General features: G+C 53.2%; 113 protein-coding genes and 1 other RNA gene (2 of these 114 only partly in view). 72 read left to right on the plus strand and 42 right to left on the minus strand.

The window, feature by feature from the left end; all coding sequences use genetic code 11:
- The 3 genes from rnr to WFL93_RS19085 form a co-directional block, all read left to right on the plus strand.
- Nucleotides 1-2208 carry the 3' portion of a ribonuclease R gene (rnr, locus tag WFL93_RS19075; protein WP_007892017.1) on the plus strand. Its footprint begins 243 nt before the window's first position, so 2208 of the gene's 2451 nt are visible here — the last part of the coding sequence; the start codon falls outside the window, past its left edge; the stop codon is at nucleotides 2206-2208.
- A 123-nt stretch (nucleotides 2209-2331) separates the two neighbouring features.
- On the plus strand, nucleotides 2332-3066 hold the full coding sequence (rlmB, locus tag WFL93_RS19080; RefSeq protein WP_007892019.1) for a 23S rRNA (guanosine(2251)-2'-O)-methyltransferase RlmB: 735 nt from the start codon (nucleotides 2332-2334) through the stop codon (nucleotides 3064-3066).
- Between the two features lie 83 nt (nucleotides 3067-3149).
- Nucleotides 3150-4778 carry an isovaleryl-CoA dehydrogenase gene (locus WFL93_RS19085; RefSeq protein ID WP_336778798.1) on the plus strand — a complete coding sequence of 543 codons (1629 nt, stop codon included), beginning with the start codon at nucleotides 3150-3152 and terminating at the stop codon, nucleotides 4776-4778.
- Here the strand turns inward: WFL93_RS19085 and bsmA are convergent.
- Both bsmA and WFL93_RS19095 read right to left on the minus strand, forming a co-directional pair.
- On the minus strand, nucleotides 4752-5078 hold the full coding sequence (gene bsmA, locus WFL93_RS19090; RefSeq protein WP_336778799.1) for a biofilm peroxide resistance protein BsmA: 327 nt from the start codon (nucleotides 5076-5078) through the stop codon (nucleotides 4752-4754). The two genes, WFL93_RS19085 and bsmA, sit on opposite strands and share 27 nt — an antisense overlap.
- A gap of 54 nt (nucleotides 5079-5132) precedes the next feature.
- Complete coding sequence (locus tag WFL93_RS19095; RefSeq protein WP_180822570.1) at nucleotides 5133-7064, minus strand: methyl-accepting chemotaxis protein; 1932 nt, start codon at nucleotides 7062-7064, stop codon at nucleotides 5133-5135.
- Nucleotides 7065-7222: 158 nt separating this feature from the next.
- On the opposite strand from WFL93_RS19095, the gene yjfP reads away from it, so the two are divergent.
- The gene (gene yjfP / locus WFL93_RS19100) at nucleotides 7223-7972 is read left to right on the plus strand and encodes an esterase (RefSeq protein WP_049851246.1); all 750 of its coding nucleotides are present in this window, start codon (nucleotides 7223-7225) and stop codon (nucleotides 7970-7972) included.
- Nucleotides 7973-8014: 42 nt separating this feature from the next.
- Here the strand turns inward: yjfP and WFL93_RS19105 are convergent, their stop codons facing one another.
- Nucleotides 8015-8224 carry a hypothetical protein gene (locus tag WFL93_RS19105; RefSeq protein ID WP_049851247.1) on the minus strand — a complete coding sequence of 70 codons (210 nt, stop codon included), beginning with the start codon at nucleotides 8222-8224 and terminating at the stop codon, nucleotides 8015-8017.
- A gap of 386 nt (nucleotides 8225-8610) precedes the next feature.
- On the opposite strand from WFL93_RS19105, the gene rpsF reads away from it, so the two are divergent.
- Genes rpsF through rplI form a run of 4 tightly spaced genes read left to right on the plus strand, consistent with a single transcriptional unit; the run spans nucleotide 8611 to nucleotide 10051 of the window.
- Entirely contained in the window at nucleotides 8611-9006 is a 396-nt protein-coding gene (rpsF, locus tag WFL93_RS19110; protein WP_007892026.1) for a 30S ribosomal protein S6, read from the plus strand.
- A gap of 6 nt (nucleotides 9007-9012) precedes the next feature.
- A complete protein-coding gene (priB, locus tag WFL93_RS19115; protein ID WP_007892027.1) occupies nucleotides 9013-9330 on the plus strand; it encodes a primosomal replication protein N in 318 nt (105 codons plus the stop codon).
- A 4-nt stretch (nucleotides 9331-9334) separates the two neighbouring features.
- Nucleotides 9335-9562, plus strand: coding sequence for a 30S ribosomal protein S18 (rpsR, locus tag WFL93_RS19120; protein WP_002210155.1), 228 nt, complete (start codon nucleotides 9335-9337; stop codon nucleotides 9560-9562).
- A 39-nt stretch (nucleotides 9563-9601) separates the two neighbouring features.
- Nucleotides 9602-10051: a 50S ribosomal protein L9 gene (gene rplI, locus WFL93_RS19125; RefSeq protein WP_008103594.1), complete on the plus strand. Its 450-nt coding sequence runs from the start codon at nucleotides 9602-9604 to the stop codon at nucleotides 10049-10051.
- A 178-nt stretch (nucleotides 10052-10229) separates the two neighbouring features.
- Here rplI and WFL93_RS19130 read toward each other — a convergent pair whose 3' ends face one another.
- Entirely contained in the window at nucleotides 10230-10883 is a 654-nt protein-coding gene (locus WFL93_RS19130) for a LysM-like peptidoglycan-binding domain-containing protein (RefSeq protein WP_157178895.1), read from the minus strand.
- Between the two features lie 216 nt (nucleotides 10884-11099).
- On the opposite strand from WFL93_RS19130, the gene fklB reads away from it, so the two are divergent.
- Complete coding sequence (fklB, locus tag WFL93_RS19135; protein ID WP_007892143.1) at nucleotides 11100-11720, plus strand: FKBP-type peptidyl-prolyl cis-trans isomerase; 621 nt, start codon at nucleotides 11100-11102, stop codon at nucleotides 11718-11720.
- A gap of 33 nt (nucleotides 11721-11753) precedes the next feature.
- On the opposite strand, the gene WFL93_RS19140 is transcribed toward fklB, so the two are convergent.
- On the minus strand, nucleotides 11754-13700 hold the full coding sequence (locus WFL93_RS19140; RefSeq protein WP_336778800.1) for a bifunctional 2',3'-cyclic-nucleotide 2'-phosphodiesterase/3'-nucleotidase: 1947 nt from the start codon (nucleotides 13698-13700) through the stop codon (nucleotides 11754-11756).
- A gap of 293 nt (nucleotides 13701-13993) precedes the next feature.
- Here WFL93_RS19140 and cysQ point away from each other — a divergent pair, with 293 nt between their 5' ends.
- On the plus strand, nucleotides 13994-14740 hold the full coding sequence (cysQ, locus tag WFL93_RS19145) for a 3'(2'),5'-bisphosphate nucleotidase CysQ (RefSeq protein WP_336778801.1): 747 nt from the start codon (nucleotides 13994-13996) through the stop codon (nucleotides 14738-14740).
- Nucleotides 14741-14823: 83 nt separating this feature from the next.
- On the opposite strand, the gene WFL93_RS19150 is transcribed toward cysQ, so the two are convergent.
- Nucleotides 14824-15384: a YtfJ family protein gene (locus WFL93_RS19150; protein WP_007892148.1), complete on the minus strand. Its 561-nt coding sequence runs from the start codon at nucleotides 15382-15384 to the stop codon at nucleotides 14824-14826.
- Nucleotides 15385-15696: 312 nt separating this feature from the next.
- Between WFL93_RS19150 and WFL93_RS19155 the strand changes: the two genes are divergently transcribed.
- Nucleotides 15697-15903 carry a DUF1107 domain-containing protein gene (locus tag WFL93_RS19155; protein WP_007892150.1) on the plus strand — a complete coding sequence of 69 codons (207 nt, stop codon included), beginning with the start codon at nucleotides 15697-15699 and terminating at the stop codon, nucleotides 15901-15903.
- A 76-nt stretch (nucleotides 15904-15979) separates the two neighbouring features.
- Here WFL93_RS19155 and WFL93_RS19160 read toward each other — a convergent pair whose 3' ends face one another.
- Nucleotides 15980-17317 carry a hemolysin family protein gene (locus WFL93_RS19160; RefSeq protein WP_336778802.1) on the minus strand — a complete coding sequence of 446 codons (1338 nt, stop codon included), beginning with the start codon at nucleotides 17315-17317 and terminating at the stop codon, nucleotides 15980-15982.
- A gap of 452 nt (nucleotides 17318-17769) precedes the next feature.
- Between WFL93_RS19160 and tamA the strand changes: the two genes are divergently transcribed.
- From tamA to WFL93_RS19175, 3 genes are read left to right on the plus strand one after another with little or no spacing between them, the layout of a single operon-like run.
- Nucleotides 17770-19509: an autotransporter assembly complex protein TamA gene (tamA, locus tag WFL93_RS19165; protein ID WP_336778803.1), complete on the plus strand. Its 1740-nt coding sequence runs from the start codon at nucleotides 17770-17772 to the stop codon at nucleotides 19507-19509.
- On the plus strand, nucleotides 19506-23276 hold the full coding sequence (tamB, locus tag WFL93_RS19170) for an autotransporter assembly complex protein TamB (protein ID WP_336778804.1): 3771 nt from the start codon (nucleotides 19506-19508) through the stop codon (nucleotides 23274-23276). The genes tamA and tamB overlap by 4 nt, the downstream gene beginning before the upstream one ends.
- 2 nt (nucleotides 23277-23278) lie before the next feature.
- Nucleotides 23279-23635, plus strand: a complete 357-nt coding sequence (locus tag WFL93_RS19175; protein WP_180822565.1) for a gamma-glutamylcyclotransferase family protein — start codon at nucleotides 23279-23281, stop codon at nucleotides 23633-23635.
- A 171-nt stretch (nucleotides 23636-23806) separates the two neighbouring features.
- On the opposite strand, the gene ppa is transcribed toward WFL93_RS19175, so the two are convergent.
- The 3 genes from ppa to WFL93_RS19190 all read right to left on the minus strand — a co-directional run bounded on the left by ppa (nucleotide 23807) and on the right by WFL93_RS19190 (nucleotide 25376).
- Nucleotides 23807-24337, minus strand: coding sequence for an inorganic diphosphatase (gene ppa, locus WFL93_RS19180; protein ID WP_007892166.1), 531 nt, complete (start codon nucleotides 24335-24337; stop codon nucleotides 23807-23809).
- Between the two features lie 100 nt (nucleotides 24338-24437).
- Entirely contained in the window at nucleotides 24438-24887 is a 450-nt protein-coding gene (locus WFL93_RS19185; protein WP_007892168.1) for a DUF441 domain-containing protein, read from the minus strand.
- Nucleotides 24888-24959: 72 nt separating this feature from the next.
- Nucleotides 24960-25376: a lysozyme inhibitor LprI family protein gene (locus WFL93_RS19190; protein WP_007892170.1), complete on the minus strand. Its 417-nt coding sequence runs from the start codon at nucleotides 25374-25376 to the stop codon at nucleotides 24960-24962.
- 172 nt (nucleotides 25377-25548) lie between these two features.
- On the opposite strand from WFL93_RS19190, the gene WFL93_RS19195 reads away from it, so the two are divergent.
- Nucleotides 25549-27108, plus strand: coding sequence for a methyl-accepting chemotaxis protein (locus WFL93_RS19195; protein WP_180823704.1), 1560 nt, complete (start codon nucleotides 25549-25551; stop codon nucleotides 27106-27108).
- An 83-nt stretch (nucleotides 27109-27191) separates the two neighbouring features.
- On the opposite strand, the gene WFL93_RS19200 is transcribed toward WFL93_RS19195, so the two are convergent.
- A complete protein-coding gene (locus tag WFL93_RS19200; RefSeq protein WP_007892175.1) occupies nucleotides 27192-27467 on the minus strand; it encodes a helix-turn-helix domain-containing protein in 276 nt (91 codons plus the stop codon).
- Nucleotides 27468-27558: 91 nt separating this feature from the next.
- Between WFL93_RS19200 and WFL93_RS19205 the strand changes: the two genes are divergently transcribed.
- On the plus strand, nucleotides 27559-27837 hold the full coding sequence (locus WFL93_RS19205) for a helix-turn-helix domain-containing protein (protein ID WP_007892176.1): 279 nt from the start codon (nucleotides 27559-27561) through the stop codon (nucleotides 27835-27837).
- A 28-nt stretch (nucleotides 27838-27865) separates the two neighbouring features.
- Here WFL93_RS19205 and fbp read toward each other — a convergent pair whose 3' ends face one another.
- Nucleotides 27866-28873 carry a class 1 fructose-bisphosphatase gene (gene fbp, locus WFL93_RS19210; protein ID WP_007892178.1) on the minus strand — a complete coding sequence of 336 codons (1008 nt, stop codon included), beginning with the start codon at nucleotides 28871-28873 and terminating at the stop codon, nucleotides 27866-27868.
- 166 nt (nucleotides 28874-29039) lie between these two features.
- Here fbp and mpl point away from each other — a divergent pair, with 166 nt between their 5' ends.
- Nucleotides 29040-30395, plus strand: a complete 1356-nt coding sequence (mpl, locus tag WFL93_RS19215) for a UDP-N-acetylmuramate:L-alanyl-gamma-D-glutamyl-meso-diaminopimelate ligase (RefSeq protein ID WP_007892179.1) — start codon at nucleotides 29040-29042, stop codon at nucleotides 30393-30395.
- Between the two features lie 146 nt (nucleotides 30396-30541).
- Here mpl and yjgA read toward each other — a convergent pair whose 3' ends face one another.
- Nucleotides 30542-31084: a ribosome biogenesis factor YjgA gene (gene yjgA, locus WFL93_RS19220; RefSeq protein WP_049851252.1), complete on the minus strand. Its 543-nt coding sequence runs from the start codon at nucleotides 31082-31084 to the stop codon at nucleotides 30542-30544.
- A 116-nt stretch (nucleotides 31085-31200) separates the two neighbouring features.
- On the opposite strand from yjgA, the gene pmbA reads away from it, so the two are divergent.
- From pmbA to WFL93_RS19275, 11 genes are all read left to right on the plus strand, one after another.
- Nucleotides 31201-32541: a metalloprotease PmbA gene (gene pmbA / locus WFL93_RS19225; RefSeq protein WP_007892182.1), complete on the plus strand. Its 1341-nt coding sequence runs from the start codon at nucleotides 31201-31203 to the stop codon at nucleotides 32539-32541.
- Nucleotides 32542-32613: 72 nt separating this feature from the next.
- Nucleotides 32614-33003, plus strand: a complete 390-nt coding sequence (cybC, locus tag WFL93_RS19230; protein ID WP_007892184.1) for a cytochrome b562 — start codon at nucleotides 32614-32616, stop codon at nucleotides 33001-33003.
- A gap of 263 nt (nucleotides 33004-33266) precedes the next feature.
- On the plus strand, nucleotides 33267-33605 hold the full coding sequence (locus tag WFL93_RS19235) for a glycine dehydrogenase (RefSeq protein ID WP_007892186.1): 339 nt from the start codon (nucleotides 33267-33269) through the stop codon (nucleotides 33603-33605).
- 51 nt (nucleotides 33606-33656) lie between these two features.
- Complete coding sequence (locus tag WFL93_RS19240) at nucleotides 33657-34019, plus strand: SFCGS family glycine-rich protein (RefSeq protein WP_085982498.1); 363 nt, start codon at nucleotides 33657-33659, stop codon at nucleotides 34017-34019.
- A gap of 2 nt (nucleotides 34020-34021) precedes the next feature.
- Nucleotides 34022-34318, plus strand: a complete 297-nt coding sequence (locus WFL93_RS19245) for a DUF4312 family protein (protein WP_007892189.1) — start codon at nucleotides 34022-34024, stop codon at nucleotides 34316-34318.
- Nucleotides 34319-34374: 56 nt separating this feature from the next.
- Entirely contained in the window at nucleotides 34375-35151 is a 777-nt protein-coding gene (locus tag WFL93_RS19250; protein WP_007892190.1) for a DUF4311 domain-containing protein, read from the plus strand.
- A gap of 12 nt (nucleotides 35152-35163) precedes the next feature.
- Nucleotides 35164-35811 carry a DUF4310 family protein gene (locus WFL93_RS19255; protein WP_007892191.1) on the plus strand — a complete coding sequence of 216 codons (648 nt, stop codon included), beginning with the start codon at nucleotides 35164-35166 and terminating at the stop codon, nucleotides 35809-35811.
- Between the two features lie 98 nt (nucleotides 35812-35909).
- On the plus strand, nucleotides 35910-37043 hold the full coding sequence (locus tag WFL93_RS19260; protein ID WP_336778805.1) for an amidohydrolase/deacetylase family metallohydrolase: 1134 nt from the start codon (nucleotides 35910-35912) through the stop codon (nucleotides 37041-37043).
- Nucleotides 37027-38148: a DgaE family pyridoxal phosphate-dependent ammonia lyase gene (locus WFL93_RS19265; protein WP_336778806.1), complete on the plus strand. Its 1122-nt coding sequence runs from the start codon at nucleotides 37027-37029 to the stop codon at nucleotides 38146-38148. Before WFL93_RS19260 ends, WFL93_RS19265 begins: the two co-directional genes overlap by 17 nt.
- Nucleotides 38145-38882 (plus strand): 2-dehydro-3-deoxy-phosphogluconate aldolase, encoded by a 738-nt coding sequence (gene dagF / locus WFL93_RS19270; protein WP_007892194.1) that lies wholly within the window; start codon nucleotides 38145-38147, stop codon nucleotides 38880-38882. Before WFL93_RS19265 ends, dagF begins: the two co-directional genes overlap by 4 nt.
- A 23-nt stretch (nucleotides 38883-38905) precedes the next feature.
- The gene (locus WFL93_RS19275) at nucleotides 38906-40816 is read left to right on the plus strand and encodes a BglG family transcription antiterminator (RefSeq protein ID WP_336778807.1); all 1911 of its coding nucleotides are present in this window, start codon (nucleotides 38906-38908) and stop codon (nucleotides 40814-40816) included.
- A gap of 149 nt (nucleotides 40817-40965) precedes the next feature.
- Here the strand turns inward: WFL93_RS19275 and WFL93_RS19280 are convergent, their stop codons facing one another.
- Complete coding sequence (locus WFL93_RS19280; RefSeq protein WP_007890349.1) at nucleotides 40966-41865, minus strand: LysR family transcriptional regulator; 900 nt, start codon at nucleotides 41863-41865, stop codon at nucleotides 40966-40968.
- 129 nt (nucleotides 41866-41994) lie between these two features.
- On the opposite strand from WFL93_RS19280, the gene WFL93_RS19285 reads away from it, so the two are divergent.
- The gene (locus tag WFL93_RS19285; protein ID WP_049850543.1) at nucleotides 41995-42696 is read left to right on the plus strand and encodes a pirin family protein; all 702 of its coding nucleotides are present in this window, start codon (nucleotides 41995-41997) and stop codon (nucleotides 42694-42696) included.
- 41 nt (nucleotides 42697-42737) lie between these two features.
- Here the strand turns inward: WFL93_RS19285 and dolP are convergent, their stop codons facing one another.
- From dolP to WFL93_RS19305, 4 genes are read right to left on the minus strand one after another with little or no spacing between them, the layout of a single operon-like run.
- The gene (gene dolP / locus WFL93_RS19290; RefSeq protein WP_007890351.1) at nucleotides 42738-43310 is read right to left on the minus strand and encodes a division/outer membrane stress-associated lipid-binding lipoprotein; all 573 of its coding nucleotides are present in this window, start codon (nucleotides 43308-43310) and stop codon (nucleotides 42738-42740) included.
- A 14-nt stretch (nucleotides 43311-43324) separates the two neighbouring features.
- Complete coding sequence (gene diaA / locus WFL93_RS19295; protein WP_007890352.1) at nucleotides 43325-43912, minus strand: DnaA initiator-associating protein DiaA; 588 nt, start codon at nucleotides 43910-43912, stop codon at nucleotides 43325-43327.
- Between the two features lie 14 nt (nucleotides 43913-43926).
- On the minus strand, nucleotides 43927-44322 hold the full coding sequence (locus WFL93_RS19300) for a YraN family protein (RefSeq protein WP_007890353.1): 396 nt from the start codon (nucleotides 44320-44322) through the stop codon (nucleotides 43927-43929).
- Nucleotides 44280-46310: a penicillin-binding protein activator gene (locus WFL93_RS19305; protein WP_336778808.1), complete on the minus strand. Its 2031-nt coding sequence runs from the start codon at nucleotides 46308-46310 to the stop codon at nucleotides 44280-44282. The genes WFL93_RS19300 and WFL93_RS19305 overlap by 43 nt, the downstream gene beginning before the upstream one ends.
- 62 nt (nucleotides 46311-46372) lie before the next feature.
- Here WFL93_RS19305 and rsmI point away from each other — a divergent pair, with 62 nt between their 5' ends.
- The 5 genes from rsmI (at nucleotide 46373) to WFL93_RS19330 (ending at nucleotide 50129) form a co-directional block, all read left to right on the plus strand.
- Complete coding sequence (gene rsmI / locus WFL93_RS19310) at nucleotides 46373-47236, plus strand: 16S rRNA (cytidine(1402)-2'-O)-methyltransferase (protein ID WP_007890355.1); 864 nt, start codon at nucleotides 46373-46375, stop codon at nucleotides 47234-47236.
- A gap of 33 nt (nucleotides 47237-47269) precedes the next feature.
- Nucleotides 47270-47648, plus strand: an RNA gene (gene rnpB / locus WFL93_RS19315) — RNase P RNA component class A.
- Nucleotides 47649-48167: 519 nt separating this feature from the next.
- Nucleotides 48168-48518, plus strand: coding sequence for a multidrug/spermidine efflux SMR transporter subunit MdtJ (gene mdtJ / locus WFL93_RS19320; protein WP_180822557.1), 351 nt, complete (start codon nucleotides 48168-48170; stop codon nucleotides 48516-48518).
- On the plus strand, nucleotides 48505-48834 hold the full coding sequence (mdtI, locus tag WFL93_RS19325; protein ID WP_007890357.1) for a multidrug/spermidine efflux SMR transporter subunit MdtI: 330 nt from the start codon (nucleotides 48505-48507) through the stop codon (nucleotides 48832-48834). Before mdtJ ends, mdtI begins: the two co-directional genes overlap by 14 nt.
- Before the next feature lie 110 nt (nucleotides 48835-48944).
- The gene (locus tag WFL93_RS19330) at nucleotides 48945-50129 is read left to right on the plus strand and encodes a glycosyltransferase (RefSeq protein WP_336778809.1); all 1185 of its coding nucleotides are present in this window, start codon (nucleotides 48945-48947) and stop codon (nucleotides 50127-50129) included.
- Nucleotides 50130-50134: 5 nt separating this feature from the next.
- Here the strand turns inward: WFL93_RS19330 and WFL93_RS19335 are convergent, their stop codons facing one another.
- The 9 genes from WFL93_RS19335 to exuR form a co-directional block, all read right to left on the minus strand.
- Nucleotides 50135-51109, minus strand: a complete 975-nt coding sequence (locus WFL93_RS19335) for a glutathione S-transferase family protein (protein WP_049850547.1) — start codon at nucleotides 51107-51109, stop codon at nucleotides 50135-50137.
- 80 nt (nucleotides 51110-51189) lie between these two features.
- Nucleotides 51190-51600, minus strand: a complete 411-nt coding sequence (locus WFL93_RS19340) for a DoxX family protein (RefSeq protein WP_007890360.1) — start codon at nucleotides 51598-51600, stop codon at nucleotides 51190-51192.
- Between the two features lie 207 nt (nucleotides 51601-51807).
- Nucleotides 51808-52092, minus strand: a complete 285-nt coding sequence (locus tag WFL93_RS19345; RefSeq protein WP_007890361.1) for a YqjK-like family protein — start codon at nucleotides 52090-52092, stop codon at nucleotides 51808-51810.
- Complete coding sequence (locus tag WFL93_RS19350; protein WP_180822553.1) at nucleotides 52089-52487, minus strand: phage holin family protein; 399 nt, start codon at nucleotides 52485-52487, stop codon at nucleotides 52089-52091. The genes WFL93_RS19345 and WFL93_RS19350 overlap by 4 nt, the downstream gene beginning before the upstream one ends.
- 2 nt (nucleotides 52488-52489) lie before the next feature.
- Nucleotides 52490-52795, minus strand: a complete 306-nt coding sequence (locus tag WFL93_RS19355) for a DUF883 family protein (RefSeq protein ID WP_007890363.1) — start codon at nucleotides 52793-52795, stop codon at nucleotides 52490-52492.
- A 35-nt stretch (nucleotides 52796-52830) separates the two neighbouring features.
- Nucleotides 52831-53202, minus strand: coding sequence for a DUF1090 domain-containing protein (locus WFL93_RS19360; RefSeq protein WP_152929102.1), 372 nt, complete (start codon nucleotides 53200-53202; stop codon nucleotides 52831-52833).
- Nucleotides 53203-53376: 174 nt separating this feature from the next.
- On the minus strand, nucleotides 53377-53745 hold the full coding sequence (gene mzrA, locus WFL93_RS19365; protein ID WP_007890365.1) for an EnvZ/OmpR regulon moderator MzrA: 369 nt from the start codon (nucleotides 53743-53745) through the stop codon (nucleotides 53377-53379).
- The gene (locus WFL93_RS19370) at nucleotides 53742-54419 is read right to left on the minus strand and encodes a DedA family protein (protein ID WP_007890366.1); all 678 of its coding nucleotides are present in this window, start codon (nucleotides 54417-54419) and stop codon (nucleotides 53742-53744) included. The genes mzrA and WFL93_RS19370 overlap by 4 nt, the downstream gene beginning before the upstream one ends.
- A 334-nt stretch (nucleotides 54420-54753) precedes the next feature.
- On the minus strand, nucleotides 54754-55527 hold the full coding sequence (gene exuR / locus WFL93_RS19375; protein WP_007890367.1) for a transcriptional regulator ExuR: 774 nt from the start codon (nucleotides 55525-55527) through the stop codon (nucleotides 54754-54756).
- A gap of 444 nt (nucleotides 55528-55971) precedes the next feature.
- Here exuR and uxaC point away from each other — a divergent pair, with 444 nt between their 5' ends.
- The 3 genes from uxaC to WFL93_RS19390 are packed head-to-tail and all read left to right on the plus strand — an operon-like array spanning nucleotide 55972 to nucleotide 60333.
- Nucleotides 55972-57387 carry a glucuronate isomerase gene (uxaC, locus tag WFL93_RS19380; protein WP_336778810.1) on the plus strand — a complete coding sequence of 472 codons (1416 nt, stop codon included), beginning with the start codon at nucleotides 55972-55974 and terminating at the stop codon, nucleotides 57385-57387.
- Nucleotides 57388-57389: 2 nt separating this feature from the next.
- The gene (locus tag WFL93_RS19385; protein ID WP_336778811.1) at nucleotides 57390-58838 is read left to right on the plus strand and encodes a tagaturonate reductase; all 1449 of its coding nucleotides are present in this window, start codon (nucleotides 57390-57392) and stop codon (nucleotides 58836-58838) included.
- A 4-nt stretch (nucleotides 58839-58842) separates the two neighbouring features.
- Complete coding sequence (locus tag WFL93_RS19390; protein WP_336778812.1) at nucleotides 58843-60333, plus strand: UxaA family hydrolase; 1491 nt, start codon at nucleotides 58843-58845, stop codon at nucleotides 60331-60333.
- A gap of 29 nt (nucleotides 60334-60362) precedes the next feature.
- On the opposite strand, the gene sstT is transcribed toward WFL93_RS19390, so the two are convergent.
- The 3 genes from sstT to WFL93_RS19405 form a co-directional block, all read right to left on the minus strand.
- Nucleotides 60363-61610 (minus strand): serine/threonine transporter SstT, encoded by a 1248-nt coding sequence (sstT, locus tag WFL93_RS19395; RefSeq protein ID WP_336778813.1) that lies wholly within the window; start codon nucleotides 61608-61610, stop codon nucleotides 60363-60365.
- 230 nt (nucleotides 61611-61840) lie between these two features.
- Entirely contained in the window at nucleotides 61841-62812 is a 972-nt protein-coding gene (locus WFL93_RS19400; protein ID WP_336778814.1) for a TerC family protein, read from the minus strand.
- A 260-nt stretch (nucleotides 62813-63072) separates the two neighbouring features.
- Nucleotides 63073-64059: a Gfo/Idh/MocA family protein gene (locus WFL93_RS19405; RefSeq protein ID WP_336778815.1), complete on the minus strand. Its 987-nt coding sequence runs from the start codon at nucleotides 64057-64059 to the stop codon at nucleotides 63073-63075.
- Nucleotides 64060-64198: 139 nt separating this feature from the next.
- Here WFL93_RS19405 and WFL93_RS19410 point away from each other — a divergent pair, with 139 nt between their 5' ends.
- Nucleotides 64199-65887 carry a chloride channel protein gene (locus WFL93_RS19410; RefSeq protein ID WP_336778816.1) on the plus strand — a complete coding sequence of 563 codons (1689 nt, stop codon included), beginning with the start codon at nucleotides 64199-64201 and terminating at the stop codon, nucleotides 65885-65887.
- On the opposite strand, the gene WFL93_RS19415 is transcribed toward WFL93_RS19410, so the two are convergent.
- The gene (locus WFL93_RS19415; protein WP_008103482.1) at nucleotides 65884-66384 is read right to left on the minus strand and encodes a M48 metallopeptidase family protein; all 501 of its coding nucleotides are present in this window, start codon (nucleotides 66382-66384) and stop codon (nucleotides 65884-65886) included. The genes WFL93_RS19410 and WFL93_RS19415 overlap by 4 nt on opposite strands.
- Nucleotides 66385-66465: 81 nt before the next feature.
- On the opposite strand from WFL93_RS19415, the gene rlmG reads away from it, so the two are divergent.
- On the plus strand, nucleotides 66466-67584 hold the full coding sequence (gene rlmG, locus WFL93_RS19420) for a 23S rRNA (guanine(1835)-N(2))-methyltransferase RlmG (RefSeq protein ID WP_009127519.1): 1119 nt from the start codon (nucleotides 66466-66468) through the stop codon (nucleotides 67582-67584).
- On the opposite strand, the gene WFL93_RS19425 is transcribed toward rlmG, so the two are convergent.
- The 3 genes from WFL93_RS19425 to WFL93_RS19435 all read right to left on the minus strand — a co-directional run bounded on the left by WFL93_RS19425 (nucleotide 67585) and on the right by WFL93_RS19435 (nucleotide 74312).
- On the minus strand, nucleotides 67585-69588 hold the full coding sequence (locus WFL93_RS19425) for an NADPH-dependent 2,4-dienoyl-CoA reductase (RefSeq protein ID WP_336778817.1): 2004 nt from the start codon (nucleotides 69586-69588) through the stop codon (nucleotides 67585-67587).
- Between the two features lie 318 nt (nucleotides 69589-69906).
- Nucleotides 69907-70530 (minus strand): response regulator transcription factor, encoded by a 624-nt coding sequence (locus WFL93_RS19430; protein ID WP_009127522.1) that lies wholly within the window; start codon nucleotides 70528-70530, stop codon nucleotides 69907-69909.
- A 107-nt stretch (nucleotides 70531-70637) separates the two neighbouring features.
- Nucleotides 70638-74312: an ATP-binding protein gene (locus tag WFL93_RS19435; RefSeq protein WP_336778818.1), complete on the minus strand. Its 3675-nt coding sequence runs from the start codon at nucleotides 74310-74312 to the stop codon at nucleotides 70638-70640.
- A 487-nt stretch (nucleotides 74313-74799) separates the two neighbouring features.
- Here WFL93_RS19435 and WFL93_RS19440 point away from each other — a divergent pair, with 487 nt between their 5' ends.
- The 4 genes from WFL93_RS19440 (at nucleotide 74800) to WFL93_RS19455 (ending at nucleotide 78876) form a co-directional block, all read left to right on the plus strand.
- Nucleotides 74800-75501, plus strand: a complete 702-nt coding sequence (locus WFL93_RS19440) for a response regulator transcription factor (protein WP_009127526.1) — start codon at nucleotides 74800-74802, stop codon at nucleotides 75499-75501.
- A gap of 170 nt (nucleotides 75502-75671) precedes the next feature.
- Nucleotides 75672-76703, plus strand: a complete 1032-nt coding sequence (gene idnD / locus WFL93_RS19445; protein WP_336778819.1) for an L-idonate 5-dehydrogenase — start codon at nucleotides 75672-75674, stop codon at nucleotides 76701-76703.
- A 9-nt stretch (nucleotides 76704-76712) separates the two neighbouring features.
- Complete coding sequence (idnO, locus tag WFL93_RS19450) at nucleotides 76713-77477, plus strand: gluconate 5-dehydrogenase (RefSeq protein ID WP_180822540.1); 765 nt, start codon at nucleotides 76713-76715, stop codon at nucleotides 77475-77477.
- A gap of 79 nt (nucleotides 77478-77556) precedes the next feature.
- Entirely contained in the window at nucleotides 77557-78876 is a 1320-nt protein-coding gene (locus WFL93_RS19455) for a gluconate:H+ symporter (RefSeq protein WP_009127531.1), read from the plus strand.
- Between the two features lie 29 nt (nucleotides 78877-78905).
- On the opposite strand, the gene WFL93_RS19460 is transcribed toward WFL93_RS19455, so the two are convergent.
- Nucleotides 78906-79625, minus strand: a complete 720-nt coding sequence (locus tag WFL93_RS19460) for a polyphenol oxidase family protein (RefSeq protein ID WP_336778820.1) — start codon at nucleotides 79623-79625, stop codon at nucleotides 78906-78908.
- Nucleotides 79626-79734: 109 nt separating this feature from the next.
- Between WFL93_RS19460 and WFL93_RS19465 the strand changes: the two genes are divergently transcribed.
- The 3 genes from WFL93_RS19465 (at nucleotide 79735) to WFL93_RS19475 (ending at nucleotide 84420) form a co-directional block, all read left to right on the plus strand.
- Nucleotides 79735-80544 carry a 5'-nucleotidase, lipoprotein e(P4) family gene (locus tag WFL93_RS19465; RefSeq protein WP_336778856.1) on the plus strand — a complete coding sequence of 270 codons (810 nt, stop codon included), beginning with the start codon at nucleotides 79735-79737 and terminating at the stop codon, nucleotides 80542-80544.
- A gap of 681 nt (nucleotides 80545-81225) precedes the next feature.
- Entirely contained in the window at nucleotides 81226-82701 is a 1476-nt protein-coding gene (locus WFL93_RS19470) for a SulP family inorganic anion transporter (protein ID WP_336778821.1), read from the plus strand.
- 294 nt (nucleotides 82702-82995) lie between these two features.
- The gene (locus WFL93_RS19475) at nucleotides 82996-84420 is read left to right on the plus strand and encodes a GGDEF domain-containing protein (protein ID WP_009127538.1); all 1425 of its coding nucleotides are present in this window, start codon (nucleotides 82996-82998) and stop codon (nucleotides 84418-84420) included.
- 16 nt (nucleotides 84421-84436) lie between these two features.
- Here WFL93_RS19475 and ddlA read toward each other — a convergent pair whose 3' ends face one another.
- A complete protein-coding gene (gene ddlA, locus WFL93_RS19480; RefSeq protein ID WP_336778822.1) occupies nucleotides 84437-85531 on the minus strand; it encodes a D-alanine--D-alanine ligase in 1095 nt (364 codons plus the stop codon).
- Between the two features lie 267 nt (nucleotides 85532-85798).
- On the opposite strand from ddlA, the gene WFL93_RS19485 reads away from it, so the two are divergent.
- On the plus strand, nucleotides 85799-88108 hold the full coding sequence (locus tag WFL93_RS19485) for a type I secretion system permease/ATPase (RefSeq protein WP_049850565.1): 2310 nt from the start codon (nucleotides 85799-85801) through the stop codon (nucleotides 88106-88108).
- Nucleotides 88105-89346: an HlyD family type I secretion periplasmic adaptor subunit gene (locus WFL93_RS19490; protein ID WP_049850566.1), complete on the plus strand. Its 1242-nt coding sequence runs from the start codon at nucleotides 88105-88107 to the stop codon at nucleotides 89344-89346. Before WFL93_RS19485 ends, WFL93_RS19490 begins: the two co-directional genes overlap by 4 nt.
- Nucleotides 89347-89439: 93 nt before the next feature.
- Here WFL93_RS19490 and WFL93_RS19495 read toward each other — a convergent pair whose 3' ends face one another.
- Complete coding sequence (locus WFL93_RS19495; RefSeq protein WP_336778823.1) at nucleotides 89440-89766, minus strand: hypothetical protein; 327 nt, start codon at nucleotides 89764-89766, stop codon at nucleotides 89440-89442.
- 17 nt (nucleotides 89767-89783) lie between these two features.
- Here WFL93_RS19495 and WFL93_RS19500 point away from each other — a divergent pair, with 17 nt between their 5' ends.
- The gene (locus WFL93_RS19500) at nucleotides 89784-91259 is read left to right on the plus strand and encodes a TolC family protein (RefSeq protein ID WP_336778824.1); all 1476 of its coding nucleotides are present in this window, start codon (nucleotides 89784-89786) and stop codon (nucleotides 91257-91259) included.
- 348 nt (nucleotides 91260-91607) lie between these two features.
- Nucleotides 91608-92312 (plus strand): MgtC/SapB family protein, encoded by a 705-nt coding sequence (locus WFL93_RS19505; protein ID WP_009127550.1) that lies wholly within the window; start codon nucleotides 91608-91610, stop codon nucleotides 92310-92312.
- A gap of 243 nt (nucleotides 92313-92555) precedes the next feature.
- Here WFL93_RS19505 and WFL93_RS19510 read toward each other — a convergent pair whose 3' ends face one another.
- Genes WFL93_RS19510 through WFL93_RS19520 form a run of 3 tightly spaced genes read right to left on the minus strand, consistent with a single transcriptional unit; the run spans nucleotide 92556 to nucleotide 94758 of the window.
- Complete coding sequence (locus WFL93_RS19510) at nucleotides 92556-93593, minus strand: phage integrase (RefSeq protein ID WP_336778825.1); 1038 nt, start codon at nucleotides 93591-93593, stop codon at nucleotides 92556-92558.
- Nucleotides 93594-93595: 2 nt separating this feature from the next.
- Nucleotides 93596-94162, minus strand: coding sequence for a PH domain-containing protein (locus WFL93_RS19515; RefSeq protein ID WP_336778826.1), 567 nt, complete (start codon nucleotides 94160-94162; stop codon nucleotides 93596-93598).
- Between the two features lie 14 nt (nucleotides 94163-94176).
- The gene (locus WFL93_RS19520) at nucleotides 94177-94758 is read right to left on the minus strand and encodes a phage repressor protein CI (RefSeq protein ID WP_336778827.1); all 582 of its coding nucleotides are present in this window, start codon (nucleotides 94756-94758) and stop codon (nucleotides 94177-94179) included.
- Nucleotides 94759-94902: 144 nt separating this feature from the next.
- Between WFL93_RS19520 and WFL93_RS19525 the strand changes: the two genes are divergently transcribed.
- From WFL93_RS19525 to WFL93_RS19595, 15 genes are all read left to right on the plus strand, one after another.
- Nucleotides 94903-95127, plus strand: coding sequence for a helix-turn-helix transcriptional regulator (locus WFL93_RS19525; RefSeq protein ID WP_256697525.1), 225 nt, complete (start codon nucleotides 94903-94905; stop codon nucleotides 95125-95127).
- 27 nt (nucleotides 95128-95154) lie between these two features.
- The gene (locus WFL93_RS19530) at nucleotides 95155-95664 is read left to right on the plus strand and encodes a phage regulatory CII family protein (protein WP_336778828.1); all 510 of its coding nucleotides are present in this window, start codon (nucleotides 95155-95157) and stop codon (nucleotides 95662-95664) included.
- A 10-nt stretch (nucleotides 95665-95674) separates the two neighbouring features.
- Nucleotides 95675-95857 (plus strand): phage filamentation protein Fil family protein, encoded by a 183-nt coding sequence (locus WFL93_RS19535; protein ID WP_336778829.1) that lies wholly within the window; start codon nucleotides 95675-95677, stop codon nucleotides 95855-95857.
- 67 nt (nucleotides 95858-95924) lie between these two features.
- Nucleotides 95925-96242 carry a hypothetical protein gene (locus tag WFL93_RS19540; protein WP_246871303.1) on the plus strand — a complete coding sequence of 106 codons (318 nt, stop codon included), beginning with the start codon at nucleotides 95925-95927 and terminating at the stop codon, nucleotides 96240-96242.
- 70 nt (nucleotides 96243-96312) lie between these two features.
- Complete coding sequence (locus tag WFL93_RS19545) at nucleotides 96313-96540, plus strand: DUF2732 family protein (RefSeq protein WP_336778830.1); 228 nt, start codon at nucleotides 96313-96315, stop codon at nucleotides 96538-96540.
- Complete coding sequence (locus WFL93_RS19550; RefSeq protein ID WP_336778831.1) at nucleotides 96540-96767, plus strand: TraR/DksA family transcriptional regulator; 228 nt, start codon at nucleotides 96540-96542, stop codon at nucleotides 96765-96767. The genes WFL93_RS19545 and WFL93_RS19550 overlap by 1 nt, the downstream gene beginning before the upstream one ends.
- A complete protein-coding gene (locus tag WFL93_RS19555; RefSeq protein ID WP_336778832.1) occupies nucleotides 96764-97579 on the plus strand; it encodes a Dam family site-specific DNA-(adenine-N6)-methyltransferase in 816 nt (271 codons plus the stop codon). The genes WFL93_RS19550 and WFL93_RS19555 overlap by 4 nt, the downstream gene beginning before the upstream one ends.
- Entirely contained in the window at nucleotides 97576-97836 is a 261-nt protein-coding gene (locus WFL93_RS19560) for a DUF3850 domain-containing protein (protein ID WP_288657466.1), read from the plus strand. Before WFL93_RS19555 ends, WFL93_RS19560 begins: the two co-directional genes overlap by 4 nt.
- Entirely contained in the window at nucleotides 97833-100145 is a 2313-nt protein-coding gene (locus WFL93_RS19565) for a replication endonuclease (protein WP_336778833.1), read from the plus strand. The genes WFL93_RS19560 and WFL93_RS19565 overlap by 4 nt, the downstream gene beginning before the upstream one ends.
- 200 nt (nucleotides 100146-100345) lie before the next feature.
- The gene (locus WFL93_RS19570) at nucleotides 100346-100552 is read left to right on the plus strand and encodes a hypothetical protein (RefSeq protein WP_336778834.1); all 207 of its coding nucleotides are present in this window, start codon (nucleotides 100346-100348) and stop codon (nucleotides 100550-100552) included.
- Between the two features lie 201 nt (nucleotides 100553-100753).
- Complete coding sequence (locus WFL93_RS19575) at nucleotides 100754-100954, plus strand: hypothetical protein (RefSeq protein ID WP_336778835.1); 201 nt, start codon at nucleotides 100754-100756, stop codon at nucleotides 100952-100954.
- A 12-nt stretch (nucleotides 100955-100966) separates the two neighbouring features.
- On the plus strand, nucleotides 100967-101563 hold the full coding sequence (locus tag WFL93_RS19580; RefSeq protein ID WP_336778836.1) for an ABC-three component system protein: 597 nt from the start codon (nucleotides 100967-100969) through the stop codon (nucleotides 101561-101563).
- Nucleotides 101557-102057, plus strand: a complete 501-nt coding sequence (locus WFL93_RS19585; RefSeq protein WP_336778837.1) for an ABC-three component system middle component 5 — start codon at nucleotides 101557-101559, stop codon at nucleotides 102055-102057. The genes WFL93_RS19580 and WFL93_RS19585 overlap by 7 nt, the downstream gene beginning before the upstream one ends.
- Nucleotides 102044-103942: an AAA family ATPase gene (locus WFL93_RS19590; RefSeq protein ID WP_336778838.1), complete on the plus strand. Its 1899-nt coding sequence runs from the start codon at nucleotides 102044-102046 to the stop codon at nucleotides 103940-103942. Before WFL93_RS19585 ends, WFL93_RS19590 begins: the two co-directional genes overlap by 14 nt.
- Nucleotides 103943-104305: 363 nt before the next feature.
- Nucleotides 104306-105466, plus strand: coding sequence for an FRG domain-containing protein (locus tag WFL93_RS19595; protein WP_336778839.1), 1161 nt, complete (start codon nucleotides 104306-104308; stop codon nucleotides 105464-105466).
- Nucleotides 105467-105494: 28 nt separating this feature from the next.
- Here WFL93_RS19595 and WFL93_RS19600 read toward each other — a convergent pair whose 3' ends face one another.
- Both WFL93_RS19600 and WFL93_RS19605 read right to left on the minus strand, forming a co-directional pair.
- Nucleotides 105495-106526 carry a phage portal protein gene (locus WFL93_RS19600; RefSeq protein WP_336778840.1) on the minus strand — a complete coding sequence of 344 codons (1032 nt, stop codon included), beginning with the start codon at nucleotides 106524-106526 and terminating at the stop codon, nucleotides 105495-105497.
- Nucleotides 106527-108293: a terminase ATPase subunit family protein gene (locus WFL93_RS19605; protein ID WP_049850579.1), complete on the minus strand. Its 1767-nt coding sequence runs from the start codon at nucleotides 108291-108293 to the stop codon at nucleotides 106527-106529.
- 142 nt (nucleotides 108294-108435) lie between these two features.
- On the opposite strand from WFL93_RS19605, the gene WFL93_RS19610 reads away from it, so the two are divergent.
- The 7 genes from WFL93_RS19610 to WFL93_RS19640 all read left to right on the plus strand — a co-directional run.
- Nucleotides 108436-109266, plus strand: coding sequence for a GPO family capsid scaffolding protein (locus WFL93_RS19610; protein ID WP_336778841.1), 831 nt, complete (start codon nucleotides 108436-108438; stop codon nucleotides 109264-109266).
- Between the two features lie 46 nt (nucleotides 109267-109312).
- On the plus strand, nucleotides 109313-110374 hold the full coding sequence (locus WFL93_RS19615) for a phage major capsid protein, P2 family (protein WP_336778842.1): 1062 nt from the start codon (nucleotides 109313-109315) through the stop codon (nucleotides 110372-110374).
- Between the two features lie 2 nt (nucleotides 110375-110376).
- Nucleotides 110377-111027: a phage terminase small subunit gene (locus tag WFL93_RS19620; RefSeq protein WP_336778843.1), complete on the plus strand. Its 651-nt coding sequence runs from the start codon at nucleotides 110377-110379 to the stop codon at nucleotides 111025-111027.
- Nucleotides 111028-111125: 98 nt separating this feature from the next.
- The gene (locus WFL93_RS19625; RefSeq protein WP_336778844.1) at nucleotides 111126-111590 is read left to right on the plus strand and encodes a head completion/stabilization protein; all 465 of its coding nucleotides are present in this window, start codon (nucleotides 111126-111128) and stop codon (nucleotides 111588-111590) included.
- The gene (locus WFL93_RS19630; RefSeq protein ID WP_336778845.1) at nucleotides 111590-111793 is read left to right on the plus strand and encodes a tail protein X; all 204 of its coding nucleotides are present in this window, start codon (nucleotides 111590-111592) and stop codon (nucleotides 111791-111793) included. The genes WFL93_RS19625 and WFL93_RS19630 overlap by 1 nt, the downstream gene beginning before the upstream one ends.
- 3 nt (nucleotides 111794-111796) lie before the next feature.
- Nucleotides 111797-112009, plus strand: a complete 213-nt coding sequence (locus tag WFL93_RS19635) for an HP1 family phage holin (RefSeq protein WP_009127601.1) — start codon at nucleotides 111797-111799, stop codon at nucleotides 112007-112009.
- Nucleotides 111990-112273: the 5' portion of a lysozyme gene (locus WFL93_RS19640; protein WP_336778846.1), read on the plus strand. The gene runs 232 nt beyond the window's last position; the window shows 284 of its 516 coding nt (coding positions 1-284); it begins with the start codon at nucleotides 111990-111992; its stop codon lies off the right edge, out of view. Before WFL93_RS19635 ends, WFL93_RS19640 begins: the two co-directional genes overlap by 20 nt.

Here is a 112273-nt window from a genome sequence, read left to right on the forward strand (position 1 = left end):
CTGGATCTGATTCGTGGCAAAGTGATTGGCCATCGTGATGGCTATGGCTTCCTGCGCGTTGAAGGTCAGAAAGATGATTTCTATCTCTCTGCTGAGCAGATGAAGTTCTGCCTGCATGGCGATGTGATTCTGGCACAGCCGGGCAGCGCCGATCGTAAAGGTCGTCGCGAGGCGCGTGTGGTACGCGTGCTGGAGCCACGTAACAGCCAGATCGTTGGGCGCTACTTTACCGATGCGGGGACCGGCTTTGTCGTGCCTGATGACAGCCGTCTGAGCTTCGACATCCTGATCCCGCAAGAAGAGACCCTCAACGCGCGCATGGGCTCGGTAGTGGTGGTGGAGATCACTCAACGTGCCACGCGTCGCAACAAAGCGCTTGGCAAAATTACCGAACTGCTCGGCGATGATATGGGCACCAGCCTTGCCGTGGATATGGCCGTGCGTACCCATGAGATTCCGCATACCTGGCCGGAAGAAGTTGAAAAACAGGTCGCTAAGCTGAAAGAAGACGTGCCGGAAGAGGCGAAGAAAGGACGGGTTGATTTACGTAAGCTGCCGCTGGTTACCATTGATGGCGAAGATGCGCGCGACTTTGATGACGCCGTTTTCTGCGAGAAGAAGCGCGGTGGCGGCTGGCGTTTGTGGGTGGCGATTGCCGATGTAAGTTATTACGTGCGTCCGGGCACGCCGCTGGATGATGAAGCGCATCAGCGCGGCACCTCGGTGTATTTCCCATCGCAGGTTATCCCGATGCTGCCGGAGATTCTCTCCAACGGCTTGTGCTCGCTGAATCCGCAGGTTGATCGTTTGTGCATGGTGTGTGAGATGACCGTCTCCTCCAGCGGCAAGCTCACCGGTTTCAAACACTATGAAGCGGTGATGAATTCGCATGCGCGACTGACGTACAACAAAGTGTGGAACATTCTGCAAGGTGATGCCGATCTGTGTGAACAATACGCAGCGCAGGTTCCCCATCTGCATGAGCTACACAACATGTACCAGGTGCTGGAAACTGCACGTGAGCAGCGTGGCGGCATTTCGTTTGAGACCGACGAAGCCAAGTTTATCTTCAACGCGGAGCGTCGTATTGAGCGCGTCGAGCGCACCTCACGCAATGATGCGCACAAGCTGATTGAAGAGTGCATGATTCTCGCTAACATCGCCTCAGCGCGTTTTGTTGAGAAAAATGAAGAGCCTGCGTTGTTCCGCGATCACGATCGTCCAAGCGAAGACAGCATCAAGAGCTTCCGTACCGTGCTGAACGAGCTGGGCTTAAGCCTGCCGGGCGGTGCCAAGCCACATCCTACGGATTATGCCGATCTGCTGAAGCAAGTTGCCGATCGTCCAGACGCAGAAATGCTGCAGACCATGCTGCTGCGCTCGATGAAACAGGCGGTCTACGATCCGGAAAACCGCGGTCACTTCGGCCTGGCGCTGGCTTCCTATGCGCACTTTACCTCGCCGATCCGTCGCTATCCGGATCTGCTGCTGCATCGCGCCATCAAATATCTGCTGGCGAAAGAGCGGGGCGAAGTGGATGGCATCACTACACCAACTGGCGGTTATCACTATGATATGCAGCAGATGCTGCAGCTGGGCCAACACTGTTCGCTGACGGAACGTCGTGCTGATGAAGCCACGCGTGATGTTGCCGATTGGCTGAAGTGTGATTTCATGCAGGATCAGGTGGGCAACGTGTTCAGCGGCGTGATCTCCAGCGTGACTGGCTTTGGTTTCTTTGTGCGCCTCAACGATCTGTTTATCGATGGTTTGGTGCACGTTTCGTCGCTGGATAACGACTATTATCGCTTCGATGCGGTGGGCCAGCGCCTGATTGGTGAGTCTGGCGGCCGTACCTATCGCCTTGGCGATGCGGTTGAAGTGCGCGTTGATGCGGTACATATGGACGAGCGTAAAATCGACTTCGCGCTGATCTCCAGCAAGCGTGTTCCACGTGGCGAAGGCAAAACCGAGCGCGAGCGTGAGAAGCGTGGCGGTAAACCGCCAGCCAAACGTCGTCGCGATGCCGGCAAAAAGGGGACTTTCGAGCCTGATTCAGCCTTCCGCGGCGAGAAGAAAAAGCCTGCTGTGGCTGAAAAACCGGCCAAAACCGAGAAAAAAGGCAAAAATGTCTCGGAGAAAACCCGTAAAATCGCCGCCGCCACCAAGGCTAAGCGTGGGTCGAAGAAGAAACCTGGCGAAGCCTGATTGTTTGGTCGTCATTAAAGACGACTGTACAGACCATCGACGTGTTTGTGAAAGGTGCGCATTTATGCGCACCTGAATAACGGCCTCTGTATTTATGATTCAAATCCAACCTTGAGCAAAGTAATGAGCGAAATAATTTTTGGTATTCATAGCGTGCAGGCGCTGCTGGAACGCGATCCTCAGCGTTTTCAGGAAGTCTTTATCCTTAAAGGCCGCGAAGATCGTCGCCTGCAGCCGCTGATCCTCGCATTGGAAGCTCAGGGAATTCCGGTGCAGGTTGCCAATCGTCAATGGCTGGATAGCCAGGTTGAAGGCGGCGTGCATCAGGGGATTGTGGCGCGCGTGAAACCGGGCAAGCAGTACCAGGAAGGTGATCTGCCGGATCTGCTGCAGAGCCTGGAGAAGCCGTTCCTGCTGGTGCTGGATGGTGTTACCGATCCGCACAATCTTGGCGCATGCCTGCGTAGCGCAGATGCTGCTGGCGTGCATGCCGTCATCGTGCCGAAAGATCGCGCAGCACCGCTGAACGCCACGGCGAAGAAAGTCGCCAGCGGCGCGGCAGAAAACGTACCGTTGATTCGTGTGACGAACCTGGCGCGTACCCTGCGTTTGCTGCAGGAATACAACGTCTGGGTGGTCGGCACTGCGGGTGAAGCCGATCACACCGTTTATCAAAGTAAAATGACCGGCCCGATGGCGCTGGTGATGGGCGCGGAAGGTGAAGGTATGCGTCGTCTGACGCGTGAACACTGTGATGAGCTAATTAGCATCCCAATGGCAGGTAGCGTCTCGTCACTGAACGTATCTGTGGCCACCGGCGTTTGTCTGTTCGAGGCCGTTCGTCAGCGTCAGGCGTGATCCCCACCGCAAAATAGTTTTTGTACCCGACGTAACTGCACATCCTCTTCATACTTAAAAAATGAGTATGAGGAGGACGATGTATGAATTGGCACACCCACACCGTATTCAATCAGCCCCAGCCGCTCAGCAACAGCAACCTGTTTACCCGCGATAGCGCCTTGTGCGAGGCAGTGGTACGCGAAGGCGCCAGCTGGGACCGCGAATGGCTGGCTTCCGTTGGGCTGCAGCTGGGCAGCGCCGAATCTCTTGAATTGGGGCGATTGGCTAACGTCGAAGCACCGGAGCTGCTGCGCTACAACGCGCGCGGGGAGCGTCTCGACGAAGTGCGTTTTCATCCAGCATGGCATCTGCTGATGCAGGGACTGTGTGCCAGCCGGCTGCACAATCTCAGCTGGCAGCCCGATGTACAGCCGCAGGCGATGGTGGCGCGTGCCGCCAGATTTATCCTGCATGCCCAGGTCGAAGCGGGCTCTCTGTGCCCGGTGACCATGACGCACGCCGCCATTCCACTGCTGCAGAATCATCTGCCAGAACCTTATGCTGACTGGCGCGAAGCCTTGCTCAGCGATCGCTACGATGCGCATCATCTGCCGGGCAAGAAGAAACGCGGCCTATTAATTGGCATGGGCATGACGGAAAAGCAGGGCGGCACCGATGTGTTGAGCAACACCACGCGCGCTGAACCGCTTGGCGTGCGCGGGCCGGGCGCAGCGTATCGCATCACCGGTCACAAATGGTTTTTCTCCGTGCCGCAAAGCGATGCGCATCTGATTTTGGCGCAAACCCCGCAAGGACTGAGCTGCTTCTTCCTGCCACGCCTGCTGCCGGACGGCACGCGCAACGCGATTCGCATTGAACGTCTCAAAGACAAACTCGGTAATCGCTCCAACGCCAGTGCTGAAGTGGAGTTTCAGGATGCGGTGGGTTGGCTGATGGGCGAAGAGGGCGACGGCGTGCGGCTGATCCTGAAAATGGGCGGCATGACGCGCTTCGACTGCGCGTTAGGTAGCCATGGGCAGATGCGCCGGGCGCTATCGATTGCCATCCATCATGCGCAGCAGCGCCAGGTTATGGGCAAAAACCTTATTGATCAGCCGCTGATGCGCGCAGTGCTGGCGCAGCAGGCGCTGCAACTGGAAGGGCAAACCGCGCTGCTAATGCGTCTGGCTCGCGCCTGGTCAACGCCCGCCAGCGAACATGAACGCTTATATGCCCGCTTGTTCACACCCGCCGCTAAGTTCGCCGTCTGCCAGGCGGGGATGCCCTTTGTGGCGGAAGCGATGGAAGCGCTGGGCGGCATCGGCTACTGCGAAGAGAGCGAACTGCCGCGGCTGTATCGTGAAATGCCGGTTAACAGCATCTGGGAAGGCTCTGGCAACGTCATGTGCCTTGATGTACTGCGCGTGATGGGGCGCCATTCTGAAGTGATAGCCATGCTGCATGATGAATTTGATGCGGTTAAAGGCAGCAATCGCCATTTCGATCGCCGCTGGCGCCAGCTGCGTTTACAGCTCGCCCATGTGCGAGAAGAGCAGGCGCGAGACGTCACGCGTGAACTGTTTTTACTGGCCAGTGCTGCGATCCTGCTAAAAGTGGCCGAACCGCCGTTGGCTGATGGCTGGTGTCAGCAGCATCTCGATATGCGCGGCAAACGCGCCTTAACTGACGATCTCTGCGCGCGCTTACTGTTGCGCTCCAGTGCTGGCTGATGGCGCACCATACAGAATGGCGGTGGCGTACCAGAAGCTGGGAATAGTCGTCTCATCCAGCATTACAATTTGATAATAGACCGCGCCCGCCTGATTGGCTTTGGCGGCAATGGCACGCTGAGCATCATCCGGCGAACCACGCGTGGTGGCGGTGATGTTGCCCAGTTTTGGCAGACCGAAACTCTGCGCGCGCGAAATTTCCTGCGCCTGACTGCCCGGTGACGGCGGCGCTTGTGGTGTGGTGGTGAAAGCAGCGCAGCCGCTGAGCAGCAGAGTCAACGTCAGAAAGAGAGTACGCATAGCAACTCCTGAAGGAGGAAGATGGCTCAAGTGTATGCCATCTTCCCCGTGCTTTTAGTCCTTCAGATGAAAAATGCTTACCAGCTGTGTCAGATGATGGCCTTTTTTGCTCAGATGATTAGCCGTGGTTTCCGATTGGTTAATCATATCGCTGCTTTGATGCGTTGCCTGGCTGATGTGATTCATCGCCAGATTAACCTGACCAATCCCCGCCGCCTGTTCCTGCGCAGCGATATTGATCTCACCCATCAACGTCTTGACCTGCTCGATATGATTGACGATATGACTCATCGCATCGCGCGTTTGCTCCGACAGCGTATGCCCGGCCGCCACTTTATCGATTGAGCTGGCAATCAAGCCATCGATCTCTTTAGCCGCCGTTGCACTGCGCTGCGCCAGCGCACGTACTTCTGCCGCCACTACCGCGAAGCCTTTGCCGTGTTCACCGGCGCGTGCGGCCTCAACGGCGGCATTCAGCGCCAGAATGTTGGTCTGGAACGCAATCGACTCAATCACATGGGTGATATCGGCGATACTCTGCGACGCCACGCGAATCTCCGACATGGTTTCCACCGAACGTGCCACGGTGCTTCCGCCATGATTCACGGTATTGGCTGCTTCACCCACCAGCGCCATTGCCTGACGTACGTTGGCTGCGGTTTGCGCCACCGTAGCACCAAACTGCTCCATGCTGGCCGAGGTTTCCTCCACGCTGCTGGCCTGGCGACCAATTTGTTCGCTGATGCTAGAGCTGCTGGCGGCGATGGTGTCGGTGCCGCTGCTAATCTCGCGCGCGGCCGAGCGCACCTGGCTGACGACTTTCTCCAATCCATCGCCAATACCATTAATCGCGCTAACCAGCTGACCGATTTCATCACGACGTGAGGAGTCGAGATGCGCCTGCAGATTACCGGCAGCATACTGTTCCGCCAGATGAATCACCTGCTGTAGCGGACGGGTAATGGCGCGGCGGCTGTACCACATAAAGCCAATGGCAAAGGCAATTACCAGCGCCAGACCCATCGCCATAAACAGGTTGCGGCTGTGGGTGATTGGCGCCAGCAGGCTGGCACGGCTCACTTCACCGGCGATAATCCAGTTCCAGCCCGGCAACTGCTGCCATGCCAGCAGTTTGGTTTCGCCATCGAGTTCAACCGCCACCACACCTTTCGGCTGGCTGAGCAGTTGCTGCTGCGTAGCGCGATCCCAGCGCGGCAGTTTACCTTCAGCATGACGATCAAACAGATATTGGCCCTGGCTGCTGCCCGGCGCACCATTGAGTACCGAGAAGGTGCCGCTGTCGCCTAAGTGACGCGCCAGCACTTTATCCCGCATCAACGCGTACTGCGCGTCAATCTGTACGCCAACGAACAGGATAGCGATCACCGCGCCGCTGCTATCCTGCACCGGCTGATACTGCGTGATGTAACGGTGGCCGAACAGCGTCGCCAGGCCACGATACACCGTGCCCTGATTGACGCTGCGCCAGGCCGCGCTGCTGCGATCCAGTTTGGTACCAATCGCCCGGCTGCCATCCTCTTTTTTCAGCGAGGTGGAGATACGCACATAATCCTCACCGTCGCGCACGAAGATAGTGGAGACCGCGCCGGTGCGATCGAGGAAGTCATCAACCGCGATTTGATCGAGGTTGAGGGTTTTCAACCCGGCACGCAGCGTTGGCGTACTGAATTCGCCCACCTGAATGCGCTCGCTTTCGTCGCGACTAAAGCGTTTAGGCAAAAAGCTCTGGAACAGTTTGGTGTAATTCGCCACCTCTTCTGACAACGTGGCGTTGAACATGGTGGCCATTTCATTAATGCCTTGCACCTGATTCTGCATATCGTCGATTGCCAACTGTTCCAGCTGACGTGCGGCGTTATGGCTCAGGGTTAAGGTCAGAGTAAATAGCACAATTGCCACGCTCAAAGACGTCAATACAGACAGCTTAAATCCGAGACCCATGGCGCTGAGAGAAAGACGCTTCATAAAGTACCTTTTGAGATTATTGAAGGGGTACAAGATCAACGGCAAAAAGGGCTAAATGTTTAGGGCAGAAATTATTCAAACTTAATGTGAAGTGGCTCGCATTTTGTTCGGCAGCGCTTACACTGATTCCAGTGATAATCATTCTCAATGGAGGCGATATGATTGAGTTGGCGACGGAGAATCTGGCGGGCATCGAATGTATTCACGCAGCACCGGCCGGGCAGCGCCAGGCGCGCTTGCCGACGGTGTTGTTTTATCACGGGTTTACCTCATCGAAAGAGGTTTATAGCTACTTTGCCGTGGCGCTGGCGCAGGCGGGTTTTCGCGTGATCATGCCCGATGCTGATATGCACGGCGCGCGCTATAACGGCGATACCGAACTGCGTATGACGCACTTCTGGGACATTCTTAAAAAGAACATTGATGAAGTGGCGTTGCTGGAAGCGGCGCTGCGTGAGAATGACTGGGTTGCCGATGAGCGTTTTGCCGTGGCGGGTGCATCGATGGGCGGCATGACTGCGCTGGGGGCGATGGCGCGCTATCCGCAGATTCACAGCGTGGCGTGTTTGATGGGCTCCGGCTATTTCATGCAACTGAGTCATACGCTGTTCCCGCCGCTGGTGGCGCGTACGCCTGAGCAGAAAGAGACCTTTGCCGCGCGTTTAGCGCCGCTAGCCCCGTACGATCCCAGTGAACAGTTAGACAAACTGTCGAACCGGCCATTATTGCTGTGGCACGGGGAAGCAGATGAAGTGGTGCCGTTTGCCGAAACGGTACGGTTGGAGAAAGCGTTACGCGAGGCGGGGCTCGATCAGCAAATGACCTCACTTTCTGAAAAAAATATTGGCCACAAGATCACGCCTTCGGCCCTGACCGCGCTGGTCAGTTTCTTTAAACATCATTTATAAAAATGCGGGTTGGCGTGATTGGCGCCAGCCCGTTTAGCCGGACTAAAGTTGTGATGACAACCGTTCGGCGGCGCTGGTATTGGCACTGACTGGGTTACTGCTGGCAGGCGCATCCAACCGATTAACGTAGACATAGCCTGACGCCGCGTTGCTGCTGTGACTTCTCATCTGCTGTGCAAAGTCAGCGGAGCTGGCAAGCGCGGGGGTAGACAGGAAGAGACCCAGTAAAGTGGCGATAATGATGGTTTTCATAATCGACTCCTCACTTCAGGGATTACACTCTCAGACGTTACGAAAAAGTTAAATCGTGGCGCCTGTAACTAGTGTAGTTCTTAACCAACTTGCCGCCAGATCGTCCTGTTGAACGCCTTCTTCAGAGAATTTGATGAAACACTCTCTAACTTACTGAAGCACATCACTAAGCACAAAAAGCCGTATTAACTGGCACGATAGTCGCCCTTTGATGAATTGTGCGCTTGAGTTTCCGCAAGGACGCCAGTATGATTACGCGTCAATTTTTCAGCTGCATTCAGAGGTGTGTTTCATTGGTTCAATGATCCACAACCTATAACGTTCCTTGCTTCCGTGGGCCGCAGCTGACCCTGACAGGAGGCTGAATAATCCGTAAGGAGCTATCGATGCGTCATTACGAAATCGTATTTATGGTCCACCCTGACCAGAGCGAACAGGTTCCAGGTATGATCGAGCGTTACACTGGTGCTATCACCGGTGCACAGGGCACGATTCACCGTCTGGAAGACTGGGGCCGCCGTCAGCTGGCTTACCCAATCAACAAACTGCACAAAGCTCACTATGTTCTGCTGAACGTAGAAGCGCCGCAGGAAGTGATTGACGAGCTGGAAACTAACTTCCGCTTCAACGACGCCGTTATCCGCAGCATGGTTATGCGCGTTAAGCACGCGGTAACTGAAGCATCTCCGATGGTTAAAGCTAAAGACGAGCGTCGTGATCGCCGCGAAGACTTTGCTAACGAATCGGCTGATGACTCAGATGCTGGGGATTCTGAAGAGTAATCCGACATGACGGCAAATCGACTGCGCCTGTCTGGCACTGTGTGCAAGACGCCGGTTCGAAAAGTCAGTCCGTCAGGGATTCCTCATTGCCAGTTCGTGCTTGAGCATCGTTCTGTGCAAGAGGAAGCCGGTTTCCACCGGCAAGCCTGGTGTCAAATGCCGGTGATTATCAGCGGCAGCACCCATCAGGTGATTACTCAACATATAACGGTCGGCACGCAACTCACTCTCGAAGGCTTTATTAGCTGCCATCAGGCACGCAATGGTCAGAGTAGAATGGTGTTACATGCCGAGCAGATTGATTTGATAGATTCTGGAGACTAGCCAAATGGCACGTTATTTCCGTCGTCGCAAGTTCTGCCGTTTCACCGCGGAAGGCGTTGTAGAGATTGATTACAAAGATATCGCTACACTGAAAAACTACATTACCGAAAGCGGTAAAATTGTCCCGAGCCGTATTACCGGTACTCGTGCAAAATACCAGCGCCAGCTCGCTCGTTGCATCAAGCGCGCTCGCTACCTGTCCCTGCTTCCGTACACTGATCGTCATCAGTAATCGGTAGTTGTCCATTAACGACTTTAAGAGGATAAGGTAATGCAAGTTATTCTGCTTGATAAAGTAGCAAACCTGGGCAGCCTGGGTGATCAGGTTAACGTTAAAGCGGGCTACGCTCGTAACTTCCTGGTTCCACAGGGTAAAGCTGTTCCTGCTACCAAGAAAAACGTTGAGTTCTTCGAAACACGTCGCGCTGAACTGGAAGCCAAACTGGCTGACGTTCTGGCTGCTGCTAACGCACGTGCAGAGAAAATCAACGCACTGGGCAACGTAACCATCGCGTCTAAATCAGGCGACGCTGGTAAACTGTTCGGTTCCATCGGTACCCGTGACATCGCTGATGCAGTAACTGCAGCTGGCGTTGAAGTGGCTAAAAGCGAAGTTCGTCTTCCAGAAGGCGTACTGCGCACCACCGGTGAGCACGAAGTTGACTTCCAGATCCATAGCGAAGTCTTCGCTAAACTGGTTGTGAATGTAGTTGCTGAGTAATTGGTACTCTAAATAATTCAAGGTGCAGGAAGGCGGCAAGGGAATGAATCCCCTGAGCTTACTTCGGTAAGTGACTGGGTGAATGAGCGTAGCCAACGCATCTGTAACCTGGATTATGACGAGTATACTCGGTAATGCGAAAGCGCCGGCCTTGTGCCGGCGTTTTTGTTTCTGCGTTTTACTGGGCGCGGATAAAACTGCCATCCGGCTGACGGGTAAACAGCACCGGACCGTTACTGCCATCCACCGTTAAGCCTGTCACCTCGCCTTGCGCATTCTGACGAATCTTCACCTGCTGACCATTCTGCAACGCGCTCAACGGCTGCCCATCACCTTCGACACGCGCCATGGCAAACACATCGTTCACCGGCAGATTATTATCGCGGAACAGCTGCGCTAGCGTCTGGCCTGACGCCACGTTATAGGTGCGCCATTCGCCCTGCGAATCGGTTTTCGGCGGCGTGTTCTGCGATTGATTATTATCGTAAATCTCCGCCTGCATCGGCACTTCTTTAGCGGTATTGTCTGCCGGACGCTCAACCGGGTATTGCGGCGTACTGCTCGGCCAGAGAAACGCCAGCAGTAGCACCAGCAGCGCAATCACAATGCCGCGACGATGCAGAGCGGGCAGCGGGTCCATCCAGCGCACATTGTCCAACAGATGCCAGACACGTTGCAGTGCGGCGGGAATGCGGGAAGGGTGTTCGGAAGCCATTCGTGAATCCTCCTCGCTGGCATTTTGGCGCGTAATGCGCGGCAGCCAACGTTGCAACCAAGGTAATAAAGTACGCGGTGCGCGCGTCCTGCGACGTCGTGGGGCAATCTGGCCCATGTATTCTCTCTTGTTTCGACGGTGGCAGGTGAAAACCTCGCCACAGCTATAGTATGAGCAATGCAGACGGGAAGTGCCTGGCAGCATTGAAAAATTTGACCGGTGTATTGTTTCTCTTTCCCTGAGAAATGTCATCTGCGGCGCGCGAGATTTTACGCCAGCCGCCCGCGCTGGTATGCTGCCGGTTCTATTTTTCTCCGGGATTAAGGAATCAAGATGACGACCCCTTCATTCGACAGCGTCGAATCACAAGCAAGTTACGGTATCGGTTTACAGGTAGGCCAGCAGCTGCAAGAGTCTGGACTGCAGGGTCTGCAGCCGGAAGCACTGCTCGCCGGCCTGCGCGACGCGCTGGAAGGGAACTCACCGGCCGTCCCGGTTGATGTGGTACATCGCGCCCTGCGTGAAGTGCACGAGCGCGCTGAAGGTGTGCGTCGTGAACGCGTAGAAGCAATGGCGGCAGAAGGTCAGACTTTCCTTGAGCAGAATGCGCAGCGCGAAGGCGTGAGCAGCACCGAAACCGGTCTGCAGTTCAGCGTCATCACCCAAGGCGATGGCCCGATCCCATCACGTCAGGATCGCGTCCGTGTGCATTACACCGGTAAACTGATCGATGGCACCGTATTTGACAGCTCGGTTGCACGTGGCGAGCCGGCGGAATTCCCAGTGAGCGGTGTTATCGCGGGCTGGATTGAAGCGCTGACCCTGATGCCGGTTGGCTCCAAATGGGAACTGGCGATTCCACACAACCTCGCTTACGGTGAGCGCGGTGCTGGCGCATCCATCCCGCCATTCAGCACCCTGGTGTTTGAAGTTGAGCTGCTGGAAATTCTGTAAGCACTTAAGGGCGGCACTCGCCGCCCTTGATCGTCACTTCTTCTGTAAATCTACCTGCCACAACGCAAAACCTATCTCATCGCTGCCCACCGCTTTCATCGGGTAATCGGCATGCTGCTCGATAAATTTCGTCGCTTTCGCGCCGGGCGCGGTCTCAAAACGGATATCCAGCGGCGTGGTGCTGCTAATCGGTGCCAGGCGCCAGTTGTGATCCGCCTGCGGTTTCACCTCGCCGTGCGCTTTGGTCTCACTGCTGATATAGGCGGCAACCACCGAGCGGTTCTCATCCGGTGATGCGAACGCGACATACTTATCGCCGGTGCCGGCAAACTTACCGCCATACGCGCGATAGTTGTTGGTGGCAACCAGGAAGGTGGCGTTGGGATCAATCGGCTTGCCTTGCCAACTGAGGTCCTTGATACGTGAGGCCTCTTTATTGATTAGCGTACATTCCGCATCGTAGCGTGCCGGTTGCGTCACATCGATTTGGTACTGCACACCATCGATCACATCGAAGTTATAGGTGCGGAAGTCCCAGTTGATCAGTGATTGCGGCTTGCTGCTGTGCGCATCGATCTGATTAAACTGCGCGGCGGAACACTCCAGCCACTCCTTCACCTGCGCACCGCTGACTTTCATCACCACCAACGTATTGGGATAGAGATAGAGATCGGCAGCGTTACGGAAGGTGAGATTACCTTTCTCCACTTCGACATAGCTGGCGGGATCGTTCTTACGGCCACCGGCTTTGAACGGTGCGGCGGCAGAGAGCACCGGCAGGCGGCCAAGATCGGGATCGCCCTGAATAAAGTGCTCTACGTAAGCGCGCTGCGCGTTATTAACGATCTGTACCGTGGGATCGTCCTGCACCAGCGACAAATAGCTGTACATCACGTCGGCGGATTTGCCGATCGGCTTAGCAACAAACTCGCGCGTAGCGCGATGATCCTGCGCCAGTACTTTCACCAGATTGGCATCTTCAGCCGCCAGGGATTTTTTCGCCGCGCTGTCATAAATCGGACGCGCTTCAGCTTTGCCCTGCGCTACCTGCCATTTGCCGCCGTCATTATTCAGCACTAAATCCACCACCCCGAGATGATCGCCCCACATGCCGGGCATGACGGCGGGAACCCCATTCAATGTGCCTTGTGCAATATCAGCCCCTTTTATGGCGGCGAACTCTTTGCTCGGAAACACGGCATGGGCATGGCCGAACATAATGGCGTTGATGCCTGGAACCTGGCTGAGGTAATAAACCGAGTTCTCCGCCATAGCGTGATAGGGTTCGCTGCTTAATCCGGAGTGTGGAATAGCGACGATTATTTCAGCACCTTTAGCGCGCATTTCCGGCACATAGCGCTTCGCTGTTTCAGTGATGTCATCAACCCGCACTTTTCCCTGCAGATTGTTGCGATCCCACACCATAATCTGGGGGGGAACGAAGCCGATGTAACCAATTTTTAAGCGGTGCGACGTACCGTCGCGGTCGGTAACCGTGGTTTCCTTAATTAAGTAGGGAGTAAACAGCGGTTTGCCGCTCTTTTCATCGATAATATTAGCATTGACGTAAGGGAAGCGCGCACCGGCCAGCGCGCTTTGCAGATACGGTAAACCATAATTGAATTCGTGATTGCCAAGGTTACCAACCGCGTAATCCAGCATATTCATCGCTTTATAAACCGGATGTACCTCACCCGGTTTTAGCCCTTTCGCCGCCATGTAATCACCCAGTGGACTGCCCTGAATGATATCGCCGTTATCGACCAGCACGCTGTTCTTCGCTTCGGCGCGTGCTTGCTGGATCAAGGTCGCGGTGCGCACCAGGCCAAACTTCTCGGTTGGCGTATCTTTGTAATAATCGAAATCCATCATATTGCTGTGCAGATCGGTCGTTTCCAGAATACGCAGATCTACCGTGGCAGCCTGCACCGTGGCGGCTGTAATACCGAGTGCCAATAACGACATGCTCGCTTTGAACATCGCTTGCTCCTTGTTCAGTCCAATGGGCCTCTCAAAATAATGTAAAACCATGACGAATTATCATTTCAATTTGTGATGGGACTCGGACTTTCATCTAATTTTTGCCAACTGTCTTCCGCATAAACCTATTCAGCATCCCGCCATAGCCGATGCCTTTGAACTATGATATTGATAATCATATACATTGCCGTAGCAGATCGCGCAGTCGCAGGCTGTCGAAACACAACTGCTAAAATGAATACAGATTGGCTGTTGGTGTCTGACAGGCAGAATCAGCGGAAAAGAGGTAAATAATGTTAGATAAAATTTGTCAGCTGGCGCGCGAAGCGGGTGATGCCATTATGCAGGTGTATAACGGCGCCGAGCCGGTGGACGTGACCCGCAAGTCAGATGATTCGCCGGTCACGGCGGCCGATCTCGCCGCACATCGTGTGATTTTACAGGGGCTGGCGACGCTTTCTCCGGATGTGCCGGTGCTGTCTGAAGAGGATCCGCCGAGCTGGGACGTGCGCCAGCATTGGCAGAAATACTGGCTGGTCGATCCGCTGGATGGCACCAAGGAGTTCATCAAACGCAACGGTGAATTTACGGTGAATATTGCGCTGATCGACAAGGGTAAGCCGGTGTTGGGCGTAGTTTATGCGCCGGTGTTGGGCGTCATGTATTCCGCTGCAGATAACAAAGCGTGGAAAGAGGAGAAGGGTGAGCGAACGCAGATTCATGCACGTGAAGCGCGTCCGCCGTTAGTGGTGGTGAGTCGCTCGCATTTTGATAGTGATAAAGAGCTACAAGAGTATCTGCATCAGCTGGGTGAGCATCAAACTACCGCGATCGGCTCTTCGCTGAAGTTCTGCCTGGTAGCCGAAGGTGCCGCACAGCTCTATCCGCGCTTTGGGCCGACCAACATTTGGGATACCGGCGCAGGACACGCAGTGGCGATTGCGGCCGGTGCGCATGTGCACGATTGGCAGGGCAAAACCCTTGATTACACGCCGCGCGAATCGTTTCTCAATCCCGGCTTCCGCGTTTCGCTGTTTTAATATTTGTAGCGGCGCGATAAATCGCGCCGCTACGGAATGTGCAATGATTTGATGCGGTGCTTATCTGATCGACTTTACGTCACTCACTTCTGCAATAACTCATGAATCAGCTTCATCGCCTGCTGCACTTCATCCTGCGTGAGCGGACCATCTTTGACGTAGCGCACGTGTGCGGTGTTATCCAACACCACAATGGCTGAACCGCCTTTCTCCAGCTGCCAGGCCTGACGCGCGCTGCCGTTGCTATCGACGATAAACTGCGACCACGGATACTGCTGCTTGTTGCTCTCAATACTGCTGCGCACAAACATGCTGGTGCCGGGAATGGCATCGTCGGTATTAACGATGGTGGTGGTTTGATAACGGTCGTGCGGCAGATGGGCGGCTTTAATGGCTTCAATCAGCGCGGCATTCTGCTCCTTAGCGGAAGATCGGCCAGCAATATGCAAGATGACGCGAACTTTTCCACTCAGCTGCGCGCTATTCCAGGATTTGTAGCTAAACTTATCTTTATCTTGTTGATAAACCAGCTCTCCTCTGTCGTTAACGCCAACGGCGGGTACGCGTTCACCCAGTTTGAATGCCTGTGCCGATGCCAGGACAGGGAGGAGTGCCAGTGCTATCACAGAGTGTACCAAACGCATTTTCAAACTCCTTGGTGATCCGACCAGTTGTTCATGTTCCTGCAATATTAGGCGTGGATGATGCGTCTGTCGCAATGAGTTAACAGGTTTGCAACCTATGCCACAATTCCATAATGAGTGAAGGTTTATACTGGGTTTCGTGAGGCTGATAACAGAGTATTCTGTAATGATGTGTCAATTCAGTAAAAAATTCACCTTTTCGGAACATTGGTAAGAAAGGATGCTCTATAGTTATGCCTCATTTGCGCTTCATGGGTTCGTACCAAATTTGGTTACGACGGAGCGTATTAAACATTTTAGGAGTTAAACAGCATGAAGATCTTCCAGCGCTATAATCCGCTGCAAATTGCGAAATATGTAAAAACGCTATTTAGAGGAAGGTTGTACATCAAGGATGTGGGCGCGTTCGAGTTCGATAAAGGCAAAGTGATGTTGCCACGCGTCAAAGACAAACAGCATCTCAGCGTGATGTCAGAAATCAATCGCCAGGTGCTGCGACTGCAAGCCGAGTACAACTAATTAAGCATAAGAAAGGGCGCCGATGGCGCCCTCAGTTTTTGTGCGATTGGTGTGTTAGATGCCATGAATGGCGACCCTACGACGACTCCGATTCATCCAGCGTATTCTTCGTCACATTCAGCACCGGCGGACGTTCATCAATGCGCGTCACCAGCAGCTGGTCGATGCGATAGCTATCAATATCCACCACTTCGAATTTATAGCCGGAAAACTTCACAAAATCGGTACGCTTCGGAATCTTGCGCAGCATATACATCATGAAGCCGCCGATGGTTTCGTAGTTGCCTGACTGCGGGAAGTCATCGATATCCAGCACGCGCATCACGTCATCGATAGGCGTACCGCCTTCCACCAGCCATGAATTCTCATCACGCGCCACAATCTGCTCTTCCTGACCTTGTCCTACCAGGTCGCCCATCAGCGTGGTCATCACGTCATTCAGCGTAATAATACCAACCACCAGCGCATATTCGTTCATGATCACCGCGAAGTCTTCACCGGCGGTTTTGAAGCTCTCCAGCGCTTCGGAGAGCGTCAAGGTGTCCGGAACAATCAGTGCGGAGCGAATCTGCACGCCGCTGTTGAGCGTCAGGCTCTGATTGCCGAGCACGCGCAGCAGCAGCTCTTTGGAATCGACATAACCGACGATATGGTCGATATCGCCATCACACACGATAAATTTGGAGTGCGGATGCTGCGCGATTTTGGTTTTGAGGGTGGTTTCATCTTCGTGTAAATCGAACCACACCACGTTCTCGCGCGACGTCATGGATGACGGCACGGTACGTGATTCCAGCTCGAACACGTTTTCAATCAGCTCATGTTCCTGCTTACGCAGCACACCCGCCAACGCGCCGGCTTCCACCACCGCATAGATATCGTCGGAAGTGATGTCGTCTTTACGCACCATTGGCAGTTTGAACATGCGGAAGAACACGTTAGCCAGACCGTTAAACAGCCACACCAGCGGGCGTAACACCACTAAACAGAAGCGCATCGGATTGATAATGCGCAGCGCGACGGCTTCAGGCGCAATCATGCCGACACGTTTTGGCGTCAGGTCAGCGAACAGGATGAACAGGCTGGTAACAATGGTGAAGGAGCAGATAAAGCTGAGCTGCTCCGCTAATTCGGGTGCCACGATGCGGCTGAACAGGCTATTAAAGGCGGGAGAGAAGGCAGCATCGCCCACAATACCGCCGAGAATGGCGACGGCATTCAGGCCAATCTGCACCACGGTGAAGAACATGCCGGGTTGTTCCTGCATTTTCAACACGCGCTGTGCATTGATGTTGCCTTCGTCAGCCAGCAGCTTCAACTTGATCTTGCGGGCAGCCGCCAGCGAGATCTCCGAAAGAGAAAAAAATGAACTGATTACGATCAGTAAAAGGATGACAAGCAAGCTATCGAGCATAAAAGGTCCGTTGGGTTAATCACTTGTCATTTTTGGCCTGGGCAGCGCGGGAGTGGGCGTACATCCGGTATTTGCCAGTCAAACAGGCTATCCGTGCCAAAAATGTCTGCGCCATATCGACAAGATAAGCTTAACGTCGGGGCAGAAAAAGATGCAGGCGAGGCCTGCTGGTCGCTGATTATAGCAGCAGCGCTTATCATGCCGCCAGCGGCGCGCGCGGTGTGCTCGGATTAATCCGAGTGAGCTGCTCTCTGGCGCGGAACAAGCGCATGCCTGTTGTATCGTTTCCCCCATTTACCGACAATAGCTCACTATTTGGCTTAGTCGCCGTATTTCCGCCGTTGCGGCAAAAAAGAGCGGCTATGCTGATGGGTACACGAGCGGTGGTGATACCCTTCTACAGAATAAACGCCCCTGCGGAATAGGGGCCGGCATTATTAACAGGAGTACGTGTGCCACGATTTCATATTTATTGTCTGGCCAGCCTGTTGCTTGCTGCACCTGCCGTTGAGGCGGCCAAAGTGCGCTTGCAGCTGGACGGATTGACCGGGGATTTGCAGAAAAATGTCAGGGCACGCCTGTCGACGATTGGCAGTGACGAAGTGTCCAATGACGGGCGTTTCCAGGCGCGCGTTGCGGAGGCCATTAAAGAGGGCCTCCGCGCGCTCGGCTATTACGAACCTGAGATCAATTTTGAATCGCGCCCGGCACCGCCACAAGGTGGTCGTCCGGTGCTTATCGCCCACGTAAAACCCGGTGAGCCGGTAAAAATTGGTGGCAGCACCATTGTCATCCAGGGCGAAGCGAGAACCGACAAAGATTATCAAACCTGGGTTAAACAGGGCACGCCAAAAGTCGGCACCCAGCTGAATCACGGTGCCTACGACAAATTCAAAAATGGTTTTTCCAGCCTGGCACTGCGTAATGGTTACTTCGACGGTGACTTTAAGCAAAGCCAGCTTGGTGTGTCGGTGGAACGACGTGAAGCGTTTTGGGATATCGATTACGACAGCGGCCCACGCTACCGTTTTGGCGACGTCAGTTTCCAGGGTTCGCAAATCGACGAAGCCTATCTGCAAAATCTGGTGCCCTTCAAAAAAGGCGATCACTACAGCTCGCGCGATCTGGCTGAACTCAACCGCCGCTTGTCAGCGACCGGCTGGTTTAACTCGGTGGTGGTGGCGCCGGAGTTTGATAAAGGTCGTCAAACCAAAGTATTGCCGCTCAATGCTGTTGTCTCACCACGGGTGGAAAACACCATTGAAACCGGTGTCGGTTACTCTACTGATGTGGGTCCGCGCCTGAAAGGCACATGGAAAAAACCGTGGATTAACAGCAGCGGTCACAGCCTGGCCGCCAGCGCCTACGTCTCGGCGCCGGAGCAGCAGCTCGATCTCAGCTACAAAGTCCCGCTGCTGAAAAGCCCGCTGGAGCAGTACTACACCTTCTCCGGCGGCGTGAAGCGTACCGATCTCAATGACACCAAAGCCGATACCACCACGCTGGCGATGTCGCGTAACTGGGACAGCAGCAGCGGCTGGCAGAAGGCGATTAATCTGCGCTGGAGCCTCGATCACTTTACCCAAGCGAGCGTCACCAACACCACCATGCTGCTCTATCCGGGCGTCAGCCTGAACCGCACTCGCTCGCGCGGCGGTTTAATGCCGACGTGGGGCGATTCGCAGCGCTACTCGGTGGATGTGTCGGATACCACCTGGGGATCGGACGTTGATTTCATGATCCTGCAGGCGCAAAACGTCTGGATCCGTACCCTCGCCGATAAGCATCGCTTTGTGGCGCGCGGTAATGTGGGTTGGATCGAAACCAATGATTTCGACAAAGTGCCACCGGATCTGCGCTTCTTCGCCGGTGGTGACCGCAGTATTCGCGGCTACAAATACAAAGATGTGTCGCCGCGTGATGACAACGGCAAGCTGACCGGCGCCTCAAAAATGGCCACCGGCTCGCTCGAGTATCAATACAACGTGACCGGCAAATGGTGGGGCGCGGTGTTTGTCGATTCCGGTGAAGCGGTCAACGACATCAAACAGAGTAACTTGAAAACCGGCGCCGGCTTTGGCGTGCGCTGGTCTTCTCCGGTAGGGCCGATCAAGTTCGATATCGCGCGGCCAATTGGCGATGACAAGGAGCATGGATTGCAATTTTACGTAGGATTGGGGCCTGAACTATGAAGCTGTGGAAAAAGGTCCTGATTGGCATGGGTATTTTTTTGCTGCTGCTGGTCGGCAGCATCGCCTTTTTGGTTGGCACCACGCCGGGTTTGCATCTGCTGCTGAAAGGCGCCGATCGCTGGGTGCCTGGCTTATCGATCAAACAGGTTGATGGCGGCTGGCGCGATCTCACGCTTAGCGGCGTGAAGTATGAGATTCCAGGCGTAAGCGTGGATGCAGGACGCTTTCATCTGGCGCTGAATCTGAATTGCCTGCTGCACTCGTCGGTATGCGTTAACGACATTGCGCTGCAGGACGTTAGCGTGGTGGTGGATAGCAAAAAAATGGCGCCCGCCAGCGCACCGCCGCCAGAAGAGGAGAGCGGCAGCACCAATCTCAGCACGCCGTATCCGATCACGCTGAGTAAAGTGGGTCTGCATAACATCAACGTAAAAGTGGATGATACGGCAATTTCCCTGCTGGATTTCACCACCGGTCTACAGTGGCAAGATCGCGCGCTAACGCTGACACCGACTCACATCCAAAGCTTGCTGATCGCGCTGCCTAAAGCGGCGAAAGTGGTTGATGAGCAAGTGGTACAGCCCAAAGTGCAGCAGCCGCAGCCGGCAGAAAAGCCGCTGGGCGAAACGCTGCAGGCGATGTTTGCCCAGCCGCTGCTTCCGGCACTGCCAGACTTCCAGCTACCGCTGGATATCACCGTGCAGGAGTTGCTGGGAGAGCAGCTGCGCATTACCGGCGATACCGATGTGTCGATTACGCGTCTGCTGCTGAAAGCCAAAACCGCCGATCGCCATCTGCAGCTGGAAACCTTCGATGTTGATTCGCCGCAAGGGCAGCTCAACGCCAGCGGAGAAGCGACCTTAGCCGATAACTGGCCGGTGAATTTTGCGCTGAACGGCACGCTCAATGTTGATCCCATCAAGGGCGAGAAGATCAAAATGAACCTCGGCGGCGCGATGCGTGACGAGCTGAAGCTGGGGCTGAATCTCTCCGGCCCGGTGCGCGCGCAGCTGGATGCCACCGCGCAGCCCGCCGTTGCCGGCTTACCGCTGGCGCTGCAGCTGACCAGCCCACAGCTGCGCTGGCCGCTTAGCGGAGCGGTGCAGTATCAGGCGGATAATCTCGATTACCAGTTCAAAGGCAAAGCCACCGATTACGTGATGTCGCTGCGCACCGCTGTAAAAGGCGAAGGTGTGCCGCCGGCGACGATTGCGCTGGACGGCAAAGGCAACGAACAGCAATTCAATCTCGACAAGCTGCGCGTCGCGGCGCTGCAGGGCAATATCGATCTCACGGCGCTGGTGGACTGGAGCAAGGCCATTAGCTGGCGCAGCGAGCTGACGCTGTCGGGCATCAACACCGCCAAACAGTATCCGGATTGGCCAGCGAAGCTGGACGGTAAAATCGCCACGCGCGGCAGTCTGTACGGCGGCAGCTGGCAGCTCAGCGTGCCGCAGCTGGAGCTGAAAGGTAACGTCAAACAGAATGCGGTGAGCGCGAAGGGCACGTTGACCGGCAACAGCTACAACCAGTGGAAAGTTCCCGGCCTCAACATTGCGCTGGGCCGTAACCATCTGGATGTAAAAGGCGAGCTGGGCGATACGCTCAATCTTGATGCGACGATTGATGCACCCAATCTGGATAACGCGCTGCCGGGCCTGGGCGGCGTCGCCAAAGGAACCATCAAAGCGCGCGGAACCTTGCAGGCACCGCAGCTGCTGGCCGATCTTACGGCAACCGGTTTACGCTGGCAGCAGCTGCAAATTCGCCGTGTGGCGCTGCAGGGCGATGTGAAATCCAGCGATCAAATCGCCGGTAAGCTGCAACTGCGGGTGGAACAACTGCAGCAGGATGCGCTGAAAGTGAACCTGCTGACGCTGAACGCTGACGGCAACGAAAAGCAGCATCAGCTGAAGCTCGACGTGCAGGGTGAACCGGTTTCTGGCCAGCTGGCGCTGAATGGCAGCTTCGATCGCAAAACCGAGCGCTGGCAGGGTAATCTCAACAATACCCGTTTTGATACGCCGGTGGGTGAATGGCGCCTGACGCGCGCGATGGCGATTGATTACCTCAACAGCAAGCAAACCGCGACCATTGGACCGCACTGCTGGCAGAATCCGAACGCGCAGCTATGCGTGCCGGAACCGATTGAAGCGGGCGCCAGCGGACATGCGCATGTGGTGCTCAATCGTTTCGATCTGGCGATGCTCAAACCGTTCCTCACCGATGCCACCAAACTGAACGGCGTGTTCAGCGGTGATGCACGCGTTAACTGGACCGCTGACGGCGCGCTGCCGACCGGCACCGTGGCGCTGAAAGGCAACGGCGTAAAAGTGGAGCAGGATGTGCAGGGCAACACCTTGCCAATCGCCTTCGACACGCTGAATCTGAATGCGGCGCTGCAAAATGGGCGTGCCCAACTGAATTGGCTGATCCACATCGTTAACAACGGCCAGCTCAGCGGCAACGTGCAAATTGCCGATCCTGAGAACCGTCGTCAGCTGTCGGGTAACATCGGAATCAGCAATATCTCGCTGGCGATGCTCAATCCGGCGCTGATGCAGGGTGAGAAGATCAAAGGCAACCTCAACAGCAATCTGCGTCTGGCCGGTTCGCTGCAGCAGCCGCAGGTATTTGGCCAGCTGGGGCTGAGCGATGTGGATGTCGACGGCAGCTTTATGCCGGTCGATCTCACCGCCGCCAATCTCAACATGGTGTTCAATGGCATGAGCTCAACGCTCAACGGCATGATTCAAACGGCGCAAGGCAATCTTAACCTGAGCGGTAACGCCGACTGGAGCCAGCTGGACAACTGGCGTGCGCGCGTCGCCGCCCAGGGCAGCCGTATACGCGTCACTGTGCCGCCGATGGTGCGCATGGATGTCTCGCCGGATCTGGTGTTCGAAGCCACGCCAGCCGCGTTCAATCTCGACGGCAAAGTGGATATTCCGTGGGCGCGCATCACCGTACAGGAAGTGCCGGAAAGCGCGACCGGCGTCTCGTCTGATGAAGTGATGCTGGATCAAAATCTCAAGCCGATTGCGCCGAAAACTGCGGCGATCCCGATCAATAGCAATCTGGTGATTCACGTCGGCAACGACGTGCGCCTCTCGGCATTTGGCCTGAAAGCCAAGCTGAATGGCGATCTCAAACTGGCGCAGGATAAAAATGGTCTCGGCCTAAATGGCCAAATCAACATTCCATCTGGCCGTTTCCACGCTTATGGTCAGGATCTGGTGGTGCGCAAAGGTGAGCTGCAATTTGCCGGTCCGCCGGATCAGCCTTACGTCAACCTTGAAGCCATCCGTAATCCGGAGGCAACCGAAGACGATGTTACCGCCGGATTGCGTGTCACCGGATTGGCGGATGAGCCGAAAGTGGAAGTGTTCTCCGACCCGGCCATGTCGCAACAGGAAGCGCTTTCTTACCTGTTACGCGGTCAGGGACTCAACAGCGATGGTGACAGCAACGCATTAACTTCCGCGCTGGTGGGATTGGGGGTTGCGCAAAGTGGTCAGGTTGTGGGTAAAATCGGCGAGACATTCGGTGTCAGTAACCTCGCGGTTGATACCGCTGGCGTAGGTGATAGTCAGCAGGTACAGGTGAGTGGTTACGTGTTGCCGGGTCTACAAGTAAAATACGGTGTTGGCATATTTGATTCACTGGCGACGTTAACCTTGCGTTATCGCCTGATGCCCAAACTCTATTTAGAAGCCGTGTCGGGTCTCGACCAGGCACTGGATCTGCTCTATCAGTTTGAGTTTTAGCAATGCGAATAATTGTCTATGGCAGTTTACGGCGCAAACAGGGAAACAGTCATTGGATGACGAATGCGCAGTGGCTCGGCGACCATCAGATTGTAGGGTTTGATCTCTACAATCTTGGTCACTATCCGGGTGTGGTGGAAGGAGAAGGCAGCGTCTATTGCGAGGTGTACCGCATTGACGCCAGCACGCTCGGCGAGCTTGATGCCCTGCGTACCAAGAATGGCGAATACAAACGCCAGCTTATTCAGACGCCTTACGGCAGTGCCTGGCTGTATGTCTATCAGCGTTCGATAACCGGGCGCACGCGTATCGCGAGCGGCGACTGGCTAAGGCGCGATGGCGAAAGTCACCCAAAATAATTCAGGGTGCAGGAAGGCGGCAAACGAGAGAATCCCGATGAGCTTACTCAAGTAAGCGATTCGGGTGAGCGAAAGCAGCCAACGCACCTGCAGCTTGAAGTATGAAGGGGGATAGCACAAATAAAAACACCGTCCATAGGACGGTGTTTTTTTATGCGTGACAGAAAAAGCTTATTTCTTCTGGGCGCGCTCGTAGGAAGCAATGATTTCAGCTTTCGCCGCTTCTGCATTGTCCCAGCCGTCAACTTTCACCCATTTGCCTTTTTCCAGATCTTTGTAGTGCTCGAAGAAGTGGGTGATCTGCGCTTTCAGCAGTTCTGGCAGGTCGTTCACATCTTTGATGTGATCGTACTCTTTGCTCAGCTTGGTGTGCGGAACCGCAACCAGTTTGGCATCTTCGCCAGACTCGTCGGTCATTTTCAGCACGCCAACGGGACGGCAGCGGATCACTGAGCCCGGCACCAGCGGATACGGGGTTGGCACCAGCACGTCAACCGGATCACCGTCCAGAGACAGGGTGTGGTTGATGTAGCCGTAGTTGCACGGGTAGAACATGGCGGTAGACATGAAACGGTCTACAAACAGGGCGCCAGACTCTTTGTCGACTTCATATTTGATCGGATCGGCGTTAGCCGGGATCTCAATGACAACGTAGATATCTTCTGGCAACTCTTTACCTGCAGGCACCTGGTTCAAACTCATCTGGCTTTCCTTCATTAGTCATATGTTGAGTGACGGCTATTATAGCCAACTGACTCTGAAAGTATGCCCCCTTTTTGGCGTTTCGGAATGCTCCAACCCGCTACTTCGCGGTGACAAACAGCGAGACGATGCCGGCAGCAATCAGCGGTCCAACCGGCACGCCACGGAAGAAGGCGACGCCAATCACCGTACCAATCAACAGTCCACCAATCACCGACGGCTGCACGCTCATAAAGTTCACACCGCGACCGCCCAGCCAGGCAACAAAAATGCCCACCACAATCGCCACGATGGATTGCCAGTTGGCGAAGGATTTCAGCAGCGAAGAGGCCGGCAGCGTGCCGCTGGCCAGCGGTGCCATTACGGCGACGGTAAGGATAATAATGCCGATCTGAATGCCCTGCTTCTCCACATAGGGGAAGAACTGCGACAACGGCGTGAGCTTGATCGCCAGCAGGATCAGTATCGAAATGGTAACGGCGCTGTTATGCACGAAATAGCTGAGGACGGCGAGGCAAACAAGAATGATGGTGGAGGCATAGGCAGCCATGGTTTCTCCCTGAAGATCGATGGGCGCGCTGACAAGTGCCAGCGCTCAGCGTTTTTTTAACGCCCCCATTAATCAACAATCGTCGGGGTTGGCGCAACTGCCTTTGTTAATTGATTGCAACATCAGCGCTTGATTGCGTACCAGGCTCACGCCCTGCGCGCCGACGGAAAGTGCCGCCATGGTGCCCTGGCTGCTGAGGAAATAGCTGCGGCTGGCATCCAGCCAGCTATCGCGATAAGCCAGCCATGCACGCTGGGCGCTACGCAATTTGTCTTTTGGTTCACCGGTTAATTTTTTCATCACTTGGGTGTACTGCGCGTTCATCTCCTTATCCCACGCTTTATTGGCCGTGTCATAGCATTGCGACATGGCGAGCGTGGTGGATTCCCGGTTCATACACTGGTCTAGCTGCTGGTCGATGGGGGAGGTTTGTTGTGCCGTGGCAAAACCACTGACCAGTAAACACGCGATCGGAAGCCATGTTTTCATCGTTTCAATCCTTAAATTTTGTGGCAGCGGACTTCAGTAAAAATGAAGCGTAAGTGATCGTCAGCAGATTGACCATCAACAATGGATAAAGTTTCTGCGATCAACTGCCGATAATCTCTCCGTTTTAGGGCCAGCGGATTTCTGCCTTTTCTTGCAAACGGGGATAATCATGATTAAACAGCTATCAATTCGTACTGCATTACTCACGCTCCTGGCATTTATGACGCTGCTGCTGCTGGCGGTGAGCGCTATGGGCATCTCTGCGATTAACTCAGGCAATCAATCACTGGATGCACTCAACCGCATTCAAGGGGTTGAGCTCAACAGTTTGTATCAAAGCCGTTCGGAGCTGATGCGCGCTCGCGCCAACGCCGCGCTGGCGGTGCGTAAAATTGAAATTGGTTTACTGGATGAGGGTGATGTCGTCACCAAACAAACTCAGGCGGCGGTAGAGAGTTCACACCAGTATTTAAAAGCGTTTGTCGATGCCGGAACGGTGACGGCACATGGAAAAACGCTGGCCGATGCGGTGGTCACAACCTATGGCGCGTACGAGAAAGAGGGCATCACGCCAATGATTGATGCCCTGAAGAAGCAGTACACCGACGAATACTATCAAGTGCTGGAAGGCAAACAATCGGCGCTGGCAGCCACCTACTCTAAAGCCGTCAATGATTTCAGCGTTTATGCCAATGAAGTCTCTGCGGCGCGTCTGGCGCAGGCGGCACACAATGAACTGCAGCTGAAGATACTGATTGGTGTTTCAGTGGCGTTGACATTGCTGCTGATTGCGCTGGCCTGGCAGCTGCTGCGTCGTCTGCTGCTGCGTCCTCTCGATAGCGCGATTCTGCATCTGGAGCAAATTGCCGCGGGTGATTTGTCGCAGCCGCTGCCTGCTGCCGGAAAGAACGAGTTGGGCCGTCTCAATCAGGCACTGGCCAACATGCAGCTGGCACTGAGCAGTTCAGTGAGCCAGGTGCGCGAAGCCAGCTTGCAAATTGATGTCGGCAGCCGCGAACTGGCGGCGGGCACCGTGCATCTTTCACAGCGTACCGAAGAGTCGGCCGCCTCGCTGGAGCAAACCGCCGCCAGCATGGAGCAACTGACCGCCACCGTGCGCCTCAACGCCAGCAATGCCAAAGAGGCCAATCAACTCGCCAGCAATGTTTCCGACAGCGCCGATCGCGGTGCCGAAGTCGTCGGCTACGTGATGGAGAAGATGCAGGAGATTACCCAAAGCTCTAACCGCATCGGTGACATCCTCAGCGTGATTGACGGTATTGCCTTCCAGACCAATATTCTTGCGCTGAACGCCTCGGTTGAAGCGGCGCGAGCGGGCGAGCAAGGGCGCGGTTTTGCCGTGGTCGCCAATGAAGTGCGCACGCTGGCGGGCCGAAGCGCGACCGCGGCTAAAGAGATCCGTGAGCTGATTGCGGAATCACAAACGCGGGTGAAAGAGGGCAGCGACATGGCCACCCGCGCCGGTGAAACCATGGATGAGATCTCCAGTGAAGTGATGCGCGTCACCACGCTGATGAAAGAGATCTCCATCGCGTCGGAAGAGCAGAGTCGTGGCATCGAACAGGTGAATCAGGCGGTAACGCAGATGGATGAGGCTGCGCAGCAGAACGCCGCGTTAGTTGAAGAAGCCAGCGCTGCTACACAATCACTGGAAGCGCAGTCGCAGCAGTTGCAGGAATCAATGGCACAATTCCGCGTGGTTGCGGCGTAATAAAACAATAAGGTCGCTAGAAATAGCGACCTAATAATCAACTTATTGCCGCGCATATTTATACGCGGCACATTAATAAGCCTTTATTTATTCTTTTGATGCGTGCGAATCTTTTCCGCTAGCTCATCATCTTCTTCATAAAAATAGGAGGGTGAGACGTCAAGCACCTCTGCCAATCGCTGCGCTGTATCCAAATCAGCCTGATGAATTCCTTTCTCGTAACGATTAATTCGCGTACTGGCAACAAACTCATCAATTCCTGCGGCAATTCCCAATCTTTTCTGCGACAAGCCTTTAGCCAGACGCGCTTGTTTCAGGCGTTTCTGGAAGGTTTGATTGAGAGGGCAGGTCGATTTCATGACTACGAGAATCGTAGATTTACTGCTTGTCAGATACTACGAGTAACGTAGTATCGTTAATTGAACAGATAAGCGGACTAAGGAGAGTGACGTGAATAATTCAAAACAAGACTGGCACCCCGCCGATATTATTGCTGCCCTGCGAAAGAAAGGAACTTCAATGGCGGCAGTATCACGACAATCCGGTTTATGCTCCACCACACTCGCCAATGCATTAGTGCGGCCGTGGCCCAAAGGGGAATTATTAATTGCCGAAGCGATTGGTATTCCGCCCGCCGAAATCTGGCCAAGTCGATATTATGCGGAGGACGGCGCGCTTATTAATCGGCAGGCAAAGATCAGAAATATGAAAACAAAAAGCCCGCACTAAGGCGGGCTTTGCACAGCGTGACCATGGCTTACGCTGAATGATCGTCCGGGTATTCACGGATGAAACGTTCAACGTCACCGACCATTGAGTCGTTGCCGCAGAAGAACGGGCAGCGCTGGTGCAGGGTTTCTGGCTGAATATCCAGAATGCGATTGGCGCCATCGCTGGCTTTACCACCCGCTTGCTCTGCCAGGAATGCCATTGGGTTGCATTCATACAATAGGCGTAGCTTACCTTGCGGATGGCTGGCAGTGCTTGGGTAAAGATAGATGCCGCCTTTCAGCAGGTTACGGTGGAAATCGGCCACCAGTGAACCAATGTAGCGTGAGGTATATGGGCGCTTAGTGGCGATATCTTCTTCCTGACAGAACTTCAGGTATTTCTTCACGCCCTGCGGGAAGCGAATGTAGTTACCTTCGTTGATGGAGTAGGTGTAACCCTTCTCCGGGAAGGTCATACGCTCGTGGCTCAGGCAGAACACACCGAGCGACGGATCGTAGGTAAACGCATGCACGCCCACGCCGGTGGTATACACCATCATGGTTGAAGAACCGTAAACCACGTAACCCGCAGCAACTTGTTTGTTGCCTGGCTGCATGAAATCGGCTTCGGTGATTGGCGTGCCTGGCTCACTGATACGGTGATAGATGGAGAAAATGGTCCCGACGGAAACGTTAACGTCGATGTTCGAAGAGCCATCCAGCGGATCCATCAACACCACGTATTTGCCATTCTCTGAGCCTTCAAAGATGACGAACTCGTCTTCTTCTTCAGACGCGATACCGGCCACCACTCCGCGCGCTTTCAAAGCGGCTTTCAGCTTTTCGTTAGCGAACAGGTCGAGCTTCATCTGCTGCTCGCCCTGCACGTTTTCCACGCCGCTGGCACCCAGAATATCCACCAGACCCGCTTTATTGATGTCGCGGTGGATAATTTTAGCGCCAAGCTTAATGGAAGAAATCAGCGCCGTCAGTTCACCTGTGGCGTGTGGAAAGTCGTGTTGCTTCTCGACGATAAATTCGCCTAACGTTTTCATAACACATTCCCTGCATCTACGATGGAGTGGCAGCAGCTGTAACAAGCTACCAACGTATGAGCGCAGTTTAGCCGATTGAACTTTAAAAACCATAGTCCTAATCCGTTTCTTCCCTTTCAACTCGGCGTTACACTGTGCGCCGAACTTTTGAGTAATGGATCTCTTTATGCGTATTCACATCCTCGGGATTTGTGGCACTTTCATGGGCGGACTGGCGATGCTGGCACGCTCGCTGGGACACGAAGTGACCGGCTCAGACGCCAATGTCTATCCGCCGATGAGCACGTTGCTGGAGCAGCAAGGCATTGAATTGACAGAAGGTTACGATGCCAGCCAGCTTGACCATCAACCGGATCTGGTGATCATTGGTAACGCGATGACGCGCGGCAATCCCTGTGTCGAAGCGGTGCTGGAGCGCAACATTCCTTACCTGTCTGGCCCGCAGTGGCTGCACGATTTCGTCTTGCGCGATCGTTGGGTGCTGGCGGTAGCCGGAACGCACGGTAAAACCACCACAGCCGGCATGGCAGCGTGGATTCTCGAGGCCTGCGGCCTTGAACCCGGCTTCATCATCGGTGGGGTGCCAGGAAACTTCGACGTTTCGGCAAAATTAGGAAAAAGTCCATTCTTCGTCATCGAAGCGGATGAGTACGACAGCGCGTTCTTTGATAAGCGTTCCAAGTTTGTGCATTACTGCCCGCGCACGCTGATCCTCAACAACCTCGAATTCGATCACGCGGATATTTTTGACGATCTGCGTGCGATCCAGAAGCAGTTCCATCACCTGATCCGCATCGTGCCGGGCCAGGGAAAAATCCTGCTGCCGGAACACGATAACAACCTTAAGCAAGTGATGGCGATGGGCTGCTGGAGCGAGCAGGAAACCGTTGGCGATAACGGTCACTGGCAGGCGAAAAAGCTGACGCCCGACTCCTCACATTGGGAAATCTGGCTCGACGGCGAGAAAGTCGGCGAAGTGAACTGGGCGTTGGTGGGCGAACACAACATGCATAACGGGCTGATGGCGATTGCGGCCGCACGTCATGTCGGTGTGAAACCGGTGGATGCCGGTGAAGCGCTGAGCAGCTTTATTAATGCCCGGCGTCGCCTTGAGCTGCGTGGTGAAGTGAATGCCATCAAGGTGTATGACGATTTTGCTCACCATCCAACCGCGATTCTCGCCACGCTGGCGGCGCTGCGCAGTAAAGTGGGCGGCACGGCGCGCATTCTGGCGGTACTCGAACCGCGCTCCAATACCATGAAGATGGGTGTGAGCAAGAATGAGCTAGCGCCTTCGCTGGGCCGTGCAGATGAAGTGTTCCTGTTCCAGCCGCACCATATTCCGTGGCAGGTTTCCGATGTGGCAGAAGCATGCATCCAACCGGCGCAGTGGAGTGCGGATATCGATACGCTGGTCGAGATGGTGGCGAAAAAAGCCCAGCCAGGCGATTCAATTCTGGTGATGAGTAACGGCGGGTTTGGTGGTATTCACCAGAAACTGCTGGAGCGGTTAGGGCGGTAATTGTGCGGGTTTCCCCTCATCCCAACCTTCTCCCGCCTGCGGGAGAAGGGGCCGATCGAGCTCCGATGTGACAATGAAGCTCCACCTAAACATTCCCTCGCCCGCTTGCGGGAGAGGGTTAGGGTGAGGGGAAAAGCGCAGAGAACTTAAGCTTCTGCCAGCTCGCGCAGATACTGGAAAATCAGGCGGGCGGATTTTGGTGGTTTGTTCGCGGCTTTCTCTTTCTGCGCGTTGCGGATCATGCTGCGCAGCTGCTGACGATCGGCATGCGGATAGAGGTTAAACACCTCAGCTACGGCATCATCACCCTTCTCGATTAAACGATCGCGCAATATCTCAAGTTTGTGGAACAGCGCAACCTGTTGGTTGTGACGGTTCTTCAGCTTATCCAGCGCCTGACGAATTGGATCTTCATCACGGGAGCGCAGCATCTTACCGATCAGCTGCAGCTGACGGCGACGGCCTTCTTTCTTAATACGCTGCGCCAGTTCAATCGCGTCGCGCAGTTGTTCGTCGAGCGGGATTTTGTCGAGCGAGTTTTTCCCCAGGTCAACGAGCTCGGCGCCAAGGCGTTTTAGCTCTTCGGCATCGCGTTTAATTTCGCTTTTGCTGACCCAGATAATCTCTTCATCTTCTTCGTCATTATTATCCGGCACATCGTCGAGCCAGTCTTCGGGCTGCTTGGTCATCTCATGGCTCCCTAAAAAAAAGAGGCTAATCCTACCAGTTTATCGGGCGACTGCGAAATTGTTCTCTGAGTCTGATAGACTCAATTCATTCATACTTAAGATTAGACGGCAGGTCGATGAACGTATCTACTCAGGTTGCAGAACAACGTAAAGTGTTGGAACAGGCTGTCGCGCAGGCGTTGGAATTGGCAAAAGCCAGCACCGATGGCGCTGAAGTGGCGGTCACGAAAACCACCGGCATCGGCGTCAGTACCCGCTATGGCGAAGTGGAAAACGTCGAATTCAACAGCGATGGTGCGCTTGGCATCACCGTCTACCATCAAAATCGTAAAGGCAGCGCCTCCTCAACCGACCTCAGCCCGGATGCCATCAAACGCACCGTGCAGGCGGCGATCGATATTGCGCGCTACACCTCGGTGGATCCGTTCGGCGCACCGGCCGATCCGGATCTGCTGGCATTTGACGCGCCGGATCTCGATCTTTACCACCCGTGGGAGATCGATGCCGATCGCGCGATCGAACTGGCGGCGCAGGCGGAGCAAGCTTCACTGCAGGCCGACAAGCGCATCACCAATACCGAAGGCGGCAGCTTCAACAGCCACGTCGGTATCAAAGTCTTTGGTAACAGCCACGGCATGCTGCAGAGCTACTGCTCGAGCCGCCATTCGCTCTCCAGCTGCGTCATTGCTGAGCAGGACGGCAATATGGAGCGCGATTACGCGTACACCATTGGCCGCTCGTTTGACGATCTGAAAAGCGCAGATTGGGTCGGTGCAGAGTGCGCCCGTCGTGTGCTGGCACGTCTGGCACCGCGCAAGCTCTCCACCATGAAGGCGCCGGTGATTTTCGCGCCGGAAGTAGCGACCGGCCTGTTTGGCCATCTGGTTGGCATGATCAGCGGCAGCAGCGTCTATCGTAAATCCACCTTCCTGCTCGATTCACTCGGTAAGCAGATTCTGCCAGAGTGGCTGACGATTGAAGAGCACCCACATCTGCTGAAAGGATTGGCTTCCACGCCGTTCGACAGCGAAGGTGTGCGCACCCAATCGCGTGACATCATTAAAGATGGCGTGCTGCAAAACTGGCTACTGACCAGCTACTCGGCGCGTAAGCTGGGCTTGCAAAGCACCGGTCATGCCGGCGGCATCCACAACTGGCGCATTGCCGGTCAGGGCCACAGCTTTGACGACATGCTGAAGCAGATGGGCACCGGTTTAGTGGTCACCGAGATGATGGGTTCCAGCATCAACGGCATGACCGGTGACTATTCACGCGGCGCGTCAGGCTTCTGGGTCGAAAACGGTGAGATTCAATACCCTGTGAGCGAGATCACAATCGCCGGTAACCTCAGGGATATGTGGCTCAATATGGTAACTGTCGGTAACGACATTGAAACCCGCAGCAATATACAATGTGGTTCGGTGCTGCTGCCGGAGATGAAAATCGCCGGACAATAAGAGTCATCGCTTCCTGAAAGCAGCCCATGAGGCTGCTTTTTTTTGGCCCGACAATAATAAAAGGAAATACCAATGCGTAATAAGCATGTGATTGCAATGTTGTCTTTGTCGCTGTTGTTCTCCTCGGCTAGCGTGTTTGCGGCCGATTTAGAAAAAGATATGGACGCGCTTAAGGATGGTCTGAGCGTGGTAAAGAAAACCTCTGACGCGCAGGAGATGCATACCGCGCTGGGCAAAATGCGCCAGGCGGCAACGGATGCAAAACAGTCTACGCCAGAGAAACTGGAAGGAAAGGCTGCCGATAGCGCGGAGATCAAGGATTATCATGCCGGCCTGGATTCGCTGATTGCACAGATCGATGTGGTTGATCAGCTGGCGCAAGCTAACAAGCTGGATGAAGCCAAAACCGAAGCGAAGAAACTGGAAGATATTCGCAACGCCAACCATAAGAAATTCCGCTGATAACCCGGCCAGCCCAGTGGCTGGCCTTATTTCTTCCCACCGTCCCTGTCCGTTTCACCGCTTTAGTCGCTATAAATCCCTCACATCCTGCATTTTGTGACCGATCTCGCACACTCTGTGCGTCCTGAGATCTGACGCACACTCGCCCGTGGGATTTCCACTTTGAGGTGGAAAAGATGCGTCTCAACAGCCTGTAGTGGAAAGCGTAATTTCTTTTCAACGCGAATTATCTGTAATTGTCCGCTGTAAACAGGAGTAACAAGGTGAGGAGTGAAGCTGTCCCGCTGAAACAGAGCACGCCGGAAGCGATTCAGGCGCTGGCGGATAAGGTGTTAAGCCAAATTGCAGCAATCTACGCCGCGCACCATATCGAAGCCAACGCCGTACAACAGCAGATGCTGGCTTCACATGTCCGTGCGATGGCATCGCGCTCCCTGACGGGAGAAGCGCTGCCAGAGGTGGAAGCTGAACTGTTTGAAGATATCTCGCCGGAAACCATGGCGCTGGCGCAGCAGGTCGTTGATCTGTTTGGCAATCTGCCAAAAGAGGAAGCCTGGCTGTTATCGGTCCATATCGAAGTGGCGAAATCCAACGAAGCATAATTTAAGCGAATGACGCGCTTACAGCGCGAATGAAGCGTGAATCGAGAGGAATTGAACATGGTAACTGTAGTGATTGGCGATCGTCTGGGTAAAGGTCAGAAAGTAGCGGCGGGTATCGAAAAAGCCGGTGGTCGTGCGGTAGTCGTCCCAGGCGTGGCAGCCGACATGAAGTTGGGTGACGTGATGAAAGCCGAAAACGCCGATTTCGGCATCTCCTTTTGCGGCAGCGGCGGCGCCGGTGCGATTACCGCGCAGAACAAATATGGCTACAAAGCTAAACACGGTATGCGTTCGATTGACGAAGGCGTCACCGCCATCAACGAAGGTGCCACCGTGCTGGGCTTCGGCTTTATGGATAAAGAAGAGCTGGGTGAGCGTCTGGTGCTGGCCTGGAACAAAAAATACGGCAGCTAAGTATGAAACAGCAATACGAGACCCAGGTAACGGTGCAGGGCAAAGGCGACAGTAAAGCAAAAGCCTTTGCCGATGCGCTGAGTAAGGTGCAGCAGCAAGTGCTGCGCACCAGCCAAAAGATTCTGTTGCGCATTGAACCCATGGATGTGCGGGTGCTGCGCGCGCAGGAGAGTGTGCGAAAGGAGAAGTTTCTGTTCTTCTTCCTCGCGCGCGAGCGACGGAATTACAGCGTTGAGCTGGAGATTACCGTTAGCGTCACCGTGATCGACACCGAGAAGGTTGAATTTACGGCGACCTAAAAGAACCGCCCGACATCGCATGTGTAGGGTAAAAACGACAACAAAGGGTCAACAATATGTTTTTAATCATTTTGTTTAAGTCGTTAATCATTGGTGGATTGGTTGGCGTCGGAGTAGGAGCGGGCGCAGCGCGCATGTTCCACGCACCGACCACCCAAGGTATGGGCGCATTTCGTACCCTGGGTGAACTCAATTCCTGTGAAGGCGATCCGGCATCGCACTTCTCCTTTGGTCTCGGCTTCTTCTTTAACGCCTGGGCATCATCTGTAGCAGCAGGCTCCTTCACGCAGGACGTCGATCACCGCATTCTGCCGAACTGGGGCGCGGCGGCATTGATGGTGAAAAATCGCAACGTGGCAGAAACCCTGCATAACCCGAAACGCATGGCAATCGCCTGCGGCATCATCGGCATGATTGTGGTGGCCTTCCTGAATAGCACCGCATCAGCGGTTCCGGCGGCGCTGCAGGTTACGGCAGTCAAAGTGCTGGTGCCCGCGGCTAACCTGCTGGTGAACACCGTGATGCCGGTCATCTTCTGGCTGGCGGCCATTGATGCCGGTAAGAAATCAGGCTTCTGGGCGACCATTTTTGGTGGTCTGGCGCAGCTGATCATGGGTAACGCAGTGCCAGGTTTGGTGCTCGGCATCCTGATTGGTAAAGGCGTGGAAGAGAGCGGCTGGAACAAAGTCACCAAAGTAATGATGTTCGCCATCGTGCTGCTGTTTGCTTTGAGCGGCTTCTTCCGCGGTTTCGACATGAAACTGCTGCAATCCTTCCAGCTGGGTATTCCGGGCTGGCTGGATATGATCCACAACAGCGTCAGCGGCAAATAAGGAGCCATCAGCATGAACGAGAACGAAAACAAAGGGTTCTGGTACGCCGACTGGTCTTTCCCGATTTTTGTTGGCCTGCTCTCATCCGGCGTGTTTGCCGGTACGCATATGTATTACCTGTACGGTATCGGTGCGTTTAACGAAGTGGCGTTTGTGTCGATGCTGCGTTCCGGTATGGAAACCGGCGTGTACGGCGCGGTCGCGGCGTTTGGCGCCAGCTTCCTGTTCGCGCGCATTATCGAAGGTTCGCTGGTGGGGATTCTCGATATTGGCGGCGCGATCCAGACCGGCGTCGGCCTTGGCGTGCCGGCGCTGCTGCTCGGTGCCGGTATCGTGTTTCCGGTGGCGAACTTTGCCGCCTCACTGGCAACCGGTTTGGTGGTGGGTTTAGCGATTGGTTATCTGATCATCCTGGCGCGTAAGTTCACCATCAACCAGAGCGACTCAACCTACGGCGCAGACGTAATGATGGGCGCGGGTAACGCGTCAGGTCGCTTCCTTGGGCCATTGATTATCCTCTCCGCAATGGCCGCGTCGATCCCCATCGGTCTCGGTTCGCTGGTGGGTGCGCTGTTGTTCTACCTGTGGAATAAGCCAATTACCGGCGGCGCGATTCTTGGCGCGATGGCGCTGGGTGCGATGTTCCCGATTTCGCTGTAATGCCGTAATTCTAACGACCCACACATCTGTAGCGGCGCAATTTATTGCGCGATAAATCGCGCCGCTACGATATGAGCGTTTGTATGAGAGGAGTGAGCATGTTTGATCTGATTCTGCGCCGCGCACGACTGTGCGACGAACAGCTGGTGGATATCGCCATTCAGCACGGCAAAATTGCCGCCGTCGGCGAAGTGAGCGGCGCGGCACAGCAGGAGCGCGATCTCGCGGGACGCTACTACGTCAGCGCTGGCTGGATTGACAGCCACGTGCACTGTTATCCCAAATCCCCGATTTATCACGACGATGCCGATACCATTGGCGTAGCGCAAGGCGTTACCACCGTAGTCGACGCCGGCAGCACCGGCGCCGATGACATCGACGACTTTTACCAGCTCACGCGTTCGGCGACCACCCAAGTACGCGCGCTGATCAACATTTCCCGCACCGGCATTGTGACGCAAAACGAGCTGGCCGATATGGCGCAGATCGATGGCGATGCGGTGGTACAGGCGGTGAAACGTCGCCCCGACTTTATCGTCGGCCTGAAAGCGCGTATGAGCAGTAGCGTGGTAGGCGAAAACGGTATTCAGCCGCTGGTGCGCGCCAAAGCCATTCAGCAGGCGGCGGGTAATCTGCCGTTGATGGTGCACATCGGCAACAATCCGCCGGTGCTGGAGGAGATCGCCGATCTGCTGACGTCTGGCGACATCATTACCCACTGCTTCAACGGCAAACCAAACCGCATCTTATCGCCGCAGGGTGAGCTGAAAGCAGCGGTGAAAAACGCGATGGCGCGCGGCGTGAAGCTGGATATCGGCCACGGCGGAGCCAGCTTCAGTTTCGACGTCGCGCGTCAGGCGATCGCGCAGGGCATTCTGCCCGACACCATCAGCTCCGACATATACTGCCGCAACCGCATTAACGGCCCGGTGCATAGCCTGGCGCACGTGATGTCGAAATTCTTCAGCATTGGCATGACGCTGCCGCAAATTATCGCGTGCGTTACCGCGAATGCTGCCGCGGGCCTGCGCCTGACGGGCAAAGGGCGCTTAACCGCAGGTTATGACGCCGACCTGACCATTTTTACCGTCAAAGAGGAAACCCGCCCGTTCGTCGATGCTGAAGGCGAACAGGTTTTGGGTGAGCAACATGTGCTGCCACTGGCCGTGGTTATCGCGGGTCACTGGCATTTGACTGATGAAGGGAAAGCCAATCATGTCTTCGATTTATGAAAAATATGACCTGAAACAGGTCATCAATGCGTCTGGCCGTATGACGATTCTCGGCGTTTCCACGCCATCTGCTGATGTGGTTGATACCGTTAGCTATGGCTTGAATCACTACTTTGAGATGAAAGATCTGGTCAACAAGACCGGCGCTTACATCGCCAAACTGCTGGAGGTGGAAAACGCGGTGGTGGTGTCGTGCGCCTCAGCGGGCATCGCGCAGAGCGTGGCGGCGGTGATCGTTAAGGACAATGACTGGCTGCTGGAAAATCTGCACGCCGCGCCGCTCAACGTACCGCACGATATCGTGGTGCCAAAAGGGCACAACGTGAACTTTGGCGCACCGGTTGGCACCATGGTGGCCCTGGGCGGCGGTCGCCTGATCGAAGCCGGTTACAGCAACGAATGTTCGCCAGAGCAACTGGCGGCCGCGATTACGCCGACCACGGCGGCGCTGATGTATATCAAATCGCACCACTGTGTGCAGAAAAGCCATCTGAGTGTGGAGCAGGCGGCGGTCGTGGCGCGCCAACATGGTATCCCATTGATCGTCGATGCGGCAGCTGAGGAAGATTTGCAGTGCTACTACCAAATGGGCGCTGACTTGGTGATTTACAGCGGTGCCAAGGCGATTGAAGGGCCAACCAGCGGTTTGGTGATTGGCCGCACGCAGTACGTTGAGTGGGTGAAGCGTCAAAGCAACGGCATTGGCCGCGCGATGAAAGTCGGCAAAGAGGGCATCCTCGGTCTGACACAAGCGATTGAAAACTATCTGGTGCAGCCGAAAACCACCGGTGCCGAGATGGTGGCTAACATGACGCCCTTTATCGATAACCTCAACACCCTGAACGGCGTAAGCGCACGCGTGGTGTGGGATGCGGCGGGACGCGATATCGCGCGTGCCGAAATTAAGTTCGATGAAGCGGTCACCGGTTGGCCCACCGGCGAACTGGTGCAGGCGCTGAAAACCGGCGACATCGCCATCTATTTCCGTGGCTACAAAGCCAATGAAGGCATTATCGAAGCCGATGTGCGCAGCGTCAGCGCCGATCAGCTACACATCATCTTTAGCGCTATCCAGGCGTTGATCAACGGAGGAGCGCGCGCATGAGTCTCAACCCAAATTTCTATCAGGGCCGCCTGTGCCTGAACGTGCTGGCCGGTTCGAAACAAAATGCGCATGAAATCTGGCAGGCTGCCGAAGGTCATGTGTTGGTTGGCGTGCTGTCAAAAAACTACGCCAGCAATGAAGAAGCGATTGCCGACATGCGCGAGTACGCGGCGCTGATCGACAATGCGCTGTCAGTGGGCTTAGGCGCAGGCGATCCGAATCAGTCGGCGATGGTGAGTGAAATCTCGGCAGTTTTGCAGCCGCAGCACGTTAATCAGGTGTTCACCGGCGTGGCGACCAGCCGTGCGCTGCTCGGCCAGAGCCAAACCGTGGTGAATGGCTTGATTTCACCTACCGGCACGCCGGGCTTGGTAAAAATCTCCACCGGTCCGCGCAGCTCGCAGGGCACCGACGCGATTGTGCCGATTGATAGCGCCATCGCCATGCTGCAGGACATGGGCGGCAGCTCGGTGAAGTACTTCCCGATGGGCGGCCTGAAAGCGGTGAATGAGTATCGCGCGGTGGCGGAAGCCTGTGCGCGTCACGACTTCTGGCTGGAGCCAACCGGCGGCATCGACCTCGCTAATTTCGAAGAGATTGTGCGTATCGCGCTCGACGCGGGCGTCAGCAAAGTGATCCCGCACGTCTACAGTTCGATTATCGATAGCGCAACGGGCGACACGCGCATTGACGATGTGCGTCAGCTTCTGGCAACGTGCAAGAAACTGCTGTAACAAATGAGTAACAGGTGAGCTCCGTGAGATTTCCCAATCAGCGTCTGACCCAGCTTTTCGCTGCGCTGCAAAATGAAACGCTGCCGCAGGATGAGCTGGCACGCCGCTTTTCCGTTTCAACGCGCACGGTGCGCACCGATATCACCGCGCTAAACGCGCTGCTGGAGCAGCACGGCGCCCAGTTTGTGCTGGCGCGCGGCGCGGGATATCAGCTCAAAATTGACGATGCGGCGCGTTTTGGCCGGCTGCAGGAAGAGAGCGCCACGCCGTTGCGGGTGCCGCGCACTTCACAGGAGCGGGTGCGCTATCTGCTGACACGCTTCCTCACCGCCGCTTATTCCATCAAGCTGGAAGATCTGTCGGAAGAGTGGTTTGTCAGCCGCGCCACGCTGCAAAGCGACATGGCGGAAGTACGCGAATGGCTGGGCCGCTATCACCTCAATATTGAAACCAAACCGCATTACGGCATGAAGCTGTTTGGTAGCGAGGCTGCAATCCGCACCTGCTTAACTGATTTGCTGTGGCAAATCGACCAGGAGACGCCAGACAGTCCGCTGCTGACCGTGGAAGCGCTGCACAGCGGCATTCTGGCCCAGCTTGAACCATTGCTGCAGCAGTGCTTTGCCCAACATGCCATTCGCCTCAGTGATGAGGGCGATCGCTATCTGCAAATCTACTGCGCGGTGGCAGTGCGACGCATCAGCGAAGGCTTCCCGCTCAACGATCCGGGCGCGGAAGATGTGGGCGACGAAGTGCGCGACGCGGCGCAGGATCTGATCAATCTGATGCGTCCGTTGGTCGGCAAGCCGATTTCACAGGCGGAAGAGAACTGGCTGCGAGTCAACATCGCCGCGCGTCAGATTCAGGCGCTGGCACCCAGCACCATCAACGCCGATGATGCTGATGCGCTGGTCGATTACCTGCTGAATTACATCAATACCCATTACAACTATCGGCTGCAGCACGATGAGCAGCTACGCGCCGATCTGCTCACTCATATCAAAACCATGATCACCCGGGTGCGTTATCAGATTCATATTCCCAATCCGCTGCTGAGCAACATTAAACAGCACTATCCGATGGCCTACGATGTGACGCTGGCAGCAGTGACCAGCTGGGGAAAATACACGCCTTACACCATTAGTGAGAACGAAATCGGTTTCCTGGTGCTGCATATCGGCGTCGGGCTGGAGCGGCATTATGACGTCGGCTATCAGCGCCATCCGCAGGTGCTGCTGGTGTGCGACAGCGGCAACTCGACGCTGCGTATGATTGAAGCGCTACTGTTGCGTAAGTATCCGCAGCTGGTGGTGACAGCGCGGCTATCACAGCGCGACTATGAGCTGCGCCAGCATATCGATGAAGACTTTGTGATCTCTACCGCGCGGCTGACGGAGAAGAACAAGCCGATTGCCGTGATGTCGCCATTCCCCACTGAATTCCAGCTTGAGCAGCTTGGCAAGCTGGTATTGGTGGATCGTACGCGTCCTTACATGCTGGAGAAGTACTTCGACGCGCAGCACTTTATGGTGCTGGATAAGCCGATGGCGCAGTCGGATCTGTTCCGTCTGCTGTGCGATCAGCTGCAAGCTGAAGGCTATGTCGATGCGGATTTCTTTCCGTCGGTTGAGGAACGTGAAGCGATCGTCAGTACCATGCTGGGCGAAGGCATTGCGCTGCCGCACTCATTGGGTTTACTGGCGCAGAAAACCGTGGTGTACACGGTACTGGCCCCGCACGGCGTAAGCTGGGGCGAGGAGACGGCATCGGTGATTTTCCTGCTGGCGATCAGCAAGAGCGAATATGAAGAGGCAATGGCGATTTACGATCTGTTCGTCACCTTCCTGCGCGAAAGGGCGATGGCGCGTCTGCGTGATTGCGCCGATTTTGTCAGTTTTAAAGCGGTGGCGATCGATTGTTTGAGCCGGTTGTGAGGGATTGTGCCCGCCGTCCCCCATCCCGGCCTTCCCCCGCAAGCGGGGGAAGGAGACGCTGCCACATGCAGCTTCAGCACTGACATATGGCAGCATCTTCCTCCCCCATTTATGGGGGAGGACCGAGGAGGGGGACAGCCAGAACCTACTTAACCGCGTTTCGCCAGCAACCGGGGGATCTCGCGCAAACACCAGGCTTTGGCTTCGCCCATGCTGTCACGGCGCCACGCCATAATTATGTCTACTTCACGCGTATACTCCGCGCTCACCACACGTAAACGGCCTTCCGCAATATCCTGCTCCACCATCGGATACGGCATGGTCGCGACGCCCAAACCGGCTAACAGCGCACGACGTTTATCGTCCATGCTGCTTACCGTCAGGCGCTGCTGCTTATCCAGCAGCTGCACCGTGAGCACCGGACGTTCACGTGCGGTATCTGCCACCGCGATGCCGCGGTATTTCACGCGCGTCACTTCGGAGAGCGGTTCCGCTTCCTGATGAATCGGGTGATCCGGGCTGGCAACATACACGCTCATAATGCTGTAGAGCTTGCGGGTATTGATCTCGGTCGAGGCGCGAAAATGCATATCCGGCGCAATCACGATATCCGCGCGCCCTTGCTCCAGCCGCTCCCAGGCACCCGCTAACACCTCGGTGACCAGCGAAATCTGCGTGTTGGCTTTTTCTGACAGCTTCTCGACTAAGGGAAACAGACGATCGGTGGGAACCAGCGCCTCGGCAACGATGGTGAGATGTGTCTCCCAACCGCGTGCCAACGCTTCGGCATCGGTGGTGAGTTTATCGGCGGCTTCCAGCAGGACGCGACCACGTTCCAGCAGCATGCGCCCGACGTTAGTGAACTTGGTGCGGTGACCTGAGCGGTCAAACAGCACCACATCCAGCTCTTCCTCCAGCTTCTGCATGGTGTAGCTCAAAGCGGAAGGGACGCGGCCCAGTTCATCGGCCGCAGCGGCAAAACTGCCACGACGGTCAATCGCATCCATCACACGTAAAGCTTCGAGTGTTAACGCGCGGTCTTTTGCCATGCCGATTCTCTGTCAGTAAATTTGAACATGCCAGGCAGATTAACTGGCTTACAATCCGGCGTCCAGACTTTTACCATGATCTCATCAAGCCTGCGGTCGACTCTCACCGCAGCGCGTCGGAGGATTATCATGATGACAACCCGCTGCGCGTCCGCATGTGGCCAGGCCGATTTCGGTTGGTTGCAGGCGCGCTACAGCTTCTCATTTGGCCACTATTTTGATCCAAAATTAATGGGCTACGCGTCTTTGCGCGTGCTTAACCAGGAAATTCTGGCACCGGGCGCCGCGTTTCAACCGCGCAGCTATCCGCAGGTCGATGTGCTGAATCTGGTATTGCAGGGTGAAGCCGAGTATCGCGATAGCGAAGGCAATCATCTCATCGCGCGTGAAGGCGAGGCGATGCTGCTTTCTGCCCGTCAGAACGTGAACTACAGCGAAATCAATATCAGTAAAGATCGCCCGTTAACCCGCATGCAGCTGTGGTTAGCGGCTTGCCCGGAGCGTGAAAATCCGCTGTTGCAAAAACTCGACTTATCGCAGCAAACCAGCGTGCTGATCGCCTCACCCGATGGCGCGCATGGCAGCCTGCAACTGCGACAGCAAGTGTGGGTGCATCAGGTGACGTTAGCGCCTGGCGAGCAGTTCACCGTGAAACTACATGGGCCGCGTGCTTATCTGCAATCGATTCACGGTTCGCTGGACGTACAGGCAAGCAGCGCCAATCAGCAGCCGCTGAGCTGCGGTGACGGGGCGTTTCTCAGTGATGAGCATCAGATCAGTTTGCAGGCCAAAACGCCGCTGCGCGCGCTGGTGATTGATCTTCCGGCATAAAAAAGGGCGACCGAAGTCGCCCTGATGTTCTGCTTTAACGCTTACTTGAGAATAGTGAATGCGGTGGTGACATGCTTCACGCCGCTCACTCGGCTGGCGACATCCGCCGCTGCCTGCGCTTCCTGTGCTGTTACCAGACCCAGCAGGAACACTTCACCGTTTTCGGTGGTCACTTTCACGTTGGATGATTTCACCTGATCGCTACCCAGCAGCTGTGAGCGGATTTTGGTGGTGATCCAGGTATCTGACGACGAAGTGCCGAAGCTGACTTTCTGGCCGCTACGGATTTCGTTGTACACCTCGGTGGCGCCATCTACGCCCATGGCGATCTGCTTAGCGCGGCTCGCCAGGTCTGGGGTCGGTGATTGACCGGTCAGCAGCACTTTGCCCTGATAGGCCGTCACCACCACGCGTGCCTGATTTTTGATTTGTTCATCTTTTGCCAGCGCGTTGGTGACGCGTAGCTCCAGCGTACCGTCATCCACCTGCGTGCCCACGGTGCGCGGGTCGGTGGCGGTTTTCGTGGCCACGGCAGCACTGCCTGCGACCACGGCGACACAGCCTTGCAGCAGCAGGGCGGTTAAGAGAATGGCGACAGCGTTCAATGCTTTCATTTGAGCTCCTTCAGTCATTCCTGGTGTGGGAATAAAGTGTTATCAATCAAATCGCACAGGCAGTTCAGCGTCAGCATATGCATCTCCTGAATGCGGGCACTGCGATGTGATGGAATGCGAATTTCCACATCATGCGGACCGAGCAGGCCCGCCAGCTCACCGCCGTCATGGCCGGTTAACGCAACGATGGTCATATCGCGGGTAACCGCAGCTTCAACCGCTTTAACGATATCGCGGGTGTTGCCACGGGTAGAAATGGCCAGCAGTACATCACCAGCCTGACCAAGCGCTCGAACCTGCTTGGCGTAAATTTCATCGTGCAGACGATCGTTACCAATCGCCGTCAGCATCACATTATCAGCGCTCAGCGCCAGCGCAGGCAGGCTGGGACGTTCCGTCTCAAAACGGTTGATCATGCTGGCCGCAAAATGCTGGGCGTTGGCCGACGACGCACCGTTACCGCAGCTAAGGATTTTGTTACCGTTCAGCAGCGACTGCACCAGCGTCATCGCGGCGCGGGAAATCGCATCGGGCAGCGCTTCGGCTGCGGCGATTTGGGTCTGAATACTCTCGGTAAAACACGCTTTAATTCTGTCCTGCACAAGACCACCTGGTTCTATCCATCGGCATTAAAGGCATCGGGCAGCCACTCCAGCTCACGCCCGGTAATGGCAATGATGTCAAAACGGCAATTCACCGTATCAAAACTACCGCCGCGCGCCAGCAACCAGAGCGCGGCGGCACGCAGCAGCTTTTGTTGTTTCTGACGCGTGACGCTAGCGGCGGCACCACCGTAGCGGGCATCGCGCCGATAGCGCACTTCAACAAAAACCCAACAATCGGCGTCGCGCATAATCAGGTCAATTTCCCCGCTGCGACAGTGCACATTGCTGGCGAACCACTGCAGCCCGGCGCGCTCCAGATAGCGGCGCGCCAGTTGTTCCTGCTCAGCGCCAATACGCTGGCGGTTTACTGCACCGGAACGATCTGTCCCTGACGATATTGGTTCCATGCCAACTTCCTGTTGATCACGCAATCCGTGTCGGCGTTCAGCTTGCCGGTGTTGCCATCAATGGCAAAGCCTGGAACCTGACGCATCTGGTTAAAGTGATTCGCCAGCGTCCAGGCATCAATGCCCATCGCGTAGAGACGAACCAGCGAATAATCGTTGTTAAACGACTTCGCCGCCTGCTGCATCAGACCCGGATTACTGCCGGACAGCAGCGGAATATCGCTGAATTGCAAACCATCCATCTCCAGACGGAAATCGGGTCCAGCGCCGGCCTGCGCGCTGCGTGAACTGGCGTACAGCGCGGTATTGTTACGGCTGCTGGTGCGCATCGCAATCATCGGCTTGATCAGCTGCAGTTCATCCTGGCTGGCAACAATGTACACCGCATCTACGCTACCGCCGCTGGTATCGGCGGTGGGCGCCGGTGCGCTAGCTTGTGGGGCCGGAATCGTCAGGCCGGCAATCGCTACACCCTGTGATTGCTCTGGCTCAACGGTCAACGGCGTACCGCTTAGCGCGATACCTGCACCGCTATTGATACCTTGTTTCAGTTCTGCCACGCCACCAAAACGCTGCTGCAGCACGGTTGAACCACCCAGCTTTTGCCACTCCTGCGCAAACGCTTTGCTGATGCGGTCGCCATAACTGCTACGTGGAACCAGCAGCAGCGGCTGACGTTTGCCCTGATCGTAGATATGGTGCGCGGCATCGCGCGCTTCGTCTTCAGGAGAAAGCGCAAAATAACAAATATTCGGATGGTTCTGGATCTGTTCTGGCTCATTCAACGCCAATACGTTCAGCGCCGTTTGGCTATTAACCACCTGTTCCACGTCGTTTTTCAACAGCGGGCCAACCACCAGTGTGGCGCCATCCTGCTGGGCCTGCTGCATGACCTGGGCTATCGGCTGGCTACTGGTGTCATACACTTTCACCTGCGCATTGCTGTCGGCCTGGGCTGCTGCGGGCTGAGCGGCAGGCTGCGGCTGTTCAGTTTGCTGCGGTGTGTTACCCGCCATGGCTGGGCTCACCACGCTGTTCGCCTCGGTATTACTGTCAGCGGAAGGTTGAGCATTGGCATCGGCTGCGGCAGGTGCTGGGGCCGCTTGTGGCGCAGGCGCATTGAGCACGCCATTACGGGCATCGGTGAAGCCTTTCTGGATCGCGTTAGCAAACACTTGCGCCTGGCCGTTGAGTGGCAGCAGCAGGGCAATGGTGTTGGTGGAGGCTTTAGTGAAATTCTGTACCTGGCTAAGCTGGGTTGGCAGGGTTTTCGCACCCGGATTCTGCGGATAACGCGTTTGCCAGTCCTGTATCGCCGCTTTCAACATCTGTGGATCCTGGCTGTTTGCGCGCCAGGTGTTCAGCAGATCCAGCCAGCCTTGCAGCGTGTTTTCATCCGCATTGATGACCAGACTGTTGATTTGATCCTGAGTCATCTGCGTCAGCGCTTGCCAGGTCGCATCAATATTGCTGAGGTGATCGGCCCCTTTCAGCAGCGGTTCCTGAGCAATATAGGCGCGCAGCAGCGCGAGCGACGCACGATTTTGTGCGGCTGCGATTTGCAGCGCGTAGTAGCGCACCTGCTGATCTGACGATAAGTCGCCGCTTTTCACCTGGCCAAGCAGCTGCTGCGCACCGCTGTAATCCTGCTGGCCAATCTGCATCTGTGCGCGCAGCAGTAGCAGTTCTTGCTGTTGCACATCACTCAGTTGCTGCGGCAGTTGATTGAGCTGATTCGCCGCCTGCGGATACTTTCCTTCCTTCAACAGGGCACGGATGGCAAGTAATTGCCAGTCGGTCTTGCTATCATCGCTGCTTTGCTGCACCTGCTGCAGATAATAGTCAGATCGGCCTGTCGCAGGACCCTGAATATTGACGTTAGAGGTTTGTTGCGGTCCCTGACCACTACATGCGGCTAAAATCAGCCCAGCGAGAAGAACAGGTACTAAGCGTCCTGCTTTATGACGTACGACTTTTGAAGGAAGCATACTGTATCCAGTGATGTTTTTTTCAAGATGCTCAATATTAAATCGGCAATTCGGATGAAACAATGAAACAACTCGATCGGGCAGAGATTTCTGCCAGCACGCTCTATATCGTTCCTACCCCGATCGGTAACCTGGGTGATATCACTCAACGAGCGTTGACGGTGCTCTCAAGCGTCGATCTAGTCGCAGCGGAAGATACACGTCATACCGGGCTGTTGCTACAACATTTCGCCATCAATGCGCGACTCTTCGCACTTCACGACCACAACGAACAGCAGAAAGCCGAGGTGCTTTTAGCCAGGCTGCAAGAGGGCCAAAGCATCGCGCTGGTCTCCGATGCGGGCACGCCGTTAATCAACGATCCTGGCTATCATTTGGTGCGTCGCTGCCGTGAAGCGGGCGTGCGCGTGGTGCCGTTACCTGGCGCCTGCGCCGCGATCACAGCATTAAGCGCGGCGGGGTTACCGTCCGATCGTTTCTGTTACGAAGGATTTCTGCCGGCCAAAAGTAAAGGGCGCTGTGATGTGCTGCGTGCGCTGGGTGAAGAGCCACGAACGCTGATTTTCTACGAATCAACACATCGGCTTATCGATAGCCTGCAGGATATGGTCAGCGTTTGGGGCGGCGAGCGCTATGTGGTGCTGGCGCGTGAGTTGACCAAAACCTGGGAGTCGCTGCATGGGGCGCCGGTGGGCGAGTTGCTGGCGTGGGTGCTGGAAGATGAGAACCGCCGTAAAGGCGAGATGGTGCTGATTGTCGAAGGCCATAAAGCCGATGAAGAGGCGCTGCCCGCCGAAGCGCTGCGTACCCTGGCGCTGTTGCAAAAAGAACTGCCATTAAAGAAAGCGGCCGCGCTGACGGCGGAAATTCATGGCGTTAAGAAGAACGCACTCTATAAGTACGCGCTGGAGCAGCAAGAGGCGTGACAAACGGCGGCGGATCGCCTATTATCCCGCGCCGAAGCTGACTAGACAGTCGCCGCTTTGTCGTCGTCCTCTTTCGGGGGGAGACGGGCAAAGGGGAGGAAAGTCCGGGCTCCATAGGGCAGGGTGCCAGGTAACGCCTGGGGGGCGCAAGCCTACGACCAGTGCAACAGAGAGCAAACCGCCGATGGCCCAGTAATGGGATCAGGTAAGGGTGAAAGGGTGCGGTAAGAGCGCACCGCGCGGCTGGCAACAGTTCGTGGCACGGTAAACTCCACCCGGAGCAAGGCCAAATAGGGGTTCACAAGGTACGGCCCGTACTGAACCCGGGTAGGCTGCTTGAGCCAGTGAGCGATTGCTGGCCTAGATGAATGACTGTCCACGACAGAACCCGGCTTATCGGTCAGTTTCGACTTTTTTAAACACAAAACCCGCTTCGGCGGGTTTTGTGTTTTATGCGGGTTGGGTGCGTGCTGTCCCTCATCCTAACCTTCTCCCGCAACCGGGAGAAGGGACCGATCGCGCGAGCTGTCAGACTGCAACCATCGGTTTCCTCTCCCGTGCGTGAGGGCACAAACTCGCATAGGATTAATTAAGTCCTCTCACGTAAAGAAATGAAAATCCCGGAAAATATACTTGAGGCTATGCCAGAATAGGCGCGTGTATCACTACTGAGGACAAATTTAATCCACACTGACGAGAAGCAACAACGTGGATAAGTTGTAATTTTATGGACAAAATGTTTTCGCCAAATAAAGCCTGTATCTCTTCTTCTCTCTTTGACTCCAATTGCCCAATCTGCGATCAGCACTGGCGCTTCGCGCTTTAGAGCTACTCTCTCCTTTTCTACATTTTTTCTACATTTTTAATTTAACATTGCTAACACGCATATTTTCGCGTGGATGGCGTTTATTTCTCGTTCAGGAGAGAAATCATGCTGTATTGGATTTTATTAGCACTAGCGATCGCGGCGGAAATTATTGGCACGGTTTCCATGAAATGGGCCAGTGTTAACGGTGGCAACGCCGGTTATATTTTTATGCTGGTGATGATTGCACTATCTTATATTTGTTTATCTTTTGCGATTAAGCGTATTGCGCTTGGCGTGGCTTATGCCATGTGGGAAGGCGTTGGCATTCTGTTTATTACGCTGTTTAGCGTGTTGCTATTCGATGAGGTTTTATCTGCTGTTAAAGTCGCCGGTCTGATGACATTAATTGCTGGCATCGTGCTGATCAAAACGGGCACGCTGAGCCGAAAGGAGCTGCGTCATGGCAACGTTTAACTGGATACATATTGCGTGGCTGGTGCTGGCCATTGGCCTGGAGATCGTCGCCAATATATTTCTGAAATACTCGAATGGTTTCCGTCGTCCGCTATTTGGCGTGTTATCGCTGGTTGCGGTGTTGGCAGCATTCAGCGCGTTGGCTCAGGCAGTGAAAGGCATCGATTTGACGGTCGCCTACGCGTTATGGGGCGGGTTGGGTTTAGTGGCCACGGTAGCCGCGGGCTGGATACTGTTTGGGCAAAGGTTATCTCGCATTGGTTGGTTAGGTGTCGGGCTACTGTTAGTGGGGATGATCCTAATAAAATTTGCCTGAGATCTTTGAAACCAAGTGATAATCCCACTTTCAAGACCGCTCTTGAAGTCATGACCAGAGAAGTTTGGTTGCATTAAGCCCCCATTTTGGCTTAAGGCTCAGCAAACATCATGAAGATCATCACCAGCGGAGAAGGATATCCGGAGAAACGGAATATCCTGGTGAACGCGGATTATCACTATATTAATGGTAAAAAAAGAAACCTCTATTTTTACCTCAACGCGATCAGACAAAGATTATTAAAGAAAAACAAAATATTCCGTTTCCAGGGCATACCGGGTTTTATGCCAGCCGACGTTGAGGTAATCCATCTTTTTAATGAAGTGGCAATTAGCCCAATTAAATGGGTCGCCACCTTTGAAACGGAGATTCCACGCGTACTGCCGGTTGCTGGCATAAGCAAAGTCGATAATCCTGAACTGCATGCCCAAATGAAATGGGTGGCCGCACCAGCATGCATTGGCCTCATTGCTATTTCAGAGGCGACACGCAATATTCAGCTTAAGTTGCTGAGCAGTTTTCCTGCTTATCAGGACACCATCGCCAGTAAAATTCGCGTGTTGCACCCGCCGCAGCCTTTATTAGCATCACAGCCTCGCGCGGTCTCAGCAGATAAACTGCAGTTCACCTTTGTAGGTAAAGAGTTTTACCGCAAAGGAGGGGCCGAAGTGGTGCTGGCATTTACGGAATTATTCGAGGCGGGAGCGATCGATCAAGATAGCGTGCAGGTTACGCTGATCGGTGATGTATCTCGTCGACACAATATTGCGCATCGTCAGTTTCAGGATTCAGCCATCTTCTGCAGCCAAATTGAAACATCACTGCAGAAGCTGCCCATTTTCCAGCACAAAACCTGTCTGACACCTGATGAAGTGATAGCGCAGTTGCAGCAGACCGATGTGGGGCTGCTGCCCACCTGGCAAGATACCTACGGGTTCTCTGTTCTGGAAATGCAGGCGTGCGGTTGCCCGGTGATCAGTACCAATATTCGCGCGCTACCTGAGATCAATCCCGCCACTGCGGGTTGGTTAATCGAGTGTCCGACTAACGAGATGTATGAATATTCGGTTGATTCACTGCAGGCGAAGGACGCGATCAGGAAGGCACTGGTGGAACAGCTAAAAGTGCACATTATGGATGCAGTCGAGAATCGACAAGCGATCAGTCTGCGCTCGGCACAGGCGATGGAGCGCATTCGCATTCAGCACGATCCGCTTATTTTCCAGCAGCGCCTGAATGAGATTTATGCGTCTGTGCCACTCGAAACCAGCCATCTTATTCCGATGGCTGGCTAAGTACATCAGCCCCGGCCGTGTGGCTCATCCCAGTCAAAGGCTGGGCCGAGTGAAATAACGCCGCTTGGGTTGATGGTTTTGTGGCTGCAATAGTAGTGATGGCGGATATGCGGCAGGTTAACCGTATCGGCGATACCGGGCATTTGGTAGATGTCGCGCAGGAAGCCGCTGAGATTGCGGTAATCGCTGATACGGTGACGGTCGCACTTAAAGTGGGTGACGTAGACCGGATCAAAGCGCACCAGAGTCGTCCAAAGTCGCAGATCGGCCTCAGTAAGCTTATCGCCAGTGAGATAGCGATGCTGACCCAGTATCTGTTCCAGACGCGCCAGTGAATGGAACAACGCCGTCACCGATTCATCGTAAGCCGCCTGCGAAGTGGCAAAACCGCTCTTATAGACGCCGTTGTTCACCGTGTCGTAAATCCAGCCATTCACGTCGTCAATCTTGTCGCGCAGTTCAGCTGGATAATAGTCGCCCGCGCGAGCGCCCTGCGCATCAAACGCGCTGTTCAGCATGCGCATGATATCGGCCGATTCATTGCTAACGATGGTTTGCTGGGTTTTATCCCACAGCACCGGGACGGTAACGCGCCCGCTATAGTGCGCATCGGCATGCAGATAGATCTGATAGAGAAACTCTTTTTGATACAGTGCGTCGCCGGTGGCATCGGGGAAGTTGTCGTCGAAGGTCCAGCCGTTCTCCAGCATCAGCGGATGTACCACCGAAACCGAAATCATCTCTTCTAATCCTTTGAGTTGGCGCATCAACAGCGTGCGATGTGCCCACGGACAGGCGAGAGAGACATACAGATGATAACGGCCCCGTTCGGCGGCGAAGCCCGCGTTGCCGGTGGGTCCTGCGCTGCCATCAGCGGTAATCCAGTTGCGCCAGACGGCTTCTGTGCGTTTGAAGCGGCCACCGGTTGACTTCGTATCGTACCAGGTGTCGTGCCAGACACCGTCAATCAGCTGTCCCATAAGCCCTCCATAATAAAAAGGGGCGAGGAAAATCCCCGCCCCTGTGATTCAGTATATGTGTTCTCTAACGCTTGTGCTGCTTAGCGTGCTGTCGCTGGCTGAGCGCGCTGACGAATCAGGCGGTCAATGCTGTAAGCACCTGGACCAACCAAGCCCAGCACCAGGAAACCACCGGCGATGGAGAGGTTTTTCATGAACATCAGCTGGTTAACGCCTTCAGCGAAGTTGCTGTGGAACAGGAACGCCGTCAGCAGGGTGAAGCCAGCGGTGAACAGTGCAGTAAAGCGCGTCAGGAAACCGAACAGAATCGCCAGACCGCCGCCGAACTCCAGCAGAATAACCAGCGGCAGCAGGAAGCCAGGGACGCCCATCGCCTGCATATATTGTGCGGTACCAGCATAACCGGTGATTTTGCCCCAGCCTGCAGTAATAAACAGAATGGTCATTAATACGCGTGCTACCAGCAGGCCTGAGTCTTCGAATTTTTTCATCATCTACTCCAACAAGGTTTTTGTGGCAGGTTGTTGGCCTGCGGGTTTTTAATCCCCTTGAACCGGTTGTTTCAGTTCACTGGGCTGATGGAGGGAGATAATAATCGCAGGATGAAAGAGTTGTAAGCGAGATAAACTGTCAATGTTGTTCAGTAAATTTGAGGGGAACAAAACCGGACCATTACGATCCGGTTTTAAGTAGAGGAATTAGCGCTTTTCTAGCGTCGATTTGATCATGCGCCAGGTGCTCCAGGCGCCGAAACCGCGCTTAGCCCAGCGCAGCAGACGATTGGGGCTGCGAATCGACCAGATGGCCAGTGCGCTGCTACCAATCGCCAGATAACGACGCATACCGATAATGGTTAACCAACCACGATCGTATTGCGCGGTGCCAGCCAGCCAGTCACGACCATCGGCGCTCAGATCGAGCCGCTGCTGCTGCACCTGATTCAGCAGTTCGTGAATGCGGGCTTCACGTTCGCGGCGGCTCATGAGCGATGCTCCTCCAACAGCGTGCGGTCGGTATCCAGCTCTTTACGCGTATGACGCAGCAGCGTTGACTGGCGCGATTTGTAAAGAGTCCATAAACCGAAGATCAACGCCAGCGCAAACAGCACGCCAGTGGTGATCGCGATGGCCATCAGACGATATTGTGCATCGACCGCCCAGATGATAAGCACCATCAGGCTCATTAGACCGAAAGCGGTGAACAGCATGGTCAGGCCAACCATCATCAGCATCTGAATCAGGTTTGCCTTCTCCTCTTCCAGTTCCACGATCGCTAGTCGGACACGCGTCTCGACCATGCTAACCAAAGTGGTAACTATCCGCTGACCGATGTTAAAGACCCCTTTGCCGGGGCCGTGGCTTTGCTGACTATCACTCATCATTAACGCCGTGAGATTAAAATGCCGATTAGAATACCTACCGCTGCCCCGATGCCTACGCCGTGCCATGGATTGTCGCGCACGTATTCATCTGCCTTTTCCGCCGCTTCACGCGTGGTTTGTGCGATACGTTCGCCAGAATCACCCAGGCGTTCACGGGAGCTTTCAATAGCACCACGCGCTTTATGACGCAGTTTATCCAGCTCGCCTTTGGATTTATCTGCTGAGCTACTCAGCACTTCTTCCAGGGTATCAGCCAGATTTTTCAATTCAGCGCGCAGATGTTCAGATGTTGTTTCTTTAGCCATGGAAATCTCCTTTTACAGCATGTAGTTAAGTCCGATTAATAAGGTTCAGCTTCAAGCTTTTTCAGTTCGTGCTGTGCCTCTTCTAGCTTACGTTCGCGCTTCTCAATTTTGTCTTTATCGCCGTCCTGACGCTCTTCCTTCAGCTCACGCTCGCGCTCGGCGATTTTATGCTTCTGCTCTGCGATGCGTTCGCTGTGTGCCGATTTCAGTTTCTCATCGGTGCAGCCTGCGCGGACTTCGGTCAACGCACGCTCCAGCCCGGTTACGCGGCGCTGGTTGTCATGCTGCTTCGCCATATCGATCTCGCGCTGAATATCTTGCTCTTTTTGTTGGCAGAGCGATTCAGCCGCCAGCAGCGAACCCGAGAGTGAGAAAAGAATAGCACCTAGCAGTAATTGATGTTTCATCAGGTAGTGACCTTCCATTGTTGATGACCTGCCATAGACCGGACAGGAGAGGCATCCCAGCATGTCTTAGGCTTACGCTACCTCTAAGGATAGACAGCAGACGAAAAAATTCAAAGAAGACGCGGGGATAGCGAGGATTAGCTTACCGCCCGACTTAGCGTCAGGCGGTAACATTTAACTGTACGTTGGGCGAGTGGCGTCAGGATATTGCTGCGAAGCCTGTGGGCCGGCAGCCACAACGAAGCCTTGTGGTAACAGGCGTTTCAGAACTTTCTGTGCCGCCAGACTCTGTTCTTCATTCTCAAAATGAATCACCAGCGCGTCGCCAGAGGGCGTAATACTTTTGATACGCACGCCCTGCGCGGAAAGTTGCTGATACAGGTAAAAACCATCGGGCAGATTGGTGCCGCTATTCGCCACGCGGATTTGCACCACGGTTTCATGCTGCATCAAGTTCGGAATGAAACAGACGGCCAGCAACGCGAAGGCGCCACCCAGCGCCCAAGGCAGTAAACGCCTTGGGAATCCACGGAGTTTGATCATGGCTGTGAATTCCCGTTGCGAGTTGACTGACGCTTACGCCAAAGCACGACTAAAGAACCGACCAGGCCGATCACCAGCAGCACTAGCGGCAGCAGCATCAGACACAACATCAACTCATCTTCGTAACGACGGAAAATCGGCGTTTTGCCCAGCGCGAAGCCTAGCACGGTGAGAATCAGTACCCACAGGAAGCCACTTACCCAGTTAAAGAACTGGAAGCGCGCGTTACTCAGGCCAGAAAGACCCGCGATGGTAGGCAGCAAAGTACGCACAAAGGCAATAAAGCGACCAATCAGCAGGGCAGATAAGCCGTGGCGATGGAACAGGGCGTGCGCGCGCTGGTGATATTGCGCGGGCAAATGCGAAAGCCAGTTTTGCACGGTGGGCGTGTTACCCAGCCATCGCCCCTGGATGTAACTCACCCAGCAGCCCAGACTGGCGCCGGTGGTCAAAATCAGCAGAGTAAGTGGGAAACCCATGGTGCCTTTAGCAATCAGAACGCCGACCAGAATCAGTAAACTGTCGCCAGGCAGAAAAGCGGCGGGGAGCAGTCCATTTTCTAAAAACAGAATCATGAACAACACACCATAAATGGCCCAAACCAGCGTGGGGTCGGAGAGCATTTCGTAATCCTGCTGCCATAAGGCATGCAGCAATGCTTGCAAAATATCCATCAATCATTCCTGAACATCATTGTTAAACGTGCCCGTGAGGGGCTTAGGCGCAGACTGGCATTGGTTATACATTTTAGATAAGCAGCCTGAGCAGGAGTTTCCGGATCCTTCCAGAATTGATTGTTAAATCAGCGACTTTTAAAAGCCCTGTCGCAAAGGGTAATAAAAGGGCGATAACTGTAACAAAAATAACGTTATCCAGACAGGGGAAAGTGCCTGTCGCACAGGAGTTTTACCTTTAGACGCAGGTGGTCAAAAGGAGCTTTACATGAGCTGACACTATTGCAGACTAACTGACTTTTTCGGCAACAAAATGCCTGAAAAATAAGCAGGATCAGCGTGGGTTTTCGCTAGCTTCCGGCAGGATGACCGGATTTTCCGCAAACATGTAACGATCAACGTTAAATTCGAAATCGTCAGTCGTCGCGTTAAACAGCATCTGTTTAGTATTTTCCAGATGTTGCCACATTGCCAGCTTACTGGCGGCGGGATCTTTGCGTATGAGTGCTTTGAGGATCTGGTCGTGATCGTCACACCAGCTGGTAATATTTTTGGCATCAATATGCTCATGCAATTTAAGCCAGTAGGGATTGTGCAGACGATGCAGCCACATTTTTTCGACAATCGCCGCTAAGGCGCTGTTTTGCGTGGATTGCGCGATGCGTACGTGAAACTCCATATCCCAGGCGGAGTCGCGCGAGTGATCTTCCTGACGTGCTTTTTCCTGAATCGCCATCAGTGCCACAATGTCCTGCCGCGTCACCTGCGTGGCGGCAAATTCGGCAACGTTACTCTCAATCAACTGACGTGCCTGTAACAGCTCGAAGGGTCCGAAATTAGCGAACTCCAGCTGGCTGGATGTCACCACGCGATTCTGCTGCTGATTACTCATCACGTGGATGCCGGAGCCTTTACGCACCTCCACGTAACCTTCCACTTCCAGCATGATAATCGCTTCGCGCACCACGGTGCGGCTCACCTGCATCTCTTCCGCGATCAGACGTTCGGCGGGCAGTTTGTCGCCGATGCTGTAATCGCCTGCTTCAATACGGCGTTTAAGTTCGCTGGCGAGCTGTTGATACAAGCGTCGTGATTCGGTCAGGTCCATTGCGCGGTCCGCTGTGGAATAAAGTTGAGTTGTTATACCACTTCAGCCGCATAGAGGAAATGGGCTGGCCAGCGCCAGCCCGAAGAGGATTAATAACTTTCGTAACGAATTACCTTACGGCTTAAACGTTGCATTCGAAAGCGGCTGGTTTTCTCACTCATGACGTTCCTGGCCTCTGCCATAAATGCGTAGCAATTGAGTCAAGTGCCAACTTGTTATACATCTTTGAAGTTTGAATGCTATCGCGTAACTTCTTCCCTCAAATTTTATTATCTTTAAATTAATTAAAAACAAACACTTATTTGTTGTTATCTGCGGGCTCATCTCTATACCCACAGTGAAACTGTCATTATTGTGAGTCGGATCGCAAACAATTATCCCGATCGCCTAAATTGGTATGATAACTTTGAGTCAAAGCCACTTGGCCACAAAGAGGAAGCAGGTATGTCGCGTTTTATGAGTGAGGATTTTCTACTCGACACCGAGTTCGCCCGTCGTCTGTACCATGACTACGCTAAAGATCAGCCGATTTTCGACTATCACTGTCACTTGCCGCCGCAGCAGATTGCCGACAACTACCGCTTCACCAACCTCTATGACATCTGGCTGAAAGGCGATCACTACAAATGGCGAGCAATGCGCGCCAACGGCGTGCCGGAAGCGTTGTGCACCGGTGATGCCAGCGATCGTGAGAAATTCAATGCCTGGGCGCGCACCGTGCCGCATACCATCGGCAATCCGCTTTATCACTGGACGCACCTTGAACTACGTCGACCTTTCGGTATCACTGACGTGCTGCTGAATGAACAGAGCGCCGATGTCATTTGGCAGCAGTGTAACGAACTGCTGGCGCAGGATGCATTTAGCGCACGCGGCATCATGCAGCAGATGAATGTGAAGATGGTCGGCACCACCGACGATCCGCTCGATGACCTGCAGCACCACCGCAAGCTGGCGCAGGACAGCAGTTTTGGCGTCAAAGTGCTGCCGAGCTGGCGTCCGGACAAAGCCTTTAATATTGAGCTGGAGAGTTTCCTGCCGTGGATTCAGCGCCTGGAGCAGGTGGCGGATGTCAGCGTGCAGCGCTTTGACGATCTGCGCCGTGCTTTGAGCCAGCGACTCGATCACTTCGCCGCGCACGGCTGCAAAATCTCCGATCACGCGCTGGATGTGGTGGTGTTTGCGGAAGCTGATGAAGCCACGTTGGATGCCATTTTGGCGCGTCGTCTGCAAGGCGCGGCACCTTCCACAGAAGAGACGGCACAATTTAAAAGCGCGGTGCTAGTGTGGCTGGGTAGCGAATATGCGCGCCGCGGCTGGGCGCAGCAGTATCACATTGGCGCGCTGCGTAACGCCAATCGCCGCCAGCTCGACATCCTCGGCCCGGATGTGGGCTTCGATTCGATCAACGATGCGCCGCTGGCGATTCCGCTGGCGCGCTTGCTGGATGCGCAGAACCGCAATAATGCGCTGCCAAAAACCATCCTCTACTGCGTCAACCCGCGCGATAACGAAGTGCTGGCCACCATGGCGGGCAATTTCCAGGGTGAAGGCGAACCGGGCAAGATGCAGTTTGGTTCGGCGTGGTGGTTCAACGATCAGCTCGACGGCATGCAGCGCCAAATGACCCAGCTGGCGCAAATCGGCCTGCTGAGCCGCTTTGTCGGCATGCTCACCGATAGCCGCAGTTTCCTCTCCTACACGCGCCACGAATATTTCCGTCGCCTGCTATGCCAGATGATCGGCAACTGGGTAGAACGTGGCGAAGCGCCGGCCGATGAGGCGTTGTTAGGGCAGATGGTGCAGAACATCAGTTTTAACAATGCGCGCGATTACTTCGGCATTGAGCTGGGAGCCTGATAATGCAGCGACTCAACCGCCAGAATTTCCCCGGAGCGCACTATAGCGAGCGCGTCATCCAGTTCGGTGAAGGCAACTTCCTGCGTGCCTTTATCGATTGGCAACTCGACTGGCTTAATCAGCATCAACACACCGACGCGGGCGTAGTCGTGGTGCGGCCGCGCAACCGCGTGGTGGAAGAGACGCTAAATCAGCAAGAGGGTCTATACACCACGCTGATTCGCGGACTAAACGCCGCGGGTGAGCAGGTGAGTGAAACCCGGCTGATTCGTAGCGTGAATCGTGAAATTCAGCCGTATCAACAATTTGAAGATTTTCTTGCGTTGGCGCGTGCGCCGCAGATGCGCTTTGTATTCTCCAATACCACCGAAGCCGGCATTGTTTTTGTCGCAGAGGATCGGCTGGACGATGCGCCAGCGTCCTCGTTTCCCGGCAAGCTGACGCAGTTGCTGTGGGCGCGCTTTAACCACTTTGCTGCGGCCAGCGATAAAGGTTGGCTCATCGTACCTTGCGAACTGATCGATTATAACGGCGACACGCTGCGCGAGTTGGTAATGCGCTACATCAAGCATTGGCAGCTGCCGCCGGAGTTTGCGCGCTGGCTGCAGGATCACTGTGCTTTCTACAACACGCTGGTGGATCGCATTGTCACCGGCTATCCGGCCGACAGCGCGGCAATTGAGGCGCAGTTGGGCTATCAGGATCGCTATCTGGTGGCGGGCGAAGTCTATTACCAGTTTGTGATTCAGGGGCCGGATGCATTGGCTCAGGAGCTGAAGCTCGACACGCTGGCGCCGGAAGTGAAGCTGGTGGATGACATCACGCCGTACAAAGCGCAGAAAGTGGCGATTCTTAACGGTGCACACACCGCGCTGGTGCCGGTGGCGTTTCAGGCGGGTGTGGAGAGCGTCGGAGAAGCGATGGACGACGCGCAACTTGCCGGCTTTGTTGATGCCCTGCTGCGCGAAGAGGTGATCCCGACGCTGGATCTGCCGCGCGATGAGCTGCACGCCTTCGCCGACGCGGTGCAGCGCCGTTTCCGCAATCCCTTTATTCGCCATGCGCTGCTTTCGATTGCCCTAAACGGCATGACCAAATTCCGTACCCGTTTGCTGCCACAGCTACTGCTGGCGCAGCAGCAAAACGGGCAATGGCCTGCACGTCTGACCTTCGCCTTTGCCGCGCTGCTGGCGTTTTATCGCGGTGAAGAGGGTGATCGTCGCTGGCCGCTGCAGGACGACGAACACTGGTTGCAGCGTTTTGCTGAGCTATGGCCAGCGGTACATAACGATAAACAGACCCCGGAACAGTTGGTGCGCGCGGTACTCAGCGATGCCAACCACTGGGGCGAAGATCTCACTCAGCGGCCAGGATTAGTGGCTGCGGTAAGCCAACACCTGCAAAACATCATCGTCCACGGGATGCGGACGGCGCTGACCCAACTGAGATAACGCTATGCAAGATGCCATTAGAATTCATTCACGCGATAACGTTGCTGTAGCGTTGCGCGATTTGCCCGCCAATACCCAGGTCGAGATTAATCAACAAGCGATTACCTTGCAGCAGGAGGTCGGACGCGGTCACAAGTTTGCCCTGCAGCCTTTAGCCGCCGGTGAACTGGTGATCAAGTACGGCTTGCCGATCGCCCATGCTACTCAGCCGATCGCTGCGGGTGAAATCATTCACTCCAGCAATGCACGCACCAATCTGAGCGACGTGGACGAGTATGACTATCAGCCCGATTTTCTCGCGCTGCCGCCACAGGCCGGTGACCGCGACGTGCAGATCTATCGTCGTGCCAGCGGTGAGGTGGGCATCCGCAATGAGCTGTGGATTCTGCCCACCGTGGGATGCGTAAACGGTATTGCACGGCAGATCCTGACACGCTTTATGAAAGAGACCCATGACGCTGAAGGTATTGATGGCGTGCACCTGTTTAGTCATCCGTTTGGCTGCTCGCAGCTCGGACAGGATCACGAGAACACCCGGACCATGCTGCAAAATATGGTGCGCCACCCCAATGCTGGCGCTGTACTGGTGATTGGCCTGGGCTGCGAGAACAATCAGGTCGATGTGTTCCGCGAAACGCTCGGTGGCTTTGATAGCGATCGCGTGCAGTTTATGGAGTGCCAGAAGCAGGATGATGAAGTGGAAGCGGGGCTGGAACGCCTGCATGCGCTTTATCAGGCGATGCGTGCAGACAAGCGTCAGCCGGGCAAACTTAGCGAGCTGAAGTTTGGTCTGGAATGCGGCGGCTCAGACGGCTTTTCCGGTATCACCGCCAACCCGATGCTGGGCTGTTTCTCCGATCAGATGATTGCCAACGGCGGCACCACGGTGCTGACGGAGGTGCCGGAGATGTTTGGCGCGGAGCGTATTCTGATGAGTCGTTGTCGCGATGAAGCCACTTTCAGCAAAACCGTGGCGATGATTAACGACTTCAAACGCTACTTTATCGATCATCAGCAGCCCATCTACGAGAACCCATCGCCGGGCAACAAAGCAGGCGGCATCACCACGCTGGAAGAGAAGTCGCTTGGCTGTACGCAAAAGGCCGGACAAAGCCAGGTGGTGGATGTGCTGAAGTACGGTGAGCGCTTACACACGCCGGGACTCAATCTGTTGAGCGCGCCGGGTAATGATGCGGTAGCCACCAGCGCGCTGGCAGGCGCGGGCTGTCATATGGTGCTGTTTACTACCGGACGCGGCACGCCGTACGGCGGTTTTGTACCAACGGTGAAGATCGCCACCAATACGCAGTTGGCCGAGAAAAAACCGCACTGGATCGATTTTAATGCCGGGCGTTTGATTGAAGGCATGAGTATGGAGGCGATGCTGGAGGATTTCGTCGATATGATTGTAGCGATTGCCAATGGCCAACCGGCGCGCAATGAAACCAACGATTTCCGCGAGTTAGCCATCTTCAAAAGCGGTGTGACTTTGTAAGGTCGCCATTGATGGCGACCCATCACACACTATTCCGATTCTGAAACCGTACGACGCGGCGCGCGCTCGGCTTCGGCCTGGCAAACCGCCGCGGTAAACAGAATATCCGTCGAGGAGTTGAGTGCGGTCTCGGCGGAATCCTGCAGCACGCCAATAATGAAGCCCACTGCCACCACCTGCATCGCCAAATCGTTCGGAATGCCAAACATATTGCAGGCCACCGGAATCAGCAGCAGTGAGCCGCCGGCCACACCGGATGCGCCACAGGCACACAGCGACGCCACCAGACTCAACAGAATCGCGGTTGGTACATCCACCGAGATGCCCAGCGTGTGTACCGCGGCCAGCGTCAACACAGTTATGGTGATCGATGCGCCCGCCATGCTGATGGTGGCACCGAGCGGAATCGACACGGAATAGGTGTCTTCATCCAGATTAAGACGCTTAGCCAGCGCCATATTCACCGGAATATTGGCCGCCGAGCTGCGAGTGAAGAAGGCGGTCACGCCGCTTTCACGCAGGCAGGTAAACACCAGCGGATAGGGATTACGACGAATCTTCTGGAACACCAGCATCGGGTTGATCACCAGCGCCATAATCAGCATGCAGCCGAGCAGCAGCGCCAGCAGATTGGCGTATTCCCAGATGGCGTCAAAACCGGTCGAGGCGAGTATGGAGGCTACCAGGCCAAAAATCCCCAGCGGCGCACAGCGAATCACACAGCGCACCACCCAGGTGGCGGCATTGGACGCATCGTTGAGGAACGCTTTGCTGCTTGGGCTGGCATGACGAAACGCCAGACCTAAGCCCAGCGCCCAGACCAGAATGCCGATGTAGTTGGCGTTCATCAGTGCGTCAATCGGATTGGAAACCATGCTGATCAGCAGGCCGTGCAGCACTTCGCTAATGCCCGACGGTGGGGTGATTTGCGTGGCACCGACGTTCATCGACAGCGTCTGCGGGAACAGATGACTGAAGATCACCGCCACCACGGCAGCAAAGAAGGTGCTGAGCAGATACAGCATGATAATCGGGCGGATATTGGTATTCTGTCCCTGCTGATGGTTGGCGATAGAAGAGATCACCAGCACCAGTACCAGTAGCGGCGCGACGGCTTTCAGCGCGCGCACGAACAGCTCACCCAGCAAGCCAACGGCTAATGCGGTGTCGCGCGAGAACCACGCCAGCGCCACGCCAGCCACCAGGCCGATCATGATTTGTTTTACCAGGCTTCCTGCGAACAGCGCGCCCAGACGTCCAATAAAGTTGTTTTGCATATCACAGTCTTTTTATTCGCGGTCATGAGTGTTGTGCGCGGTTCTCCCGCGCGCAACGGTTTGCCCGGCGGAGTATAAGGAAAAGAGTTAGCGAGGAAAGAGATAATTCTGTGCATGCGCAGCAGATCGGTTTTTTGATCTGCTGATGATGGGAAGTGTGACAGATATATAAAAGGCGAAGGTTGCTACTGGCGAAACAAAGCAGGGGCGATTAGCGCCCCTGCAGAAGATTATGGTGAGATCTTCTTATGGTCGTTTCTGTGGTTCACCCAGGCGTTGATCAGCAGCGTACCGCCGAGAATCACGCCCACCACCGTCAGCGAGATGCCGACTGGAATGTGGTAGAACTCGACGATCAGCATCTTGATTCCGATAAACACCAACACAATCGCCAAACCGTATTTCAGCATGGAGAAACGTTCCGCCACGTTAGCCAGTAAGAAATACATGGCACGTAGACCGAGAATCGCGAACAGGTTTGAGGTCAGCACAATGAATGGATCGGTGGTCACCGCGAAGATAGCGGGGATACTGTCCACGGCGAAAATCACATCGCTCAGTTCGACCATGATCAGCACCAACAGCAGCGGCGTCGCGAACAGCACGCCGTTTTTGCGGGTGAAGAACTTCTCACCATCCAGGCTATCGGTCATACGCAGATGCTTACGCAGCCAGCGCACCACCGGCTTGTCGCCGACCGCGTTGTCATCTTCCTCTTTCGCCAGCGCCATTTTGAGGCCGGTGAACAACAGGAAGGCGCCGAATACGTAAAGAATCCAGCTGAACTGGGTAACCAAATAGCTACCGGCGAAGATCATGATGGTACGCAGTACAATCGCGCCTAATACGCCATAAATCAGTACACGACGTTGCAGATTGGCTGGCACAGCGAAGTAGCTAAACAGCATTAGCCAGACAAAGACGTTATCGACCGCCAGCGCTTTTTCTAACACGTAGCCGGTGAGGAAAGCGAGAGTTTGCGCGGTAGCGACTTCGCGTCCGGCGGTGCCGTCGAGATACCACCAGAACGCAGCGCTAAACAGCAGCGAAACGGAGACCCAAACCAGTGACCATATCGCTGCTTGTTTAAATGACATAGTTTGTGCGCCGCGTCGGCCCTGTAACAGCAGGTCGATCGCTAGCATGATGAGCACTACAACAGCAAAGCTGCCCCAAAGTAACGGTGTGCCTACAGAGTGCATAGTCATATCCTTTTCTGAACATAAAAAAAGCGGCTGAAGTCAGAAGACGTCAGCCGCTTTGATGGTGCTGCAAGCAAACCTCGCCTTCCGGCAAGGTCTCACTTACAACTCAGAATAGATTCCGGGTTGCCTGACGACCGGATGCGTGTTGCGCATCGTAATGACGATCAATCAGCGTTGAAGTTACTCCCCTTTGCAGCGCTCAACATACGGAGTTCAATAATCGCTTTCAAGAGGGCGCCAGAAATGTTTTGCAATATTTACACTTCAGCCCGATCGGCCGGGAAAACCACGCCCGTCTGGCGGCGAATTTCCGTGAGCAGTTGCGCCGTAATGCGCGAGGTTTCTAACGCGGCATGCTCAACTTCACCGGCTTCAACCAGTTTGGCAAAGGTTTCTGCTTCATACAGCATGGTATTAATGTGCTGCGGCTGCGTCAGGTTTTGGCTCTCGCCGCCGCGCGGGATAAAGCGCAGCTGCTGGCATTCGGAGATCTTTTCGATCACCAGCGATCCCGCTTCCCCTTGAATCTCACTGGGGATCAGTGAATCGCTAACTTTGGAGTGCAGCAAGGTGACATCAAAATCGCCGTAGCCCAGTACCACAACGCCATGCGCATCCACGCCGCTTTCCAGCAAAGAGGCTTGCGCTTTGACCTGCTGCGGCGCGCCCCACAGCGTGACGGCGGCGGCGAGGCAGTAGAAGCCAATATCCATTATGGAACCGTTCGACCAGCGTGGATTAAAGGTATTCGGGTTTTCACCATCCAGATAGCGCTGATAGCGCGACGAATACTGGCAATAGTTAATCAAGGCTTTGCGCAGTTTGCCCAGCTGCGGCAAGGTTTTTTGTAGCTGCAGGAACGTCGGCAGGCTGGCGGTTTTGAAGGCTTCGAACAACACCACCTGATGCTCACGGGCACAGGCAATCATCGCCTCCGCTTCGCGCAGGTTAGAGGCCATTGGCTTCTCGCAAATCACATGCTTACCGTGTGACATAAACAGCATCGCTTGCTCGCTGTGCAATGCATTTGGGCTGGCGATATACACCGCATCGATTTCGCTGCTGGTGGCGAGTTCATCCAGCGAGGTGAACGTCAACTTGCAGGGATAATCCACCACAAAAGCGTCGGCTTGCTGCTGATGACGAGAATAAACGCCGCTCAGCTTCATCTTGCCGGTTTCATGTGCGGCGTCGATAAACTGGCGGGTGATCCAGTTGGTTCCCACGATGGCGAAACGAATCACGTGCTGCTCTCCTGCTAAAGTAAAACGGCAGAGTAGCATGTTGATTGCAGCGGAAGTCAGGTGAAATTTGATCCTGGGATCCGCATTCCAATATGATGATGCCGCACAACTTTTTGACCGACTAAGCGGGGACGCGCGGGTGAGTGGAAGTAAACATGCTCTGAACTGGACCACATTACTGATCGCTATTCCCGTAGGATTGGTGGCCTCGCTGGTCACGCTGGCGTTTCGCGGTGTCATTGAGTTGATCAACCACCTGCTGTTCAACAGTGATAATGAAATTACCGTGGCGATGCATGTCTGGCCGTGGATCTTCTGGCCGCTGCTGGTGGGTGCCGGTGGCGTAGTGGCTGGCTGGTTCCTGCGTTACGCGGTGGCAATTGAAAAACAGGAAACGGTGCAAACCGATTATCTGGAAGTGATCAACGCGCGGCTCGATGCGGTGCCAACCAAAACCTCCTTGTTCCGCGCGCTGTCATCGATTGCCAGTATCGGCAGCGGTGCGTCGATTGGTAAAGAGGGGCCGATGGTGCAACTTTCGGCGCTGAGCGGCAGTTTGATCGGGCGCTGGTTGCCTGCGTCGTTGAATCTGCGTAACAGCGATATCGTGGCGATGGCTGCCGCAGCGGGGCTCTCTTCGGTGTATCACGCCCCGCTGGCGTCAGCGATTTTTGTCGCGGAAATCGCTTTTGGCATTTCAGCGCTGCAACGGCTGATCCCGCTGATCGTTGCGTCGGCGGTGGCGGTGATGACCATGTGGTCGCTGGGCTTTCGCAGCGCGCTTTATCCGCTATCTGAAGCACTGTTCCAGATGGATATCAGCAGTTTAGTGATGACGCTGTTGATTGGTTTTGTCGCCGGTATTACCGGCTGGTTGCTGATCAAACTGATTGCGCGCAGTAAGGCGATGTTCGGTCGCGTGCGTTCGCTGCCGCTGCGCCTGGGCGCCGGTGGTTTAATGGTCGGCTTTTTGGCGCTGATCTCCACCGATATTCTGGGGAACGGTTATGAAGTGATCGTCAAAATCATTGATGGCCAGTATGTCTTGCTGGGGCTGCTGGGATTACTGGTTTTGAAGACGCTAGCCACCACGTTGTCGGTGGGCTCCAATGCAGTCGGCGGGCTGTTTACCCCTTCATTACTCATCGGCGCGCTGCTGGGCGTGGCGCTGGCTCAAATCGGCGTGATGCTGCATCTACCGGTGGGCGATACCTTACTGTATGCGGCCATCGGCATGGCGGCGGTGCTGGCGGCGGTTAGCCAGGCGCCGTTAATGGCGATGCTGATGGTGCTAGAGATGACGCTAAACAGTAGCCTGCTGTTCCCGATCATGATCGCGTCAGTGCTGGCATCAATGGTGGTATATCGCCTGCAGTCCTCCAGCACTTATCCGGTGGTGAGCGCGCATTTCAGCCGCTCAGAAGCTAAGTATGATTTCGATAATATGCGCGTCGACCAGCTGATCATTCCTGGCGCGGCGCTGCAGCCGGGAGAGTCGGTTGGACAGGCGCTGGCGGTCAGTTCACTCAAGCGCGAACGTTATGTTTATGTGATTAACAGCGAAGGGCAGTTTCTCGGCGTGGTGTCGATTCACGATATTTCACGCAAGGTGCTGTCGCAGGAGATCACCCTGCATTCGCCAGTGAGTAACGTGATGGACAATAACTTCCCCTGCATTTATCAGAATCAAAGCATGCGTGAAGGTTGGGAAGCCTTTGCGCGCGTAACGCTGGAGCGTTTACCGGTGCTAAATAATCCGCAAGAACGCCGCTTTATGGGCGCATTGACGAAAACCAGTCTGATTCAAAAAGCGCAGGAGTTTCTCTAAGCCGCGTTGCCGCGCATCGCCTGGTCGGTCATCCATAAGCGGGCGTCGAATTCGAGCTGGTGATAGTCCGGTTCCATGTGGCAGCAGAGTTGATAGAAGGCTTTGTCGTGCTCTTTTTCTTTAAGATGTGCCAGCTCGTGCACCACGATCATGCGTAAAAAAGCTTCCGGTGCCAGGCGGAAGAAAGTGGAAATGCGGATCTCCGCTTTGGCTTTCAAATTGCCGCCCTGTACGCGCGAAATGGCGGTATGTAGCCCCAGCGCGTGCTTCATCACCTTGATCTTATTGTCCCAAATCACCTTGCTCACCGGCGGCGCGCTGCGCATATAGCGGTTTTTCAGCGCCTGCGTGTAATCATAAAGCGCCCGGTCGCTGACGATATTATGCGTATCGGGATAGCGTTGCTGGAGAAAGGAGCCTAAACGTTCATGTTCAATGAGCGTCTGCACCTGTTCAAGGATGTTTTCAGGGTAACCCTGCAGATAGATTAATGACATTGGGATTCCCGACGAAAGACAGTATACTGCGCCCCCTTTTTAGGGCGAAAATCGCGCAAAGTGTACCACGCCGGAGATTCCATGAGCCAACTTGAACTGACCAATCGCACGCTGACGCTGCACCGCTTCCCGCCTATGCGCGAGGAGAGCCCGCTACAGGCGTGGGATTCCGCCGATGAGTACCTGTTGCAGCAAGAGCTGCCCGAGGGACCGGTGTTGGTGTTCAACGACAGCTTTGGTGCCCTGACCTGCGGATTAGGCGCGCGCCCGGTGTGGCACGTGAGTGACTCTTTACTGAGTGAACAAGCGGCGAAACAGAACCTGCGCCTCAACGAGATGGATGAGGATCAGGTGCACTTTATCGATAGCCTGGCGCCGCTGCCCGCTGCGCCAGCCGTGGTGATGATCAAAATCCCTAAAGCGCTGGCGCTGCTTGAGCATCAATTGCGCGCGCTGCGCGAGGTGGTGACGCCGGACACGCTGATTTTGGCGGCGGCGAAAGCCAAAGATATTCACAACTCCACGCTGCAACTGTTTGAGCGCATTCTGGGTGAGAGCAAAACCTCGCTGGCATGGAAAAAAGCCCGTCTGATTTATAGCCGCTATAGCGCACCAACGTTAGCCGATCAGCCTGCGACCACCGTGTGGCCGCTCGACGATTCTGCGTATCAGATCCATAACCACGCCAACGTCTTCTCCCGCGCCTCGCTGGATGTCGGCGCACGTTTCTTTATGCAGCATCTGCCATTTGACATTGAAGGTGAGATCCTCGATTTGGGCTGTGGCAACGGCGTGATTGGCTTGCTGGCGCTGGAACAGAACCCGGCTGCGGATGTGCTGTTTTATGACGAATCTTACATGGCGGTGGCATCAAGCAAGCTGAATGTGGAAGTGAACCGCCCGCAGGATATGGCGCGCTGCCAGTTCCGCGTTAACAACGTGTTGAGCGGCTTCCCGTCGGATCGCCTGCATGCGGTACTGTGTAATCCACCGTTCCATCAGCAGCACGCGGTGACCGATCATCTGGCGTGGCAAATGCTGCGTGATGCGAAACGCTGCCTGCAGTATGGCGGCGAGTTGCGCATCGTTGGCAACCGCCACCTCGGTTATCACGTCAAAATGAAAAAGCTGTTTGGCAACTGCGAGCTGGTGGCGTCCAATGCCAAGTTTGTCGTGTTGCGCTCGGTCAAACTGCGTTAATCAGACACTTAGCGCCAGTTCGGTCGCCTGAGCAATGGCGCGGCGAGCATCCAGCTCCTGCGCCACGTCTGCACCACCAATCACCCGCACCGCTTTACCCCGTGCGCTGAGCTCGTCCGCCAGCTGACGCAGCGGCTCCTGACCGGCACAAATCACCACATTATCTACCGCCAACGTCTTATCTTCGCCCTGATGACGCAAATGTAGCCCAGCATCATCAATCTTCAAATATTCGACATTACCCCACATCTGCACGCCGTGTGCCTGCAAACTGGCGCGATGAATCCAGCCGGTGGTTTTCGCCAGCCCAGCGCCCGGCTTACCTGATTTGCGCTGCAGCAGCCAGATTTGTCGATCGGCCGGCTGCGGTTGTGGCGCAATCAAACCGCCACGCGCCTGTAAGCTTCGATCAATGCCCCAGCTTTGGTAGAAATCTTCATGACTGGTTTGATGCAGCAGGAACTCGGCAGTATCAAAACCAATGCCGCCCGCACCGATGATGGCCACACGTTTTCCCACCGGTTTTTTATCGCGTATGACGTCGAGATAACTCAGTACGCTAGGGTGGTCGATGCCGGGAATCGCCAGCTGGCGCGGGATGATGCCGGTAGCGATGATCACTTCATCCGAGGCTTCCAGCTCGCCAGCCGTCACCCGATGTTGTGCGTTGATCGTTACGCCCGCGGCGGCGAGTTGATGGCGGAAATAACGCAGCGTTTCACTGAACTCTTCTTTGCCAGGGATTTGCCGAGCGATGTTAAATTGCCCGCCAATCTGTGCATCAGCTTCATACAGCGTAACCTGATGGCCACGCTGTGCTGCCTGCAGGGCGAAGGCCATGCCGGCAGGACCGGCGCCTACCACCGCCAGTTTTTTCGGGTGTTCAGTGTTGATCACCGGCATTAGCGTTTCGTGGCAGGCGCGCGGATTGACCAGGCATGAGGTCACTTTGCCGACAAAAATCTGATCCAGGCAGGCCTGATTACAGGCAATGCAGGTGTTGATGGCGTCCGGCTGACCGTTTTTTGCCTTGCTGACGAAAGCGGCATCGGCGAGAAATGGACGCGCCATCGACACCATATCGGCAATCCCGTCGCGTAACAGTTGTTCGGCAATATCAGGATGGTTGATGCGATTGGTGGCGATGACCGGCACCGAAACGCGCTCGCGTAAATGTTGCGTAACCCAGGCAAAACCGGCGCGAGGCACGCAGGTTGCGATGGTCGGAATACGCGCTTCATGCCAGCCAATGCCGCTGTTAAACAGCGTCACACCGCACTGTTCCAGCGCGTGTGCCAGCGCCAGCGTCTCTTCCAGCGAGCTGCCGTTATTCACCAGATCCAGCATCGATAAGCGGAAAATAATGATGAAGTCGCGGCCAACGGCATCGCGTACCGCCTGCGTGACGGCTAGTGCAAACCGCTGCCGGCGCACCACGTCGCCACCCCAATCATCATCACGTTGATTGGTATGCGCCACCAGAAATTGGTTAATCAGATAACCTTCCGAGCCCATAATCTCAACACCATCATAACCCGCCTGCTGTGCCAGCCTGGCGCAGCGAGCAAAGTCCTGAATGGTTTGCTGAATGTCAGCATCGCTGAGCGCTTGCGGTGTAAGGGGGTTGATCGGTGCCTGCAACGCCGAAGGCGCAACCAGATCACGCTGATAGCTGTAGCGCCCAGCATGCAGAATTTGCAGCGCAATTTTTCCGCCTGCCGCATGCACGGCACCCGTGATCTCACGGTGCCAGTCGCACTGATGCTCCTGGTTGAGTATCGCACCACCTTGCGCCACTACACCTTGCGGATTGGGGGCAATGCCACCCGTGACAATCAGCGCCACGCCTTCGCGTGCGCGCTCAGCGTAGAATGCCGCCAGACGCTCAGCGCCTGCTGCATGTTCCTCTAATCCAGTATGCATCGAGCCCATCAGGAAACGGTTTTTGAGTTGGGTAAAGCCCAAATCCAGCGGGGCAAACAGGTGGGCATAATGCTCAGACATGATCACATACTCAGAAAGTGGTCGGATGAGTGAACTCTAGCGGGATTTTAGCGGGAAGGAAATGTGAGGCGTTCAGCCTGTGAGAAGCATCAAAAAAAGCAGGGCGGTAAGTCGCAGACGAAAGTTTCGGACGCTTTCGCCAGGCACGGGAAGAAACCTACTCGCCCTGTAATAGCATGAAGATGGGGCTAATAAATTAGCTCTGTGGTTATGGATTTCAGAAGTACTCAATCTATTACACACTGTCCGGGGTAAGGACGAGGGATATCATGCCATGCCATCGTTCTTTAATTCCGCAAGACTGGTCTTGATTTTCTTTCAACATGCACCGTTGCGGCGTGCAAGCTCAATAATATCGAATAAATTTTTTGATTCGAGTTTTTGGAATATTTTTGTTTTATAGGTGCTGATGGTTTTATTATTCAACCCAAGTTCATAAGCGATGGTTTTATTTGATTTTCCTTGAGCGAGTTGGCGCAGGATTAAATTCTCACGATCTGTTAAGCGAGACAGCATATCTTGCTCATTTACATAGCGCTGGCGTTTATCCAGAATATCACCGGGCAGGTAATTTACATTATTCGAAACGCAGCCAATCGCAGCGATCAGGGTTTGAATGGGATCATAGGTTGAAACAAACCCATTTGCGCCCTGGCTAAGCGATTGTATTGAAATGTGGTTGTTCCCACCCTGGCTTATCAATATGACTTTCATCCAGCTCTTCGATTTAACAATATCGCGTAAAAATGCGATGCCATTTTTTTCTTTGAATTCAGGATCTAATATTAATATGTCGATGTGCTGATGAATGATGTCATCAATGCCATCGTTAATTGTGTGCGCAGTAGTGACACAATTAAAGCCATTCATTAATAATAAAGCCTGCACGCCGGCGGCAACCAAACGATGCTCATCAATGATGAGGATTTTTGCATTAAACATATCTCTCCCTTTGACGCCATCGTAGTGATGACGCTGAAGGTATTATGTCCGCCGACGTAATGGGGCGAACCGAGAAATGTCTCGTTAAAATTATGAAGCTAAAAAAATTACTGATTTTTCAGATGAGTTACTGCGAATTCAAATAATGTCTGATTCACCCGGCCGATTTCTAATGTTATTTGCTGAATTAACGCTTGCGCGTCATGCGCTTCTTCACGGTGCACCTCCAACTGCCGACCTAATTTCATCAAGGCATGAGCATTCAGAATCGCGGCCCCCCCTTTAAGTTTATGGCCTAGCTGGGATAGCGTGCTTGCTTCCTGTGTCTGCTGCAACTCACGGAGCAATTCATCGTGGCTGGTACGGATGCTGGTGAGTAATGCCCGGCAGCTTTCCGCATCCCGCTCAGCAAGTTGGATTAAAAATGGTGGGAAAAGTGCGCTATCAGATCCAACAGCTTCAGTAACGGCGACTTCATTGATCCGCTCTCTTTCATCCGCTGCTGCATAATTTTGCCGTGCGTCATCCGGGCCACGATGAATACACTGCGCGATCTTCGCCAGCAATCTATCGAGGTTCAAAGGCTTAAACAGACAGTCATTCATGCCCGCCTGTAAGCAGCGCTGCATAATATGCTGCTCGGCAGATGCGGTCAGACCAAACAGCATAATCGGTGGTAGTTGATACTGCTGCTCATATTGGCGTAGCGCCTCAGCGAATTGAAAGCCGTTCATCGACGGCATATTGCAATCGGTAATAATCAAATCAAAACGTAGCGGTTCCTGCTGCCAAAGCGCCAATGCTTCAGCAGCACTTTCACTCACCACCACCTGATGGCCTGACATTTCGAGTTGCTTACCGAGCAGTAAACGGTTCGGTGCATGATCATCAATCACCAGGACCGAAAGCTTGTCAGATAACGGCGGTTGTGACAGGTGAGGTTGCGTTTGATCGCGTGGTTCGCCTTGCGCTGCGCGGAAGTAGAAGGAGAAAACGGCGCCTTCACCTGGTGCACTTTCGACAATTAATTCGCCATCCAGCAAATGTGCCAGATTACGGCAGATACTTAATCCTAATCCGGTGCCCAGTTGCTGCTGATGACGATCTCCGACCTGCACGAAGGGTTCGAATATGGCATGTTGCTGATCTTCCGTCATGCCGCAGCCGTTATCGCTCACTTCAATGACGAATTCGCTGCCTTCCTCTTCCTGCGCGATGCCCTGCATAAGCACCACGGTAACCGTACCTTCTTCGGTAAACTTAATCGCGTTGCTTAACAGATTAGACAGGATCTGATTAATCATCAGCGGATCGGTTTTCACCCAGTAAGCGGCAATATCCATCTCCACACGCAGATCGAGCCCCTTGCTCTCGGCCTTATTACGGAACAGGGCGACGGCTTGCTCGATCACATCCGGCAAATAGACGGTTTCCAGCGTGGGCTGATACAGGCCCGATTCAATTTTCGACAGATCGAGCACATCGCCAATTAAAGAGAGCAATGCGTGAGCTGAACTGTAGGCGACACGAATATTTTCTGAGAGCGAGTCCGCGGCATGCGATCGGGTTTCCAGCTCGAGCAGGCCAATAATGGCATGCAGCGGCGTACGGATCTCATGGCTCATGCTGGCGAGAAATTCACTTTTGGATCGATTCGCTTTGTCGGCGGCATCTTTTGCCAGCTGTAGCTCCTGCAGCAGCGCATTGCGTTCGGTCACGTCCAGCCAGCCGCCGATGACGCCCGCCACATCGCCTAGTCGATCGCGAAACGGTAGCGTCCAGTGATAGAGCTGATAAGCCTGATGATCAAGCGCCATATGGATATCGCGTATCACAGCTTCGCCATCCAGCAGGGTTTGCTGGTAGCCATCTTCAATACTGTGAATGCTTTCATTGTTGCCGGTTAGCACGTCAGAAAGGCGTTTGCCAATGACCTCATCACGACGAAAATTCATAAAGCGTAAATAGGCTTGATTACAGTCAACCAGACGGGTTTTTTTGTCGCGAATGTACATCGCGACCGGTGATTCATTAAATAACGTATGCGTAAAATTAAGCTGATTTTTCAAGGCATTTTCGGCTTGAATACGCTGCTGAATGACTTTGCGTAAATGATGATTCCAGAACAGGATCAACAGGATTAATCCGGCTGATACTGAAACAATAAGCAAAACCGCCTGTTTGTAGTTTTGCCATGAGGCGCTAAGGAACGGGGTTTCTGCCTGACGCCACTGTGCCAGCAGTTTAAACAGCGTTTCCGGTGGAATTGCCAGTAACGCTTTATTTAGAATACTGATTAACAGTTCATTACCGGACGTAGCACGCATGACAAAACGTGCAGGCTCTGCACCCAGCGTGCTTTCGACATTTAACCTGTCGCCGAAATGATTGCGTAGCAGGTAATCCGCAAAGATTTTGGGGAGCACCACAGCGTCAACCTTGTGATCTTGCAGCTGGCGTAAGGCGTCAACCGGATCGTCTACAGGCGTAAGGTTCAGATTTGGATAATGCTGCAGCATCCACTCTTTCATCACCTGATTGCTCAACATCAATGCCGAACCAAATGGGAAGGTATCCTGGCCGATGATACTGCGGGGTTTCTGATTGCGGATGATAACCCAATGCGAAACTAACCACGGACGCGTGGTCAGTTGGGGATGCTTCTCGTCTTCCCGCTCAAGGATCTCCAGCGGAAACAGACTGGGCAACATATCACTGCTGCTGGTTGGTGGATCATCTTCCTGACCATGCGCGATAAAACTCATTCCCGTGAGGTTGGTAATAAGCTCCAGCACGTCGACGGTCATGCCGCGGAATGGCATGTTTCCGGTTCGGCTGCTTAAGGGAGCCAGCACCGTTGAGAGCGAGGTATCAATGCCTGGATGTTCCTTCAACCACTGCTCCTCTTCCTGAGTTAACGCGAGGGGATTGCTCTGCAAGACATGATGGGCATCAAGCTGCCAGCGTTTGGCTATCTGCATACGAATCGACAGCGGGATCTGCTGCAGTGCCTGATTGATCGCATCAGCCAGTTTGGGCAACTGTGGGCTGATGCCAAAGCTGACATCCATGGGAATGCTCTGCTCATCGGGCGCCACTTTTAAGGCATGCGCGAACAGGTAACGATTGAGATGGTTCAGCGTGGCGGCATTGCCCCAAACCTGACCGGTTTGATCAAACACCACTGCTGCTACCGCATCGTAATAACCGGGAAAGCGCACCAAATGGTCATCTTGATAGATATTCTCAAGGTATTCGCGTTGTGGGGGAGGGCCGGACCAGGCGACGCGCTGCGCAAGCGTGTGATTCAGGTTAATAGCATGATCGGGTTTATGTCCTACCACACTGTAATCCAGCATCCAGGGGACGCTGGCGAGTAAAGGCTGAGGTTGTGACGATGGCAGCACGACATTGATCGCCAGCATCTGCATTTCGCCGTTAATCACCGCATTTTGCGCGGCGCTATGGCTGGGATAGTGATAGAGCTCAATCGTGGTATCGAGCATGCTTTGAATCAGAGAGAGGTAATCAGCACTGAGTCCTTCAAAGCGTCGTTTATCGGTGTCCATATATAAAGGCGGTTGTGGCTGACCTGCTACGGCAACCTTGAGCACTTTATTACGAAATCCAGAAGGAATGGGTTCCGCTAATTGCAGGGCTGGCTGCGTCGTATCATAGCGTGCGAGTAGTTGCAGTGTTTTTTCCGCCGCAACCGATGAGCAGGAAAATAAAATTAGCAGCAATAACGTTGCCAGACGGAAAATTGCAGGCTGAATGAACACGATACCATCTCAAGACAAAGTAATTACATTAATTGCAGTAAGGACAAGGGAGTATAGAGACATTTAAATAATTCTCTTCTCCTATCATCTTTGTACCTGTGTTTTGCGACCATTCTTGAAATAGTGGCATATTGATAAAGAAAGCACCTGCTCGAGAAAAAATGGCTTTTTTATTAATTGGTGTTTTTATTCAATGTGTTAACTGACTCGGGACCTTTCAAGACAATTCTTATGTGGTCTTGTTGAGGAGTTAAGTCAGAATTTTCGCAGTTTTGTGTGGGCGGAAAAGTTAAATGCCAGCGCAACAAATAAGACAGCCTGAAGAAACGAATGACAGATTCGTTTTACGGGTTAAATTATTTTGATAATAACAGCGCTGCGACCGATTGATTATTTTAAGTGTCGCTTTTTAATATCATAGATTCACTTCATCTGGTGTGGTTATCACAATTGGACAAAGTTAAAACTGTAATAAAGGAATAAATAAATGGTATATGCACACAATAAGCAAGTGCGTGTTGCTGTCCTTGATGATCACCCCATGGTCCGTACCGTTTTCGAGTTGTGTTTAAAACATGAGCCCGATATTCATTTGGTGGGCACCTGGGCTTCGAGCAATGAGTTATTTAATCAGCTAAGAAGTACCACCGTTGATGTACTGGTACTGGATTTTCTTCTTGGTGAACGTGAGTTGGACGGTCTTGCGTTGGTTAAGCAATTACGTAATCACTATCCACAGCAGAAAATTCTGATCTCCTCCTCAATGGAAAGCCCGGCAATCGTCAAAATGGTGCTGAGCGCGGGCGTAAAAGGGTTTATCGGCAAAAGTCACAATATGCAGGATATTACGCACGCCATCCGTCAGGTGGCGCAAGGGCGTTTATTCTTGTCTAAAGAAGTGGCCTATGAAGTGGAAAATCTCTATGTGATGAGCGAAGAGTCGCTGGATGAGAACCACGATTTCAACAGCAAAGGCAATATGTATGAGAAGGTGAAAACCCTCAGCCCACGCGAAGTAGAAGTGGTGCGGTGTTTCCTTGATGGTTTGAGCGTGTCGCAGATTGCAGTGAAATTTAAACGCAGCCGCAAAACTGTGAGCGGGCAAAAACAGTCTGCGTTGAAAAAACTGGGTTTGCGCTCAGATTCAGAGCTGTTCAAATACAGTCACGACCTGATGTCGGGCTATTGATTCTCTTCACAGGCGGCAATTCATGACCGCCTTTTTCCTGTTCTGCATTGCGTACATCACGTTCCCAGTAACACCTGTTCCGTAACATGTTTTTGAGTGATCTTTGTCACAGTTTGAAGCTGCTTAAACCGGTCTGATGGCCCCCATTGTTTTGCACTCAGGGGGATAGGATGAATATCGACACGCAATCCGGTGTGATCACTGGAAAAAAACAAGTCAGCGTTGCACAGCAGCAGGTGAAATGGGAGGGCAAAGGCACGTTAGTTCGCATCACGCGCGGCGGCATCTGTGGCTCCGATCTGCATTACTATCAGGAAGGGAAGGTCGGCAGTTTTGAGATCAAAATGCCGATGATCCTCGGACATGAAGTGATTGGCTACGTGGTGGAAAGCGATAATCCGCAACTAAAGCCGGATCAAAAAGTCGCGGTCAATCCATCTAAACCCTGCGGCGAATGCAAATATTGCCAGCGCGATCAGGAAAACCAGTGCACCTCAATGCGCTTCTTCGGTAGCGCCATGTATGTCCCGCACGTTGACGGCGGCTTTACCCAATACAAAGTGGTAGATAGCGCGCAATGTGTGCCTTTTCCACAGGATGCCGATGAAACGGTGATGGTCTTCGCCGAGCCGCTGGCAGTGTGCATTCACGCAACGCATCAGGCGGGCGATCTCACCGGCAAACAGGTTTTTATTTCGGGGGTTGGGCCGATTGGCTGTCTGATTGCGGCGGCGGCAAAAGCACGCGGAGCAGCGTCAATTGTCTGTAGCGACATCAGCGAACGTTCTCTGAAGATGGCGCAGCAGATGGGTGCAACCGACGTCATCCATGCAGCTGATGGCGATTTCGCGCCTTATCTTGCCGACAAAGGTTATTTCGATGTGGCGTTTGAAGCCTCTGGGCATCCCTCTTCGCTGCAGCGCTGCCTTGATGTGGTCTGTGCTAAAGGTACGCTGGTGCAGGTTGGCATGGGCGGTACCATTCCGAACTTACCGATTATGGCGCTGATTGCTAAAGAGATTAATCTGGTCGGTTCCTTCCGCTTTACCCATGAATTTAATACCGCCGTCGAGTGGCTGGCTAACGGCGTGGTTGATCCCTTGCCGCTGTTCAGCGGCGAATACGCCTTGCAGGATATTGATGCCGCGCTGCAGTTTGCTGGCGATAAAACCCGCGCCGCTAAAGTTCAGTTAACCTTTTAAGGAGCAGTGATGAGTCAGTTATTTTCCCTCGAAGGTAAGCGTGTACTGCTCACCGGTTCAGCGCGTGGCATTGGATTCCTGCTGGCGCGCGGTCTGGCTGAGGCTGGCGCCGAAGTGATCGTCAATGCCACCACCGATGCAGGCGCGCAGAAAGGTGCCGCCCAGCTGCGTGAGTTGGGGCTGCGTGCGCACGCCAAAGCCTTTGACGTCACCCAATCAGCGCAGGTCAGGCAGGCGGTTGATGAGATTGAAGCGGAGTGGGGCGCCATTGATGTACTGGTGAACAATGCCGGCATTCAGCGCCGTCGTCCGTTCCTCGAATTCCCTGAACAGGACTGGAATGACGTAATTGCCGTCAACCAGACGGCGGTATTTCTGGTGTCGCAAACCGTGGCCAAAAAGATGGTGGAGCGTCAGCAGGGTAAAATTATCAACATTGGTTCGATGCAGAGTGAATTGGGCCGCGACACCATCACGCCGTATGCCGCCTCAAAAGGTGCTGTCACCATGCTGACGCGCGGCATGTGCGTGGAGCTCGCGCGTCACAACATTCAGGTGAATGCGATTGCGCCGGGCTATTTCGTCACGGAAATGACGCAGGCGCTGGCCGACGATCCCGCCTTTACGGGTTGGCTAACCAAACGTACACCCGCCGCACGCTGGGGCAAGCCAGAAGAGTTGATTGGCGCGGCAGTGTTCCTCGCGTCGGGCGCGTCGAACTTCGTTAACGGCCATCTGCTGTTCGTTGACGGTGGCATGCGCGTCGCGGTGTGATGCCGAGGTGCGGCTGGCATTATCGCCGGGCCGCGCCTAAACCTTAATCACCCCTCTGTATTCCTAAGGATAATAAAAAATGCCAATAACCATCATTGTGCTGGGTGTGATACTGCTGCTGGTGTTGATGATTGTATTTAAGGTCAACGGCTTCATTGCGTTGGTGTTTGTGTCGGCGGTAGTGGGTATTGCCGAAGGTATGACGCCGCTGAATGTGATGGCCTCGATTCAGAAAGGGATCGGCTCGACGCTGGGCGGGTTAGCGATGATCCTCGGCTTTGGTGCCATGCTCGGGCGGCTGGTTTCGGATACCGGTGCGGCGCAACGCGTTGCGACGACGCTCATCGCCGCCTTCGGTAAAGAGCGGCTGCAATGGGCGCTGGTAGTTACTGGGCTGATCGTCGGTCTGGCGATGTTCTATGAAGTTGGCTTCGTGCTGCTGTTACCGCTGGTGTTCACTATCGTGGCCGCTGCGGGCTTACCCTTGCTGTATGTCGGTGTACCCATGGTTGCCGCGCTGTCGGTGACTCACTGCTTCCTGCCACCGCATCCCGGTCCAACGGCGATTGCCACTATCTTTGGGGCTAATCTCGGCACCACTTTGCTGTACGGCATGATCATCACCATCCCGACGGTGATTATTGCCGGGCCGATTTTCTCGAAATTCCTCAAAGGTTTTGAGAAGTCGCCGCCAGAAGGGCTTTATAACCCGAAAATTTTCACCGAAGAAGAGATGCCAGGCTTCGGTATCAGTATCTTTGCCGCGGTTATTCCCGTGGTGCTGATGGCGATCGCCGCCGTGTTTGAGTTAACCACGCCAAAAGAGAACGCGCTACGTCAGTTCTTTGAATTCATCGGTAACCCGGCGGTGGCGCTATTTATTGCGGTGGTGATTGCAGTGCTGACGCTAGGCCTGCGCAACGGTCGCAAGATGGAAGAAGTCATGGATATGTGTGGCGAGTCGATTGCCGCTATCGCCATGATCCTTTTCATCATCGCCGGTGGCGGTGCGTTCAAACAGGTGCTGGTGGACAGCGGTGTCGGTAATTATATCGCCGACATGATGAAAGGATCGTCACTGTCGCCACTGCTGATGTGCTGGACGGTGGCGGCGATGCTGCGTATCGCACTGGGTTCGGCGACGGTCGCCGCCATCACCACTGCAGGGATTGTGACGCCGATTATCGCTGCAACCCATGCCGATCCGGCCTTAATGGTGCTGGCAGTTGGCGCTGGCAGCGTGATCGCCTCACACGTTAACGATCCTGGCTTCTGGCTGTTTAAGGGCTACTTCAACCTGAGCGTAGTGGAGACGTTGAAAACCTGGACGGTAATGGAAACGCTGATCTCTATTCTCGGTTTAGCGGGCGTTCTCGCTCTAAATGCTGTGATTCACTGACCGTCAAGGCTTCACAGGGAGGTGAAGCCTTAAGCGCGGGTGCGAATCCACGAAAAGCGCGATTGGTAGCCGCTGTCAAAGTGGGTGTTGTAGCGATAGCTGGATCCCGACTCCGCCATGCAATAAGTGCAAACCTTCAGCACCTCAATATGCTCAGCCTGAATACCGCGCTGTAACAATAATTCCCGCGCCAGATGTGGCAAATCAAACCAAATTCCTTGCTGCTGTGCTTGCGCCTGCGGGCGAATGGCCTGTGCATTGTGTGGCTGCTGAGCTGACCACTTTAGGGGCGGAAGATCGGGACGATCCTGCATTTGCGTGACTAGATCATGGCCCAGTTCATAGCAGCATGGACCGATGGCGGGACCGATGGCCACATGCAGCGTTTCGAGCCTGGCGCCCCGTTCTAACAGACGATCGACGGCATTATGTAACACACCGCCCAGCGTGCCTTTTAATCCGGCGTGAACCGCCGCCACCTGATGCTGCTGCGTATCAGCAAATAAAACCGGCAAACAATCGGCGGTATACACCGCTACCGGCAGATGATCTTCGCCAATTACGCCATCGGATTCACAACTTTTTGGCGGCAGATTTTGCTTAGCCAGCACCACGTTAGCGCTATGACGCTGCTGACCATAAGCCGCATCGCTCGGAACCGGCTGACCTGCGGGTTGAAATGCGTATTCCAGCCAGGAAAATCCATCCAGCAGCGTTGATCGTGGACCGCTGTGTTGGTGCTGTGTCATAAGTCTCTCCTCTTATAAAACGGCGTTATTCTGGTGCCCACAGCTTACGTTAACTGCTACATTTTTAAAGCTTTACAAAAACTGACCCTAATCACTTAAGGATGAAATGATGAAAAAAATCACCTTGCTGGCGGCGTCCGGCTTAATGGCGTTAGCGCTGTCAGGCTGTGCACAAACCTCAAACCAGCAGGCGCAGCAACAGCTCGGTCAGCAGTCGGTACTGGCAGTAAACTGGTTCCAGCAATCCGGCGAGTATCAGGCATTGAGCTGGCAGGCCTTTAACTCAGCGCGCATGGCGTTTGATCAGGCGCCATCGCTGGCGGGAAAACCCAAAGCGGTGATTGTCGATCTGGATGAAACGATGATTGATAACAGCGCTTACAGCGCGTGGCAGGCGAAGAACGGTCAGCCATTCTCCGGCAAAACCTGGTCGGCATGGACCCAGGCGCGACAGGCAACGGCAGTTCCGGGCGCAGTGGAGTTCGCCAATTACGTCAACAGCCACGGCGGCACCATGTTCTATATCTCCAATCGCGATCAAAAGGATTACACCGCGACCGTTGAGAACCTGAATAAGTTGGGCTTCACCGGCGTTAGCGATAAAACCGTGCGTCTTAGCACCGGCAATTCGAATAAGCAGGAGCGCTTCGATGCGGTGAAAAATGCCGGTTATAACGTGGTGCTGTACGTCGGCGACAATCTGAATGATTTTGGTGGTGCGACCTGGCATCAGGGGAATGCTCAGCGGCAGCAGTTTGTCAGTCTCAACCATCAACGTTTTGGCACTCAATTCATTGTATTGCCGAATCCGCTGTATGGTGACTGGGAAAGCGGTATGGCAGAAAACTATAACAAGCTGACACCTCAACAGCAGTTGCAGGTGCGTGATGCGCGCATGAAAGCGTGGAACGGTAAATAGTTCGTCAAGCGAAATAGCGCCTGTCCTTGCAGGCGCATTTGTGCCCTCTTCAGGTCCAGTCATATTTACTTTTTCATGTAACTATTATTCCCCTCATTATTTTCCTGATCTCTTGCTTAATATATGCGCTGTGAATGGTGAAATATATTGCCTAATGAGCGGTAAGGTAGTGAATCACGCTAATCATAAATTTTTTAATTAAGATTTCTCTTAACACAAAATGTTTAAATTAACGAATAAATAGGAAGGCACAGTGTTGATGCGTGTATATTTTTGTAATGGTATAAGGAATATAACATTATTTTTTCATTCTATTTATCTGTTATAAATGCATATTATTGAAATTATGCAAAGTGCGTTCACTTGCAGAACATTACTTAAATTATACATTTGTTGAATCTATTTTTACAAAATAGCCATGCATGGCGACCGTATAAATATTCCTGATGCAACTCTATCCATAAGCGTCTATAAACAATTTTTGTGAGGAAGTTCTGCTTTCATCCTCAATTGTTCTCAATAGGCGCGTTTAATGACGACGCTATTCCCTGAAAGCGATATTTTTAAACGTTGAGAGAAGATTATTGTGATGACCCTAAAACCTTTATTAGCGAAAAATCGCAGGTGGGCTTTGCCGCTCTGCAAGCGGTTAATTACCCTTTGTGCAGAGGAAGATACGCCATGAATTTAAACACGCTTCGTCAGGATATTCCGGCTGGTTTGGTGGTGTTTCTGGTGGCGCTGCCGCTCTGTCTTGGTATCGCTCAGGCTAGCGGACTGCCACCCTTTGCCGGTCTGCTTACCGGCGTGATTGGCGGTTTGCTGGTCACTGCGCTGAGCCCTTCGCGCTTTGCGGTCAGCGGTCCGGCGGCGGGATTAGTCACTATTGTGGTCGCATCGATCGCGACGCTAGGCAGTTTTTCTGCCTTTCTCACTGCGCTTATTCTGGCGGGTGGATTGCAGTGCCTATTTGGCTTATTACGTGCAGGACGTTTTATCACGCTGGTACCGAGCAGCGTCATTAAAGGCATGTTGGCGGCAATTGGTATTTTGCTGATTATGCAGCAAATTCCGGTGGCACTGGGTGCCGCGGGAGACGTCGAATTAATTTCGCTGGTGAACGGTGAGTTTCAGTTCTCAAGCAGTGCAATGTTGGTTGCCGGCACTGGCCTGATCATCCTCTGGTTGTGGACCACGCCGCTGATCAAATCGGTGAAGGCCCTGAGCTGGATGCCCGGTCCGCTGGTGGCGGTACTGGTGGGTTGTGCTGCGACGGTGTTTGGCGATCGCATGTTTCCTTCACTGGCAGAAAGCTTGCCGCGTATCGCACTGCCGGCCTTCGATAGCATGTCAGCGTTGGTGGCAGAACTGGAAACGCCAGATTGGCAAGCATGGCGGAATCCTTCGGTGTGGATGGTGGCGATAACCCTGGCGCTGGTGGCGAGTCTTGAAACACTGTTGAGTCAGGAAGCGCTAAAAAAACTGCGTCCGCAGCATCCTGCGCCATCGCCCAACAGAGAGATGTTTGCTCAAGGGATGGGTAATTTGGCCGCCGGTTTCCTCGGCGCAATGCCCATTACCGCGGTGATTGTGCGCAGCTCGGTTAACGTCAGTGCGGGGGCGCAAACTAAGCTCTCCATCTTGATTCATGGTGGGCTGCTGCTGATCTGCGGCTTGTGGTTTAGCCATCTGCTGAATGCTATCCCGCTTGCCAGTCTGGCGGCGGTGCTACTTTATACCGGCTATAAGCTGGCTACGCCACGCCTGTTCATTGAGCAGATGCGCATGGGGCCACAGCAATATGTGCCATTCCTTGCCACTATCGGCGGCATTATCGTATTTGGCATGCTGGCCGGCATCGGAATTGGCATCGCGACGCAAATTCTTTGCAGTATCTATAAAAGCCATCGCAATGCATTGCAGCTCACGCGTTATGACGATCATTACGTATTACGCTTCCAGCAAAATCTGACCTTTATGCATAACCCGAAACTGCAGGGATTACTGGCAGAGATTCCGGAAAACAGCGTGGTGGTTGCCGAGCACGATAACGCTAAATATATGGATCCGGATGTGAAGGCTGTGCTGCAAGACTTTGGCGAAAACGCGCGTCAACGTGGCATTCGCCTCAGTCAGTGGCCTGTGGCGTTGAAATAACCCTAAATCCTGGCATTAACGGTAGTTTTGAAAGTAAAAATCGGATATCTCGGATAGCCGATTTTTTTATTTACAGGGCATAATTGGCGCCGGCTTAATCTTTTGTCTCTGGCGTTCCCACCCTGCCATTTGGTTTCCATGCTGTTTTCATGGCAGATTGAGCGCCGTCCAGCCGCAGAGTAGGATGACGAACACTTGCTTAATTACCGAATCATCGCGCGGTTATTTCAGGTTTAATGCTTGCTGATGCCCATGGCTGATGGCAGCGATTTCTACGTTACAGGGTTCAGACGTATGCGCGTTATGCTGTTTGAAGAGAATAATTTAAAAAAGAATACTCTCACGCTGTTCTTCATTACGCTTTTTTTCTGCTTTATTGGCAGCCATTTGCGCATCCCGCAAGAGTTTTCACTGTTCTGGCCGGTGAATGCATTGGTCGCCGGTTTAATGGTGCGTAATCCGTTTTTGCACACCACTTCAAGCTATCTGGTGTGCTTCAGTGCGATGATTTTTAACGACACGGTATTTTCCGGCTGGGCGCTGCCTGCGTTTACCGTGAATTTTGCCAATATTCTTTTTATCCTCGTCTCGGTCAGTATGCTGATCAAACATCTGCAACGTCCTTCTGCTAACAGCCAGGTGGTCAACGCCATGCGCATTTTCCCGGCCTGTTTTCTCGGCGCGGCGGCTTGCGCAACCTGGGGGGCATGGGCGCAGGATATCGACTTCAATGCGCGTTTTATCGTGGCGTGGGGCGACTGGTTTAGCGAGCAATTTTCAACGTCACTGATGTTGCTGCCGGTGATGCTGGCGCGCCCGCTGCGCACCGTAGCGCCGCGTACCTTGCTGCATCCGGGCAAACTGTTGCCACTGGCAGCGGTGATCCTCTCGCTGACCGTGGGCGCGTTGATTGGCGGCGCAGGCAGCCTGACATTCCCGGTGCCAGCGCTGATCTGGTGTGCAATTGTGTTGCCCATTCCGCTGACCAGCCTGGTGATCCTCATCACCGGCATCACCGAGATTGTATTAGTGTCGCATGGCGTGATGAACATTCAGGGCGACGACGCGTTACTACCGATTAGCCACCTCACTTCAGCCCGCCTTGGCGTGGCCACTGTCGCGCTGAGTCCATTGTTGGTGGCGGTGAGCATGGACGCGATTCGGCAGTTGAATCATCGTCTCGCATTACGAGCAAATTTTGATTTTCTCACTCAGCTACTCTCGCGCTCTGGCCTGTATGAGAGCCTGAGAAATGAGCCATTTTCACTGCAGCGTGAAGCGGGCGTGGTGATGCTGGATGTCGACTATTTCAAAGCCATTAATGACAATTTTGGTCATGATGCCGGAGATTGCGTGCTGGAAGAGATTGCGCGTCGTATTCAGCGGGTAGTGGGCAATCGCGGTATGGTTTGTCGCTTTGGCGGGGAGGAGTTTGTGATAGTGGTTTTCGACTGCAATCACAGCCAGCTGTACCAACTGGCCGAAACGGTGCGTCAGGCGATGGTGAAAGAGAAGTTCTGGATTCAGGGCAACACGGTGACGGTGACAGCCAGCTTAGGTCTGGCGCGCGGCAGTGCGCAGAGCGAACGTGAATGGCCTGGCGTGATTAACCGTTTAGTGTCAGCGGCGGATAAAAACCTCTACCTCGCCAAGCGCAATGGCCGCAATCAAACCTCACCGGCGATGGAGCCGCGCAGCATGATGCATGACGTGGCCTGAGCCACGTCACACTTGACTACACGCTGCTTTTCAACTGGCTGCTCTGCTGATGGCGCTGCTGCGCCAGCTCAATCAGGCGAGTTATCAAATCGCTGTAGCTCAAACCCGCAGCCTGCCATAGCTTTGGATACATACTGATGTTGGTGAAGCCAGGTAAGGTATTCACTTCGTTGACAATAATCTCGCCATCATCCTGCAGGAACACATCCACGCGCGCCATGCCAAAACACTCCAGCGCCTGGAATGCGGTGATCGCCACGGTGCGAATCGCCTCGCTGGCTTCGTCACTGATGGCGGCGGGAACCACCACCTGCGCACCGCTTTCGCTGATGTATTTAGTGTCGTAGGAGTAGAAAGCATCGTGCACCACGACCTCACCACAGGGACTGGCTTGCGGGGACTCATTACCCAACACGGCGCATTCGATTTCGCGTCCTTTGATACCTTGCTCAATCAGGACTTTACGATCGAAAGTAAAGGCGAGGTCCAGCGCGGCATCAAACGCTTCCAGGCTATCGACTTTACTCACCCCGACCGAAGATCCCTGGTTCGCGGGTTTGATAAACAGCGGCAAGCCAAAGCGGGCGATCACCGCTTGGGCATCGACATGGGCACGTTGTGTCTGGATCACACTCAGCCACGGTGCCACCTTGAGTCCCGCATCGCGTAGCAGACGTTTGGTGAAATCCTTATCCATGCTGACCGCAGAACCGAGCACGTCAGAACCGACAAACGGCAGATTGGCCATGCGCAATAAACCCTGCAGCGATCCATCTTCGCCCAGCGTACCGTGCACGATCGGGAAAATCACATCCAGCTGTGAGAGCGGTTGCGCTTGCTGACGGGTAATCAGCTGCTGAGAAGAGCTGCCCGGTACCAGCGCGACATGTTCACCTGAACGATTGAGGGCAATCAGCGCCGGATTCTCGGCGTTGAGCAAGAACCCTGACGCATCATTCAGATGCCACTCCCCCTGCTTATCAATCCCCAGTAAAACCACCTCATATTTACTCTTATCAATGGCTTCGAGGATATTTTTGGCTGACTGTAATGACACTTCGTGCTCGGCCGACTTGCCGCCAAACACAACTCCTATCCGCTGTTTTGCCATTGCTATTTGTCCGATTGCTATCAAGCGAGCCAGTAAGATAACACGCCCAGGACAGCCATCAACAGCCCTGCGATTATCGTTATAAAAGAGCGGCATAAAGCCCACCGCAGCACCCTCAGTCATGAGTTTAAACAAATATTCATAACCGTTTGAGACAAGTCTTGGACGGCTTAAAACCTGCCTTCTGTCAGAATTTTCCCAATTCAAACAGGTACAACGGTGGGCCATCTGCTCACCGTTTTTTGTCAGGTTTACAGGAGTCGGGAAATGGTCGACCAGAAGCAGGATGCTGTGGAGCAGGATGCGCGTTCTGTTGCTCGTATTGAAACCACGGTAGATGACACGTTGTTAAAAAGCGTGGCTTGGATCTGCAAACACTACAAACGCGAGAAAAGTGAAGAGGCGCTGGTGGCCGGTTTGCCAAAAGCGACATTGCTCTCACCCTCACAGGCCATGACTGCGCTAGAGAATGCGGGTATCACCGGCGGCATGGTGGAGCGCCGTCTGCAAGATTTACCGGAACAACTGATGCCGATGATTCTGCTGCGCAAAGAGGGCGGCGGGTGCATTGTGCTGTCGCGCCGCATTCATACCAATGAGGAGAATCAGCGCGAACTGCGTTTCCAGTTGGTGATGCCAGAAGTCAGTGCCTCTGCTGTCGAGATGAGCATGGCGGAACTTTATGAGATCTACGCTGGCTTTGCCGTGATGGCAAAACCGACAGCGGTGGTGGATGAACGCGCCAGCGAAATGTTGCCGGAAGTGAAAGGCCACTGGCTGTTTTCCACACTGTGGCGCTATCGACGCTACTACCGCAGTGCGGCAATTGCGGCTGTGTTGATTAACGTTTTAGCGCTCTCCAGCATCTTCTTCACCATGAACGTTTATGACCGCGTGGTGCCAAATCAGGCGTTTGTGACGCTGTGGTCGCTGGCGATTGGCGTCACCATCGCCATGGTGTTTGAAGCGGTAACGCGCTTTGTACGTGCTCATCTGTTGGATATGGCCGGAAAAAAAGCCGATCTGGTGCTGGGTAGCATGCTGTTCCGCCAGGCACTCTCAATCCAGATGGAACACAAACCGGCTTCTTCCGGTACGTTTGCCAACCAAATCCGTGAGTACGAATCCGTGCGCGACTTTGTGGCCTCGGCGACGCTGGCAGCCATTTCCGATCTGCCCTTCATTCTGATGTTTGTCGGCGTCATTTTCTTCATTAGCGGTCCGCTGGCCATCATTCCTCTGATGATGATCCCCATGATCATCATCGTCAGTGCCGCGATCCAGTGGCCGCTGGCGCGCATCATGAAAGAGAACTTGCGAGATGCTTCGCTTAAACAAGGCGTGCTGATTGAGTCGGTTGAAGGCATGGAAACGCTGAAAGCCGTTGGTGGTGAAGCGCATATGCAGCGTCGTTGGGAAAACTTCAGCGCGCTGCAATCAGCTAACTCGATGAAATCAAAACGTTACTCGACGCTGGCAACCGGTGTGGTGACGTTCCTGCAGCAATTCCAGACGGTAATGTTGGTCGTAGCCGGTGTTTATCTGATTAACGAAGGCACTTTTACCATGGGTGCAATGATCGCGACCGTCATGCTCGCCAGCCGTGCCACCGGTCCACTCGGTCAGGTAATTGGTCTGGCAGTGCGCTATCAGCAGGCAAAGGCGGCGTTAACCTCGTTAAACAAGCTGATGGAAATGCCCGTCGATCGCGACAGCAGTAAAACCTACCTCACGGATCCTCCGCTGAGTGGTGAGATCACGCTGAGCAACGTCAACTTCTCCTATCCGGCTCCGCCGATGAAGCCCAATCCGGAGATCCTCAAAGATATCTCGTTGAGCATCAAAGCTGGAGAGCGTGTGGCGATTCTGGGTCGTATCGGCAGCGGCAAGTCCACCTTGCTACGTGTAATGGCGCGTTTGTACCAACCCGTGCAAGGACAGATATCCGCCGATGGTCTGGATGTGAACCAGATTGATCCGGCGGACTGGCGTAAAGCGGTGGGTTTTGTCGGCCAGGATGCACGTCTTTTCTACGGCACGCTACGCGAAAACGTCATGATTGGGCGTCCAGATGCGACGGCCAATGAGCTGCTGCGCGTGCTTAATCTCACCGGTTTGGATCATGTCGCTGCACGTCACCCGAGTGGGATCAATCTGACGGTAGGAGAGGGCGGTGAAGGTTTGTCCGGCGGTCAGCGTCAGCTGGTTTCCCTGGCAAGAACGCTGTTAACGCGCCCTAAAGTGCTACTGATGGATGAGCCGACCAGCGCAATGGACAGCATGACTGAAAACCAATTCCTGGCGCATTTACGTCGTGCCAGTGAAGGACACACGCTGATTGTGGTGACGCACCGTCCGTCCATTCTGGCGCTGGTTGATCGCATCATCGTGGTGGAAGAGGGAAAAGTGGTCGCAGACGGCCCGAAAGATCAGGTTCTGGCCGCGCTGGAAGGAAAAAATAAAGTTCGTCGGCCGCGTCAGGCAGTTGAACAGGTAGTGGATGCCCCAGCCCCCGCAAACGATGCTTCGGCAGTGTCAGCGCCGGTGGAAGCAGCAGCAGAGGAGGCTGCAGTATGAGCAAATTAATGCCATGGCGTAAGAGCGCGAAAGGTCTTTCCGCTGCTGATGCCGAATTCATGAATGACGTCCAGGCTTCACTGCTGTCACAAACCACACCCGGTTCCAAGCTGGTGATGTGGATCATCATTGCGGTATTAGGGGTCGGCATTACCTGGGCCAACTATGCGCGAGTGGAAGAGATCACCAAAGGAGATGGCAAAGTCATTTCTCGTAGCCGTGAACAGGTCATTCAGAGCCTGGAAGGCGGCATTCTGGCTGAGATGAACGTGCGGGAAGGTACGGTGGTGGATCGCGGTGATGTGCTGCTGAAGATTGATCCGACGCGCGCGCAATCAAGCTACCGCGAAGTACTGAGCAAAGTAGTGGGTTTGAAAGGCAGCATTGCACGCTTGCGTGCAGAGGCTTATGAGCAGCCGTTGATGTTTGATGAGCAGGTAAAAAGCGATCCGGCCGTTGTCTCACAGGAAACCAAAGCCTATGAGTCACGTAAGAGAGCGTTGAATGACAGTGTTAACTCGCTGCAACGTAGTTATGCACTGTCGATGCGCGAGATTCGTCTGGCAGAGCCGCTCGCTGCTAAAGGTCTTTTGTCAGAAGTCGAATTGCTGCGAATGCAGCGTCAGGCGAACGACATTCAGGCGCAAATCGTTGAACGTCGTAACCGCTATCAGTCTGACGCTCATGCAGAGCTGGCGCGTATGGAGCTTGAGCTGGGCCAGGTCAGTGAAAACCTTATTGGTCGTGCCGATATCGTTGAGCGTACCACCATTAACGCGCCGGTTCGCGGCACGGTGAAAAACGTGCGTGTTAATACCATCGGTGGGGTGATTCAGCCGGGCGAACATATTCTGGAAATCGTTCCTCTGGAAGAACAGCTACTGGTAGAGGGAAAAATTCGTCCTTCGGATGTGGCATTCCTGCGCCCTGGTTTACCGGCCAAGGTAAAGATCACTGCCTACGACTTTGCCATCTACGGCGGGCTTGATGGACACGTGGAGTACATCAGTCCGGATACGTTGAAAGACGATCAGAAAGCCGCCAGTGGACGTCCGGATGATACCTACTATCGCGTATTAATTTTGACGGATAAAAGCACCTTACATGCGGGCAATAAAGATCTGCCGATTATTCCCGGCATGATCGCTACCGTCGAGGTGCGCACGGGTGAGAAAACCATTCTCGATTACCTGCTGAAGCCGGTCCTGAAAGCCAAAGAAGCATTCCGCGAGCGTTAATAATCATGAAAAATAATAACAAGATGCGCCATACACAGGCGCGTCATCTCTCTTTGCTTGCCGTATGTGTCGCGGTTGTGATGGCACCCGCGGTTAATGTAATGGCTGATTCCACCAGTGAGCTGATGATGTTTGCGGAGATGAGCGGCCATCGCCCGATTGCGCCACCTCCGACAGCGGTGCCCGTTGCTCCGGCGCGAGCGCTACCTGCGCCGGTTGCAGTTGCGCCAGCACCCGTGTCATCGGTATCTGCGCCAACCTTCGCGCGGCCAATGATATCTCAGTCCACACAGCAGCCAATCGTTGCTGAAAGGCAGGCTCCTGCGCCCGTTCATATTCAGCAGGTTCAGCCGCCAGCTGCGCCAACGTTGCCGCCTGCGGTAGCAGAGATCCCTCAACAACGTGTAATTGTTGAGCCACCGACATCAGCCAGGGCCATGTCTACTCATGCTGCGGAGATACAGGGCGGCGGCTTCCTGACCGAGGAGCAACGCCGTCCCGAAGCACAGCCGTTTAATCCTATGCAATCGGTGCGTAGTGTTAAGCAAGAGCCGCAACCTGCGCAGACTACGTCTTATGCGCCAGCTGCTAGCTCCCCGGCTAATTTCAGTTATGTCAGCCCGTCTGTAGCAAGCGATCCGGTAGGGAAAAGCTCGCCGGTGATGCTCAGTGGCACGGCGAATGAAACGGTCGCAGAAAGTGAAATTCGCCAAAAGTTTCTCTCAGCTGCACGCATTACCTGGCGAATCAGCCCGGCGTTGAAGTCCTATATCGCACAGGGCGATGCGGCTGAGGCCAGCGTTGATGAAGCCAAAGGTCAGCGTTGGCCGCAGGTTGATGTCAGCGCTGCTTCAGCCACGAAAGAGTTTGGTAGCGGCACAAAAAATTACGAATACCAAGGCAATACGCCATCCTTAGGCGTTTCGGTGGCGACCAACCTTATCGACTTTGGCCAAACGAGCCGTACCATCGAAAGTCGCGAAGAGCGCGTGACGTCGGCAAGGCAGTCGGTTCAGGCTCAACGCGAAGATCTGGCAATGCAGGTGACTAATGCGTTAATTGAATGGAATAAACAACAGCACGTTATCAGCATCAGTAAGCAATATCTCGCACGTATGGCAGACCTAACCAAGATGTTGAGTGGAATTGTTCAGTCTGATGCGGGACGTCGTAGTGAATTGACGCAGGCGAAAGGGCGCTTACTTCAGGCGCAAAGCTACCTGGAAAATGCCGAATCACGCGCGCGTGATGTAGAAATCACCCTGAATCGCCTGATGGGCAATAGCCGTGTGACTTTGCCAGCCAGCGACAATTGGGCTCTATCGTTTGGTGACTTAAATCGCCAGTTGGCCAGCCTGGATGTCCATCCTCTGATCTTACGCGCCAGTGCTGAAGAGCGTGCAGCGTTCAAAGAAGCCGAGGCAATTAAAGCCTCTGGTTTACCCAAGCTCAACTGGACTGTAAGCAAAAACACGCGCGAAGATCAGTTGGGACGACAACAGGCGTGGCAAACCGGTTTGAACGTAAGCTGGGGCTTGTTCCGCGGTGGTTCCACTAACGCCCAGGAAATTGCTGCGATTAAGCGCGCCGAGGCGAGCCGTCAGCAAGTGCAGGAGCAGCATCGCGATCTGGAAAACCGCGTGCGTGCTGCTAACCAAAATGCGCATTCAACGGCTGAGCGCGCCACACTATACAAAAACCTGATCGTGGAATCTGACCGTATCCGCAAAGACTTTTATGATCAGTGGTATCACTTAGGTCGTCGCACATTGCTGGACGTACTGAGTGCTGAAAGCGATCTGTATAACAACCAGGTGAGTGAGGTCAGCAACCGCTTTGATAGTTATGCCGCCATTATCAGTGGTTACGCTAACTCAGGCACACTGAGCCGTTGGCTGACGACGGGACGATAAGCATGCACATTTAACCCGCTTCGGCGGGTTTTTCGTCATAAACCCAAATTAAACGAAGTGGATTTTGCGGTTGGCAATGCAGCGTAAGGCGCTCTAAAATCGCGGCGAATTTTTACTCAAGAGGATAACGACATTGGACACAAGTCCCGAACGATTACAACAGGCTCTTGCGGTAAGATAGCTCTCGTCACGCTGTCTTAACCGCGCGTTAAGACGGTAGATATCCTTTCTGAATCTCTTCTTTCATTAGCGCAATGCTGCTGATTCACTGCGGTATTGGCACTGTCTGTAATCCATTTTTAACCTGTGTTTTTCCGCACTCATAAATGCTGCGGAGTGAGGTCTATTATGGATTGGAAAATCTTTTTACTGCGCGTCACCGTCGCGTTGGTGTTAGGTGCGTTAATTGGCTGCGAGCGTCAGTTACGTCAACGTATGACTGGACTGCGCACCAATGCGCTCGTTAGCACCGGCGCATGTCTCTTTGTTTTGATGACGCAAAGCGTACCCGGCATCGCAACTGATGCATCGCGGGTTGCGGCTTATGTCGTCTCCGGGATCGGCTTTCTCGGCGGTGGCGTGATCATGCGTGATGGCCTGAACATCCGCGGATTAAATACCGCCGCAACCTTATGGTGCACGGCTGCTGTTGGCGTGCTGTGCAGCATGGGACTGCTGCTGGAGGCAACCATTGGCTGCATGGTGATCCTGTGCGCCAATATCCTGTTGCGCGAGTTGGCGCTTGGCATTAACCGGCAAACCATCGTCTCAGCCGCCGAAGCGATACAGCACTATAAAGTGCAAATCATCTGTCTGGCACAAGACGAAGTTCAGGTACGCAGCCTGATGCTGCATACGCTGGGTGGCAGCGGCTTACGTCTGCAATCACTACATAGTGAAGACATGGATCCACCACATCGTATGGAGGTTAATGCGGAGGTGATGGGAAATCCGACATTAACCGATCAGCTTGAGAGCCTGGTGAGCCGTATTAGCCTGGAGAAAGGTGTGAGCTCGGTAAGATGGCAGGTGAGTGAGTTGGAGCGGGATTGATACTCAGATACGCTTTAGAGAACGGGTCGCCATTTAATCGCCACTTTGGGTTACATACAAAAAAGCCACCTTTAAAGAGGTGGCTTAAATGAATGATTTACATCACTAAATTTGGTGGCCCCTGCTGGGTTTGAACCAGCGACCAAGCGATTATGAGAACCATAGTAGTTAACGTATTATCAATGACTTATATGTAAATCAGTGGGTTGGAAAATCAATATCCACCAATATAATCCAATATTCTTATGTTCGAGCGACACTTTTGCGACACTTTAAGGGGTTCAGTCGCAATGCATCTTCAAGGTGATTCGGGGCAAAGTGCGCATACCTCATAGTCATCTTAATGTCGGTGTGCCCTAGGATTTTTTGCAGCACTAGAATATTTCCACCATTCATCATGAAATGGCTTGCAAAGGTATGACGCAAAACATGGGTTAACTGCCCAGGGGGTAAATCTATGCCAGCGCGTTCAAGTGCAGAGCGAAATGCATAATAGCAAGGTGAAAATAAATTCCCGTTTTTCTTCGGTAGTACGTCAGTCAATTCGGAATCAATAGGAATGCTGCGGTTGCGTTTGCCTTTAGTTTTTATAAAGGTGATCTTTCCTGCTGTTACTTGGCTACGTTTCAGACTTTCAGCTTCACCCCAGCGCGCACCAGTAGCTAGGCACAATTTCGCGATGACCTCTAAATCCTTGGCACTACTGTTTCGGCATTCAGCTAAAAGCAAGTCAATTTGCTCCTCAGTTAAATATGCCATTTCACTTTCATCAGTGCGAAATTTGCGGACGTTCTCCAATGGGTTGGGGGCCGCCCATTCTCCGAGTCGTTTTAATTCATTAAAGACCGCTAAAAAATAGGCGTGCTCAAGATTCATTGTTCGTGGTGAAACCTGGCTGACTCGCTTAGTGCGAGCAAATTTGCCGTCTAACCTCTTAGCTCTATAAGTAGTAAACAACTGCGCGTTAAACTCAGTTGCCAATGGATGCCCCATGCACTCTGCGGCCCATAACATTGAGCTTTTACGTTTCTCGCCATCTCGCAGGGTTATGCCATGTCGTTCAAACCAAAGATGTACTAAATCAGTTAACTTGCGCCGTTCCTTGGTTTCACCAAGCCAAGGGCTGTCATCAATTTTTTGAAGGGTATAATTTTCGAAGGCAAGCGCTTCACCCTTAGTTGCGAACTTTTTACGGACGCGCCTGCCTTCTTTGCCGTTGCTTCGATCGACAGTATAAAAGTCAGCTATCCACTGTCCATCGGGTTGCTTTCGAACTGGCATAATTAACCATTTAGAATGCGTTGTTTCTGAACTTGGAATTCTTCATCTGTAAGAATTCCATCATCTTTCATTTCGGCAAGGCGTTCTATCTTCGCCATTTGTTCATCAAACGATAGTGATATTTTGGATGGTTGATGTTCAGCTTTTTGTGATTGGGTCTGATTATTGCGAGTTTCGTTCACTAGGTTAGTGAACGGAATGACTGAACCTTTCATAACATTTTTGATGGTGTAATTTTGACCGCTAGTTGAAATCATGATTTCACCCAGCAATAAGCCGGTTTTACCACCAACACTTACGATGTTATTCAAGTTGATATCTACTTGTTTAACTCCGTAAAGCATCCCTTTATCTAGAAATATCACTCGTTTATTGGTCAGAGTAATTAACCAGGTGTTGCCATCCATCATCCCACTGGCAATCGCGAGAGGGGTTTCACCAGCTCCTAGTATTTCAGGGAGGTGATAGAACTCTTTTTTTGTCCCAAAAGGTGCATCTGAAACTACAGACGCAAGTCTTTTCATTTCCTGCTTTAAATCTTCTTTAGATGCTGTTTTGTAGTCTAACATTCTAATATACCTTATTATTTTATTGTAAGTGCAACGCGTCCCAATACGTCTATATCTTCTAAAGAGCAATCAAAAGCCATTCCCACGCCACTAACTCGGACTTTCTTAATAGGGATTCGGGTCAATGTTCTGACGCTAAATTTCCCCTCAATTTTGACCAACCATTCATCGTCATAAATTTCTGAGTAATTACGGTCAACTATGTACTGAGTGAAAGAATCAATAATACATATAGCATCTTGAGGAATCGGTTTGCCGGGTAGAAATGACGCTTTATCCAGCAGATAAAATCCAGCTTCATACATTTGACCGTCTACGATTTTACTGCGTGGTAACTTCAGAACGTCCAATTCCCCATCATTAAACTTCGTTCCATAACCTGTAGACAGCCACTCAAGGTCTGCTCCTGTCTCAGCAACACATCTGATCACCATATCCGCAGGGAAAATTCCCCTCTTGAACCTAGCGGATAGGCTACTAGCAGCCATTTGAAAGTGGTCGGCTAGCTGCAACTTCGAGGTGAATCCGTAGGCGTCAACAATGCGGTCAAGAACCTCGCTGCTGTGCCCAATCTGTTCAAAAGGGAATTTACTCATAAGATTTGATCTTTCGAATGGGTCGAAATATTTATTGATATTTCGACTAAGTCGAATTAGAGTCACTCCATGTTATCGGTTAAAGCGAACATTGGCTGATATTGGTGGACATTGGCGTGTCCCTAAACGAATGGAGTTTGCATTATGCGCCCAAACATTACAATCGTGATTCCTGATCCCTACATCCCATTGGATGAGTATTGCCGCCGCACTGGCATGTCTAAAAGCACTGCTGAAAACCTGATTTCATACGGAAAGCTGCCAATTAAGCCTAAAGGCGCTCAGAAAAAAGGTTTAGTAGAAATCAACATGGCAGCTTTGACTGTTCAGGCATTAAGCGAATGTGATATTTCGCTCAATGCGCAATAAATCTTAGATATTAGACAAGGACTAATCATGTTTGATTTTAAGGTTTCCACCCATAGCCACTTTGACGAAGCCTGCCGCAAGTTCGCTCTTACGCACAACATGACAGAGCTGGCTCAGCAAGCCGATATGAAAGTTCAGGCTTTGCGTAATAAGTTGAATCCCGATCAAGTGCATCAACTCACTGTGGCCGAAATGCTTCTGCTGACTGATCTGACAGAAGACGCGACGTTGATAGATGGAGCGTTAGCACAACTGCAATGTCTTCCATGTGTGCCGGTGAATGAAATAGCAGACGAGAAGTATTCCGCATACGTACTGAAAGCAACGGCCGAGGTTGGCATGTTGGCAGCTAAAGCGGCAAGCGCTGACAAAATCACAGCCACCTGCCGCCGTGGTGTTGTCGAAGCGGCCAATACTGGCATTCGCTGCCTGATGCTGGCCGCAATTGCAGTGCAGAGCCGCATTCATTCCAACCCCACTTTGGCGTCTACCGTTGATGCAATCAGCGGCCTAAGCGCTTCAGTCGGTTTAAGTTGAGGGTGTTGTCATGATCTCATTTGCTGCACACCTCAAACGCCAAAGTCCATCAATGTCATATGGCAACGGTTGGATTATGGGCGAGAACGGCAAGCGCTGGCATCCATGCGCTGACCAAAAGCCTTTATTGCGTGACCTGACAACTAAGCGCACCGGTTTAATAAACCGTCTGCGTAAAATTATCGGTGGTTAATATGCCGCGAGTTTTATGGGAAGTACCAAAGCAACACGAACCCGCCAGTTTTTCCAAAATTCATTTGATGGGCGCGCGTGTTGATAAGATTCAGCCAATGACGTTTGATGAATTTCGCAAAAAGTGGCGTCAGATGCGTGATAACAACGCAAACCCTGCACTGCGTTATTTCAATCATCAGAATGATGAATTTAAGTTCTGCGTAATGACTCTGGCTAATCGCGAAAATCCGAAGTCATTTAAACCCGAGGAAATCGGAAAACCTTTTGAATATTTCGATGAGCGCCGCCGCGAGTTAATAATCATCGCAATGAATAAAGTTGCACGCTGGGGCCGTATATTACCTCGCCAGTTTTCAACTGCTGACTGTTTTTTACCTGAGTAAATAAGACTTAGAAAAATTAATGGCGTAAACCCGCCGGGCATTCTTTTGCCAAATTTCTGGAGATTTAAATATGCGAAACACTGAAACCCGTAATTTCAAAGCTGATGCGGACGCGCTAAACGCGATGCTTAGTAAGGCCAAAAAAGAACAGCGTAGTGATGATGCGCTGGCCGTATCTATCCATATCGCCGCACTCGCAATACACGCCCGTAAAAAAGAGATGTCTGCTGCGGAAATTATCGACCTGCTGGACAGAGAGGCCGAGCGTTATGAGAACCAAGCGCGGGAGCTGCACTAATGGCCGACTCAATGGATCTTGTACAGCAGCGTGTTGAGGAAGAACTGGCGCGCAATCTGGCAAACGCAAAACAGCATCCTACCGGCGCAAGTGAATTTTTCTGCCTTTCATGTGATGCCGAAATTCCTGAAGCCCGCCGCCGTGCGCTGCCGGGCGTTTCTTTCTGCGTTACCTGCAAAGAAATCAGCGAGCTGAAAAGCACGCATTACAAAGGGGCGGCGTTATGAACACCATTCTGAAATGGCCGGGAAGTAAAGTCCGTGTAATGGCTGATTTGTCGGCTCACCTTCCTGCAGGTAATCGCCTTGTTGAGCCGTTCGCTGGTTCATGCGCGGTTATGATGAATACCGATTACCCGGAATATCTGGTCGCTGATATTAATCCCGACCTCATCAACATGTACCGCCAGATTAAAGAGCATACTCGCCCGTTTATCGTGGTGGCGATGGCATTATTCAGCCAAAACACCACGGAAGAAAGTTATTACCGTATACGTAAGGAATTTAATGAAAATGCATCTATGCCCCTGCTGGAGCGTGCGGCGCACTTCCTGTATTTGAACCGCCACGGTTATCGTGGAGTTTGCCGCTACAACCTTAAGGGCGAATTTAATGTTCCATTCGGACATTACGCAAAACCTTATTACCCGCTCTACGAAATCGAAATGTTTGCTGAGAAGGCGCAGCGCGCGACGTTCATTTGCGCTGGCTATCAGGAAACGCTGAGCAAGGTGAAATCTGGTGATGTTGTTTATTGCGATCCGCCATATCACGGCACGTTCACCGAATATCACACTGGCGGCTTTGATGAAGATGACCAGCACTCGCTGGCCTGTTATCTGCTGGGCATTTCCGAGCGTAACCCGGTAATTCTGTCTAACAGCGACACGCTTTTTACTCGCAGTATTTATCGCGCATTCGACATTACAAAAATCACTGTAGCTCGTTCTGTTGGCGTCAAGGCCGGTGATAAAAAGCGCGCTTCAGAAATCATTGCTGTGCGTAAGCCAGACTTAGTAGGCAATGGGGTAGCAGCGTGACTACATTTCATTTTTTGAAAATCTGGCCTGAGCATTATCAGGATGTAATTAGTGGAATGAAGCGGGCAGAGCTGCGGAAAAATGACCGTGATTATTCTGTCGGCGACTCTTTAATTCTCAAAGAATATCAGCCTAAGACCGGGAAGTTCACCGGTTTAGAGGTTCATGTAGTTGTAACGCACATAACAGATATAAATGAGTGGCTTCCGGGCTATGTAATGCTGAGCGTTGAACTGTTAGCGCGGGACAGGTCGTGATCTCCAGTGAACCATATGCTTACCCGTGGAATGCACCACGGGAAGCCATCGCCAGCCCTTATCCCACCTATGAGGAAATGCACAGCCGCAATCAAATGATTGCGGCTTTAGTGCGTGCGCAGGAACTACTCGACCAGCAGCCGACACTGGTACAACTCGACGTCAAGCGCCGCATAAGTGAGCTTGAAAAATCACAGGGTACAGCCCGTGCCAATGCGTATTTTACGAAAACTTTTGTAGAGCGCACATTGCCACGCGTTGAGATTGTCAGCGCTCAATATCGTCTTGGGGTGATGAAAGGTAGCACTCTGAATATTCTGGGCGAAAATACCACTGACCGGGAAAACACAGCGGTTGCTGGCGGTCACTTATTTAATTTGATGCGTCGATTTAATCGCCTTCCAGACATGGCGCGCGCTGATGTCGATTTACTTGCTGGCGATATTGCTAACCTTGTCCTTGCTGAACTGGTGCAGGCACATCAGCAAGCAAGGGAAGAGTCAGATTATAAGTACACCCACCGCGTATATATGACCGCTGCTACCATCACGCGGGAATTCAACCAAACGCCACCGCTGTGGGAAAAGGTTACTTCCAGATTATTTGACCCGGAAGAAGTAACCCCGGCGATCCGGCGCATGCAAACTGAAAAATGGTGGAAAAGTAAGTTGCGCCGCGTTGCTGCTTCATGGCGTGAACATTTGCAGATAGCGCTAGCGAACGTCAGCAAAAAGCACACCCCCTACGCCAGCAATATGACCGTTGCGGAGTGGCGTGAGCAAAAGCGCCGCACGCGTGAATTCCTCAAAGGGCTTGAACTGGAGAACGAAGAAACAGGCGAGAGAATCAGCCTGATCGATAAGTTCGACGGGAGCGTTTCAAATCCCGCTATTAAGCGCTGCGAGTTGATGAATCGCATTCGTGGGTTTGAAAATATCTGCAATGAAATGGGGTTCGTTGGTGAGTTCTACACGCTGACCGCTCCGTCACGCTTTCACGCAACAATAAAGACCGGCCATCGCAACCGCAAATGGAACGGAGCAAGCCCGGCGGACACGCAGCGCTATCTTTGCAACGTCTGGCAGAAAATCCGCGCTAAATTGCACCGCGAAGAAATTCGTATTTTCGGCATCCGTGTTGCCGAGCCACATCACGACGGCACGCCACACTGGCACATGCTGATGTTTATGCGCCCTGAAGATGTGGATCAGGTGCGTCAGACAATGCGTGATTACGCATATCAGGAAGACAGCGGCGAGCTGACAACGGATAAAGCACGCAAAGCACGCTTTCATGCAGAAGCTATCGACCCGGAGAAAGGCAGTGCCACCGGGTATGTGGCTAAATATATTTCAAAGAACATCGACGGCTATGCTCTCGATGGCGAGCTGGACGATGAAAGCGGTAAGGAGCTGAAAGAGACTGCGCCAGCAGTTTCCGCGTGGGCTGCACGCTGGCACATTCGCCAGTTCCAGTTTGTGGGCGGCGCGCCGGTGACGGTTTATCGCGAGCTGCGCCGTATGGCCGACAGCGAAACCGCCCATGGTCTGAGCGTTGAATTTGCAGCTGCGCATGATGCAGCAGATGCCGGTGATTGGGCTGGTTACGTTAACGCACAGGGTGGGCCGTTTGTACGCCGTGACGATTTGGCGGTGCGCACGTGGTATCAGCCAGGCGAAGACGTTAATGAGTATGGCGAAGAAACCGTGCGCATTAAGGGCGTCTTTGCTACCGAGGTTGGGGCAGATACGCCAATTTTAACTCGCCTAGCACAGTGGAAAATTGTTCCAAAGCGCTCGCTTGATGCCGTCTTTGAAAGTGCGCCGAAGCCGCTTTCAGCTTTAGATGTTGACCTTGATTTGGCCTTTGAATTTTTGGACGCGCCCGCGTCCTCTCGGAGTTCTGTCAATAACTGTACGGGAGGTTTGAGATCTGAGGATTCTAACCAACCGGAAAGTTTGAGAAAAATCGATTTTAATGGCTTGAGTGCGAAAGAGCGGCGGCGAATTCTGGCCCGGATTAGAGCGGAACAACCCAAAAAGCGGCACCTTAAGTTTAAGCGAACGGACAAAATTGAGGCTGCTTGCGACAACGTAATCAGCCAGGTGAAAGAATTATGTGGAGAAACAATCAGCCGCGGATTGGCTATGCGCCTAATAAGTGGCGTTCAGACAGAAATCGCTGGAAAGAGCTTCCGCAGCTCCGCTTATGGTGACCTTTTAAGGCCAAAAATTGAGACTTCGAAGCGCGGCACATTAGCAAGATTTAACCTATTGGCCGAATTGTCTAGAGCAAAAAACGATCATTAATGCAAAGAACTATCAAAGCAGAAAACTATATTAGGTAAACCTTAAAGATTTTAGGACGTTCTTAGTCGTTGAGCTAATGTTGGTAAAGACGTTTTATATCATGAGGATAAAAAACTGTTTCAACTGCAATATTTTTCTTCCGCTTAGTCCGAATGCTATGCTACTGTGTTTATGTACAGTTATTTTGTTGTGGAGGGAAAGTGGACAGCGAATTGATGAAGCAGGAGATGCTTGAGCGAGTAGAACTCATTGCAAGGTTGACCAGTCAAGGCGCTCTAAAAGAGCGTGATAGGGAGATTGCTTTGAATCTCATCGCAGAGATTGCAGCTGATACTAATCTCTCCATAAAGTGTTTCTCTGTGGCATTTTCTACTGTTAATTTTGAGTGTGAGAAGTTAAAAAATTAAAAATTTAAGTTTTTTAGGGGTTTTTATTTAAAATTAGAATCTTTAGACTCACTCTAAATGGTAGGTTGTTTGAGATCTTCTTAACATATTGATACACATGCTGTTTTTTTACTCATGATTCCTATTGACTTTTACTTGTGTATACATGTTTTTATCCATTACTATAGAAATCCTAATACTTTATGAAGAAGGATTCACCATATGGAATGGCTTACGCATTTGATTACTTTTGTTGTTGGGTTAGGTAGTGGTTGGTCTCTAAAAGTCTTTATTTCAAACAAAAAGAATAAAAACTCTAATAATAATGCGTCTAACTTTGGAAACAATAATAGAAATAACAACCAAAGTGGCAACAAAGTTAAAGGTGGAAGTATTGTCGGTGGAAACCAAAATAATAATTAATTGGTGACCATTGTGTTTACACACCAAGACGGTAATAAAGTAAAGAATGGCTCTGTGGTGGGGGGCCATCAAAATAATGGGTCAGGAACGCAAAATAATGTTAATGGCCCGCAATATAATTTTAACGTTACAAAGGGTTTGAATTATGAACTGTTTAAATTATATGAAAAGATAAAAGTTGATGGCATTGGGGATCCAAGCAGTAATTTTAGTGATAAACTACAACATTATTTGAGTGCTCAAACTGATATAGACATTCGTAGTTTAGATGATAAGTTGAAAGATAGTGGAAGAAAGGATTTGGTTATCCTTGCCAGTATGCTTAAAGAGAATGCGGCTAAATCCATTATGAAAAGACAGACCTCTAGAACTGCCCAGCGAATATACGTTATATTATTAGATCAGTTACATTACGATTTTATGCTTAAAGTGACCCCATTAATTCAATCTGAAAAAGAAAGAGAAGAAGTCGATAGTAAAATACATGAGGTTATCAATGAAATATTCGATTTGTTAGGGGAGAATGTACTGGAGTTTACTGTTAAGGATTTATTAGGTCTTTTGTTCTTTTTGGGTGGTAATTGTCACGTTAGGTGGGATAAATGTTAATTTATCATCAAGCATATGATGCGTATCATTGTCTCTTTAGAATGATAGCTATAGTCGATCATGTCCATGAAATTGAGGTTGATAAAGCAAGGATATTAGACTTCTATTTGATGTTCCCTGCAATGGCATCTAAAATTAGGATGCCTTATAACTATGCATATGTTAAGAAAATAGCAAAGTCTTATGAAAATGTTTATCATGATCCTCTTAGCCCAGCCTCGACATTTAAAGACCTCCAGGAAATTCAGACTTCTGCTATAAAGTGCCTTACTGCTACAGGCTTAGTTGAAAAAGAATTATATAAGAAAGGTGTACTTAAAAGGACAAAGCTAGAGATACCAAATGGCTTAGTCACATCTCTTATGGCATTTATCAACGAAAAGCAAGATATTAATGAATTTATACTCCACACTCTTTCAGATTTCCATCTTCTTGGTAAAGAAGGGTTAAAAGATAGAACCGGATTAATGGAATATCGTTATGACTTTAATTAAACCTACATTTTCAATTTCTCACTTTAAAGTTTTTAAAGGAAGAAAAGAAGTATTTGATTGTGGTTTTCACAGCGGTGTTAATGTTATCCGTGGTAGGAATAGTTCAGGTAAAACTACCATCATGGATTTACTGGCTTTTTCTATTGGCGCTGAAAATATTCGCTGGAAGCCGGAAGCTTTAAGTTGTTCATTTACACTGGTAGAAGTGAAACTTAATGGCGTTAAAACTTGTTTTAAGAGAGAAATATCGGCAGAAACACAACGCCCATTGGATATTTTTTGGGGGGGTATTGAGGAGGCTGAAAAAGCAACTCCCTTGCAGTGGGAGCAATACCCATTTAGAAGAACTTCAAATAAATTGAGTTTTACTCAAGTGATTTTTAATGCTTTGGAAATTCCAAACGCACAAGGCGATGGTGCATCTAACCTAACGCTGCATCAAATCCTAAGAGTTCTTTATGCAGATCAGCCTTCAGTGCACAGCCCTATTTTCAGAATTGATAATTTCGATAGTGCATTAACTAAAGAAATGGTCGGGGGATATTTATGTGGTGTATATGATGATGATCTCTACAGTTCACAGATAAAGTTAAGAGAAATTGATAGTGAGCTTTCTAAAAAAATAGCTTCTTTAAAGAGTATTTTTTCGGTTTTAGGGCGGTCGGGTCATTCTGAAAACATTCATTATGTGGATGAGAAAATAGAGGAGTTAGAGTTTGAGCGTCAACAGTTAAATAATGAGTTGTTTTTAATAAAAAATGGCGAGTTTAATGGTTCCGAACTTGATACCGATCAAGAAGTAACAATAAAATTTAGAAAAGAGCTAAATAAAGCGAAGTTGGCATATACTAAAAATTTCGATGAAATTGAAAGGTTACAGATTGAGATTGCCGATTCTGAGCTTTTTATTGCTGAGCTTGAAAATAGATTGCAAGGACTTAATCAGTCTGAAATTACTAGAGGTTTTTTTGGGGATTTGAATTTTAAATTTTGCCCAAGCTGCCTTGAGGAAATAAAACATTTAGACGGCAATGCTTGTCATCTTTGCAAAAGCGAAAAATCTGAAGACTCAAGTTCCCAAATATTAAGAATGAAGAATGAGATCTCTTTACAGTTAAAAGAATCATATTTTCTTTTGAAGAAAAGAAATGAAGATCTTGCTCACCTTAAAAAAGAACTCCCTATCCATAAAGGTGAGTTAAAACAATTAGAAAAAAAATATGTTAGCGTTGCTAGCATTTGGGACACCCCTGAAAATATTAGGGTTCAGCAAATTTCAATGCGTTTAGGGACGATTGATAAAGAGATTGCAAGGCAGTATGAGAATAAAAAGCTATCCGATGTAATAAATGAGCTGCAAATAGGTAGAGATAATGACCAAGCAGCAAAGGAACGGCTTGAGAGTCTTATTGAAACGTTAATAAATAAAGAAGAGTCTCGAAAGCTTGATGTCGCTAAAAACGTTGATTCAGTGATGAAAAGATTACTACGGTTAGATTTACCGTTGCAACCGGAATTTATAGAGCCTCAAGAAGTACGTTTTGATTTTGTTGAAAATGCTGTGTATGTAAATGGGTCAAAGAACTTTTCAGAAAGTTCGGCAGTAGTTTTAAGGCAACTTTTCCATCTAGCACTTCTAACAACAAGCATTGAAAAAAATTACATGAGATTACCTCGTTTCTTGTTACTAGATGGGATTGACGATGGCGGCATGGAAAAAGATCGTAGTCACAACTTGCAAAAAATAATAGTTGATGAAGCATCAAATTATGAGTGCGAATATCAAATAATTTATGCTACTTCTGAGATTAAACCAGAGTATGAGGGGTCGAAACTAACTGTTGGCCGGTATTTTAGCCCTGAAGCACGTTCATTAAATGTATGATCTCCACTTAATTTTAAGTGTAAAGATAGAAGATACTACGCATCCAACAATGTTTATAAATGACACCATTTGAGGTGTCATTTATCGTACAGTATTTTTTGATGCTTAGACCTATAGTGCGTTTACGAATTTAAAAATGTTAATGCAAGCTCTTTTGAAATCCCTCATTACCTTGCATGACTATGCTGCATGAATTTGCATGATCTAGTGGGGATGATGGATGCCACGAGCAGCTAGCTCTGACGGGCTTTACATAAGGTCCTGCAAGTGCATGAAAACCACTTCACAAAGCGGGCAGGCGTGGCGGGGGTACGAGCGCGCGCTTAGACCTTGAATACTGCTCATTTTTAGAGAAAATGCATCATGATTTCAAAAAAGGAAAGGGATATGATTTCAGGCCAATGGGTTGGAAATTTTAATGGTGCGGGAGAGGGGTGGGGGATTATTAATATTGAGGCAAAGGACGGATTGCTTCATTGTTATGCATATCTTCTAAATATGAAAGGTGATTTACCTTCTTCATGTTCTTATTTTACTCTTGAGGATGGGCAGGCCGAATATAAAGTTGAGAACAGACCGGTTCAAGTGATAAACAAGCATGATTTCATGGTCGTGCCTTCTTTTTCAACTCAAGATTATATTACTGAAAATTTCCCCGGAGTGGTATTTCCTGATACTGCTAACTTAAATATTATTTTCAAAGAAGATGAGTTGCTTGTAAATGTTGTGACGGATATAGGCACAACCGTTGAGTGTAAGCTTAGTAGACAGCATGTTAAGGGATACAAATTAACAGGCACTGGCCTTACTTGGAATGAGTTCAAAGAATATGTTTCTCAAGTTGACTACAGGAAGGTTGCATTCCGAGGCCAGGCAGATAGTTGGCCTCTGAGGACATCGTTTCATCGTAATGGTCGATATGACGTTCAAGTGTATTCAAATAAAGATATTCCAATGCTCCACCGCCAGCTTTCTAATCTCACTTCACATTATTTTAATTTAAAGGATCCAGAGCATAACGGGGCCTTTTTTAACCTTCTTCAGCATCATGGTTATCCGACGCCTCTTTTAGATTGGAGCTATTCTCCATATGTTGCGAGTTTTTTTGCATTTGGAAAGTTAAATGCCAAAGACATCTTTGAAAGTGATAAAGATAGGAAAGTAAGAATATACTTGCTAGAGGTGGAAAAATGGAAGGTGGATTTTTTACAATTTTATAATATTTATGATTGCAGGACTCACTTATCAATAGGTGAATATATATCATTAGGGAATAATAGAGCGATGCCTCAGCAAGCGTTAACTACTTTAACAAATATTTATGATATTGAAGGGTATCTTTACCAGTGGGGCGGATATACTGATAAATATTTAAAAGCTTTCGATATATCTGTACAAGAAGCTCCTCAAGTCATGCGAGACCTTACAATGATGGGGATTACTTACGGCTCTCTATTCCCCGGTCTTGATGGAACATGTCAGGATTTGAAAAAAATTAATTTTCCTGAAACAAAATTTGGGTGAAAATTATAAGCCCGCTAGCGGGCTTCGTTTAGACTAAATTGTACTCTGAAAATTGAATTACTTCTTCCTTGAGCCAATGGTTCAATTCTGTAAGACGCTTTTGAAGTGGCATTAGCTCATTTCGGACAAACACTCGGCTTGCCTTTTCAACATCACCAAAGCCGCCGGTGTTATTAGGAATGATCCCCATCATCTGCGGCGGTACGCGGTGCGCGGCCATCATGTCGTCACGGCTCACGTTCTTGATATTCAGAAACTCATCCTTAGCCGCCACTTCTGACAGCGGGATGATCTGAATCCCGTCCTTCTTCCCGTTCGGCGAGTACATAAACAGGTTGCGGAAGTTCCCCGGCCCCTTGGCGCTTTTCATTGCCTGGCGAATATTGTTCACGTCTTCCTGATTCTGCGCGGCGTCGGTCATGTACATGATGAAACCGGCGTGGCTGCCGTTCAGGTAGTATTTGCGGCGGAACAGCGTTGCCGACTCGTTTAGCAGGGTGGACGGGATCGCCGAAAGATACTCCGGCAGGCCGTAAACCTCCTGATTTAAATCCGGCTCCATCAGGTGAAACACGCTGCCTTTGGTGAACTCATAAGGCTGCGTGTTCATGCCGTATTGCACAAACCAGTAGGTGTCTAAATCGGTGCCGCGTCGCGTGAATTTTGCCAGTGCCGGTTCAAGCGCCAGCACGCCGCCGAGCCTGTTGGTGCGCTTCTCCAGATAGGCGTTGCCGAATACCAGATAGTCCTGCACGAAGCGGCTAAACGCCTGCTGGCTCAGCAGCGGGTGCGGGATAAAGGTGCTGGTCAGAATGTTGCGCTTCACGTTGATCGGCGAGCTGTGATGCACGGCGGCGCGGAACGTGCGCGCCAGCCCGTCAAAGCTTACCGGCGGTTCATACCACTTATCCATGACCACACATTCCACGTAGTCCAGCAGCTCGCGGCGGTCCAGCACCGGCACCGGGTCGCCAAAGGTGAACGCTTCCGCCGCCGGTCCGCCGGTCATCTGTTCCTGCTGCACGGGCTGCGTGCGCGTGCGGTTCCTGCGTTTGCTCATCTAAAAAATCTCCATAATGTTTCCGGTGTGGGCGGCTTCGCCCTGTAGCGGTTCGTTTGCCAGCGCGTGCATGGTCGCCCACGCCAGATCGGCGTGGCTCGCTTCTTCGCTGCGGCTGGCTTCGTAGGTCGGGCGGTTGCCGCTGGCCGTGGTGGCGCGGCGGATTGCCATGAATGACTGCGCGATGTCGAGGTGCCCGGCATCGAACTCCAGGCGCCCGCTGCTGATGATGTCGAACGCCTTCAGCACCAGGGCGTTTTTCACGTTCGGGTTATAAACAAACTCCTTCACCGCCGGATAAAACATCTTCACGTTCTCGTACACGCCGAGGCCGACGCCGGTGGAGTCGATGCCGATATAAGTCACGTTGTACTGCTGCGTCAGCTTTTTGATGGACTCGGCCTGCGCGCGGAAGTCCATGCCGCGCCACTGGTGGCGCTCCAGAATGCGGAACTTACCGCCCGGCACGGCAGGCGGGGCGATCACCACGCATCCGGCGCTGTCGCCGTTCTGCGTACCCTTGGCCGGGTCGTAACCGATCCACACCTCGCGCCAGCCGAACGGGCGCAGCGCCAGCGCTTCGAAGTCGCTCCAGATTTCCCAGCTGTCCACCATGCATTTTTGCAGCAGCTGCAGCGGGAATACGGACGCCAGATCGTCCACGAATTCGCACATCAGCAGGTTCTGGTATTCCGGCGGGCTGTATTCGAGGCGCAGCTGGTCGAGGTCAAACAGGTTACAGCCGCCGCGCACGGCGTCCTCCACGGTGACAATCTGGCGGAACTGGCCGTCATCGCAGAAACGGCCCGGCGACAGGTTCATGTGAGACAGGTCGATGTCCACGCGGTCCGCCTTGGCGCGGCCCCGGTTGAACAGGCCGCCGGACCAGAACGGATAGGCACTGTGCGTCAGGCTGGACGGGGTGGAAAAATAGGTCTGGCGCCACTTCTTGTGCAGCGCCATGCCGGACGCCACCTTGCGCAGCTCCTGAAATTTCGGGATCCAGAAATATTCATCCAGGTACAGATTACCGTGATAGCTCTGGGCGGTGCGGGCGTTGGTGCCGAGGAAATACAGGCACGCGCCGTTGCTGAGCGTCATCGGGTCGCCTTTCAGCTCTACGTCCACCTCTTTGGCGAACTCAATGATGTACTGCTTGAAGACGTGCGCCTGCGCCTTGCTGGCTGAGAGGAAAATCTGGTTGCGCCCGGTGGTCAGCGCATCCAGCAGCGCCTCGCGGGCAAAGTAGTAGGTGGCACCAATCTGGCGCGACTTCAGTACGTTGCGGATGCGGTGCTTGTTGCCCGCGTCCCACCACTGGCGCTGGTAGCCGAACATGGAGCCGTGGAAGATTTCCTGCAGCTTCTCCACCTGCTCGTCAGTAAATACGTTCTTCTCCGGCGGCTTGCGCGGTCCGCTGTTGCGGTTCGCGACGTTCGGATTGAGATCCGCCTCGTTGCCGCCGTTGCTGAACTTGCCGATGCGGGCGTGCCGCTCTGACTGGCGCGCCAGCAGGTCAATTTCCTTGAAGTCTCTCCCTTCTTTTGTCTCCTTCATGATCAGCTGGCAGTAGCGTGCGGCGGTGGTCAGCTGCATCTGGTCAAGCGGGCCGTAGTCGCCCCACTTGTCGCGCTTCTTCCAGCTGTGAACGGTTGCGGGTTTCTCTCCCAGCATTTCAGCAATGCGGGCGATACGGTATCCCTGAAAGTAAAGCAGCATGGCCTGCCTGCGGGGATCGAGGTCTTCGGGGGCGAGTGTCGTTGTCATGGCCCCAAAATACGGCCCCGCCGATCCCTTTTCTGCCGTCTGCCGTTGTGTGGCTGCCCGCACAATGTGCCCGCGTTGTTTCACACCCCTCTGAACCGCAAACATAAGGCTTCAAAGCGATTTACCCAACGGAGCCTGACCTATGGCAGTTAAAGCAAAGCGTTTTCGAATCGGGGTGGAAGGTGCCACCACGGACGGACGCGAAATTTCCCGCGAATGGCTGGAGCAGATGGCCGCCGCCTACAACCCGGCGGTTTACACCGCAACCATCAATCTTGAACACATCAAATCGTACTCGCCAGACAGCACCTTTAACCGTTACGGCATGGTAAGCGCGCTGGGCACCGAGGAGATCACCGACGGTTCGCTGGCCGGAAAGCTGGCGCTGTATGCCGACATTCTGCCGACGGATTCTCTTGTGGCGCTGGTAAAGCAGGGCCAGAAGCTTTTCACCTCCATGGAAGTCAGCACCAAGTTTGCCGATACCGGCAAAGCCTACCTGGTTGGCCTGGCTGCCACCGACGACCCGGCAAGCCTCGGCACCGAGATGCTGGCCTTCAGCGCCAGCGCGCAACACAACCCGCTGGCAAACCGTAAGCAGCACCCGGAAAACCTGTTCACCGCCGCCACCGAAACCGAGATCGAGCTGGAAGAGGTGGAGGATAAGCCCGCGCTGTTTGCCCGCGTCACCGCGCTGTTCAGCAAAAAGCAGCAGTCCGACGATGCGCGATTTTCTGACGTGCATAAGGCGGTAGAGCTGGTTGCAACTGAACACCAGGACTACGGCGCTCGCACCGACAAGACGTTGGATGAACAGGAGAAACGCCTGAGCCAGCTGGAATCCCTGCTGGAAATACAGGTGAACGATTTCATCGAACTGAAGCAACAGCTGGGTCGCGAAGACAGCCGCGCCGATTACCGCCAGCGTGCGCCAGGCGGTAGCGGCGCCAGTGAAAACCTGACCGACTGCTGATACAGGTCGCTCCACATTACCTAACCGATTTCAGAGAAACTGAACGATGAAAAAAACGACCCGATTTAAATTCAATGCCTTCCTCACTCAGCTGGCGAAGCTTAACGATGTGGCCGTGCCGGACATCAGCGCGAAATTCACCGTCGAGCCATCCGTTGCGCAGAAGCTTGAAAGCAAAATTCAGGAGTCCGCCGCATTCCTGCAGATGATCAATATCATCCCGGTAGATGAGCAGTCCGGCGAAGTGCTGGGACTAGGCGTAGGCTCGACCATTGCAGGCACCACGGATACCTCTTCGCAGGAGCGCCAGCCGACCGATCCGACATATATCGATGGCACCGGCTACAAGTGCACTCAGACCAATTTCGATACCGCGTTACCTTATGCGAAGCTGGATTTGTGGGCGAAGTTCCAGGACTTTCAGACCCGCATCCGTGACGCCATCATCCAGCGTCAGGCGCTGGACCGCATCATGATTGGCTTCAACGGCGTGAAGCGTGAGAAAACCTCGAACCGCGTAGAAAACCCCTTGCTGCAAGACGTCAACATTGGCTGGCTGGAAAAAATCCGCCAGGAATCACCGGTGCATGTCATTAAGGGCATTCCGCAGGATGACGGCGGCCTGTCTTCTTCCGTTCGCGTCGGTAAAAACGGTGACTTTGCGAATCTGGACGCGCTGGTGATGGATGCGGTTAACCGCAAAATTGGCGTTCAGTATCAGGACGACACCGATCTGGTGGTGGTTTGTGGTCGCGGTCTGCTGGCCGATAAATATTTCCCACTGGTCAATCAGCAGCAGCCAAACACCGAGGCTCTCGCCGCTGATCTCATTATCAGCCAGAAACGTATGGGCGGCTTACAGGCCGTGCGCGCGCCTTACTTCCCGGCAGATGCCTTGCTGATCACCCGCCTCGACAATCTCTCTATTTACTGGCAGGACGAGAGCCGCCGCCGTGCCGTTATCGACAACCCTAAACGCGATCGTGTGGAGAATTTCGAGTCCGTCAACGAGGCGTACGTGGTTGAAGATTACGAATGCGTTTGCCTGGTGGAGAACATTGAAATGGGCGAATTCGCCGCAGCGGCGGCCAGCGGCGCAGAGGCATAAGCATGGCGATGAGTCCTTTTCAGCGGCACACGCAATATGTTCTGGCACAGGAGGCCGCCCGCAAGGGCGGCAATGGCAGTCACTTAAAAGGCTATGACCTGATGCTGATGCAGCTCGGCGAGGACCGCCGCCGCCTCAAGGGCATTCAGTCCACCGTGAAGAAGGCTGAAATCAAGGTGGAAGTTCTGCCGAAATACGTGCCGTGGGTGGACGGTGTGCTGGCCGCAGACGGCGCGCAGCAGGACGACGTGCTGATGTACGTGATGCTGTGGCGCGTTGATGCCGGTGACTACGCCGGTGCGCTCACCATTGGCTGCCATGCTATCCGCCACGGCTGGTCGATGCCGCAGGGCTTCAATCGCAACGTGCAGACGCTGCTGGCCGAGGAGATGGCCGACGCCGCTAAAAACGCCATCGTGGCAAAAACCGACTTTGACCCCGGCCTGCTGATGCAGACGCTTGACGTGATCGGCGAACTGGACATGCCCGATCAGTCCCGCGCGCGCCTGCACAAGTCGCTCGGCTGGGTGCTGCGCGAAAGCCAGCCGGTTGCCGCGCTGAACCATCTGCAGCAGGCCATGCAGCTCGACGAGCGCTGCGGGGTGAAAAAAGACATTGAGCAGCTGGAGCGGAAAATCCGCAACGCCAGCTGATAACCGGACGTGCCCACGCGCGGGGCGGCACGGGGTGGCGACAGGCAGCGCCGCATCAAAACCCCGTCCACCGCCCACCTATTCAGGAGAAATAAGGCATGCAGTTTGTAGCGCCGGAAAAGGCGACGGGAACGCCGGAAATTATCCCCAACAACTCATTCTGGCCGGACATCGATCTGGCGACGTTTCGCAGCGTCATGCGCGTTGACGGCACCGTGACGCCTCAGCGCCTGAAGCAGGTGGTGCTCACCGCAATGGCGGAGGTCAACGCCGAGTTGTATCCGTGGCGCGAACGTCAGGAGCTGCGCGGCTTTAACGGTCTGGCCGACGTACCGGCTGAGCAGCTTAACGGGCGCAGCGTGCGTCTGCATCACTATGAAAATGCGGTGTGGTGCTGGGCGCGCGCGGTGCTGAACGAGCGCTATCAGGACTATGACGCCACCGCCGCAGCGACCAAGCGCGGTGAGGAACTGGCAGACGCAACCGGTGACCTGTGGCGCGACGCGCGCTGGGCCGTCAGTCGCGTGCAGAACGCGCCGCACTGCACCGTCGAGCTTATCTGATGAAGGTACGTGCGCAGCAGGGCGACACGGTAGACGAAATCTGCTGGCGTCACTACGGGCGCACGCAGGGTATGACGGACCAGGTATTGCAGGCGAATCCGGGGCTGGCGGAGCACGGCCCCTTTTTACCGCACGGGCTGGAGGTGGAGCTGCCGGACGTGACGACGGCGGCCACCGTGCAGGCCGTCCAGCTTTGGGACTGAATCATGTGGGAAAGAATCCGCGCCGGGATCGTCTGGTTTATTGCTGTCGGTATGGCATGGCTGGGCGACATGTCGCTGAAAGACGTTTCAACCGTGGCCGGTGTGTTAATCGGCCTGCTGATGGCGATCATCAGCTGGTACTACAAGCGCAAAACTTATCAGCTGCTGGCCGCCGGGCGCATCACGCGGGAGGAATATGAATCTGCAAACCGTTAAGCGCTGCACCGTTGGCGCGGTGCTTGCCATTGCGGCGACGCTGCCGGGTTTTCCGCAGCTGCACACCTCCGTCGAGGGACTGAAGCTGATCGCCGATTATGAGGGCTGCCGCCTGAAGCCGTACCTGTGCGACGCGGGCAAGTGGACCGACGGCATTGGTAACAGCGTTGGCGTGGTGCCGGGCCGGACTATCACCGAGCGGCAGGCGGCGGGCGACTTCATCACCAATGTGTTACGCGTTGAGGCGGCACTGGCGCGCTGCGC

This window comes from Pantoea sp. USHLN256, assembly GCF_037149875.1.
Classification (GTDB): Bacteria; Pseudomonadota; Gammaproteobacteria; order Enterobacterales; family Enterobacteriaceae; genus Pantoea; species Pantoea nemavictus.

Coding starts and splice junctions, on each gene's coding strand:
- rlmB (WP_007892019.1), top strand. CDS start 2,332: ATGAGCGAAATAATTTTTGGTATTCATAGCGTGCAGGCGCTGCTGGAA.
- WFL93_RS19085 (WP_336778798.1), top strand. CDS start 3,150: ATGAATTGGCACACCCACACCGTATTCAATCAGCCCCAGCCGCTCAGC.
- bsmA (WP_336778799.1), bottom strand. CDS start 5,078: ATGCGTACTCTCTTTCTGACGTTGACTCTGCTGCTCAGCGGCTGCGCT.
- WFL93_RS19095 (WP_180822570.1), bottom strand. CDS start 7,064: ATGAAGCGTCTTTCTCTCAGCGCCATGGGTCTCGGATTTAAGCTGTCT.
- yjfP (WP_049851246.1), top strand. CDS start 7,223: ATGATTGAGTTGGCGACGGAGAATCTGGCGGGCATCGAATGTATTCAC.
- WFL93_RS19105 (WP_049851247.1), bottom strand. CDS start 8,224: ATGAAAACCATCATTATCGCCACTTTACTGGGTCTCTTCCTGTCTACC.
- rpsF (WP_007892026.1), top strand. CDS start 8,611: ATGCGTCATTACGAAATCGTATTTATGGTCCACCCTGACCAGAGCGAA.
- priB (WP_007892027.1), top strand. CDS start 9,013: ATGACGGCAAATCGACTGCGCCTGTCTGGCACTGTGTGCAAGACGCCG.
- rpsR (WP_002210155.1), top strand. CDS start 9,335: ATGGCACGTTATTTCCGTCGTCGCAAGTTCTGCCGTTTCACCGCGGAA.
- rplI (WP_008103594.1), top strand. CDS start 9,602: ATGCAAGTTATTCTGCTTGATAAAGTAGCAAACCTGGGCAGCCTGGGT.
- WFL93_RS19130 (WP_157178895.1), bottom strand. CDS start 10,883: ATGGGCCAGATTGCCCCACGACGTCGCAGGACGCGCGCACCGCGTACT.
- fklB (WP_007892143.1), top strand. CDS start 11,100: ATGACGACCCCTTCATTCGACAGCGTCGAATCACAAGCAAGTTACGGT.
- WFL93_RS19140 (WP_336778800.1), bottom strand. CDS start 13,700: ATGTTCAAAGCGAGCATGTCGTTATTGGCACTCGGTATTACAGCCGCC.
- cysQ (WP_336778801.1), top strand. CDS start 13,994: ATGTTAGATAAAATTTGTCAGCTGGCGCGCGAAGCGGGTGATGCCATT.
- WFL93_RS19150 (WP_007892148.1), bottom strand. CDS start 15,384: ATGCGTTTGGTACACTCTGTGATAGCACTGGCACTCCTCCCTGTCCTG.
- WFL93_RS19155 (WP_007892150.1), top strand. CDS start 15,697: ATGAAGATCTTCCAGCGCTATAATCCGCTGCAAATTGCGAAATATGTA.
- WFL93_RS19160 (WP_336778802.1), bottom strand. CDS start 17,317: ATGCTCGATAGCTTGCTTGTCATCCTTTTACTGATCGTAATCAGTTCA.
- tamB (WP_336778804.1), top strand. CDS start 19,506: ATGAAGCTGTGGAAAAAGGTCCTGATTGGCATGGGTATTTTTTTGCTG.
- WFL93_RS19175 (WP_180822565.1), top strand. CDS start 23,279: ATGCGAATAATTGTCTATGGCAGTTTACGGCGCAAACAGGGAAACAGT.
- ppa (WP_007892166.1), bottom strand. CDS start 24,337: ATGAGTTTGAACCAGGTGCCTGCAGGTAAAGAGTTGCCAGAAGATATC.
- WFL93_RS19185 (WP_007892168.1), bottom strand. CDS start 24,887: ATGGCTGCCTATGCCTCCACCATCATTCTTGTTTGCCTCGCCGTCCTC.
- WFL93_RS19190 (WP_007892170.1), bottom strand. CDS start 25,376: ATGAAAACATGGCTTCCGATCGCGTGTTTACTGGTCAGTGGTTTTGCC.
- WFL93_RS19200 (WP_007892175.1), bottom strand. CDS start 27,467: ATGAAATCGACCTGCCCTCTCAATCAAACCTTCCAGAAACGCCTGAAA.
- fbp (WP_007892178.1), bottom strand. CDS start 28,873: ATGAAAACGTTAGGCGAATTTATCGTCGAGAAGCAACACGACTTTCCA.
- mpl (WP_007892179.1), top strand. CDS start 29,040: ATGCGTATTCACATCCTCGGGATTTGTGGCACTTTCATGGGCGGACTG.
- yjgA (WP_049851252.1), bottom strand. CDS start 31,084: ATGACCAAGCAGCCCGAAGACTGGCTCGACGATGTGCCGGATAATAAT.
- pmbA (WP_007892182.1), top strand. CDS start 31,201: ATGAACGTATCTACTCAGGTTGCAGAACAACGTAAAGTGTTGGAACAG.
- cybC (WP_007892184.1), top strand. CDS start 32,614: ATGCGTAATAAGCATGTGATTGCAATGTTGTCTTTGTCGCTGTTGTTC.
- WFL93_RS19245 (WP_007892189.1), top strand. CDS start 34,022: ATGAAACAGCAATACGAGACCCAGGTAACGGTGCAGGGCAAAGGCGAC.
- WFL93_RS19250 (WP_007892190.1), top strand. CDS start 34,375: ATGTTTTTAATCATTTTGTTTAAGTCGTTAATCATTGGTGGATTGGTT.
- WFL93_RS19255 (WP_007892191.1), top strand. CDS start 35,164: ATGAACGAGAACGAAAACAAAGGGTTCTGGTACGCCGACTGGTCTTTC.
- WFL93_RS19260 (WP_336778805.1), top strand. CDS start 35,910: ATGTTTGATCTGATTCTGCGCCGCGCACGACTGTGCGACGAACAGCTG.
- WFL93_RS19265 (WP_336778806.1), top strand. CDS start 37,027: ATGTCTTCGATTTATGAAAAATATGACCTGAAACAGGTCATCAATGCG.
- dagF (WP_007892194.1), top strand. CDS start 38,145: ATGAGTCTCAACCCAAATTTCTATCAGGGCCGCCTGTGCCTGAACGTG.
- WFL93_RS19280 (WP_007890349.1), bottom strand. CDS start 41,865: ATGGCAAAAGACCGCGCGTTAACACTCGAAGCTTTACGTGTGATGGAT.
- WFL93_RS19285 (WP_049850543.1), top strand. CDS start 41,995: ATGATGACAACCCGCTGCGCGTCCGCATGTGGCCAGGCCGATTTCGGT.
- dolP (WP_007890351.1), bottom strand. CDS start 43,310: ATGAAAGCATTGAACGCTGTCGCCATTCTCTTAACCGCCCTGCTGCTG.
- WFL93_RS19300 (WP_007890353.1), bottom strand. CDS start 44,322: ATGGAACCAATATCGTCAGGGACAGATCGTTCCGGTGCAGTAAACCGC.
- WFL93_RS19305 (WP_336778808.1), bottom strand. CDS start 46,310: ATGCTTCCTTCAAAAGTCGTACGTCATAAAGCAGGACGCTTAGTACCT.
- rsmI (WP_007890355.1), top strand. CDS start 46,373: ATGAAACAACTCGATCGGGCAGAGATTTCTGCCAGCACGCTCTATATC.
- mdtJ (WP_180822557.1), top strand. CDS start 48,168: ATGCTGTATTGGATTTTATTAGCACTAGCGATCGCGGCGGAAATTATT.
- mdtI (WP_007890357.1), top strand. CDS start 48,505: ATGGCAACGTTTAACTGGATACATATTGCGTGGCTGGTGCTGGCCATT.
- WFL93_RS19330 (WP_336778809.1), top strand. CDS start 48,945: ATGAAGATCATCACCAGCGGAGAAGGATATCCGGAGAAACGGAATATC.
- WFL93_RS19335 (WP_049850547.1), bottom strand. CDS start 51,109: ATGGGACAGCTGATTGACGGTGTCTGGCACGACACCTGGTACGATACG.
- WFL93_RS19340 (WP_007890360.1), bottom strand. CDS start 51,600: ATGAAAAAATTCGAAGACTCAGGCCTGCTGGTAGCACGCGTATTAATG.
- WFL93_RS19345 (WP_007890361.1), bottom strand. CDS start 52,092: ATGAGCCGCCGCGAACGTGAAGCCCGCATTCACGAACTGCTGAATCAG.
- WFL93_RS19350 (WP_180822553.1), bottom strand. CDS start 52,487: ATGAGTGATAGTCAGCAAAGCCACGGCCCCGGCAAAGGGGTCTTTAAC.
- WFL93_RS19355 (WP_007890363.1), bottom strand. CDS start 52,795: ATGGCTAAAGAAACAACATCTGAACATCTGCGCGCTGAATTGAAAAAT.
- WFL93_RS19360 (WP_152929102.1), bottom strand. CDS start 53,202: ATGAAACATCAATTACTGCTAGGTGCTATTCTTTTCTCACTCTCGGGT.
- mzrA (WP_007890365.1), bottom strand. CDS start 53,745: ATGATCAAACTCCGTGGATTCCCAAGGCGTTTACTGCCTTGGGCGCTG.
- WFL93_RS19370 (WP_007890366.1), bottom strand. CDS start 54,419: ATGGATATTTTGCAAGCATTGCTGCATGCCTTATGGCAGCAGGATTAC.
- exuR (WP_007890367.1), bottom strand. CDS start 55,527: ATGGACCTGACCGAATCACGACGCTTGTATCAACAGCTCGCCAGCGAA.
- uxaC (WP_336778810.1), top strand. CDS start 55,972: ATGTCGCGTTTTATGAGTGAGGATTTTCTACTCGACACCGAGTTCGCC.
- WFL93_RS19385 (WP_336778811.1), top strand. CDS start 57,390: ATGCAGCGACTCAACCGCCAGAATTTCCCCGGAGCGCACTATAGCGAG.
- WFL93_RS19390 (WP_336778812.1), top strand. CDS start 58,843: ATGCAAGATGCCATTAGAATTCATTCACGCGATAACGTTGCTGTAGCG.
- sstT (WP_336778813.1), bottom strand. CDS start 61,610: ATGCAAAACAACTTTATTGGACGTCTGGGCGCGCTGTTCGCAGGAAGC.
- WFL93_RS19400 (WP_336778814.1), bottom strand. CDS start 62,812: ATGCACTCTGTAGGCACACCGTTACTTTGGGGCAGCTTTGCTGTTGTA.
- WFL93_RS19415 (WP_008103482.1), bottom strand. CDS start 66,384: ATGTCATTAATCTATCTGCAGGGTTACCCTGAAAACATCCTTGAACAG.
- rlmG (WP_009127519.1), top strand. CDS start 66,466: ATGAGCCAACTTGAACTGACCAATCGCACGCTGACGCTGCACCGCTTC.
- WFL93_RS19425 (WP_336778817.1), bottom strand. CDS start 69,588: ATGTCTGAGCATTATGCCCACCTGTTTGCCCCGCTGGATTTGGGCTTT.
- WFL93_RS19430 (WP_009127522.1), bottom strand. CDS start 70,530: ATGTTTAATGCAAAAATCCTCATCATTGATGAGCATCGTTTGGTTGCC.
- WFL93_RS19440 (WP_009127526.1), top strand. CDS start 74,800: ATGGTATATGCACACAATAAGCAAGTGCGTGTTGCTGTCCTTGATGAT.
- idnD (WP_336778819.1), top strand. CDS start 75,672: ATGAATATCGACACGCAATCCGGTGTGATCACTGGAAAAAAACAAGTC.
- idnO (WP_180822540.1), top strand. CDS start 76,713: ATGAGTCAGTTATTTTCCCTCGAAGGTAAGCGTGTACTGCTCACCGGT.
- WFL93_RS19455 (WP_009127531.1), top strand. CDS start 77,557: ATGCCAATAACCATCATTGTGCTGGGTGTGATACTGCTGCTGGTGTTG.
- WFL93_RS19460 (WP_336778820.1), bottom strand. CDS start 79,625: ATGACACAGCACCAACACAGCGGTCCACGATCAACGCTGCTGGATGGA.
- WFL93_RS19465 (WP_336778856.1), top strand. CDS start 79,735: ATGAAAAAAATCACCTTGCTGGCGGCGTCCGGCTTAATGGCGTTAGCG.
- WFL93_RS19470 (WP_336778821.1), top strand. CDS start 81,226: ATGAATTTAAACACGCTTCGTCAGGATATTCCGGCTGGTTTGGTGGTG.
- WFL93_RS19475 (WP_009127538.1), top strand. CDS start 82,996: ATGCGCGTTATGCTGTTTGAAGAGAATAATTTAAAAAAGAATACTCTC.
- ddlA (WP_336778822.1), bottom strand. CDS start 85,531: ATGGCAAAACAGCGGATAGGAGTTGTGTTTGGCGGCAAGTCGGCCGAG.
- WFL93_RS19485 (WP_049850565.1), top strand. CDS start 85,799: ATGGTCGACCAGAAGCAGGATGCTGTGGAGCAGGATGCGCGTTCTGTT.
- WFL93_RS19490 (WP_049850566.1), top strand. CDS start 88,105: ATGAGCAAATTAATGCCATGGCGTAAGAGCGCGAAAGGTCTTTCCGCT.
- WFL93_RS19500 (WP_336778824.1), top strand. CDS start 89,784: ATGTCTACTCATGCTGCGGAGATACAGGGCGGCGGCTTCCTGACCGAG.
- WFL93_RS19505 (WP_009127550.1), top strand. CDS start 91,608: ATGGATTGGAAAATCTTTTTACTGCGCGTCACCGTCGCGTTGGTGTTA.
- WFL93_RS19510 (WP_336778825.1), bottom strand. CDS start 93,593: ATGCCAGTTCGAAAGCAACCCGATGGACAGTGGATAGCTGACTTTTAT.
- WFL93_RS19515 (WP_336778826.1), bottom strand. CDS start 94,162: ATGTTAGACTACAAAACAGCATCTAAAGAAGATTTAAAGCAGGAAATG.
- WFL93_RS19520 (WP_336778827.1), bottom strand. CDS start 94,758: ATGAGTAAATTCCCTTTTGAACAGATTGGGCACAGCAGCGAGGTTCTT.
- WFL93_RS19525 (WP_256697525.1), top strand. CDS start 94,903: ATGCGCCCAAACATTACAATCGTGATTCCTGATCCCTACATCCCATTG.
- WFL93_RS19530 (WP_336778828.1), top strand. CDS start 95,155: ATGTTTGATTTTAAGGTTTCCACCCATAGCCACTTTGACGAAGCCTGC.
- WFL93_RS19535 (WP_336778829.1), top strand. CDS start 95,675: ATGATCTCATTTGCTGCACACCTCAAACGCCAAAGTCCATCAATGTCA.
- WFL93_RS19540 (WP_246871303.1), top strand. CDS start 95,925: ATGGGCGCGCGTGTTGATAAGATTCAGCCAATGACGTTTGATGAATTT.
- WFL93_RS19545 (WP_336778830.1), top strand. CDS start 96,313: ATGCGAAACACTGAAACCCGTAATTTCAAAGCTGATGCGGACGCGCTA.
- WFL93_RS19550 (WP_336778831.1), top strand. CDS start 96,540: ATGGCCGACTCAATGGATCTTGTACAGCAGCGTGTTGAGGAAGAACTG.
- WFL93_RS19555 (WP_336778832.1), top strand. CDS start 96,764: ATGAACACCATTCTGAAATGGCCGGGAAGTAAAGTCCGTGTAATGGCT.
- WFL93_RS19575 (WP_336778835.1), top strand. CDS start 100,754: ATGGAATGGCTTACGCATTTGATTACTTTTGTTGTTGGGTTAGGTAGT.
- WFL93_RS19585 (WP_336778837.1), top strand. CDS start 101,557: ATGTTAATTTATCATCAAGCATATGATGCGTATCATTGTCTCTTTAGA.
- WFL93_RS19590 (WP_336778838.1), top strand. CDS start 102,044: ATGACTTTAATTAAACCTACATTTTCAATTTCTCACTTTAAAGTTTTT.
- WFL93_RS19595 (WP_336778839.1), top strand. CDS start 104,306: ATGATTTCAAAAAAGGAAAGGGATATGATTTCAGGCCAATGGGTTGGA.
- WFL93_RS19600 (WP_336778840.1), bottom strand. CDS start 106,526: ATGAGCAAACGCAGGAACCGCACGCGCACGCAGCCCGTGCAGCAGGAA.
- WFL93_RS19605 (WP_049850579.1), bottom strand. CDS start 108,293: ATGACAACGACACTCGCCCCCGAAGACCTCGATCCCCGCAGGCAGGCC.
- WFL93_RS19610 (WP_336778841.1), top strand. CDS start 108,436: ATGGCAGTTAAAGCAAAGCGTTTTCGAATCGGGGTGGAAGGTGCCACC.
- WFL93_RS19615 (WP_336778842.1), top strand. CDS start 109,313: ATGAAAAAAACGACCCGATTTAAATTCAATGCCTTCCTCACTCAGCTG.
- WFL93_RS19620 (WP_336778843.1), top strand. CDS start 110,377: ATGGCGATGAGTCCTTTTCAGCGGCACACGCAATATGTTCTGGCACAG.
- WFL93_RS19625 (WP_336778844.1), top strand. CDS start 111,126: ATGCAGTTTGTAGCGCCGGAAAAGGCGACGGGAACGCCGGAAATTATC.
- WFL93_RS19630 (WP_336778845.1), top strand. CDS start 111,590: ATGAAGGTACGTGCGCAGCAGGGCGACACGGTAGACGAAATCTGCTGG.
- WFL93_RS19635 (WP_009127601.1), top strand. CDS start 111,797: ATGTGGGAAAGAATCCGCGCCGGGATCGTCTGGTTTATTGCTGTCGGT.